106 protein-coding genes, 2 tRNA genes and 3 pseudogenes (2 of these 111 running past the window's edge) are annotated in these 113,220 nt (G+C 66.7%); 72 read left to right on the forward strand and 39 right to left on the reverse strand.

The genetic code is table 11. The features are described 5' to 3' along the window. A protein-coding gene (gene recQ, locus MKK50_RS16030; protein ID WP_499023702.1) for a DNA helicase RecQ crosses the window boundary here: on the reverse strand, window positions 1-807 show its 5' portion. 1,041 nt of this gene lie to the left of the window's left edge; the window shows 807 of its 1,848 coding nt (coding positions 1-807); it begins with the start codon at window positions 805-807; the stop codon falls past the left edge of the window. 102 nt (window positions 808-909) lie between these two features. Here recQ and MKK50_RS16035 point away from each other — a divergent pair, with 102 nt between their 5' ends. Then, window positions 910-1,149: a type II toxin-antitoxin system VapB family antitoxin gene (locus MKK50_RS16035; protein WP_499023703.1), complete on the forward strand. Its 240-nt coding sequence runs from the start codon at window positions 910-912 to the stop codon at window positions 1,147-1,149. Further along, the gene (locus MKK50_RS16040) at window positions 1,149-1,553 is read left to right on the forward strand and encodes a type II toxin-antitoxin system VapC family toxin (RefSeq protein ID WP_499023705.1); all 405 of its coding nucleotides are present in this window, start codon (window positions 1,149-1,151) and stop codon (window positions 1,551-1,553) included. The genes MKK50_RS16035 and MKK50_RS16040 overlap by 1 nt, the downstream gene beginning before the upstream one ends. 3 nt (window positions 1,554-1,556) lie before the next feature. Here the strand turns inward: MKK50_RS16040 and recF are convergent, their stop codons facing one another. From recF to rpsT, 4 genes are all read right to left on the reverse strand, one after another. Then, window positions 1,557-2,711 carry a DNA replication/repair protein RecF gene (gene recF / locus MKK50_RS16045; protein ID WP_499023708.1) on the reverse strand — a complete coding sequence of 385 codons (1,155 nt, stop codon included), beginning with the start codon at window positions 2,709-2,711 and terminating at the stop codon, window positions 1,557-1,559. A 40-nt stretch (window positions 2,712-2,751) separates the two neighbouring features. After that, window positions 2,752-3,873, reverse strand: coding sequence for a DNA polymerase III subunit beta (gene dnaN, locus MKK50_RS16050; RefSeq protein ID WP_499023710.1), 1,122 nt, complete (start codon window positions 3,871-3,873; stop codon window positions 2,752-2,754). Window positions 3,874-4,183: 310 nt separating this feature from the next. After that, window positions 4,184-5,689 carry a chromosomal replication initiator protein DnaA gene (gene dnaA, locus MKK50_RS16055; protein WP_253368156.1) on the reverse strand — a complete coding sequence of 502 codons (1,506 nt, stop codon included), beginning with the start codon at window positions 5,687-5,689 and terminating at the stop codon, window positions 4,184-4,186. A gap of 813 nt (window positions 5,690-6,502) precedes the next feature. Next, window positions 6,503-6,769 carry a 30S ribosomal protein S20 gene (rpsT, locus tag MKK50_RS16060; protein ID WP_056197115.1) on the reverse strand — a complete coding sequence of 89 codons (267 nt, stop codon included), beginning with the start codon at window positions 6,767-6,769 and terminating at the stop codon, window positions 6,503-6,505. A 282-nt stretch (window positions 6,770-7,051) separates the two neighbouring features. On the opposite strand from rpsT, the gene MKK50_RS16065 reads away from it, so the two are divergent. After that, a tRNA-Thr gene (locus tag MKK50_RS16065) sits at window positions 7,052-7,126 on the forward strand. 887 nt (window positions 7,127-8,013) lie between these two features. Then, window positions 8,014-10,326 carry a PAS domain-containing protein gene (locus MKK50_RS16070; protein WP_499023713.1) on the forward strand — a complete coding sequence of 771 codons (2,313 nt, stop codon included), beginning with the start codon at window positions 8,014-8,016 and terminating at the stop codon, window positions 10,324-10,326. Between the two features lie 33 nt (window positions 10,327-10,359). On the opposite strand, the gene MKK50_RS16075 is transcribed toward MKK50_RS16070, so the two are convergent. After that, window positions 10,360-11,244, reverse strand: coding sequence for a Crp/Fnr family transcriptional regulator (locus MKK50_RS16075; protein ID WP_499024085.1), 885 nt, complete (start codon window positions 11,242-11,244; stop codon window positions 10,360-10,362). Between the two features lie 327 nt (window positions 11,245-11,571). On the opposite strand from MKK50_RS16075, the gene MKK50_RS16080 reads away from it, so the two are divergent. Genes MKK50_RS16080 through MKK50_RS16090 form a run of 3 tightly spaced genes read left to right on the forward strand, consistent with a single transcriptional unit; the run spans window position 11,572 to window position 14,962 of the window. After that, window positions 11,572-13,470 carry a sensor histidine kinase gene (locus MKK50_RS16080; protein WP_499023716.1) on the forward strand — a complete coding sequence of 633 codons (1,899 nt, stop codon included), beginning with the start codon at window positions 11,572-11,574 and terminating at the stop codon, window positions 13,468-13,470. Between the two features lie 2 nt (window positions 13,471-13,472). After that, window positions 13,473-13,919, forward strand: a complete 447-nt coding sequence (locus tag MKK50_RS16085) for a response regulator (RefSeq protein ID WP_015952952.1) — start codon at window positions 13,473-13,475, stop codon at window positions 13,917-13,919. Then, complete coding sequence (locus MKK50_RS16090) at window positions 13,916-14,962, forward strand: sensor histidine kinase (RefSeq protein ID WP_499023719.1); 1,047 nt, start codon at window positions 13,916-13,918, stop codon at window positions 14,960-14,962. The genes MKK50_RS16085 and MKK50_RS16090 overlap by 4 nt, the downstream gene beginning before the upstream one ends. Before the next feature lie 219 nt (window positions 14,963-15,181). On the opposite strand, the gene MKK50_RS16095 is transcribed toward MKK50_RS16090, so the two are convergent. Then, entirely contained in the window at window positions 15,182-15,448 is a 267-nt protein-coding gene (locus MKK50_RS16095; protein ID WP_499023721.1) for a hypothetical protein, read from the reverse strand. A 153-nt stretch (window positions 15,449-15,601) separates the two neighbouring features. After that, window positions 15,602-16,294, reverse strand: coding sequence for a hypothetical protein (locus MKK50_RS16100; RefSeq protein WP_499023722.1), 693 nt, complete (start codon window positions 16,292-16,294; stop codon window positions 15,602-15,604). 798 nt (window positions 16,295-17,092) lie between these two features. Here MKK50_RS16100 and MKK50_RS16105 point away from each other — a divergent pair. Then, entirely contained in the window at window positions 17,093-17,839 is a 747-nt protein-coding gene (locus tag MKK50_RS16105; RefSeq protein WP_499023724.1) for a sigma-70 family RNA polymerase sigma factor, read from the forward strand. A 93-nt stretch (window positions 17,840-17,932) separates the two neighbouring features. Here MKK50_RS16105 and MKK50_RS16110 read toward each other — a convergent pair whose 3' ends face one another. The 4 genes from MKK50_RS16110 to ilvN all read right to left on the reverse strand — a co-directional run bounded on the left by MKK50_RS16110 (window position 17,933) and on the right by ilvN (window position 22,154). Further along, entirely contained in the window at window positions 17,933-18,772 is an 840-nt protein-coding gene (locus MKK50_RS16110) for a class II glutamine amidotransferase (protein WP_499023725.1), read from the reverse strand. Window positions 18,773-18,911: 139 nt separating this feature from the next. After that, window positions 18,912-20,681, reverse strand: a complete 1,770-nt coding sequence (locus MKK50_RS16115) for an N-acetylglutaminylglutamine amidotransferase (protein ID WP_499023727.1) — start codon at window positions 20,679-20,681, stop codon at window positions 18,912-18,914. Between the two features lie 224 nt (window positions 20,682-20,905). After that, a complete protein-coding gene (locus MKK50_RS16120) occupies window positions 20,906-21,550 on the reverse strand; it encodes a glutathione S-transferase family protein (protein ID WP_499023730.1) in 645 nt (214 codons plus the stop codon). Between the two features lie 61 nt (window positions 21,551-21,611). Next, on the reverse strand, window positions 21,612-22,154 hold the full coding sequence (gene ilvN, locus MKK50_RS16125) for an acetolactate synthase small subunit (protein WP_253368171.1): 543 nt from the start codon (window positions 22,152-22,154) through the stop codon (window positions 21,612-21,614). 106 nt (window positions 22,155-22,260) lie between these two features. Here ilvN and MKK50_RS16130 point away from each other — a divergent pair, with 106 nt between their 5' ends. After that, entirely contained in the window at window positions 22,261-23,172 is a 912-nt protein-coding gene (locus tag MKK50_RS16130) for a methyltransferase domain-containing protein (RefSeq protein ID WP_499023732.1), read from the forward strand. 61 nt (window positions 23,173-23,233) lie between these two features. Here the strand turns inward: MKK50_RS16130 and MKK50_RS16135 are convergent, their stop codons facing one another. From MKK50_RS16135 to MKK50_RS16150, 4 genes and pseudogenes are all read right to left on the reverse strand, one after another. Then, window positions 23,234-25,009 (reverse strand): acetolactate synthase 3 large subunit, encoded by a 1,776-nt coding sequence (locus MKK50_RS16135; RefSeq protein WP_499023734.1) that lies wholly within the window; start codon window positions 25,007-25,009, stop codon window positions 23,234-23,236. Window positions 25,010-25,356: 347 nt separating this feature from the next. After that, window positions 25,357-25,584 (reverse strand): annotated as a pseudogene (locus MKK50_RS16140) (methyl-accepting chemotaxis protein); the annotation flags it as partial. 327 nt (window positions 25,585-25,911) lie between these two features. Further along, window positions 25,912-27,405, reverse strand: a complete 1,494-nt coding sequence (locus tag MKK50_RS16145; protein WP_499023736.1) for a protein adenylyltransferase SelO — start codon at window positions 27,403-27,405, stop codon at window positions 25,912-25,914. A 181-nt stretch (window positions 27,406-27,586) separates the two neighbouring features. Beyond that, the gene (locus tag MKK50_RS16150; RefSeq protein WP_253368179.1) at window positions 27,587-28,090 is read right to left on the reverse strand and encodes a YciE/YciF ferroxidase family protein; all 504 of its coding nucleotides are present in this window, start codon (window positions 28,088-28,090) and stop codon (window positions 27,587-27,589) included. A 291-nt stretch (window positions 28,091-28,381) separates the two neighbouring features. Here MKK50_RS16150 and MKK50_RS16155 point away from each other — a divergent pair, with 291 nt between their 5' ends. The 3 genes from MKK50_RS16155 (at window position 28,382) to MKK50_RS16165 (ending at window position 33,082) form a co-directional block, all read left to right on the forward strand. Then, entirely contained in the window at window positions 28,382-29,686 is a 1,305-nt protein-coding gene (locus tag MKK50_RS16155) for an MFS transporter (RefSeq protein ID WP_499024087.1), read from the forward strand. 1,710 nt (window positions 29,687-31,396) lie between these two features. Further along, a complete protein-coding gene (locus tag MKK50_RS16160) occupies window positions 31,397-31,852 on the forward strand; it encodes a hypothetical protein (protein WP_499023739.1) in 456 nt (151 codons plus the stop codon). Window positions 31,853-32,380: 528 nt separating this feature from the next. After that, window positions 32,381-33,082 (forward strand): GntR family transcriptional regulator, encoded by a 702-nt coding sequence (locus tag MKK50_RS16165; protein WP_499023741.1) that lies wholly within the window; start codon window positions 32,381-32,383, stop codon window positions 33,080-33,082. A gap of 110 nt (window positions 33,083-33,192) precedes the next feature. Here the strand turns inward: MKK50_RS16165 and MKK50_RS16170 are convergent, their stop codons facing one another. Continuing rightward, entirely contained in the window at window positions 33,193-33,603 is a 411-nt protein-coding gene (locus MKK50_RS16170; RefSeq protein ID WP_499023743.1) for a nuclear transport factor 2 family protein, read from the reverse strand. Between the two features lie 226 nt (window positions 33,604-33,829). Between MKK50_RS16170 and MKK50_RS16175 the strand changes: the two genes are divergently transcribed. The 16 genes and pseudogenes from MKK50_RS16175 (at window position 33,830) to MKK50_RS16250 (ending at window position 49,489) form a co-directional block, all read left to right on the forward strand. Continuing rightward, window positions 33,830-35,020: an ABC transporter substrate-binding protein gene (locus tag MKK50_RS16175; RefSeq protein WP_499023746.1), complete on the forward strand. Its 1,191-nt coding sequence runs from the start codon at window positions 33,830-33,832 to the stop codon at window positions 35,018-35,020. 49 nt (window positions 35,021-35,069) lie between these two features. Further along, window positions 35,070-35,939 carry a branched-chain amino acid ABC transporter permease gene (locus MKK50_RS16180; protein ID WP_499023749.1) on the forward strand — a complete coding sequence of 290 codons (870 nt, stop codon included), beginning with the start codon at window positions 35,070-35,072 and terminating at the stop codon, window positions 35,937-35,939. Between the two features lie 3 nt (window positions 35,940-35,942). Continuing rightward, on the forward strand, window positions 35,943-38,414 hold the full coding sequence (locus MKK50_RS16185) for a branched-chain amino acid ABC transporter ATP-binding protein/permease (RefSeq protein ID WP_499023751.1): 2,472 nt from the start codon (window positions 35,943-35,945) through the stop codon (window positions 38,412-38,414). A gap of 39 nt (window positions 38,415-38,453) precedes the next feature. After that, on the forward strand, window positions 38,454-39,347 hold the full coding sequence (locus MKK50_RS16190) for a polysaccharide deacetylase family protein (protein WP_499023753.1): 894 nt from the start codon (window positions 38,454-38,456) through the stop codon (window positions 39,345-39,347). Window positions 39,348-39,521: 174 nt separating this feature from the next. After that, window positions 39,522-41,138: a gamma-glutamyltransferase gene (gene ggt / locus MKK50_RS16195; protein WP_499023755.1), complete on the forward strand. Its 1,617-nt coding sequence runs from the start codon at window positions 39,522-39,524 to the stop codon at window positions 41,136-41,138. 366 nt (window positions 41,139-41,504) lie between these two features. Continuing rightward, complete coding sequence (locus MKK50_RS16200) at window positions 41,505-42,500, forward strand: class I SAM-dependent methyltransferase (protein ID WP_499023757.1); 996 nt, start codon at window positions 41,505-41,507, stop codon at window positions 42,498-42,500. Window positions 42,501-43,461: 961 nt separating this feature from the next. Further along, window positions 43,462-44,274: an FkbM family methyltransferase gene (locus MKK50_RS16205; RefSeq protein WP_499023759.1), complete on the forward strand. Its 813-nt coding sequence runs from the start codon at window positions 43,462-43,464 to the stop codon at window positions 44,272-44,274. A 63-nt stretch (window positions 44,275-44,337) separates the two neighbouring features. Continuing rightward, window positions 44,338-44,514 (forward strand): annotated as a pseudogene (locus MKK50_RS16210) (transposase); the annotation flags it as partial. Between the two features lie 105 nt (window positions 44,515-44,619). Next, window positions 44,620-44,829, forward strand: a complete 210-nt coding sequence (locus tag MKK50_RS16215) for a hypothetical protein (RefSeq protein WP_499024099.1) — start codon at window positions 44,620-44,622, stop codon at window positions 44,827-44,829. Window positions 44,830-44,870: 41 nt separating this feature from the next. Then, window positions 44,871-45,136 (forward strand): annotated as a pseudogene (locus MKK50_RS16220) (transposase); the annotation flags it as partial. Window positions 45,137-45,821: 685 nt separating this feature from the next. Beyond that, window positions 45,822-46,034, forward strand: coding sequence for a hypothetical protein (locus MKK50_RS16225; RefSeq protein ID WP_499024100.1), 213 nt, complete (start codon window positions 45,822-45,824; stop codon window positions 46,032-46,034). Further along, on the forward strand, window positions 46,031-46,513 hold the full coding sequence (locus MKK50_RS16230; RefSeq protein WP_499023762.1) for a helix-turn-helix domain-containing protein: 483 nt from the start codon (window positions 46,031-46,033) through the stop codon (window positions 46,511-46,513). Before MKK50_RS16225 ends, MKK50_RS16230 begins: the two co-directional genes overlap by 4 nt. Then, entirely contained in the window at window positions 46,480-46,878 is a 399-nt protein-coding gene (locus MKK50_RS16235; RefSeq protein ID WP_499023764.1) for an LvrA C-terminal domain-related protein, read from the forward strand. Before MKK50_RS16230 ends, MKK50_RS16235 begins: the two co-directional genes overlap by 34 nt. After that, window positions 46,871-47,524: a hypothetical protein gene (locus tag MKK50_RS16240; protein WP_499023767.1), complete on the forward strand. Its 654-nt coding sequence runs from the start codon at window positions 46,871-46,873 to the stop codon at window positions 47,522-47,524. The genes MKK50_RS16235 and MKK50_RS16240 overlap by 8 nt, the downstream gene beginning before the upstream one ends. 1,405 nt (window positions 47,525-48,929) lie before the next feature. Beyond that, window positions 48,930-49,079: a hypothetical protein gene (locus MKK50_RS16245; protein WP_499024089.1), complete on the forward strand. Its 150-nt coding sequence runs from the start codon at window positions 48,930-48,932 to the stop codon at window positions 49,077-49,079. A gap of 149 nt (window positions 49,080-49,228) precedes the next feature. Then, complete coding sequence (locus tag MKK50_RS16250) at window positions 49,229-49,489, forward strand: hypothetical protein (protein ID WP_499023770.1); 261 nt, start codon at window positions 49,229-49,231, stop codon at window positions 49,487-49,489. Window positions 49,490-49,495: 6 nt separating this feature from the next. On the opposite strand, the gene MKK50_RS16255 is transcribed toward MKK50_RS16250, so the two are convergent. Next, complete coding sequence (locus MKK50_RS16255; protein ID WP_499023772.1) at window positions 49,496-49,795, reverse strand: hypothetical protein; 300 nt, start codon at window positions 49,793-49,795, stop codon at window positions 49,496-49,498. A 59-nt stretch (window positions 49,796-49,854) separates the two neighbouring features. Here MKK50_RS16255 and MKK50_RS16260 point away from each other — a divergent pair, with 59 nt between their 5' ends. Genes MKK50_RS16260 through MKK50_RS16270 form a run of 3 tightly spaced genes read left to right on the forward strand, consistent with a single transcriptional unit; the run spans window position 49,855 to window position 52,411 of the window. After that, a complete protein-coding gene (locus MKK50_RS16260; RefSeq protein WP_499023774.1) occupies window positions 49,855-50,316 on the forward strand; it encodes a hypothetical protein in 462 nt (153 codons plus the stop codon). 11 nt (window positions 50,317-50,327) lie between these two features. Then, window positions 50,328-51,212: a DUF7146 domain-containing protein gene (locus MKK50_RS16265; protein ID WP_499023776.1), complete on the forward strand. Its 885-nt coding sequence runs from the start codon at window positions 50,328-50,330 to the stop codon at window positions 51,210-51,212. Next, window positions 51,212-52,411 (forward strand): AAA family ATPase, encoded by a 1,200-nt coding sequence (locus tag MKK50_RS16270; RefSeq protein WP_499023778.1) that lies wholly within the window; start codon window positions 51,212-51,214, stop codon window positions 52,409-52,411. Before MKK50_RS16265 ends, MKK50_RS16270 begins: the two co-directional genes overlap by 1 nt. On the opposite strand, the gene MKK50_RS16275 is transcribed toward MKK50_RS16270, so the two are convergent. Continuing rightward, entirely contained in the window at window positions 52,408-52,659 is a 252-nt protein-coding gene (locus tag MKK50_RS16275; RefSeq protein WP_499023780.1) for a hypothetical protein, read from the reverse strand. The two genes, MKK50_RS16270 and MKK50_RS16275, sit on opposite strands and share 4 nt — an antisense overlap. 572 nt (window positions 52,660-53,231) lie before the next feature. Here MKK50_RS16275 and MKK50_RS16280 point away from each other — a divergent pair. From MKK50_RS16280 to MKK50_RS16310, 7 genes are all read left to right on the forward strand, one after another. Next, the gene (locus tag MKK50_RS16280) at window positions 53,232-53,504 is read left to right on the forward strand and encodes a hypothetical protein (RefSeq protein ID WP_499023782.1); all 273 of its coding nucleotides are present in this window, start codon (window positions 53,232-53,234) and stop codon (window positions 53,502-53,504) included. Further along, entirely contained in the window at window positions 53,488-53,943 is a 456-nt protein-coding gene (locus MKK50_RS16285) for a hypothetical protein (protein WP_499023784.1), read from the forward strand. Before MKK50_RS16280 ends, MKK50_RS16285 begins: the two co-directional genes overlap by 17 nt. A gap of 45 nt (window positions 53,944-53,988) precedes the next feature. Then, on the forward strand, window positions 53,989-54,666 hold the full coding sequence (locus MKK50_RS16290) for a hypothetical protein (protein ID WP_499023786.1): 678 nt from the start codon (window positions 53,989-53,991) through the stop codon (window positions 54,664-54,666). Next, on the forward strand, window positions 54,663-55,625 hold the full coding sequence (locus MKK50_RS16295; RefSeq protein WP_499023788.1) for a S49 family peptidase: 963 nt from the start codon (window positions 54,663-54,665) through the stop codon (window positions 55,623-55,625). Before MKK50_RS16290 ends, MKK50_RS16295 begins: the two co-directional genes overlap by 4 nt. 159 nt (window positions 55,626-55,784) lie before the next feature. After that, the gene (locus MKK50_RS16300) at window positions 55,785-56,339 is read left to right on the forward strand and encodes a hypothetical protein (RefSeq protein WP_499023790.1); all 555 of its coding nucleotides are present in this window, start codon (window positions 55,785-55,787) and stop codon (window positions 56,337-56,339) included. Continuing rightward, a complete protein-coding gene (locus MKK50_RS16305) occupies window positions 56,336-56,998 on the forward strand; it encodes a hypothetical protein (protein WP_499023792.1) in 663 nt (220 codons plus the stop codon). The genes MKK50_RS16300 and MKK50_RS16305 overlap by 4 nt, the downstream gene beginning before the upstream one ends. Further along, window positions 56,983-57,621, forward strand: coding sequence for a hypothetical protein (locus MKK50_RS16310; protein WP_499023794.1), 639 nt, complete (start codon window positions 56,983-56,985; stop codon window positions 57,619-57,621). The genes MKK50_RS16305 and MKK50_RS16310 overlap by 16 nt, the downstream gene beginning before the upstream one ends. Window positions 57,622-57,748: 127 nt before the next feature. Here the strand turns inward: MKK50_RS16310 and MKK50_RS16315 are convergent, their stop codons facing one another. The 3 genes from MKK50_RS16315 to MKK50_RS16325 all read right to left on the reverse strand — a co-directional run bounded on the left by MKK50_RS16315 (window position 57,749) and on the right by MKK50_RS16325 (window position 59,685). Then, window positions 57,749-58,798 carry a ParA family protein gene (locus MKK50_RS16315; protein ID WP_499023796.1) on the reverse strand — a complete coding sequence of 350 codons (1,050 nt, stop codon included), beginning with the start codon at window positions 58,796-58,798 and terminating at the stop codon, window positions 57,749-57,751. A 300-nt stretch (window positions 58,799-59,098) separates the two neighbouring features. After that, window positions 59,099-59,440 carry a DUF6883 domain-containing protein gene (locus tag MKK50_RS16320; protein ID WP_499023797.1) on the reverse strand — a complete coding sequence of 114 codons (342 nt, stop codon included), beginning with the start codon at window positions 59,438-59,440 and terminating at the stop codon, window positions 59,099-59,101. Continuing rightward, window positions 59,437-59,685, reverse strand: a complete 249-nt coding sequence (locus MKK50_RS16325) for a DUF4926 domain-containing protein (RefSeq protein ID WP_499023798.1) — start codon at window positions 59,683-59,685, stop codon at window positions 59,437-59,439. The genes MKK50_RS16320 and MKK50_RS16325 overlap by 4 nt, the downstream gene beginning before the upstream one ends. A gap of 533 nt (window positions 59,686-60,218) precedes the next feature. Here MKK50_RS16325 and MKK50_RS16330 point away from each other — a divergent pair. The 5 genes from MKK50_RS16330 to MKK50_RS16350 all read left to right on the forward strand — a co-directional run bounded on the left by MKK50_RS16330 (window position 60,219) and on the right by MKK50_RS16350 (window position 63,412). Then, window positions 60,219-60,440, forward strand: coding sequence for a hypothetical protein (locus tag MKK50_RS16330; RefSeq protein ID WP_499023799.1), 222 nt, complete (start codon window positions 60,219-60,221; stop codon window positions 60,438-60,440). Then, window positions 60,437-60,766: a hypothetical protein gene (locus tag MKK50_RS16335; RefSeq protein ID WP_499023800.1), complete on the forward strand. Its 330-nt coding sequence runs from the start codon at window positions 60,437-60,439 to the stop codon at window positions 60,764-60,766. Before MKK50_RS16330 ends, MKK50_RS16335 begins: the two co-directional genes overlap by 4 nt. A gap of 436 nt (window positions 60,767-61,202) precedes the next feature. Beyond that, window positions 61,203-61,373 (forward strand): hypothetical protein, encoded by a 171-nt coding sequence (locus MKK50_RS16340; protein ID WP_499023801.1) that lies wholly within the window; start codon window positions 61,203-61,205, stop codon window positions 61,371-61,373. 182 nt (window positions 61,374-61,555) lie between these two features. After that, the gene (locus MKK50_RS16345) at window positions 61,556-62,173 is read left to right on the forward strand and encodes a hypothetical protein (RefSeq protein WP_499023803.1); all 618 of its coding nucleotides are present in this window, start codon (window positions 61,556-61,558) and stop codon (window positions 62,171-62,173) included. Between the two features lie 180 nt (window positions 62,174-62,353). Then, a complete protein-coding gene (locus MKK50_RS16350) occupies window positions 62,354-63,412 on the forward strand; it encodes a tyrosine-type recombinase/integrase (RefSeq protein WP_499023805.1) in 1,059 nt (352 codons plus the stop codon). A 39-nt stretch (window positions 63,413-63,451) separates the two neighbouring features. Here MKK50_RS16350 and MKK50_RS16355 read toward each other — a convergent pair. After that, window positions 63,452-63,527 (reverse strand) — tRNA-Lys (locus tag MKK50_RS16355). A 196-nt stretch (window positions 63,528-63,723) separates the two neighbouring features. Between MKK50_RS16355 and hemC the strand changes: the two genes are divergently transcribed. Continuing rightward, window positions 63,724-64,653 carry a hydroxymethylbilane synthase gene (gene hemC / locus MKK50_RS16360; protein ID WP_499023807.1) on the forward strand — a complete coding sequence of 310 codons (930 nt, stop codon included), beginning with the start codon at window positions 63,724-63,726 and terminating at the stop codon, window positions 64,651-64,653. Window positions 64,654-64,803: 150 nt separating this feature from the next. Here hemC and MKK50_RS16365 read toward each other — a convergent pair whose 3' ends face one another. Continuing rightward, on the reverse strand, window positions 64,804-65,865 hold the full coding sequence (locus MKK50_RS16365; RefSeq protein WP_499023809.1) for a GSCFA domain-containing protein: 1,062 nt from the start codon (window positions 65,863-65,865) through the stop codon (window positions 64,804-64,806). A 47-nt stretch (window positions 65,866-65,912) separates the two neighbouring features. On the opposite strand from MKK50_RS16365, the gene MKK50_RS16370 reads away from it, so the two are divergent. Next, window positions 65,913-66,935, forward strand: a complete 1,023-nt coding sequence (locus MKK50_RS16370) for a WcbI family polysaccharide biosynthesis putative acetyltransferase (protein ID WP_499023810.1) — start codon at window positions 65,913-65,915, stop codon at window positions 66,933-66,935. A gap of 99 nt (window positions 66,936-67,034) precedes the next feature. Here the strand turns inward: MKK50_RS16370 and MKK50_RS16375 are convergent, their stop codons facing one another. Further along, complete coding sequence (locus tag MKK50_RS16375; protein ID WP_499023813.1) at window positions 67,035-67,433, reverse strand: response regulator; 399 nt, start codon at window positions 67,431-67,433, stop codon at window positions 67,035-67,037. A 102-nt stretch (window positions 67,434-67,535) separates the two neighbouring features. On the opposite strand from MKK50_RS16375, the gene MKK50_RS16380 reads away from it, so the two are divergent. From MKK50_RS16380 to MKK50_RS16430, 11 genes are all read left to right on the forward strand, one after another. Beyond that, window positions 67,536-67,889: a hypothetical protein gene (locus MKK50_RS16380; protein WP_253368218.1), complete on the forward strand. Its 354-nt coding sequence runs from the start codon at window positions 67,536-67,538 to the stop codon at window positions 67,887-67,889. A 375-nt stretch (window positions 67,890-68,264) separates the two neighbouring features. Continuing rightward, window positions 68,265-68,777: a peptidoglycan-associated lipoprotein Pal gene (gene pal / locus MKK50_RS16385; protein WP_499023816.1), complete on the forward strand. Its 513-nt coding sequence runs from the start codon at window positions 68,265-68,267 to the stop codon at window positions 68,775-68,777. Window positions 68,778-68,947: 170 nt separating this feature from the next. Beyond that, a complete protein-coding gene (ybgF, locus tag MKK50_RS16390) occupies window positions 68,948-69,973 on the forward strand; it encodes a tol-pal system protein YbgF (RefSeq protein ID WP_499023818.1) in 1,026 nt (341 codons plus the stop codon). Next, complete coding sequence (gene tilS, locus MKK50_RS16395) at window positions 69,970-70,992, forward strand: tRNA lysidine(34) synthetase TilS (protein WP_499023822.1); 1,023 nt, start codon at window positions 69,970-69,972, stop codon at window positions 70,990-70,992. Before ybgF ends, tilS begins: the two co-directional genes overlap by 4 nt. A gap of 137 nt (window positions 70,993-71,129) precedes the next feature. Next, complete coding sequence (gene ftsH, locus MKK50_RS16400) at window positions 71,130-73,058, forward strand: ATP-dependent zinc metalloprotease FtsH (protein ID WP_499023824.1); 1,929 nt, start codon at window positions 71,130-71,132, stop codon at window positions 73,056-73,058. A 112-nt stretch (window positions 73,059-73,170) separates the two neighbouring features. After that, window positions 73,171-73,920, forward strand: coding sequence for a sulfite exporter TauE/SafE family protein (locus MKK50_RS16405; RefSeq protein WP_499023825.1), 750 nt, complete (start codon window positions 73,171-73,173; stop codon window positions 73,918-73,920). Window positions 73,921-74,149: 229 nt separating this feature from the next. Then, window positions 74,150-75,490, forward strand: coding sequence for a phosphoglucosamine mutase (gene glmM, locus MKK50_RS16410; protein WP_499023827.1), 1,341 nt, complete (start codon window positions 74,150-74,152; stop codon window positions 75,488-75,490). Window positions 75,491-75,802: 312 nt separating this feature from the next. After that, window positions 75,803-76,669, forward strand: coding sequence for an outer membrane protein (locus MKK50_RS16415; RefSeq protein WP_253368229.1), 867 nt, complete (start codon window positions 75,803-75,805; stop codon window positions 76,667-76,669). A 182-nt stretch (window positions 76,670-76,851) separates the two neighbouring features. Further along, window positions 76,852-77,709, forward strand: coding sequence for an outer membrane protein (locus tag MKK50_RS16420; protein WP_499023829.1), 858 nt, complete (start codon window positions 76,852-76,854; stop codon window positions 77,707-77,709). Between the two features lie 388 nt (window positions 77,710-78,097). Beyond that, a complete protein-coding gene (locus tag MKK50_RS16425; protein ID WP_499023831.1) occupies window positions 78,098-78,997 on the forward strand; it encodes an outer membrane protein in 900 nt (299 codons plus the stop codon). Between the two features lie 26 nt (window positions 78,998-79,023). After that, window positions 79,024-79,275 carry a hypothetical protein gene (locus MKK50_RS16430; protein ID WP_253368235.1) on the forward strand — a complete coding sequence of 84 codons (252 nt, stop codon included), beginning with the start codon at window positions 79,024-79,026 and terminating at the stop codon, window positions 79,273-79,275. A gap of 7 nt (window positions 79,276-79,282) precedes the next feature. On the opposite strand, the gene MKK50_RS16435 is transcribed toward MKK50_RS16430, so the two are convergent. Then, window positions 79,283-79,831: an HNH endonuclease gene (locus MKK50_RS16435; RefSeq protein WP_253368237.1), complete on the reverse strand. Its 549-nt coding sequence runs from the start codon at window positions 79,829-79,831 to the stop codon at window positions 79,283-79,285. Window positions 79,832-80,542: 711 nt separating this feature from the next. On the opposite strand from MKK50_RS16435, the gene MKK50_RS16440 reads away from it, so the two are divergent. Beyond that, window positions 80,543-83,272: a DUF3772 domain-containing protein gene (locus MKK50_RS16440; protein WP_499023833.1), complete on the forward strand. Its 2,730-nt coding sequence runs from the start codon at window positions 80,543-80,545 to the stop codon at window positions 83,270-83,272. Between the two features lie 220 nt (window positions 83,273-83,492). Then, window positions 83,493-83,921 carry a CAP domain-containing protein gene (locus MKK50_RS16445; RefSeq protein WP_056198509.1) on the forward strand — a complete coding sequence of 143 codons (429 nt, stop codon included), beginning with the start codon at window positions 83,493-83,495 and terminating at the stop codon, window positions 83,919-83,921. Window positions 83,922-83,927: 6 nt separating this feature from the next. Here MKK50_RS16445 and MKK50_RS16450 read toward each other — a convergent pair whose 3' ends face one another. Next, entirely contained in the window at window positions 83,928-84,761 is an 834-nt protein-coding gene (locus MKK50_RS16450; protein ID WP_253368241.1) for an OmpA/MotB family protein, read from the reverse strand. A gap of 14 nt (window positions 84,762-84,775) precedes the next feature. Further along, window positions 84,776-85,549 (reverse strand): motility protein A, encoded by a 774-nt coding sequence (locus MKK50_RS16455; RefSeq protein ID WP_060772042.1) that lies wholly within the window; start codon window positions 85,547-85,549, stop codon window positions 84,776-84,778. Window positions 85,550-85,818: 269 nt separating this feature from the next. On the opposite strand from MKK50_RS16455, the gene MKK50_RS16460 reads away from it, so the two are divergent. Beyond that, entirely contained in the window at window positions 85,819-87,591 is a 1,773-nt protein-coding gene (locus MKK50_RS16460; protein ID WP_499023836.1) for a glucan ABC transporter ATP-binding protein/ permease, read from the forward strand. 225 nt (window positions 87,592-87,816) lie between these two features. Here MKK50_RS16460 and MKK50_RS16465 read toward each other — a convergent pair whose 3' ends face one another. The 11 genes from MKK50_RS16465 to MKK50_RS16515 form a co-directional block, all read right to left on the reverse strand. Next, on the reverse strand, window positions 87,817-88,383 hold the full coding sequence (locus tag MKK50_RS16465; RefSeq protein ID WP_499023838.1) for a hypothetical protein: 567 nt from the start codon (window positions 88,381-88,383) through the stop codon (window positions 87,817-87,819). 128 nt (window positions 88,384-88,511) lie between these two features. Then, complete coding sequence (gene pgl / locus MKK50_RS16470) at window positions 88,512-89,243, reverse strand: 6-phosphogluconolactonase (protein WP_499023840.1); 732 nt, start codon at window positions 89,241-89,243, stop codon at window positions 88,512-88,514. Next, on the reverse strand, window positions 89,240-90,232 hold the full coding sequence (gene gnd / locus MKK50_RS16475) for a phosphogluconate dehydrogenase (NAD(+)-dependent, decarboxylating) (protein ID WP_499023841.1): 993 nt from the start codon (window positions 90,230-90,232) through the stop codon (window positions 89,240-89,242). The genes pgl and gnd overlap by 4 nt, the downstream gene beginning before the upstream one ends. Window positions 90,233-90,350: 118 nt before the next feature. Next, a complete protein-coding gene (locus tag MKK50_RS16480) occupies window positions 90,351-91,946 on the reverse strand; it encodes a cytochrome c (RefSeq protein ID WP_499023844.1) in 1,596 nt (531 codons plus the stop codon). Between the two features lie 43 nt (window positions 91,947-91,989). After that, a complete protein-coding gene (locus tag MKK50_RS16485; RefSeq protein ID WP_499023845.1) occupies window positions 91,990-92,355 on the reverse strand; it encodes a hypothetical protein in 366 nt (121 codons plus the stop codon). Window positions 92,356-92,358: 3 nt separating this feature from the next. After that, the gene (locus MKK50_RS16490) at window positions 92,359-92,868 is read right to left on the reverse strand and encodes a TspO/MBR family protein (RefSeq protein ID WP_499023847.1); all 510 of its coding nucleotides are present in this window, start codon (window positions 92,866-92,868) and stop codon (window positions 92,359-92,361) included. Continuing rightward, window positions 92,865-94,058 carry a geranylgeranyl diphosphate reductase gene (locus MKK50_RS16495; RefSeq protein WP_499023849.1) on the reverse strand — a complete coding sequence of 398 codons (1,194 nt, stop codon included), beginning with the start codon at window positions 94,056-94,058 and terminating at the stop codon, window positions 92,865-92,867. The genes MKK50_RS16490 and MKK50_RS16495 overlap by 4 nt, the downstream gene beginning before the upstream one ends. Window positions 94,059-94,062: 4 nt before the next feature. Beyond that, the gene (locus MKK50_RS16500) at window positions 94,063-95,430 is read right to left on the reverse strand and encodes a BCD family MFS transporter (RefSeq protein ID WP_499023851.1); all 1,368 of its coding nucleotides are present in this window, start codon (window positions 95,428-95,430) and stop codon (window positions 94,063-94,065) included. Continuing rightward, complete coding sequence (chlG, locus tag MKK50_RS16505) at window positions 95,427-96,314, reverse strand: chlorophyll synthase ChlG (protein ID WP_499023853.1); 888 nt, start codon at window positions 96,312-96,314, stop codon at window positions 95,427-95,429. Before chlG ends, MKK50_RS16500 begins: the two co-directional genes overlap by 4 nt. Before the next feature lie 122 nt (window positions 96,315-96,436). Next, entirely contained in the window at window positions 96,437-97,897 is a 1,461-nt protein-coding gene (ppsR, locus tag MKK50_RS16510) for a transcriptional regulator PpsR (protein WP_499023855.1), read from the reverse strand. A 27-nt stretch (window positions 97,898-97,924) separates the two neighbouring features. Continuing rightward, window positions 97,925-98,812 (reverse strand): cobalamin B12-binding domain-containing protein, encoded by an 888-nt coding sequence (locus MKK50_RS16515; RefSeq protein ID WP_499024090.1) that lies wholly within the window; start codon window positions 98,810-98,812, stop codon window positions 97,925-97,927. Window positions 98,813-99,068: 256 nt separating this feature from the next. Between MKK50_RS16515 and bchF the strand changes: the two genes are divergently transcribed. The 13 genes in view from bchF to puhE are tightly spaced (at most 17 nt apart) and all read left to right on the forward strand, a layout consistent with a single transcriptional unit that may run on beyond the window. Further along, window positions 99,069-99,572 carry a 2-vinyl bacteriochlorophyllide hydratase gene (gene bchF / locus MKK50_RS16520; RefSeq protein ID WP_499023857.1) on the forward strand — a complete coding sequence of 168 codons (504 nt, stop codon included), beginning with the start codon at window positions 99,069-99,071 and terminating at the stop codon, window positions 99,570-99,572. After that, a complete protein-coding gene (locus MKK50_RS16525) occupies window positions 99,569-100,837 on the forward strand; it encodes a ferredoxin:protochlorophyllide reductase (ATP-dependent) subunit N (RefSeq protein ID WP_499023858.1) in 1,269 nt (422 codons plus the stop codon). Before bchF ends, MKK50_RS16525 begins: the two co-directional genes overlap by 4 nt. 5 nt (window positions 100,838-100,842) lie before the next feature. Beyond that, window positions 100,843-102,438, forward strand: a complete 1,596-nt coding sequence (bchB, locus tag MKK50_RS16530) for a ferredoxin:protochlorophyllide reductase (ATP-dependent) subunit B (RefSeq protein ID WP_499023860.1) — start codon at window positions 100,843-100,845, stop codon at window positions 102,436-102,438. Continuing rightward, window positions 102,413-106,129, forward strand: a complete 3,717-nt coding sequence (locus MKK50_RS16535; RefSeq protein WP_499023862.1) for a magnesium chelatase subunit H — start codon at window positions 102,413-102,415, stop codon at window positions 106,127-106,129. Before bchB ends, MKK50_RS16535 begins: the two co-directional genes overlap by 26 nt. After that, the gene (gene bchL / locus MKK50_RS16540; protein ID WP_166061178.1) at window positions 106,126-107,019 is read left to right on the forward strand and encodes a ferredoxin:protochlorophyllide reductase (ATP-dependent) iron-sulfur ATP-binding protein; all 894 of its coding nucleotides are present in this window, start codon (window positions 106,126-106,128) and stop codon (window positions 107,017-107,019) included. The genes MKK50_RS16535 and bchL overlap by 4 nt, the downstream gene beginning before the upstream one ends. A 15-nt stretch (window positions 107,020-107,034) precedes the next feature. Continuing rightward, on the forward strand, window positions 107,035-107,766 hold the full coding sequence (gene bchM, locus MKK50_RS16545; RefSeq protein WP_499023865.1) for a magnesium protoporphyrin IX methyltransferase: 732 nt from the start codon (window positions 107,035-107,037) through the stop codon (window positions 107,764-107,766). Further along, window positions 107,763-109,208: a BCD family MFS transporter gene (locus tag MKK50_RS16550; RefSeq protein ID WP_499023866.1), complete on the forward strand. Its 1,446-nt coding sequence runs from the start codon at window positions 107,763-107,765 to the stop codon at window positions 109,206-109,208. Before bchM ends, MKK50_RS16550 begins: the two co-directional genes overlap by 4 nt. Window positions 109,209-109,221: 13 nt before the next feature. After that, window positions 109,222-109,995: a photosynthetic reaction center subunit H gene (gene puhA / locus MKK50_RS16555; RefSeq protein WP_499023869.1), complete on the forward strand. Its 774-nt coding sequence runs from the start codon at window positions 109,222-109,224 to the stop codon at window positions 109,993-109,995. Then, entirely contained in the window at window positions 109,992-110,684 is a 693-nt protein-coding gene (gene puhB / locus MKK50_RS16560) for a photosynthetic complex putative assembly protein PuhB (RefSeq protein ID WP_499023871.1), read from the forward strand. Before puhA ends, puhB begins: the two co-directional genes overlap by 4 nt. A gap of 15 nt (window positions 110,685-110,699) precedes the next feature. Next, a complete protein-coding gene (puhC, locus tag MKK50_RS16565) occupies window positions 110,700-111,170 on the forward strand; it encodes a photosynthetic complex assembly protein PuhC (RefSeq protein WP_499023875.1) in 471 nt (156 codons plus the stop codon). A 17-nt stretch (window positions 111,171-111,187) separates the two neighbouring features. Beyond that, window positions 111,188-111,484: an O2-dependent cyclase accessory protein gene (locus MKK50_RS16570; protein ID WP_253373963.1), complete on the forward strand. Its 297-nt coding sequence runs from the start codon at window positions 111,188-111,190 to the stop codon at window positions 111,482-111,484. After that, window positions 111,481-112,575 carry a magnesium-protoporphyrin IX monomethyl ester (oxidative) cyclase gene (gene acsF, locus MKK50_RS16575; RefSeq protein WP_499023876.1) on the forward strand — a complete coding sequence of 365 codons (1,095 nt, stop codon included), beginning with the start codon at window positions 111,481-111,483 and terminating at the stop codon, window positions 112,573-112,575. Before MKK50_RS16570 ends, acsF begins: the two co-directional genes overlap by 4 nt. Window position 112,576: 1 nt before the next feature. Continuing rightward, window positions 112,577-113,220, forward strand: the 5' portion of a protein-coding gene (puhE, locus tag MKK50_RS16580; RefSeq protein WP_499023878.1) for a putative photosynthetic complex assembly protein PuhE. The gene runs 166 nt beyond the window's last position; 644 of the gene's 810 nt are visible here — the first part of the coding sequence; its start codon is at window positions 112,577-112,579; its stop codon lies beyond the right edge, outside the window.

Genomic DNA, 113,220 nt, shown 5'->3' on the forward strand with positions numbered 1-113,220 from the left:
CTGGTCGAGCCCGGCATGGTAGGGCAGGGCGTTGAACCCGTCTCCCTTCAGCGTGTCGGCGAGCTGCTCCACCCGTTTGCGCGACGAGCAGTAGATGATGCCGCTCTCCGCGCGGCGGTCGCGCAGGAAACGCTCCAACTGGCGGGTCGGGTTGTCCTTAGGCTGGAAGGTCAGCCGGATGTTCGGCCGGTCGAAGGAATGGACGAAGGTCTTCGGAGGTCGCCCTGCCGGAAACAGCCGCTCGGCGATCTCGGCGCGGGTCGCGGCGTCGGCGGTGGCGGTGAGCGCCAGGGTCTGTACGTTGCCGAGCGCCTCGCGGGCGCGAGCGATTTCACGGTATTCGGGGCGGAAGTCGTGGCCCCATTGCGAGACGCAGTGGGCCTCATCCACCGCGAGCCGCCGCACGCCGGCCCCGCGCAGGGCCTCCATGCACCCGTCCATCAGCAGACGTTCCGGCGAGACGAACAGCAGGCGTAGCTCGCCGGAGCGGATCTTGCGCCACGTCTCCCGCGACGCCGCCTCCGCGATCGTCGAATTGAGGGTCGCCGCCTCGATGCCGAAGGCGTGCATCTGCTGCACCTGATCGTGCATCAGCGCGATCAGCGGCGAGACCACCACCGTCAGTCCGGCATCGACTAGAGCCGGCAACTGGTAGGTCATCGACTTGCCCGAGCCCGTCGGCATCACCGCGAACACGTCCGTACCGTCGAGCACGGCGCCGATCACCTCGTCCTGGCCGGGACGGAAATCGTCGTAGCCGAAGGTCTTTTTCAGCGCGGCGCGGGCCTCGTCGAGGCGAGCTGTCATCGGGTCTCTTGCCAAAGGCGGGGAACGGAGTGGAAGCCGGAGCCGACTTGCGGAACAGGCGTGTAGGCAATAGTGTACGGCCGTCTACACAGCGAGGCCGCCATGCCCCTGAACATCCGCAGCGAGGAGGTGAATCGCCTCGCCGAGAAGCTGGCATCGCAGGCTCGGGTGAGCAAGACCGAGGCGGTGCGTATCGCACTCGTCAATGAGTTGGAACGGCAGGAGCGCCGCATCCCACTGGAAGAACGGTTGCGCCCGCTGCTCGACCGTCTCGATGCCGTGCCCGACACCGGTCTGCCGGCCGACAAGGCGTTCTTCGACGAACTCAACGGGGAGTCGTGATGTTCGTCGATGCCTCGGCCATGGTCGCGATCCTGATCGGCGAGCCGCAACGCAGCCTGTTGCTGAAGTGTCTCGACAGCGCCCCCGCTCCGATCACCTCCGCCCTGGCGGTGTTCGAAACCGTCGCGGCGGTGACGCGGAGGCGTGCTCAGTCCGCCGAGACGTCGGAGGCGCAGGTTCGAGAATTTCTGGAGGCCGTCGGCATCACGATCGTACCGATTGCGGAGGCGGAGGGACAGGAGGCGCTCACCGCCTACGCGCGCTACGGCAAGGGCCAGGGCCACCCGGCTCAACTCAATCTTGGCGACTGCTTCGCCTATGCCTGCGCCCGAAGGCGTAACGTCCCGCTCCTCTTCGTCGGCAACGACTTCTCGCAGACCGACATCACCAGCGCGACGGGTTGAGCCTCACTCCCCGGCCGGCACAAGGCAGCCATCCGCGACGCCGATCAGGTCAGCCCGGCCTTCGAGTTCCGCGAACAAGGCCGGATCGGCGCCCGTCATCCAGACCTGCCCCTCCAGCGCTTCGAGCGCATCGAACAGCCCGCCGCGGCGGCGCGGATCGAGATGGGCGGCGACCTCGTCGAGGAGGATGAGGGGTGCGAGCCCGCTCATTGCCCGCACGAGGCGGGCATGAGCGAGAACGAGGCCGATCAGCAACGCCTTCTGCTCGCCGGTCGAGGCGGTGGCGGCGGGTACGTCCTTGGGACCGTGGCGCACGACAAGGTCGGTGGTCTGCGGCCCGATCAGGGTGCGGCCCGCCGCGCGGTCGCGGTGGCGGCCCTGCATCAATGCGCGGCGGAAGCGATCCTCCGCCTCCAAAGCCGGCCAGACCGCGACGAGGTCGTCGAGGTCGCCCTCCAGCCGCAGCGAGGCCCAAGGGAAGGGCGCGGCATCGTCCCGCGTCTCGGCAATCAGCCGGTCGAGGCGTTCCACCGTCTCGCGCCGGGCGAGCGCGACGGCAACGCCGAGTTCGGCCACCTCGCGCTCGACCGCATCGAGCCAGCGGCCGTCATCCGGCCGCTCGTCGAGAAGGCGGTTGCGCGAGCGCAGGGCCCGCTCCATGGCCGAGACGCGAGCGCCGTGGCCGGCATCGACGGCGAGCACCAGCCGGTCGAGAAAACGGCGCCGATCGCCGGCCGAGCCGCGAAACAGCCCGTCGAAATCCGGCGTCAGCCAGACGATCCGCAGGAACTCCGAAAACGCCACGGGGGAGGAGGCGGGCGCGCCGTCGATCCGGCAGACTCGGGTGCCGCGCCCGTCATAGCCCGGCGGCTCGTAGCCGGAGCCCAGCCGATGCTCGGCTTCCGACGCCTCGAGCGTCGCCGACACGGCGAATCCCCCCGGTCCGCAGACCCGCGCCATCGTCGCCAGATCGGCCCGGCGCAGTCCGCGGCCGGGACAGAACAGCGAGACTGCCTCCAAGATGTTGGTCTTGCCCGCCCCGTTCTCGCCGACCAGAGCCACGAAGCGGCGGGTGGTGGCAAGATCGAGATCGACGTGATTGCGGAAATCGCGGGCGATCAGGCGGGTGAGGCGGGGGCCTCCCGGCAGCATGTCCATCGAAGCGATATATCCGATCCGGCCGCGGCCGGAAGCGGACTCACACGCGCATCGGCATCAACACATAAAGCGCCGGGGCGCCCTCCCGATCCTGGATCAGCGTCGGTGAGCCCGGATCGGCGAGCTTGAACAGGGCCGTGTCGCCCTGGAGCTGCGCGGTGATGTCGAGCAAGTAGCGGGCATTGAAGCCGATATCGAGGGCGGCAGACTCGTAATCGACATCCAGCTCCTCGGTCGCCGAGCCGGCATCCGGGTTGGTCACGGACAGGGCGAGGCGTCCCTCGCTCACGGCGAGCTTCACGGCACGGCCACGCTCGGACGAGATGGTCGAGACGCGGTCCACCGCCTTGGCGAAGGCGTCACGCTCCACCGTCAGGCGCTTGTCGTTTCCCGTGGGAATCACCCGCTGATAGTCGGGGAAGGTGCCGTCGATCAGCTTCGAGATCAGGGTCACGCCGCCGGCAAAGGTCAGGCGAATCTTAGCTGGGGACAGCTCGACCTGCACGCTGTCGCCGCCATCGTCCACGAGCTTCTGGATCTCGGCGACAGCCTTGCGCGGGACGATGATGCCCGGCATCCCGCGGCTGCCCTCGGGAGCCTCAGTCTCGACGCGAGCGAGCCGGTGCCCATCGGTTGCCACCGCGCGCAGCTTCAGGGCGCCCTCGACCTCGAGGGTGTGGAAGTAGATGCCATTGAGGTAGTAGCGCGTCTCCTCGGTCGAGATCGCGAACTGCGTCTTCTCGATGAGCTGCTTCAGCTCGGCCGCGGGAATGACGAACGAATGCGGCAGTTCGCCCGCGGCGAGATCGGGGAAGTCGCCCTCCGGCAGGGCGCCCAGCGCAAAGCGTGAGCGTCCGGAACGGATCGTCATCTGCCCCGTCTCACCGGAGGTCTCCAGCGAGACCTGCGCGCCCTCGGGCAGCTTGCGGACGATATCGTAGATGACGTGGGCCGGCACCGTGGTAGCGCCGGCATCGAGCACGTCGGCGGCGACGGTCTCCGTCACCTCGATATCGAGGTCGGTCGCCTTGAGCTGAAGGCCGTTCTCGCCGGTGCGCAGCAAGACGTTGGAGAGAATCGGAATCGTGTTGCGCCGCTCCACCACCCGGTGGACGTGGCCGAGCGATTTCAGGAGGGCTGCGCGCTCGACTGTGACTCTCATCGGAAAACCCGTCGTCTCTTGAACAATCGACCCGCCCGCCGTCGATCAGGCCGGATGAGGATGCAGCTCACCAAACGCCCGTTCGGCCATCGCGACCGGAGAATGGGCCGGCGACCGGACGTTTCGCGAGGCACTCCGAAGCGGAACAGGGCCGGCAGCTTGGCGAAGCGCCCCCGCGAAGGCAAGGGCGGCCTTCGCACTGTCCCGCCCCTCGATGGCGCACGGCGCGGGAGGACGGCCCGGACCGGACAGGATCCGCAGGAATGACGAAACGCCACAAAGGCGAGACCGGGACGCGCCCGGCCCCGTCTCAGTCTTGGAGCATACGCTTCAGCAGCTCGACCTCGTCGCCGAGCACCGCATCCTCACCGATCTGCTTCTCGATCTTGCGCACCGCGTGCAGCACGGTGGTGTGGTCGCGCCCGCCGAAGCGGCGACCGATCTCGGGCAGGGAGCGCAGGGTCAGCACCTTCGACAGATACATCGCGATCTGGCGCGGTTTCACCACGGCGGCGGTCCGGCGCTCGGACAGGATGTCGGAACGCGACACGTTGTAGCGCGAGGCCACCAACTTCTGGATATCCTCGATCTTCACCCGCTTGGGCTCGCGGTTCTTCACAAGGTCGCGGATCGCGGTCTCGGCGGTCTCGACCGTTACCGGTGCGCCGGTGAGAGTCGCGTGGGCCAGGAGCCGGTTCACCGCACCTTCAAGGTCGCGGCCATTGGCCGTGATCGCCCGGGCGACATAGGCCGACACGGCCGGCGAGACCTCGAAGTTCGGGTGGCTCTGACGCACGGCGTCGAGCCGGGCGGAGAGGATCGAGGCGCGAAGCCCCTCGTCGAGCCCGCCGATTTCGACGACGAGGCCACCGGCGAGACGCGAGCGCACGCGCTCGTCGAGCGCTTCCAGCTCCGTCGGCGGCCGGTCGGAGGCGACCACCACCTGACGTCCCGAATCGATCAGTGCGTTGAGGGTGTGACCGAACTCCGTCTGGATCGACTTCCCCTGGATGAACTGCACGTCGTCGAGGATGAGCAGATCGATCGCCCGCAGGCGCTCCTTGAAGGCCAGGGCATTCTGCGTCTTCAGGGCGTTGACGAAGCCGTACATGAAGCGGTCGGCGGTGAGGTAGATCACCCGGCGTCCGGCCTCGCGGGCGGCGTGGCCGGCCGCGTGGAGCAGGTGCGTCTTGCCGAGGCCGACGCCGGCATGAACGTAAAGCGGGTTATAGAGCGCGCCGTCGCTGTCGCTGCGGGCGATCCGCTCGGCAGCAGCATGGGCCAGCGCATTGGAGCGGCCCACGACGAAGTTCGCAAACGAGAGCCGCGCATCGAGCGGCGCGCCGTTGAGATCGACCCCGGCCGAATCACCGCGGGACGAGGTGATCTCGGTCTCGATCATCGGTCCGGGTCCCTGGAGGGCCGCGGGCGTCGCGATCGCGTGGAGACGGGTCAGCGGTCCGCTCGTCGGGTTCGATTTCGCCTGCACGCCGGCACTCGGCCGAACCGGGGCGGAGGGACCGCGCACGCCGACCTCGATGCGGCTGACGCCATCGGCCTCGGCGCGGAAGGTCGTCAGCACTCGGTCGATGTAATGCGATTCGATCCAGCTCTTGAGGAACCGAGTCGGAACAGTGAGGCGGGCGACCCCACCCTCCACATTCTCCAGTTCGAGGCGGGCGAACCAGCTCGCGAAGACATCCTCGCCAAGCTCCGCCCGCAGCCGCCGCTTCACCCGTGTCCAGGCGGCGGGAAGATCAACGCTTCCTCTGCCGTTTCCGCCATCGCCGTCCGACATGCTGCCGTCGAGGTGCATCACCGTGTCTCCTCGCATCCTCAGCCGGCGGACCGGAGGGGACGCGTACGCATACGCCACACGAGAGGAGGCGCCGCCCGATCCGGGCGGCACCGAGAGTGGCCGCGGCGCTGTCAAGAGCTGCGTCGCGGCCCATCGCTAAAGATGGCTGTGTATCAACAATCCTCTATCGTTCTCCTAACAGCGGGACGATCGGGGAAAACATCTTCGTGGCCACCGAGTCGTCAGGTAGGGACCGAAGAGTCGAAGGCCTGCCCGCAACTTGGGGACGACTCTGGGGGTGTAGGTGCTGATCTTGTCGAGCTGCTCGCCCGGCAAGGTTTTGTTAAGCTACACGGGCAGCGCGTCTGCGCGCAATGAAAAGCACTTTGCGCATGGTTAACGAAACCTTCAGAGCGCCCTCAATGAGCAGCTGCAAGCGTCGATTCGGGATAACCCGGCGCGAACTGTGGAGAAGCATCATGGGCCGGTGCACAACCGTGACCGATCGAGCCTCGGCTTGGAGCCTGCTCGGGGGCACGGCGAAGCCCGCCGGCTTCGCGTCTCTCGCCGAACGCAGGCTGCGCCGTCGTGCCGAGGGGAAGACGGCCGATCATCGGGAGCTTTTCGAGCGCGTCCAGCGGCAGCACACTCGGGGAGGGGCATGCCGCCTCTCCGTCACGCCTGTCACGGGCCATGGCCTGCTTTAGGACTCACGTGGCCTTGCAGGCATGAAAAAAGCCCGGCCAGTGCGGCCGGGCTGAATGCAGCATCATATCGAGCGAGCTCCCGGCAAGCCTTCCGTTCGGAAGGCCGGGAGCCGTCGCAATCCGATCAGGCAGCGATGGCCTTCACGCGGGCGGCCAAGCGGGAGACCTTCCGCGAAGCGTTGTTCTTATGAACGATGCCGTTCTGGGCAGCGCGCATGATCTCCGGCTCGGCGGCACGGAGGGCAGTGAGGGCTTGGCCCTGATCGCCGGTGGCAATCGCCTCCTCGACCTTACGGACAAAGGTACGCATCCGCGAGCGGCGCGAGCGGTTGATCGCCGTACGCTTGGCGATCTTGCGGGTCATCTTCTTGGCCGACACGGTGTTGGCCATGGGGCATCCTCGTCTGGTCGTGGCGGCAAGAACCCGGCCCGGAGCATCCGGTGTCGGTCAACGCAGCCTGATGATAAGCAAAGGCGAAAAGACCGGTCGCAATGCTGCGGCCGGACGTGGTGGCTGCTCTATAGCGACACACCCATGGTCCGTCAACAAATCGTCATGCCATCGCTCAATCTTGCGGCTCACGCATTTTGTGCGACGGAACAGCGTTGCCAAGCGAAATTCGATCGGCTAATGCCCCTCCAGTCCGGCGGCGGCACCGCCCCCCGGCACCGCGCTGCGGTAGCTCAGTGGTAGAGCACCTCATTGGTAATGAGGAGGTCGAGAGTTCAATCCTCTCTCGCAGCACCATTCTTTCCCTAACGATATTAGTAGGTTAGGGCGTACGACTCGCTGAAAGATGACCGCGCGCTTACACAGCGGTCTCACACATCGTCATTCACAGTAGCACCACCATGGCAGCTTGTAGGATCCGCAGCTTTTGCCTCGGCCTGCAAATGCTTCTCGACCGGCTCGAGTACGAAACGGCTTAGCCTACCGACGATGGATGGGCATACGTCATTGCCCGCAGAATCGCAGACGTAGCGTGACGACTTTACTCAGCTGGCACGTTCGAAACGTGGCCCCGCGCGGGTCGACGATATGACCGGTTAGACATTCCAATGATGCCGACCGCTAATCGGGGGCGTCGATTGACTGTCCCTATCGCGACAGGGCTACCGATTTCCCTCTGCCACCTGGGCGCAACTTCACCACTATCTGCCGCGCGTTCACTCTCGCACGCAGCGTCCTTCCGGGCTGTCCCTGTTCGCGCTGCCCCCTCGTTCGACTCCGTCCAAATCCCGCTTGTCACATCAGCACGCTCAGTCGGCACCATTTCCATGCTGATGCGTTTTCATCTAAGTACACCGGCGCGTGGATTGCGCTAGTCCAACTCGCGACGGAACTCTTTGACATTCGGGAAGTAACTCAATTACTTTGAATTTTAGCCTATGCCCAATATTTCATCACATCTCTTTGCATGATAATTTTTACCGTGAAATTTCAGCAGAATGATATCTCGATATGCTTTTCATTTTTCGCTTCTCTGCCGTTCGTCAGTCGCGATGTGAGGTCAGAAATCTATTTCGAGCCGGACCTGTTGGGATCGCGGCCGAAGTGTCCGTCGGCCGCCCATATTCGCGTATGCCTCGTTCGACGTCGCATATCAGGACGGGATCGCAGCCGGAGTCCGCCGCATGAACGCCTCTGCGACATGTCTGGCCGCCAACCCGGACCGATGGCCCGATATCACCGCAGCGAAGCACCTCGCGGCGATACCGACGATGCTCGAAATCATCCGTCGCTCCACCGGCCTCGGCTTTGCGGCTGTGGCGCAGGTGACGGACGAGACGTGGCTGGCTTGCTGGGTCAGAGGTGACGCCGGTTTCGGCCTACAGGCGGACGCCGTGCTTCCCGCGGATTCAATGCTCTGCCGGGAGGTGCGGCGGCATCGCCGACCGGTCGTCATCGACGATGTCAGCTCGGATACGGCGATGCACGACCTCTCGAATTCTAGGGATCGCGGCTTTCGCAGCTACATCTCCTTTCCGATCACGATGCCGGATGGAGAGATCTTCGGGACACTCTGTGCGATCGGAGCGGAGCCGGCGCATTTGGATCGCCCGGAGATCACGGGATTGTTCCAGCAATTCTCCGAACTCATCGGGCTTCTACTCGACGCGCAGCGGAAGCCGCCCATCGTCCGCTCTCGGCCTGAAGAGACGGGAGTCGCATCGTGGCAGCGAACCGAGCCGTTGATCGCTCTGATTGAGCTTCTTCCGTTTGGCGCCGGGCTGTTCGGGTCGGACGGTCAGGCCCTCGTCGCAAACTCCATCCTACAGCCCCTTCTGACACAGGGTCGCGTGCCCGGTGCCGACGCGGACCCGCACTGGACCGCCTATGCAGCGGATGGCACTCTCCTCGATCCGCGCGATCATCCGTTCGCGCGGGCCTCGCGTGGCGAAAGCGTCCCAGTCACGCGCTTCCATTACCGCGGCGATGACGGGATCGGGCGCTGGGCACGGATCAGTGGGGTGCCTCTGCAGGGTCCGACCGACAACGCACACTCCTGGAACGGCACGGAGCCGGCCGTACTCCTCCTCGTCGAGGAAGAGCGCGAAACGGGGGAGGTTTGGAGACGGAGCGAAGCCCGTCTTCGGGCCACCATCGATCTGGGTGGCCTATCGTCCTATCGTTGGAACCCCGCGACAGGGGCACTGCAATCCGACGCGCGTCTCAAGGCCATGTGGGGGCTGACACCCGACACGCCGCTCGATCAATCCGTCTGGCTGTCGGCGATCCATCCCGACGATCGCACGGGGGTTGAGGCGGCGCTCGCCCGATGCATCGATCTGGCAGGCGATGGCACCTACCACGTCGAGTATCGGGTGATCGGACTCGGGGACGGCGTCGAGCGCTGGGTCTCGACGCGCGGACGAGCCGAGTTCGAAGACGGCCGACCCGCCGGCTTCATCGGTGTCGCGGTTGAGATCACCGAGCGCAAGCGAGAGGAGGCCGCCCACCGCGCGGGCGAAGCGCGCTTCAGGCGATTTGCCGAACATTCGACCAACGTCTTGTGGCTCGCGGATTTGGAGAGCCGCCATCTGACTTACCTCAATCATGCCCTTCGACACGTTTGGGGCGTCGCGCCGGAGCGGCTGCCGTCCCTCGAGCGCTGGCTTGGAACGATCCATCCGGACGACCGCGACAGCGTGAGCCATACGCTCGAACGGGTGGGGCAGGGTGAGGTGGTCGTCCAAGAGTACCGCATCCTGCGCCCGTCGGACGGCGCCGTGAGGCGGATCCGCGATACGTTCTTCCCGATCACCGGAGAAAATGGCCGCGTTCACCAACTCGGCGGCATCGCCGAAGATGTGACGGGGCGCACCGGCGCACGGATCTACCTTGTGGACGAGGATGCGCCCGCGCGACGAGCGATGCTCAGGCTGCTGCAGCTGGCCGGCTACGAGGTGCAGGCCTTCGCAAAGGCCGCGGGGCTGGCAGAGGTCGCAAGCTCCCTGCAGCCGGGTTGCGTCATTCTCGACATCGAGACCGCTGGACCGGAGAGCCTCGCGGTGGCGAAAGCGCTCAAGGCCGCGCAGCTCGCCCTGCCCGTACTCGTCATCGGGCGCAGCTACGGCGATGTCGGCTTCGGCGTGCGCGCCATGAAGGCCGGTGCCGTCGATTACCTCGAAAAACCATGCGAGCCGGCGGTTCTGCTCACCGCCGTCTCGGCCGCTTTGGCCGAACAGCGCACCGACACCGAGCGCAGCCATGCCCACGACGACGCCAAGCTTCGCATCGCGGCCCTTTCACCCCGAGAACGGCAGGTGCTGGAGGGGTTGCTGGCAGGGGGCACGAACAAGTCGATCGGCCGAGTCCTCGGCCTCAGTCCGCGCACCGTCGAGATCCACCGAGCCCGCGTCATGGAAGCGCTCGGGGCGCGTACCCTGCCGGAAGCGGTGCTGACGGCGGCCAGAGCCGGGGTGCAACCAACCGCCACCCTTTGAGGGACGAGAGGCGGCGGCTTCGGGAATAAGTCGTCAGGCGATGAGTTCGTCGATGGCCGAGGGCCGCAGCGGGACAGCGGCAAGCTCCAGATAGGATGCGTCATACTCGGCCAGCACCCTGAGCCCCTCGGGCTTCAAGATCGTGAGCCGGCGGCCGGAAAGCTCGATCAAGCCGTCGCGACGCAGCTTCTGGAGAACGCGATTGACGTGAACGCACGACATGCCGAGCGTGTCGGCGAGATCGGCCTGCGTGATGGGGAAGCTGTACTGGTTACCGGGGGCGAGACCGGCAGTCCGCAGACGCAGCAGCATTTCACACAGAAAGTGTGCCAGCCGCTCGGGACCGGACCGGGAGCCGAGATTGGTGATCCATTCGCGCAAGGTCGCCGATTCGGTCAGCCGAACCATCTGCAGCGCGCGGGCGATCCGCGGACGTCGCCGGATGACGCTCTCGTAGTCGGCACGTGGAATGAAGGCGAGCTGGCAGGCGGTCAGGGTTCCGATCGCGCAGTCGAGCGGCAGGCGAAAGTCGAGATCAGGCTCGAAGAGGTCCCCCGGCAGGAGGTAGGCCGTGATCTGTCGTCGCCCATTGGTCAGGAACTTGTAGCGGCAGGCGAAGCCGTCGAGCACTAGGATGGCGCTTTCCGGGACGTCGGACTGGTGCAAAAGCGGGGTCTGCGCCGTGTAGCGACGACCGTTTGCAGTCCATTCTTCGAGGTCCAAGAGGTCACGGTGGGTCAGATCCACATAGGTCGCGAGCTTTCGCGCCAAGGAATCACGTGGCGGCGGCTCCGTTCGCCCGCTCTGGACCAGTTCGAATGCTTGCGACGCGACGGTCTCAACGTCGTCGAGTGATTCTCGACCGAATCGGGATGCAGGCGGCGGCGTCATGAGGCAATTCGATCGCTTCTGCCGCATCTGCTTCGGGTACTCAGCCATACAGGATCGCATTTCTTGCGACATTCCGTGCCTGAGCGCATCTGTTTCGTACCTAAGGTAGTTACCGAAGCAAGCGGGTAGCGCCCCTTTTCCGACCTAAAACGCTCTCGTGAGTTTGTACGATAAAGAACGGGGGTACGATCTCAGTGGTAGGCCGCGATAGCATCAAACGCGTCCGCAATGTAACTTAAGCGGGTCTCGGGCAGCCGTGCCGCGCCCGGCTCGCATCGTCGCGGTTCGTGAAGCGGATCCGATGGTGCCCGTGGCGCAAGCACTTATCGACAGCCTCCGAGATTCTGCCTGAAGATGGTTTCCACCGGCTACAATCCGGCTCTCGTGGCGCTGTCCCTCGCCATTGCCGTACTCGCCTCCTACACCGCGCTCGATCTCGGCGGACGCGTGCGCGCCGCCGCATCCGGGCTGGGCTGGGCTTGGCTTCTGGGTGCGGCCTTGGCGATGGGGGGCGGCATCTGGTCGATGCATTTCGTCGGGATGCTGGCCTTCGAAATGGGGCGGCCCGCAGCCTACGACCTCGGCCACACGCTCCTGTCCCTTCTCATCGCCATCGGGGTGACTGGCGCGGCCTTGGCCTGGGTCGGCCGTCGGCGGGCTGGCCGCAGGGACGTCCTCGTTGCCGGTCCCGTCATGGGGATCGGCGTGGCGGCGATGCACTATACCGGGATGGCCGCGATGCGGATGCCCGGCCAGCTCGCCTACAGCGTGCCGGTTGTCGCGCTCTCGGTGGGGATCGCCATCACCGCGGCGACCGTCGCTCTGTGGCTGACCTTTCGACCCACGAACGTCTGGCAGCGCTTCGCCGCCGCCCTGACCATGGGCGTTGCAGTGGCCGGTATGCACTACACCGGCATGGCAGCCGCGACGATCACCGCCGAGGACGCCGGCGCTCATTCCGCTCATTTCGCAGCGACGAGCGTGGATCAGCAGAATCTCGCCCTCTACGTGGCCGGGGCGACCTTCGTGATCCTGTTCCTCGCGATGCTCGCTTCCGCTTTCGATCAGCAGCGGATCCAGGGTGAATTGCGGGCAAGCGAAGAGCGTTTTCGGGCCGCCGTACAAGCCGTGCGCGGCGTGCTGTGGACCAACGATCCGGAGGGCCGGATGATGGGCGAACAGCCCGGCTGGGCCGCCCTGACAGGGCAAACCCGCGACGAGTATGAGGGCTTCGGCTGGGCCGACGCCGTGCATCCGGAGGACAGGCAGGCAAGCGTCGAGGCTTGGAACGCGACCGTCGCCGCCCGCAGCACCTTCCTGCACGAGCACCGGGTGCGTGCTCGGGACGGCTTGTGGCGGCATTTCTCGATCCGCGCGGTCCCCGTGCTCGAGCCGCACGGTGCCATCCGCGAATGGGTCGGCGTCCACACCGACATCACCGAGCAGCGCGAGGCCGAGGCCGAGTTGCGGGAATCGAATGAGGAGATTCAGCGCTACGCCTACATCGTCAGCCACGATCTGCGCGCGCCGCTCGTCAACGTGATGGGCTTCACGAGCGAACTGGAGGCGGTGCGCCAAGAGTTGCGCACGGTGCTGCGCGACCATCCGCAGGGCGGGCGGATCGATGACGACATCACCGAGGCGCTGGGCTTCATCCAGGCGGCGATCGTCAAGATGGAGCGGTTGATCGCCGCCATCCTGAAACTCTCACGAGAGGGCCGGCGCCGGTTCAGCCCGGAGCCCCTCGCGATGACGGCCGTCATCCGCGGGATCGCCGACGCCCAGCGCCACCAGGCCGAGCGCAAGGGCGTGACGGTGACGGTGGCCGAGGATCTGCCCTCGATCGTGGCCGACCGGCTCGCCGTGGAACAGGTCTTCGGCAACCTGATCGACAACGCCCTCAAATATCTCGATCCGGCCCGGTCCGGAACCGTCGAGGTCACGGCCCGGCCCGCGCCCGGCAACCGCATCCGTTTTGCCGTCTCCGACACGGGGCGGGGAATCGCACCGCAGGATCATGGCCGCATCTTCGAGCTTTTCCGGCGGTCCGGCACGCAGGATCAGCCGGGGGAGGGGATCGGGCTCGCCAGCGTAAAAGCCCTGGTGCGCGCGCTCGGCGGACGGATCGAGGTGTCGTCACAGCCGGGCGTCGGCACAACCTTTATCGTGACGCTGCCGCGCGAGCCGGTTACAGGCCGAGGCGGGGCCGCGAAATCCGATCCTCCCGATACGATGACTCTGGCCGCGGAGTAGCCATGCAGCCTCCTTTCCATACCGTCAGCATCGTGATGATCGAGGACGACGAGGGTCATGCCCGGCTGATCGAGCGCAACATCCGGCGCGCAGGGGTCAACAATGAAATTCTCCCGTTTCGCGACGGGACTTCGGCACTCGAATTCCTGTTCGGGGCCGACGGCACCGGCGAGGTGAGCGGACGGCGCCACCTTCTGATCCTGCTCGACCTCAACCTGCCCGACATGACCGGCATCGACATCTTGGAGCGGATCAAGGCCAATCCGCACACCAAGCGCTCGCCGGTCGTCGTCCTCACGACCACCGACGACAGCCGTGAGATCCAGCGCTGCTACGATCTCGGGGCGAACGTCTACATCACCAAACCCGTGAACTACGAGGGTTTCTCCAACGCCATCCGTCAGCTCGGGCTGTTCTTCTCGGTCATCCAGGTTCCCGAGAACTCATGAGCGACGCGCCCCCCGCCTCCTGCCGCATCCTCTACATCGACGACGATCCCGGCCTCGGGCGCCTCGTGCAGCGCTCGCTTCAGGCCCGGGGGCACCATGTCGAACTGGCAACGAACGGCACGGACGGGCTGACGCGGGCGCAGGCAGGCGAGATCGACCTCATCGCCCTCGACCATCACATGCCGGATCGGACCGGGCTCGAATTGCTGCCGATGCTGCGGGCCCTGCCGGAAGCGCCGCCGGTGATCTACGTGACCGGCTCCGAGGACAGCCGTGTGGCGGTGGCCGCCCTCAAAGCAGGCGCGGTCGATTACGTCTGGAAGGACGTGCAGGGCCAGTTCAGGGAATTGCTCGGCGAGGCGGTCGATACCGCCCTACGCCAAGAGGCCCTGCGCCGCGACAAGGAGCGGGCGGAAGCCGCCGTCCGCGAGGCGCGCGACCGGGCGGAGCTGTTGCTGCGCGAAGTGAACCACCGGGTCGCCAACTCCCTGACCTTGGTTGCCGCGCTCGCCCGGATGCAGACCAACGCGGTGGCGGACCCCGCGGCCAAGGACGCGCTGGAAGAGATGCAGGCTCGGATCTCGGCCATCGCCGGCATCCACCGCCGGCTCTACACCTCGCAGGATGTCGAGGCGGTGGAACTCGACGCCTACCTGACCGGGCTCGTGGAAGAGCTACAGCTCGCGATGAAGGCGTCGGGGCGCGACCACGCCATCCGCCTGCATGCGGAGCCGATCCGGCTGGCCACCGACAAGGCGGTCTCGCTCGGCGTCGTCGTGACCGAACTCGTCACCAACGCCTACAAGTATGCCTATCCCGCCGAGACCCAGGGCGAGATCCGCGTCCAGGTGATGCGCGAGGGCCCCGACACGCTCTCCCTCGCCGTCGAGGATGACGGGATCGGCTGGACGGGGGAGGGGGCAGCGAAAGGCACCGGCCTCGGCTCGCGCATCATCCGGGCCATGGCCTCCAACCTGCGCTCGGTGCTGACCTACGTTCCCGGCCCGAGCGGAACACGCGCCGTCTTATCGTTTCAAGCCTGATGCCGCGTTATCGTCTCGGACGCAGCGCCTGAACTACGACTTTGCAGGGCCCTTGCGCGGCTGAATGAATGAACGGCGTCGGCTGAAGCCGGTGACCGGCTCATCAGGTCCCTTACTGTTTCTCCGCGACTTCGACCGGGCCGGCTCAGCCGGTGCGGGCTTTTTTCCGGGTTGCCGCGAACCGCAACCGGGTTTCCGGCTCCAGCGAAACTCGGCCGTTCAGAATCGGCGGCAGCGGACCGCGTCGTCGGCAGGCGAGGCGTGTACCACCTGTCCGCCGGCCGCTTGGCAGGTCGAGCGGAACGAACGCTCGGAGCGGTGAAAGCCCCAGATGGCGACCATCGGCGCGACCATGATGAACACCGTCATGCCCATGATGAAGGCGGGAAACCAGTCCGGCATCGGCGGAGGCGATGGCGGCTCCGGCCGGATCGGCGGCATCGGTGCCAGGAAAGCCAGGAGCGGGAGCACGTCCAGGACGCTCATGGTTCGGGCTCATTCGCTGGGGTGGCTCAGGCCGTGCGAGCGCGACCGTTGCCGGATGGATCGATATTAACCAGCCGCGGCCGTGTCGGATCACCGCGAAACGTAATCCGGGCGATGCGTCGCACCGGCAGCTCGGATTGAGGGGCGGTAGGGTCACGCCACCGAAGCAGGTTCGGTTAAGCGGTTGACCGAGAGAAGATCGGCGACGAGGTCCGCCTGCTCTTCGCCTGAAACTCCAGCCTCGGCATCGGCCCGGTAAGCGTGGCCCTCGCACGTGACGCGTGCGGTGCTTGCTCTCGGTGAGGCCTTGTTCGCCGAAACGACCTTCGCGCGGAGGTTGCGATCGACCAGCGCCCGCAAGCTGTTGGCCGGATCGGGCGGGATGCCCGCATCGAGCGTACCCGGAACGCCGAGTTGCGCGTTGGCGTCGGCACCGACCGCGACGCCGGAATCGTGGAGGTAGGGTGCGCTCCAGGCGAGGCCGATGAGGTTCGGCACCTCGTAGCTGCCCCCGGTGCCGGCATGGGCCCAGGCAAGCTGCACCTGCTTGACCGCCTCGCCGCCCAGGGGGATCGACACGAACTCGGGATCGGGCGGAAGCGGGAAGGGCGTGTCGGTGGCAAAGATCATCGGCGGAGCGAGGTGCGCCTCCATCCGCACGGTCGAGCGCGCACGGCTCGGCTGCATGCCGATCTCCGCCGCGGGGACAACCCGATGGTTGGTGACCGCCGGCCCGGAATGGCAACCGGCGCAGCCGACGCGCTCGAACACCGCTCGCACGCTCTTTACCCGCTCGGCATCAAGAGCAGGCTCGGGTGTGCGCAACAGGTTCTGGAAAGCCGACATCGCGTCGTCGGCGTAGTTAGGCCGGCTCCCCCGGGACCGAGGCCAGCAGGCCGTTGCCGGTCATGGAGTTGGCGGCAGGGAACGACGGCAACACGGCGTAGCTGTTGAGGCCCGGCGTCCCCGGCGTCGGATCGGCCGCCTGCAGTACAGCTGTCGGGCGCTGGCCGGCTGCTGGATCGTAGCGCAGGGGCGCCACCGCGGCGCCTTGAAGAACCGTGCCGAGATAGACCTGCGGGTCGAGCCCGAATAGCGTTTTGGCGGCTCACCAGCGCAGCGGCGATCACCACGGCGCCGCTCTCCGGCGAAAGGGCGGTGCAAGCCGCTCTGCCTCATCTCGTGCGATGCGTCGGCTGAGGACATCGTAGGCGGTCTCGATCGGTGAGCGCTCGGGATTGAGAAGGTCGCCCGCCTCCGGCATCGGCGCGTGGCTGAAACGGGCGAGGGGCCGGTGATGAGAACGGTGCCGATGGCGGCCGCGGAAATCACGAATACCCGAAGTGGACGCCCCATTACGATGCACGATCCTTTTCACGGAACGGTCGCAAAACTGCGCAGATCCAACCTTAATCGCCGCCAATCGCTCGATGCGACTGTAAAAAATAGAATGTGAGGCTGATTTTCATACGGGGCCGACCACGCGCACCATCGGATCTGGAAAGCCCTCCTATTCCTCTAAATACCGATACGCTCTTTCGAGCCCTGATAATCTATGTTGGCGCAGGGGACTGCAAATCGCGAGACAAGTCCGGCGCCGGGGCACGGACCCCTGCGCGCGTCCGTGACCAGCCACAGGACCTGATGCCAAAGACGACCCTCGACGATCTCACCTTGCGCCTCGACGACGAGGTGCCGACGCTCCCTGCTGACGTCCAGCAACGCCTTGGAGCGCTTCTTGCGGAAGCCTACGCGCAGGTGCCGGGCAATCCGAATATCGAGGCCGGTCGCTTCGACGCTCTTCTGGCTAGGTTGGAGACCGTCCTCGTCGCTCAAGAGGGGAAGGACGAGGACTCGTTCCGAGCCTCGATCATCGAGATGACGCCGCGCCTCTACAACTTCGCGATGTCGCTGACGAAGAATCCGTCGGCCGCCGACGACCTCGTGCAGGATACGTTCCTGCGGGCTTGGCGCAGCCGCTCCCGCTTCACCGTCGGCACCAATCTTGGCGCGTGGTTGTTCACGATCATGCGCAACGCCTTCTACTCGCGCCACCGCAAGGAGGTGCGCGAGGTCGCCGACAGCGACGGCGATTACGCCGAGCGGCTCGCTGCGGCACCCGAGCAATCGGGCCATGTCGATCTGATGGACGCGCAGACGGCGCTCGCCAAGCTACCCTTACCGATGCGGCAAGCGTTGATCCTCGTGGCGATCGAGAACCTCAGCTATGAGGAGGCGGCCAACGTCATGAATTGCCGCATCGGCACGGTGAAGAGCCGGGTCTGGCGTGCTCGAGAACAACTCGCGCAGATCCTCGGTTACAGCGCCGCCGATGTCGGCTCGGACAGCATGACGCTCTCCGCCGTCAGCGGCTCGACCTGGATGGCCTGAATCACATTCCGATGAAACGGCCACCGGTCCGTCGGAATGCGCTTCACGACAAGAATCTGGCCGCGCCGAGCGTCGCCTCGGCGCCGTGCCCGGTTATGCGCTCAGCTGCATTTGCAGTTGCGGCAGGCGGGACGTCCGGGCGAGGCCGAAATCCTTCAGCGAAACGACCTCGACCAGCGCGTCCTTGCGGGCGATCACGACGCTGTTGTCCGGTACCGGGGTCCAGGTCGCGTGCTCCTTATCCAAGGGCTCCGAGACCACCACGACGCCATCTGCCGACTGGCGGTAATACATGCTGTTGGCTGCATCATTAGCAGCGTAACGGAAGGCGTAGAGGTCGCGCCCATCGGCGAGTGCCGCGGTGAAGCGGAACGGATGCCCGCCCTCGATGCCGCCGACCAGTTCCGTCACCGCAGCCAGCGCCCGCGTCGTGGCGGTGATCGGGTCGCGCTTCACTTCCGATGCCATCAGGCCCTGGCCGAGGATGGCCAGGAACAGCGCCTCTGAATCGGTCGTGCCGTTGCGGGAGGGATAGAGTTCGTCGGGTATCAAGGCTTCGATCGGCCGGCGCAGCCGCGCCCAGTCGCCGATGTAGCCGTTATGCATGAACAGCCACGGTCCGCAGGCGAAGGGGTGGCAGTTCGGCCGGGTGATCGGCGTGCCGGTTGCCGCACGCACATGGGCGAAGAACAGGTGCGAGTGCAGGTGGCGGCAGATGTAGCGCAGGTTCTCGTCGGACCACGCCGGCTGCACCTCGCGGAAGCGGCCGGGCTCGGGATGGTCGCCGTACCAGCCCAGGCCGAAGCCGTCGCCGTTGGTGCTCGCAGTCGATTCGAGCGCCTTGATGCTCTGCGAGACCAGCGAATGCGCCGGTTCGGTCACATAATGCTCGAGCGGGATCGTGCGGCCTCGATAGGCGATCCAGCGACACATCGTTTGGGGTCTCCCGCAGCGTTCCTGCGCATCGCGCATCGGCCAAGATCGTGGAGAATCCGCGTCACCTTGAGCGCTGCCGCACGCGCCGGATGAATTTCGACGCGGCGGTTCATGCCTGCAACGCGGAAGCGGGAGATCAGATACCGTGCGATTGCAACCACGCTTCGAGCAGGGCGACCTGCCAGAGCTTGGAATTGCCCTTCGGCGTCAGCGTCCCGTCGGGATCGGCGAGCAGGCGATCGACGTAAGCCCGGTTGAAGATGCCGCGCTCGCGCGCCGCCGGACGGTCGAGCACGTCGCGCACGAACTCCATGAACGGCCCGCGGATGTGCTTCAGGGCCGGAACCGGAAAGTAGCCCTTCGGCCGGTCGATCACCTCGGCCGGGACCACGGCGCGGGCAGCCTCCTTGAGGATGTACTTGCCGCCGTCGCGCACTTTCAGTTCGGCGGGAATGCGCGCGGCGAGTTCGACCAGTTCGTGGTCGAGGAAGGGGACGCGCGCCTCCAGCCCACAGGCCATGGTCATGTTGTCGACCCGCTTGACCGGATCGTCCACGAGCATGATCCGCTGATCGAGGTCGAGGGTCTTGTCGATGGCGCTGGCGCTCTTCGACTCGGCGAAAAAACGGGCGAGGAAATCGCGGCTGTAATCCTCATCCACGAAATTGGGTGTGAGCGTCTCACGCATCTCCGCGTGGTCGCGGTCGAAATAGGCGTTCGCGTAATCCGTCGTCGGATCGGTCGATCCCATCAGCTTCGGATACCAGTGGTACCCGCCGAACACCTCGTCGGCGCCCTGTCCGCTCTGGATTACCTTCACGTGCTTGGCGACTTCCTGTGACAGCAGGAGGAAGGCCACCGCGTCGTGGCTCATCTGCGGCTCAGCCATGGCATGGATCGCGGCCGGCAGGGCCTCGAGCGTCCGGGAGCCGTCCACGACGAGCTTGGCGTGGTCGGTCTCGAACCGCTCGGCGATGATGTCGGAATACTTGAATTCGTCGCCCTCGACGCCGTTCACCGCGTCGAAGCCGACCGAAAAGGTCTTGAGTCCGCTCTGACCGCTCTTGGCCAGCAGGGCGACGATCACCGAGGAATCGAGACCACCCGACAGCAGCACGCCGGTCGGCACGTCTGCGATCTGGCGGCGGGCGACCGCCGTGGTGAGCGAATCGAGCACCGCCGCGCGCCAATCCGCCTCGGTCCTGTGGCGATCCTCCTCGCGCGGCCCGACCACGAGCGACCAGTAGGTCTCTTCGCGGCGCGAGCCATCGGGCTCGAACGTCAGGGTCGTGGCCGGGTGGACCTTACGGACGCCCTTGAGAATCGTCAGTGGGGCCGGCACGCCTGCGTGCCAGCTCATGTAGTGGTGGAGCGCCGCCTTATCGATCGTGGTGTCGACATCGCCGGCTGCGAGCAGGGCCGGCAGCGCGGAGGCGAAACGGAAGCGCTTGCCGGACTCTGCATAATAGAGCGGTTTGATGCCGAGCCGGTCGCGGGCGAACGTGACGCGGCCCGAATCGCGTTCGTGGACGGCGAAGACGAACATGCCGAGGAAGCGCTTCACGCAGTCCCGGCCCCAGGCGTGAAACGCCTTGAGCACCACCTCGGTGTCGCTGGTCGAGAAGAAGCGGTAGCCCTTGGCGATCAGCTCCTCACGAAGGTCTTTGTAGTTGTAGATGCAGCCGTTGAAGACGATGGAGAGCCCCAGTTCGGCATCGACCATCGGCTGCTGGCCGGCTTCCGAGAGGTCGATGATCTTCAGACGGCAATGGCCGAACAGAACGCCGCCCTGGCCGTGGATCCCACCGGCGTCAGGACCGCGGGGGCGCAGAACCTCCATCATCGCCCGCACGGCGTTCGGATCGGCCGCGCCGCCGAAGTTGATCTCCCCGCAGATCCCGCACATCGCCGCCAGCCGCCCTCATCTCGTCCTTGGTCTTCGACCCCGAGCGGCAGAACCGAGTCGCGCCCGGCGCGTTCCATGCCACCCGCGAAACCCTCACCTTCGTTCGATTCGACACGGTGAGATCGCGTCCGCTGCCGCGGCCAAGCGATTCCTGCGCCACGTGCAGCTGCCTCGACGCTTACACGCCAACGAGGGGATTGAATGAGGGGAGGGGTGTCGAGGTGTCAGGCCGGTAGCGTCAGCTCCTCGCGGGCGAAGACCGTGCCCACGGCAGGGCGCTCGGCCATGCGGCGGGAATGCGCCGTCCAGGCCGGGAAGAGCGAAGGCATATCGAAGCCGATCGTCGGGCCGCGGGCCCACAGCCAGAATACCATGAGGTAGGCATCGACGACGCTGTATCGCTCGCCGAGCGCCCAGCCGCCGTTGGAAAGCCTCACCTCGGTCATGGTGCAGAGATCGCCGAACGTGTCGGCCCCCTTCGCCCGAATCTCCGGGAAGGCGGTCTCGTCGGCGCTGTAGCGCTCGGGCCGGCGGACATGGGCGTAGGCGATATGATGCCCGGTGGAGAGCCACGCCATCCACTCGTCGGCCGCCGCCTGCCCACGCAGATCCTCCGGCAGCAAGCCGGCCTCCGGATGGGAGCGGGCGAGGTGGCGCAGGATCGCCGCGTTCTCGGTGAGCACCCAGCCCTCTTCATAAAGGGCCGGCACGCGTCCGCGCTCGTTGACCGCGAGATATTCCGGCGCCCTCTGGTCGCCTTTGGCGAGGTCGAGGCGAATGGTCTCGTAGGGCGCGCCGATCTCCTCCAGCACGATGTGGGAGGCGAGCGAGCAGGCGCCGGGGGCGTAATAGAGCGTGCGGGCGGTCATGGACTTCTTATCGCTGCGGACGACGCCCCCATAGAGTAGCGCCGCCCGCAGGAAAGCCCAGTTACAGCGGCTCCGCGCCACGCCCCATCGCGGCGATGCCGGTGCGAGAGATCTCCACGAGGCCGATCACCGAGAGCAGGCGGATGAAGCGGTCGATTTCCTCCGTCGCGCCTGTGAGCTCGAACACGAACGAGTTCAGCGTGGCGTCGAGGGTGCGGGCGCCGAAGGCGGCGGCGAGGCGTAGGGCCTCGCTCCGGTGCTCGCCGGTGCCGGCCACCTTCACGAGGCACAGCTCACGCTCCAGCGCTTGCCCCTGTAGCGTCAGATCGACGACGCGGTGCACGGGCACGAGGCGGTCGAGCTGCGCCTTGATCTGGTCGATCACGGCGTTAGTGCCAGTGGTGACGATGGTGATGCGCGAGAGGTGGCGTGCCTCTTCCGTCTCGGAGACCGTCAGGCTCTCGATGTTGTAACCGCGACCGGAGAACAGGCCGGCGATGCGGGCCAGCGCACCGGGCTCGTTGTCAACGACCACCGCGAGGGTATGGCGGTTGACGGTCTCGATCCGCGTGGGCTCGGGGTAGTGGGTGTTCATCGCATTCATTTCGTCGCATCCCTCAACTTGAACTTCGTACCATCTCGCCTGCACCACCTCAGGTCGGCGCTCCAGTGCTGGACCCGCCTGCCGGTGGCATGATACCGGCCGCGCCATGGATCGGCGTCAGCGTGTTTTGAATCTCGTCCGGCCGCAGGGCCGAACCGGCGTCGAGCTCGGGCCCCTCTCGCGCCCGATCCTCCTCAAAAGCGACGGCAACGTCCTCTATGCCGATCACCTCTCGACCGAGGGGCTGCGCCACCAGTACCGCGACCACCCGACCCTCGGCCCCGCCGGTATCGAGGGGATCGTTCCCGTCGATGTCGTTCTCGGCGAAGGCGGGCTGCCGCGGGCGCTCGGTTCGCGCGGTCCGGTCGATTACATCGTCGCCTCGCACGTCGTCGAGCACGTTCCCGACTGCATCGGCTGGCTGCGGGAATGCGGCGACGCCTTGAACGAGGGCGGCGTGTTCTGCCTGATGGTGCCGGACAAGCGCTTCACCTTCGACCATTTCCGCACGCCGAGTAGCGTCGGCGCTCTCGTCGCAGCCCATCTGCTGCGGCTGCGCACGCCACCGCCTGAGGCCGTCTACGAACATTTCGCGAGAGCAAGCGAGATCGACGTGCTCGCCACTTGGGGCGGCAAGCCGGCACCGGAAAAGCCGATCGTCGGTGGCCCGCCGGCAGCTCTCGACGCCACAGCGACCGCCATCGCGAGCGGGCTCCACATCGACGTCCACTGCACGGTGTTCACGCCGTACAGCTTCGCCCGCGCCCTCTCGGAACTCTTCGCCCTCGACCTGCTCCCGTTCGAATGCGCGGCCTTGGAGCCGACCTGTCCGGGCGAGACCGAGTTCTTCGTTCTTCTGCGCAAGCGCAGCGGGCTCACCGCCGCAGAGCGCGCCGCCACGGTACCCCGCCTGGACCCGAGCCGGCACGACGCCCTGCCGCCGCCCGCGGGTTGGCCGAAGCGAACCCGCGCGGCAGCACGCCGATGGGTCAGGAGCCTCCGCCGAAGGAGGTCCTGACCGATCGAAACGGGCGACGCTGGGCACGGCGGTCCCGTGCGTTCGCGCGATGCGGGGCCGATCAGACCAGCATCTTGCCCTCGGCCGAGATGACGTCGCCGATCTCCACCCCGGTCTCACCGAGATAGTCGGACAGCAGCATCTCGTTGTGCGCCTTGCCCGACGGGATCATCGGGAAGCAGTTCTCCTTCTTGTCGACGATGCAGTCGAAGATCACCGGACCGTCATAGTCCAGCATCTCCTGGATCGTCGCGTCGAGCTCGCCGGGCTTCTCGCAGCGGATGCCCTTGGCGCCGTAGGCCTCGGCCAGCTTCACGAAGTCCGGCAGGCTCTCCGAGTAGCTCTGCGAGTAGCGGGAGCCGTGCAGCAGCTCCTGCCACTGGCGCACCATGCCCATATACTCGTTGTTCAGGATGAAGATCTTGACCGGCAGCCGGTACTGCACCGCCGTCGACATCTCCTGCATGTTCATCAGGATCGAGGCTTCGCCCGCGATGTCGATGACGAGGCCGTCCGGGTTGGCGAGCTGCGTGCCGATCGCCGCCGGCAGGCCGTAGCCCATGGTGCCGAGGCCGCCCGAGGTCATCCAACGGTTCGGCTCATCGAACTTGAAGTATTGCGCCGCCCACATCTGGTGCTGGCCGACCTCAGTCGTGACGAAGGTCTTGCGATTCTTGCACGCCTCGTAGAGCCGCTGCACCGCGTATTGCGGCTTGATGATCGTGCCCGACGGCCAGTAGGCGAGGCAGTCGCGCGATTTCCAGCGGCTGATCTTGTTGAACCAGTCCTCCATCCGATCCTTATCGGGCTGCTTCGGCAGCGCGCGCCACTGGGCGAGCATTTCCTCCAGCACCGCGGCGCAATCGCCGAGGATGCCGACATCGACCTTCACGACCTTGTTGATCGAGGAGGCGTCGACATCGACGTGGATCTTCTTCGAGAATGGCGAGAACGCATCGAGGCGGCCGGTGATGCGGTCGTCGAAGCGCGCGCCGATGTTGATCATCACGTCGCAATCATGCATCGCGAGGTTGGCCTCGTAGGTGCCGTGCATGCCCAGCATTCCGAGGAACTTGTCGTCGGAGGCCGGAAAGGCGCCGAGGCCCATCAGCGTGGACGTGACGGGGAAGCCGGTCTCGGCGACCAGTTCCCGCAGCAGGCGCGAGGCTTCCGGGCCGGAATTGATGACGCCGCCGCCGGTATAGAAGACCGGGCGACGCGCGCCCGCCATCAGCTCGACCGCCGCGCGGATCTTTTCGGGATCGCCCTTCACCGGCGGGTTGTAGGTCTTGTGGCCATCCTGCGCCGGGCGGGAATAGACGCCGCTCGCGAACTGGATGTCCTTCGGCAGGTCGATGACGACCGGGCCGGGGCGACCGTGGCTGGCGACGTAGAACGCCTCGTGCAGGATGCGCGGCAAGTCCTCGATCGATTTGACGAGGTAATTGTGCTTCGTGCAGTGCCGGGTGATGCCGACCGTGTCGCATTCCTGGAACGCGTCGGAGCCGATGAGGTGCGTCGGGACCTGACCCGTCACGGCGACGAGCGGGATCGAGTCCAGCATCGCATCGGTGAGGCCGGTAACGATGTTGGTGGCACCGGGGCCCGAGGTGACGAGGACGACGCCGACCTTGCCCGACGAGCGCGCATAGCCCTCGGCCGCATGGACCGCACCCTGCTCGTGGCGCACCAGCACGTGCTTGATCTTGGTCTCGTCGAAAAGCGCGTCGTAGATCGGCAGCACCGCGCCGCCCGGATAGCCGAACAGGGTATCCACGCCCTGATCTTGGAACGCCCGGATGACCATCTGGGCCCCGGTCATGACCTCGCCGCTCATCGATTCCTCCATCAATCCGTTCTTCGTGTTCCGATCCGCATGCCGGCCCGCTGGATTACGCGCAATAAAAAAGGGCCCCGAGGGACCCTGCATGCGCCACCGACCGGGCCTGTCGGGCTTGAGATCAAGCCCGCCCCGTCTGTGGCGCTTCCACTACGATAAGAACCGTGCGCATCGTCGATCCGTTCGCCGCTGACCCGCCGGCTTTCGGCGAGTAACCTGCAACTGACATTCTGCAAGTGAGGGGCGCGGAGTAAGCGATACGCACACTCCCGTCAATCCGCACCTCCCGTAATTGCGGCGGCAAAGCTTGTATTTAATGAGCACCTTGCCGTCGCACCGCATCGGGACGCCTGCACCGTCTCGCGGATATGCGCCACCTCACCGGCGAGAGGCTCTGATTGCCGCGACAGTTCGGATGCTGAGGCGGGCACTGGCGCAGCAGCCCCAGTCTCTTCGGATGCCTGAGCCACGCCAGCGATGTTCGACCTTACGGTGCCGGTGCCGGACGTGGCCCGGACGGCGTTGCGCATGATCTCATGCGTCGCTGCGCCCCGCTCGCCCAAAGCCGCTGCATCGGCGGCGCGGGCATGCATCACGGCGCAAGTCTCAAGCAGCCGGTTGCTGCCGACCACAAGGGTGGAGATCCGTACGGACAGGCGGCGGAGCAGAGTAACCCAGGCAGCGGGTGACAGTCGAACAACCGTGGGGTGAGCGGACGGTTTGCGCCATGATGGCGCCCTCGGCTTTACCGCACGAGATAGTATATCGAGGTAGGATCTGGAGATGCATCCCTGTATAAAATTTTTTTCGATCAAAATTAATGGACGATATCTAAAGCATTCGGCAAAAACATACAATATGTTATTATATACGCGTTAATTCGATGAAATCACTCGTCCTCATGTTCCACAAAAGGTGCGATATCCACGTCCGCCACCTTCCGGAGGCTCGGCATATTGCGCAAAATCCGGCTGATCGTCGTAGGGACGCATAAGAACCATCAACAGCGTCTCGAACGGTGCGAAATCTTGCCGTTCGACCGCGGCCTCGATCATCTCTTCGACACGGTGGTTGCGTGGAATGAAAGCTGGATTGACCGCCATCATCATCCGACGCCGAGCAGCGGGATCGCCAGCTTCGTCCTTGAGCCGCCTGCGCCAACCTTCGGCCCAACGATCGTAGGCGGTCGGATCGATGAAGAGGCTCCGAACCGATTCGACAGCTGCCGGATCCGGTTCGCCATCGGGTCCCGGCGCGGCTTCGCCGAGGCGCCGGAAGGTGAGGGTGAAATCGGCCTCGTTCTCGGCCATGGCTTTCAGCAGATCGCCCGCAAGTGCGGGATCTCCGTCGCGCATCGTGGCGAGGCCGAGCTTTCGGTTCAATCCGCCGTGATAGGCAGCCTCGAACTGACTTGCGAAGCCGGTCAGCGCGGCTTCGGCCTCGGCAACGGCCCGCGTCTCATCCTCCGACAGAAGAGGCAGAAGCGCCTCCGCAAGCCGGGTGAGGTTCCATAGGGCGATGCGCGGTTGGTTGCCGTAGGCGTAGCGCCCGTGGCGGTCGATGGAGCTGAAGGCGGTTGCCGGGTCGTAGGTGTCGAGAAAAGCGCAGGGACCATAATCGATGGTCTCACCGGCAACCGACATGTTGTCGGTGTTCATTACGCCGTGAATGAAGCCGACGGCGAGCCAACGCGCGATCAGCTCGGCCTGACGGCGGATCACGCCATCGAGCAGGGCGCGGTAGGGATTGTCGGACTGCGCCGCCTCGGGCTCGTGGCGCGCGATCGCGTGGTCGGCGAGCGCACGCAGACCTTCAACGTCCCCGCGGGCGGCGAAGAATTGGAACGACCCGACCCGGATATGGCTCGACGCGACCCGCGTCAGTACCGCGCCCGGCAGCACCGTCTCGCGAATCACCCGCTCGCCGGTGGTTACGGCCGCGAGCGCGCGGGTGGTCGGAATGCCGAGGGCGTGCATCGCCTCGCTGACGAGATACTCGCGCAGCACCGGCCCGAGGGCGGCGCGTCCGTCGCCCCGGCGGGAAAAGGGGGTCGGGCCGGATCCTTTGAGTTGGATGTCGCGGCGCCCGCTTCGGCCGACGACCTCGCCCAGCAGGATCGCACGCCCATCGCCGAGCTGCGGCACGAATTGCCCGAACTGATGCCCGGCATAGGCCGCCGCCAGCGGCTCCGCGCCCTCCGGAACTTGCCGTCCGGCCAGGACCTCGACGCCCTCCGGGCTTTCGAGACGGTCAGGATCGAGGCCGAGTTCCAGGGCAAGCGCCCGGTTCAGCCGTACCAGCCGCGGCGCCTCGACCGCGGTCGGCGCAACCCGCCCGAAGAAGCGGTCGGGCAAGCGTGCGTAGCTGTTGTCGAAGGGGAAAAGGGCGGTCATCGGCAGTACCGGTGCGAAAGCGGCTCGGTGCGAGACGCGGACAGAGCAAAGGGAGCGGCCGGGCGCAAGCGCCCCCGCGCTGGAAGTCGCGAGGGCTGGCTACGTCCGGCACGACGAGACGGCTTGGTTGCCGATCAGAGCCGACCGGTCACGGGATCGTGGCGCTGCCTTTCGTCGGTGGTCAGGCCGCCCTCTGGTTCACCCGGCTATCGGCCAGAGCTGTGAGCTTCTGGTCGGTCGCCTTCTCCTCGTCGAGCGTTTGCTGGAGCAGGGCCGCGCAATCATCGCGGCCAAGCCGCTTGGCCCAAGCGACGAGGGTGCCGTAGCGGGCGATCTCGTAATGCTCGACCGCCTGTGCCGCCGCGAGCAGGGCGGCATCCAGCACCTCCTTGTCGGCGACCTCGCCGGCGGTCTCGTTGGCTTCCTTGATGATCCCGTCGATGGCGGGGCAGTTGACCGCCTTCGGCTTGTGGCCGTGCATCTCGAACACCTGTTCGAGGCGTTTGATCTGCCCTTCCGTCTCGTTCAGATGCGTCTCGAAACCCTGGCGAAGCTGCGCGTTCGTCGCCTTCCCGATCATCGTCGGCAAAGCTTTGGTGATCTGGTTCTCGGCGTAATAGACATCCTGCAACGTGTGCACGAAGAGATCGTCCAGCGATTTGATGTCTTTCGTGAACAGACCCATGGCGTCCTCCTGTAACAGTTTGGGGATTCTGCCTAAGCAGACCCCGTTACAAGGGAAGCCCGACTGCGCCGCAGCGGTTCCGCCACGCGGCCATAGGGTCAGACCTCACCAACGGCCCCGCTTCACGCTTGGGGCAACATCGTTTTCTTTTCCCATCCCGGCCTCGCCCCTGCGGCGATCGACGGTCGCCGCCGTAGCGGGTCTGGAAGCCGCTTCTATCCGCCCCCCGGCAAGTCCGTTACGAGATCCGCGCGCGGCGTGCGGCCGAGCGATCGGACGGGGGTCACGGAATTGGCGGATGCGCTCACGAGCAAGGTGGCGCGGCGCCTCTTGCCCTTCCTGATGCTGTGCTATTTCTTCGCCTATCTCGACCGAGTGAATGTCGGCTTCGCCGCGCTCACCATGAACCGCGATCTCGGTCTGTCCGCGACGGCCTACGGGTTTGGGGCGGGTTTGTTCTTCCTCGGCTACGTCGCCTTCGAGGTGCCGAGCAATCTGATCCTCGAGCGGGTCGGGGCGCGGCTCTGGATCGCGCGGATCATGGTGACGTGGTCGCTGGTTTCGGCCTCGACCGCGCTCGTCGTCGGCGAGTGGTCGTTCTACCTCGTGCGCGTCGGGCTCGGGCTGGCCGAAGCCGGCTTCTTCCCGGGTATCATCCTCTATCTCACCTACTGGTTTCCTGCCCGACAGCGCGCCGGGATCGTCGGGACCTTCATGATGGCGGTGCCGCTTTCGGCGGCGATCGGTGCGCCGCTATCGGGTCTCGTCATGAGCTTCACGCAAGGCTGGCTCGGGCTCGCGGGCTGGCAGTGGCTCTACCTGTTGGAGGCCGCCCCCAGTCTGCTTCTGGGCATCGCGACCCTGTTCGTGCTGACCGACCGGCCCGAACGCGCCTCCTGGCTGAATGCAGAGGAACGGGCGAGCCTGGTCGCACGGATGGCGGAGGATCGCCGGCTCGGCCCGAACCCGACCGCGCATCTAAGTGCGGCCCTGCTCGACCCGCGGGTGCTCGGCCTCGGGCTGGTCTATTTCGGACTCAGTACCGGACTCTACGCCGTCGGCCTATGGTTGCCGCAGATCGTGAGCGGCTTCGGCTTCACGACGACGGCAACGGGGTTCGTCACCGCCGTGCCCTACATCGTCTCCGCTGCGGGCATGCTGGTCTGGACGCGCCATTCCGACCGCACCGGTGAACGCACCCGACATGTTGCGATTCCGACCGTGGCCGCCGGCCTCGCCCTATTCGCAGCGAGCAGAGCCGGCACACCGCTCCTGACCATCACCGCGCTCAGTGCGGCAGCGCTCGGCGTTTTCGCAGCTTTGCCGACCTTCTGGACATTGCCGACCCGCATTCTCACGGGCAGCGCCGCTGCAGGCGGCATCGCTCTGATCAACGCGCTGGGAAGCCTCGGCGGATTTGCTGGACCCGCCCTCATGGGCTGGATCCGAGATGCGACCGGCCGCTTCGACGACGCGTTGGCGGCGGTTGCTGCCGTGCTCGTTCTGGCAGGGCTCTCGGTTCTCCGCCTTGGCCGGGACATCGCGCGGGATCCGGGCGCGAGCGCGGATGTCGGACCGGCGCCAAATCGGCAATGATGCACTGTGCCCTTGGACCGGCGGGAGAACGACGTGGCTGAGGCTGTGGCAGGCCGCCGGATGGAAGAGAGAGACGCTGACACCTCTCCCCGTAGGAACAGCTGAATCACGTCCTGAAGGAGGCGCGTGCACGCTGGCGCGAACAGGGTCGAGAACTCCATCTCACGCGAAAGGTCGTCCACACGCGGCCTCGCCTCATCCTGGCAAGCGGCGAGATCACACCTTATCGCATGGTGATAGTGCCGATCCGGCCCACTCCGTCAGAGTGCCGACGGCGACCGCACAATCCGTGAACGGGGCAGAACCGAAGCGGCGAGCGTTTGGTTCGGCGGGCGTGTCAGGCGCACCTTGCGCTGGAGCACGGCATGGAGATCGGCCGGGACCGCGGGAGCAGGAAGGCCAGCTTCGCTCTCCTGCATGGTGTCCGTCGAGTCCACTGGTTCCCCTGTCACCGCATTCGGGGCAATCACCGGCACCAGCTTACGGTGCGGGACAAGCCGGGTCGCTCCGAAGAAACCGAGACCGACGAGGCCCCAGCCCACCGAAGCGCTTGCTGGCTCACCAGCAAACATCATAACCAGCAAGCCGCCGAGAGCGGCGGCCACGCCCAGGAATCGGAGCTCGGAGGCAGGTGAACCCATGCCTTCGTTTTAGAATGCCGCCGTTGCGAGGGCGTGTACGCGATCCATCGCATTTGACGGGTCGACTTTCGAGCGAGCGCAGGGGGCGTGCATAGGTCCGCTCAACTCGGAGGCCCGTCGCAAGGTAGGGGCAGACGACGCTCGGATGCCTTCCTCCCATGGAAATGAGAGGAGGCGCTCCTTCAAGAGGGGCATTCGTCGCCCGTGATGAGCATCGCCGCCGAGCGAAGATCCACGCGGCGCACGCCATCATGACCGTGGCGTCGTCGGATAAAAGCAATCGGCCTGAAATCACGAAACAGACAGCGCATGCCGACACAGCTTGACAATAGGTGACGGCATGACCTGAATCTCCGTCGCTGCGCTGATCATGTCAGGCCAGCGGCTGGTGGGTCGACACCTTCATCGTTGTCGGCCCACCATTCTCACGGTGCATCTGTGTCCAAACGCGTAAAGACGATCGCGGTTGGATAGTCGGGTGTTTTGACGCGGCCTCGTATTGACGGCTGGATCAAGAGAATCTCCGCATCCGACGGGACGGGCGTGCTGCTTCGAGCGCTCTGGATACTCGGATTGCCGGCCCGATCGATGGCGATCACCCCAGGACGGTAAGCCTTCGAGCGGCGAGCGTATCCTGCCGAGTTCTGCCGGCCGTATCGATCCGTTCGAGATTGTCTTCAAGCAGCGATCCGTCGACGACCGTCGAGACCTTCGGGCCACCTCGAAGGCGACGCCTGGCCGGCATAGGACCGCAAGCACTTCACCAAAGGGCTTGCGGAGGCCACACTCGAAGAATGAGATGGAATCGATCATAGCCCTATGAGCAGGCGGAGGTCGCGACGCAGATGAGAGAAGAGGCGCCGAAGCGACGGCGCCTTCGCGGAAAAATGATGCAACAATAGGATGCGAGCGGATCCTCCGAAATCTGCCATCCTGGGTGAGCCCCGCGCGTTGACGGACAGGCACGTGTTGGCACGGTCCGCGCCTGGATCGGTTCGTGACAGGGCCAGGATGCAGATCTTGTCTGCTGGGGGGAGAAAAGGCGAAACGGATGCATGGAAGGTTGCCCATGACCGCTTCTGTTTCCGGATCACCGCGCGAGGCGCTGGCAGACCGCCTTTCGAAAGAGATGGCCGAGGCTGAGCGCCAGGGCTTCGGAACATCGACGGTCTGGCTCACACGCGAAGAGACCGAGCTGATCTGTGCAGCGCTCGAAGCGGCCGCCACGGACGATGGTATGCGCCTCGATTTCCTCGACCGGTGCGCGGCGGCAATGACCGCACGGGACGGATCAGACCGCGGGTGGCGGATGTCCATTGACCAGGACCACTTGATGCTCGGCACGACGGTTGACACGCATGGCCTCCCGTCCTGCCGTGACGCCATCGATGAAAGGACGGCCGAGCTGCATCGCGCCCAAGCGATCGCAATTGGAGAAAGGCACCGACAGGAGCCGTTTCCGACGCGCCCCGACGGCCCCCATGACTGTCCGGCCCATCCCTACGCGCGCAATGGTAAAGCATAGCGTTGCTGTAATCGCGACTGCTCCTGATGCGATATATCTCTCTAATATTACCCCGCACCACCGCCTCCCTCAATAAATGTATCAAATTCATCGCGAACAGTACGCAAATTATCAAATCGATCACTCTTTAATTATTGATAAACTCCCATCAATTACAAATTATTCTTCGAAGATTGAATTGGAGCCGGCGTACCCAGGGGCATTCGCTGGTTCAGACAAGGTAGAACACGGTGTGAAGAAGCGCCTCTTCGTACCCGCGGTCAGGGTGGATGGTGCCCGGTGGGAGTTGCCTTCGCGTTGAACTCTACGACGTGGCCGATCTGCCGGGGCCGACCCCACGGGGTCACGTCACCCGCGCGTTGCGCCGGTTCGATGACCGGGGCAAACGAGACCGAGGTGCTTCGGCGTCATTTGTGCATCTCCCGCGAACCGGCTTTCAGGCGGCTCGAAGGAACACGCGCTGTCGAACGGTCCGCCGTGGCGGTCGAGACCGTTAGCCCTCTCTCAAAAGGTTGATGCACGTCCGCGATGAGACAGGGTGAGACGAACGCCCCGACCGACCGTGTCGGAACGATCTGCCGATCCCTGCGGCGGGCGATCGTGGAGCGGGCTCTGACCCCGGGGGACCGGTTGCCGGAGGACGCGCTCGGCGAGCGGTTCAGCGTCAGCCGGACCATCGCGCGACAGGCGCTCGGCCAACTCGCAAGCGAGGGCTTGGTCGAATTGCGCCGGAACCGCATCGCCGTGGTCGCGAGCCCGAGTTGGGAGGAGGCGCGCGACACCTTCGACGTGCGCATCGGCCTCGAGCGCCTCGTGGTCCAGCGGCTCGCCGGCCATCTGAGCGCCGAGCAGCAGGCCGTGCTCGAAGCACATATCGCGGGTGAGGAGCAGGCGAGCGGTGGGCCAGAGGCGGCCTCGATCCGGCTCGCCACCGAGTTTCATCTGCTGCTCGCCGAGATGACCGGAAGTCCGGTTCTGCGCCGCTACGTCGCCGAACTGGGCTATCGCTGCGCGCTGATCCTGTCGCTCTACAGCCGGCCGCACTCGTCGGACTGCGCGGTGAGCGAACACCGGGAGATCGTGGCGGCCCTCGTTTCCGGTGATGCCGGACGCGCGGTCGCCCTGATGGATCACCATCTCGACGCGGTGGCCGAGCGGGCACGCATCCTCGAGGAGCCCAGGCGCGAGCACGACCTCATCCGCCTGCTCGCACCCTACGTCGAGGGGTAATCCGGTGTCGGCGTCATGGTGGCGGATACCGGATCACCAAGCCCGCGTGGGCCTTGAGCGAAGCATCTAATCCGCGTCGCGAAGCGAACATTCGGATTTTGTCGGACGGATCAGGCCGAGTCGCCCTGCCGTTCGAGGAGCCGCTCGGCGCTGTCGTTCCACACCTCCATGGAGACGATCAGCCCGTCCCGCACGGTGAACCGGTCGACGTAGCGGTTGCCCTCGAACACAGTGCCGTCCGGCCATGCGCCGTAGAGCGTACCGAGGCTGTAGACGGTGGTGACGTTCGCGCCCGGCACCACGTCGAGCCGTTCCATCCGCTTCTTGACCCAGGCGTAGCGGCCGGCGTTGAAGGCCGTCACTTCGCGCGGATGCCGGAACACCCGCCCACCGGTGAAGACGATGGCAATGCCGGGCGCCATGTAGCGCGCCGCGGTTTCCGGGTCGGGCACCATCGAGGCTTCGAGATAGGCCGTTACCGCCGCCGCATCGCGCGCGGCCCCTGCTTCCTTCGCGTCCATATCGGAATCTCCGTGGTGTCCGGCCCTATCCTGACCGGAATCGCGGACTGAGCATGGCGGAGCCGATCCATGCATGCATGCGGAAAGTGTATGCACTTTGCTGCGGCCTTGTGCACACTTTATGGTCGGCATGAGGGTGAATCGAAAAACCTAGGAGAAAACAGGTAGCCGTCGGCTGGCACGGCAGTTGCGGTCGCCAGTCGACCAAATACGGGACCGGATCGCCATGCTTCTCCGCTTCAATGCCGTCCGTTCACTCACGCGGCGCGTCGCCGTCGGCACCCTGCTGGCGGGGTTCGCGAGTCTTACGCCGGTCCGGGCCGCTGAGCCGATCCGGATCGGGCTCGTCACCGCGCTCAGCGGCCAGTCGGCGAAGTCGGGCGAGGCGATCTCCCGCGGGATCGGACTGGCGATCGAAGAGATCAACCGCAACGGCGGCGTCCTCGGTCGGTCGCTCGAACTGGTCGCCCGCGACGACGAGGCCAATCCGTCGAAGGGCGTCCTCGCCGCCCGCGAGCTGATCCAGCGGGCCGGAGTCGTGGCGCTGATCGGCGGCCTCGACACACCGGTCTCGATGGCGATCGTGCCCATCGCCAACCAGATGAAGGTGCCCTTCGTCGGGCCCTGGGCGGCCGGAACCGGCATCACCCGCAACGGCGCGGCCGACAACTACGTGTTCCGGGTCTCGGCAGTCGATGCGCTGGTGGACGAAGCCCTCGTCACCTACGCGGTGAAGACCTACGGAGCGAAGAAACCCGGCGCGATCCTTGTCAACAACGCCTGGGGCGAGTCGAACCAGCAGGGGATCGTCGCGGCGCTGAAGGCCTCGGGTCTCCCCAGCGCCGGCATCGAGAAGTACGAGGCCAACGATATCGACATGGTCCCGCAGCTCTCCCGGCTGCGCGAGGCTGGGGCCGACGCGCTGTTCCTCGTCGGCAATGTCGGCCCCTCGGCCCAGGTGGTGAAGTCCCTTGACCGGATGGGCTGGACCGTGCCGGTGATTTCGCACTGGGGCCCAGCGGGCGGGCGCTTCGATGAACTCGCCGGGCCGGGTGCCGCGCGGGTGCACTTCGTTCAGACCTTCACCTTCGCCGGCAACGACAGCCCGAAGGCGAAGGCCGTGCTCGATGCCCTGAAGGCGAAGTACCCAGCGATCAAGTCCATGGCCGACGTCACGCCCGCCGTCGGCATCGCCAACGCCTACGACGCCACGCACCTGATCGCGCTCGCGATCCGGGCGGCGGGTGCCACCGAGGGGCCGAAGGTTCGCGACGGGTTCTACAAGGTCCCGGCCTATGCTGGCCTGATCAAGACCTACGAAGCGCCCTTCGCCCCGGACCGGCACGACGCCTTGAAGCCGGACGACTACATCTTCGCGAACTTCCGCAACGGCGAGATCGTCGCGGTGTCCAAGTGAGCGGTGTCGGAGCGAGCGGCTTTAGAAGCCCACGCACAGGAAGGCATCCATGCTGACCGGCACCCTCGTCACCGGGCTCGGGCTCGGCAGCATGTACGGGCTGGTAGCGCTTGGCTTCCACATCACCTTCGCGGTCTCCGGCACCGTGAACTTCGCTCAGGGCAGCGCCGTCACCCTCGGGGCGGTACTGGGTTACACCTTCGGGGTTCAGCTCGGCTGGCCGATGCCGCTGGCGGTTGCCGCAGCTCTGGCCGGCTGCGCGCTCCTCGGCCTCGTCGTCGAGCGCCTGCTGGTGCGCCCCTTCGTGACCGGGGGCTCCGATGCGTGGCTCCTGGCGACGGTGGCCGGCGGCATCATCCTCGACAACGTCCTTTTGTTCACCTTCGGCAAGGAGCCGCGCAGCCTGCCCTCCGCCCTGGTCGCGGCGCCCGTGCAGGTTCTGGGCGCGGGCATCTACCCGCTCCAGCTCCTGATCCCCGTGGTCGGGATCGCGGCGGCGGTGGCGATCCGTGCTGTGTTCCGCGGGACCGAGTTCGGTCGCGTGCTGCTGGCCGTGGCGCAGAATGCGGAAGCGGCGCGGCTGATGGGCATCGACGTCGCCCGCACCGTGGCCTGTGCCTTCGCGCTCTCGGCCGTGCTCGCGGGCGCGGCGGGGCTACTGATCGCGCCACTCTTCTCCGTCTCGGCCGAGATGGGCGCGCTTTTCGGGATCAAGGCCTTCGCCGTGGCGATCCTCGGCGGGATCGGCTCAGCCACCGGTGTGGTGCTGGCGGGCCTCCTCTACGGCCTCGTCGAGGCTGGCGTCACCGCCACCCTCGGCTCCGGGGCCACCCAAATCGTCGTCTTCTCGGTCATCATCCTCGCGCTGGCGCTCCGTCCGAACGGCCTCCTCGGCCGCGCCACCGTCAACAAGGTCTGACCCATGCGCTCGCTTCTCCGGGCGCCGGCCGCGATGCCACTCGCCATACTGGCCCTCACGCTTTCGGGCCTCGGCCTCGTCGCAACGACGAGCGGCTACAGCCACTTCGTCATCGCCCTCGTCGCGCTGACCGTGGTGGCCGGTACCGGCCTCAATATCCTGCTCGGGCTCGGCGGGTTGATCTCCTTCGGCCATGCCGGGTTCTACGCGATCGGCGCCTATACGAGCGCGATCCTGACGCTGAAGGGCATGAGCTTCTGGCTGGCGCTTCCCGCCGCTTCCGGCCTCTCGGCCCTCGTCGGCGCGGCGCTCGCCGTGCCCGCGATGCGGGTGCGCGGGCCCTACCTCGCCATGGTGACGATCGCCTTCGGCTTCCTCGTCGAGCACGCGCTGATCGAGGGCGGCGAACTCACCGGCGGGCAGAACGGCCTCGTGGTCGCGACCGGCCCGAGCCTGTTCGGGCTCCCCCTCGGCGAGCGCGACCTCGCGTGGCTCGCGGTGACGGCAGCGGGCCTCAGCCTCTACGGTTTCCACCGGCTCCGCCATGCCCGCCTCGGCCAGGCTTTGCGGGCGGTGCGCGACGCGGATGTCGCCGCCGCCTCGCTCGGCTTCGATCCGGTCCGGGTGAAGACCGCCGCCTTCGCGATCTCGGCGGCCCTGACCGGGCTCGCGGGCGCGGTGCTGCCGCCCCTGATGCTGTTCATCGCACCGAGTTCGTTCCCGTTCACGCAGTCGATCCTGTTCGTCCTCGCCGTGGTGGTCGGCGGGGCCGGTACCGTGCTCGGGCCCCTGTTCGGCGCGCTGGTGACGGTGCTGCTGCCCGAGGCGCTGGCAGGACTCGCCGAGTACCGTCTGCTGTTCTTCGGCTTCACCACCCTCGTCGTGCTCTGGCTCGTGCCGGCGGGGCTCGTCGGCAGCCTGGCACGGCTGCTGCCGCGGGGCGGTGCGGCGCGGCCGGAAGCGCACGGCGACGCACCGGACTTCCTGCGCCGGAGCGAAAGCGCGCCGCTCGCGATCGACGAGCTCGGCATCGCCTTCGGCGGCATCCGGGCGGCGGACGGCGTCGCCTTCGAGGCGCGGCCCGGAGCGATCACCAGCGTGATCGGACCGAACGGGGCCGGCAAGACCACCGTCCTCAACATGATCTCGGGCTTCTACCGCCCGAGCACCGGCTCGATTCGTCTGGGGGAGCGCGAACTCGCTGGGAGGCCGGCCCACGCGATCGCCCGCGCCGGCATCGCCCGCACCTACCAGACGACCCGGCTGTTCGGCTCCCTCAGCGTCGTCGAGAACGTCATCCTCGCTCGCGCGCCCGGGCGTCTGCTGCGCCGGGCGCAGCCGCGGGACCGGCAAGAGGCGGCGGCCCTGCTCGCCTTCGTCGGCTATGGCGGCGCCCTCGACCGGCCGGCCTCCGAGCTGCCGCACGTCGATCGGCGGCTGGTAGAGATCGCCCGCGCGCTGGCCGGAGCCCCGCTCGTGCTGCTCCTCGACGAGCCGGCCGCCGGTCTCGCCCGCGCCGAGACCGACCGCCTCGGCCTGTTACTGCGCCGGATCGCGGCCTGCGGCATCGCGGTGATCCTCGTCGAACACGACATGCCCCTGGTAATGGGCGTGTCCGACCGCATCCTCGTCATGGATGCGGGCCGCCCGATCGCCCGCGGCACCCCCGCCGAAGTGCGCCGCGACCCGGCCGTGCTGCGGGCCTATCTTGGCGCCGCCGAAACCCCGGCCCGGCCGCGCTCGGCGCCGTGGAGCGGACCGGCCGACGCGGTTCTCGCTGCTGACGACCTCACCGCGGGCTACGGCGCCGCGCCCGTCCTCGATCGTCTCGCGCTTGCGGTGCGGCCGGGCGAGACAGTGGCTCTGCTCGGTTCGAACGGCGCCGGCAAGTCGACGGCGATGCGGGCGCTCGCGGGCCTGCTGCGCCCGGTCGAGGGATCGGTGGTTCTGGCGGACACGCCCGTTGCCGCGCTGCCGGCGCACAGGATCGCGCGGCTCGGCCTCGCTTTGGTGCCGGAAGGGCGCCAGGTCTTTCCCGAGCTCACCGTCGTCGAGAACATCCGCCTCGGCGCCTGGAGCCGCGGCGGCCGGGTCGATCCAGCGGAGGTCGAGGCGCTGCTCGACCGGTTCCCGCGCCTGCGCGAGAGGGCCGGCAGCCGCGCCGGCCTGCTCTCGGGCGGGGAGCAGCAGATGCTGGCGATCGCACGCGGGATGATGGCGCATCCGCGCATCCTTCTGCTCGACGAGCCCTCCCTCGGGCTCGCCCCCGCGATCATCAACAGCCTCTACGCCACCGTGGCCGAACTGCGAGATCAGGGCACGACGATCCTCATCGTCGATCAGATGGCCGCGCTGGCGCTGACGGTGGCGGACCGGGGCTACGTCCTGGAGCAGGGGCGCGTCGCCGCGTCCGGCACCGCGGCGGAGCTGAAGGCGGACGCGGCCCTCGAGGCGGCCTATCTCGGGGCGGCGTGACATCGCGCGTCCCACGACAACAGGATCGAGACCCTTCCCGTGACGACATCGGCGCCACCCCCTGCCAGCCATGGCCGATACGCCTATTCCGCCCTGCCGGATCGCCCGGTCTACGACTGGCCGGAGGGCAAGCGCCTTGCGGTCTACATCGCCCTCAACCTCGAAACCTTCGATTTCGGCGACGGCCTCGGCGCCGAGCTGGCGCCGGGTGGGCCGCAGCCGGATGTTCTCAATTACGCGTGGCGCGACTGGGGAAACCGGGTCGGCGCGTGGCGCATCCGCGACATGCTCGATGGCCTTCGGATGCCGGCGAGCATTCTCGTCAACAGCCGGATCTACCGGGACTGCCCAGGCCTGATCGAAGCCTTTCGCACCCGCGGCGACGAGATCGTCGGGCACGGCCGCGCCAATGCCGAGCGGCAGGGCACCCTCTCCGAGGCCGAGGAGCGGGCGCTGATCGCCGAGGCGACCGCGGTGCTGACGCAGGAGGAGGGTCAGGCGCCTGCCGGCTGGCTCGGGCCCTGGATCTCGCAGTCGCGGGTCACGCCGGACCTGCTGGCGGAGGCGGGCTACCGGTATCTGCTCGATTGGTGCCACGACGACCAGCCGACGTGGTTCGCGACGCGCGACGGCGGGCGCATCCTCTCGGTGCCCTATCCGCAGGAACTCAACGACATCCCGGCGATCGTCGCCCGCAAGGACACGGGACGCGCCTTCGCCGAGGCCATCACCGACGCCTTCGAGGAGATGCATGACCAGTCGCGCCGCGCGCCGCTAGTCATGGGCATCGCGCTCCACCCCTACATCGTCGGCCAGCCACACCGGCTGCGCCCCCTGCGGCAGGCGCTCGAACGGATCGCCGGGCACCGCGACACGGTCTGGCTCACCACGGCCGGGGCGATCGCGGCGCACGTCGCCGAACTGCCGGAGTAGCGGCACCGTGCGGCCGGCCTCTGGCATCTCCGAGCGACGGTCTCTCGCTCGGCCCGAATGGAAGCCCCCGGAGACGCGGTCATGGATCGTCGAGAAAGCAATCACCATCCCGCGCCAACCGCCTCTCGGCGCGCACTCCTGCTGACCTCTGCGGCTGCCCTGGGGGCGACGATCATGCCGAGCCCGCACTTTGCCGAAGCGAGCGTCCCCCGCGGCTCCCTCGCCCAATCCCGCCAGGGTGTGGTGACGAGCCCGCACGAACTCGCCAGCGAAGCCGGGCGGGAGGTGCTGCGGGCAGGCGGAAACGCCATTGAGGCGGCGATCGCCATCAACGCCACCCTCTGCGTGACCTATCCGCATTTCTGCGGTCTGGGCGGTGACGCGTTCATGATTGTCAGCGACCGCAGCGGCGCCAGCTTCACCCTGTCCGGCATCGGCCAGGCGGCGGCGAAGCTGCCGGAGGACGGCCGACCGATCCCGCTGCGCGGACCCGGCTCGGCGATCACAACCGCGGCGGCAGTCGATACCTGGGAGCAAGCCTTCACCTACAGCCAGAGGGCATGGAGCGGGCGGCAATCCTGGAAAGGGCTGTTCCAGCGCGCCATCGCCTACGCATCGGATGGTTTCCCCCTGACGCCGTCGCAACGTTTCTGGTCGAACTTCCGCGCCAAGGAGATCGGCAACTGGCCCGATGTCGTGCGCGCGTTCACCGCCGAAGGCCGCATTCCGGATGCTGGAGAGATCGTCCGGCAACCCGACCTCGCCCGTACCCTCACGACGCTCGCGGAAAATGGCGGCCGCGACTTCTACGAGGGCGAACTGGCCCGCCGGATCGCGCGTGGCCTGCAACAGGCAGGCTCGCCCCTGACCGCGGATGATCTCGCCCGCTGCCGCGCGCGCAACGAGAGCGCGCTACGCGTTCCCTACAGGGGCGGGGAGCTCGTCAGCCTACGCCCGCCGACACAGGGCCTCACCACCCTCGGGATCATGGGCGTTCTCGACCGCTTCGACGTGGCTTCCATTCCCGAGGGCAGCGCCGACTACTACCACCTCCTCGTCGAGGCGGTGAAGCTGGCCTTCATCGACCGCAATCGCTTCATCGCCGACCCTGATTTCGTCGATGTGCCCGTCGAGCGATTGCTATCGGCCTCGTACCTCGATGGCCAAGCCCGGGGCATCGATCCGCGCAAGGCCGCGCCCTGGCCCCATGTCTTCAAGAGCGGTGATACCGTCTTCATCGGAGCCGTCGACCGGGACGGCAACTGTGTCAGCCTGCTGCAGACGATCTATTTCGATTGGGGAAGCGGCATCGTCGCGGGCGATACCGGCATCCTCTGGCACAATCGGGGTGCGTCCTTCAGCGTGGACGCCCATAGCATCAACGTGCTGCGCCCCGGAAAGCGTCCGTTCCACACGCTCAATCCCGGCATGTACTTCAAGAGCGGCCGCCCCAAACTTTTGTACGGAACGCAGGGCGCGGATGGGCAGCCACAGACCCTGTCGGCGGTGCTGACGCGTCTGATCGATTACGACATGGATCCGCTCACCGCCCTCGCACGTCCTCGGTTCCTTCTGGGCAAGACGTTCTCGGACAGCCGCGACAGCCTCAAGCTCGAACTCGATGCGGGTCAGGCGGTGTTTGAAGAGCTGAAGGCGCGAGGGCACGAGATCAGCCCCATCCCCGCTCAGAGCCCCCTGGCCGGTCATCCGGGCGCGATCCGGATCGACGATGACGGCCTTTTCGTCGGCGCTCACGATCCGCGCAGTGACGGCTTGGCCCTCGGTCTCTGATACGGCTTCCGCTTAATCCAAGCGGAAGCCGTATCAGCAAGCCCGCGCGGCGACTGAGGATGGTACCCATCGCGCCAGCGCGATGGGATCCCGCCGAAGCCCAAATCCTTCATCCCGAAAGGAAAAACCGGATTTTGTACGAGACCACCGGGAGGTCAATCGCCTCGATGTCGTCTCGCCGACCGGTGGGCGCCCTTCATCGCCGCCAGGACTGGGAACGACGCCCATTCCTGCACAAAAGGCGAGACCGGAGCCTGAAACGAGCAATCGGCCGGTGGGCCAAGGTGGATGCTCGCGAGCACGTGCAACGGCAAGTAAACGAGGTGAAGTTCTCCCCCTCTCTTGAGGTTGACAGAGAATATGGGCTTGGCTGGCGTACATGCGCCGCATGCCCGGTCGCCGTGCTGGATCTCGCAACAGATGGGTGGTAACCCGACCGAGCAGAGAGAGGCTGACGAGCACGAAGTCGGCATCTTTTTTACGATACGAGAGGCGTCGATGCCCTGGCCATATCTCCCGGACGAAACGGGCAAGTCCCATCAGCGGGAGCAAGCGATCGCCGACTGCAAAAAATATTGGGAGTATGAATCGCCTTGGCCTGATTACGACCTGATCAGTGAAAAGGCCCGCGCCCGCGATTTGTACGGACGGCTTCGCATTCCATACGACGAAAATATTGAAAATCTTAAAGAGATCATCAATAAATACGAACCCGAGTGGGACCCCCGAACGGACGACGACGGACGACACTTCTGCAAGAATCCAACGATAAATCTGTCATACCCCGAATACGACGCATTCGTACTGTACTGTCTGGTCCGCCATTATCAGCCGATGAAGATTATCGAACTCGGTTCAGGCATGTCGACGCGCGTGCTCGTCGATGCCGGAAGCCGGAACGCCGTGCCTCCTTCGATTGTATGCGTCGATAAATACGCCGCACCGTCTACGAAAGATGTTCTAAATCAAATTGGGGTTAGCTTCTTCGACCAGGACATCACTGAAACCGATATCGATTTATACGAATCCCTCAATGAAGGGGATATACTTTTTATCGACTCGAGTCACGTCCTGAAGAACTATGGGGATGTTGAGCTTGAGTTCATGATGATTTTGCCGGCACTAAAGAGCGGCGTCATCGTTCACGTTCATGACATCTTCCTGCCCTTCAATTATCCAGAACAGTGGATCATCAACTGGAGATGCGTTCTCACCGAGCAGCAAGTGCTCGCGGCCTATCTCCATGATAATGCGCGTGTCGAGATCATCGCCGCGAACGCATACAATGCGGCTCGAAAAATCTGCGTTCCTGATCGTATCCAATACCGGCATGGTGGGTCTTTCTGGTTCAAAATAAAGTAACAGTACTTATTCATGCTCTGAGAGACGCGAGACAAAGCCCCGCCGCGGCTGCGCTGGGCGGGGCAAGTCAATGGTACCGGTACCGCTGGCGGGCGGGCATAGGACAGACGGGTGGCGCAACTCGGCGCAGACCCGCCAAGAGAATAGCGTCGGGCGTTGGTGTACTTGTCCAGACGCAAGTCGGAAGCCAATAGTGTGCCCTCATCCGTCAGGACGCAAGCTTTGGTGCCATAGCTCCCAAAAGAGCGGCCGAGCGCTTCACAAGCCTTTTACTCGGCCGCCGATCCCTCTATTTACGGCACCTGCCGCTGTTAGGTGAGCACGCACCGTTCTGCCGTCGCAACAGGCCGAGCACGACCTGCCGGCCATGCCGACGGCGTTGGCCGTACTCGCGGATGTTGCGAACACGCCCCGTATCAGGCCCATCATCGTCTGAGGAATATCGGCCGGCCTTGGCCGCGGCACATCCGCGGCATCTGGCGCAACTACGACAGGGCAACCGGTGTGCCTGAGGATGTCTGATGCATTGACGCGCGCAGTATCACCGAGGGCTCAACGCACGCCCGGTCCAGTGAGCGACGTCAACAGGCGCCTCGGAGAGGTCAGGGCCAGCACCTGAGCGACCGTGCCGATGGGTAGCGGCGCCTGCCCGGCGACCGGGTCAAGCCGTGCAGGATATGCTTGACCGGACGCGAACGGTCGGTGACATGGGCGGTCTACCGCGCCATGGCGACGTCATCAAGCAGAGCGCTGACAGTCCGGGCCCTCCGCCCAGACCTGTACACGACCTCACCCCCGTGAGTCCTCTGTCTGCGTCAATGCACTCGGGCGAGGCGCAGCAACTGCCTCAGGATTGCCCCGGTGTGCTGGCTCTTGTACCCCAGCAGCGTAGGGCGAAGTGGTGCGAGGTTGCCTCCCAATAAGCACGCACAAGCCTCGCAATACTCACATGAGAAGCTGCATGTCGAAATATAATATCATCCAAGACCAACTTCGCCTCGCGGCATCGGCTATAGCCTTCGATCTCACTAAAGCCGAGGAACGCAAGCGGTCGTCGGACGCACTGTCTGACCTATTTCATCATATTCAGTCTTGCTTGAGGCCAAAAATATTCGTCGAATTTGGCGCTTACGAGGCGTTATTTTCAAGAAATATCAAATCTATGTTTCCCAATTCGCAATCTTTTGCATTCGAAGGAAATCCAAATATTTATAATCATTTCTCCAAACTACATGATTTCAAAGCGGCTGGAGTTGAATACAGGCATTCCCTCATCTCGGACTCAAATGGCTTCACAGAAATGATGGTGCAGTCCAAATGGGATGGGGACGACGCACCAGCACTACGCGGAAACGACTCTCTGCTAGTGCGAACCCACCCAGGGGTCGAATACGAGCCGAAGAAAATTCCGTCGGTCCGGTTAGACAGTTTTTTTGACAAATCTCAGTTTGCCAATGCAGATTTTTCTCTATGGATTGATGTCGAGGGCGCTTTTGAAAAAGTGTTCGACGGCGCGCAAGAAACACTAAAGAAAACGAAAAGTTTGCTGATTGAGGTGGAGGAGTTCAGTCACTGGGCAGGACAGTGGTTGTACGACGATGTCCATGAGGCGCTGACAGGATTAGGTTTCGTAGCCGTAGCGAGGGATTTCGAATATTTCAATCAGTTCAATGTTTTATACATTCATGATTCGGCTATGAGCGACCATCTTATTCGAACGGCGATCACAACGTATCTATCCGGAATTATGCACACTGGCAGAAAAAGCGGTTAAGTCGTCTCTGCTCAGAGCGCCTAACAGAACGGCACAATGCGATCGGAGAGGCATTGGTCGGGTATGGCTCGACCTCTGCTTCCCGACGATCTCTGGACCGAGATCGCCCCGATTCTGCCGCCACCCAATCCGCGCCCGAAGGGCGGACGGCCTCCGATCGAGAGCCGCGTCGTGCTCACTGGGATCCTGTTCTTGCTGCGTTCGGGGTTGCCCAGGGAGATGCTGCCGGCGGAGATGGGCTGCAGCTGCGGCATGAGTTGCTGGCGCCGCCTTCGCGACTGGCAGGCGGCGGGCGTGGTTGTATCAGGTTCTATTGAAGCGCCTGCACGCGACCGCCGAGATCGAGTGGCGGCGGTTAAGCTCGGACAGTGCCTCCATGCCGGCCAAAGAAGGGGGCCTGCCACCAGCCCGAACCCGACGGACCGAGGCAAGCCGGGCTGGAAGCGCCACCTCGTCACCGACGCCCGCGGCACGCCACTCGGCATGAGACTGATGAGCACCCACCGGCACGACAGCCCATTGCTGGCGCCGACCCTCAATGCCTCCTGCCGCTGAGCACGGGCCGGCGCGGCCAGCCACGTCGGCGCCCCGACAATCTGCATGCCGACAAGGGCTACGATACCGACGGGCTGCGCGCCGATCTGCGAGAAGGAAGCGTCACGCCGATCATCCCCGGCACGCGCGCAAGCAAGCGCAAGATCCGCCACGACAAACGCCGCTACCGTGAACGCTGGCGCGTCGAGACCACCTTCCGCCGCCTCAAGAACGTCCGCCGCATCGGCACCCGCTACGAAAGCTTGCCCGGAACTATGCCTCAGCCCTAGCCGTAGCCTTCGCCGCCGTGATCGTCTTCTGGTGCTGATTGAGTCTCGACCCTAGCGCAGCCTCGATAGGTCAGGTTGCTGCTGAGGATGCTGTCTGCCTTAGCGCGGCAGTGGAGCGCCAAGTAGGTGTCGCTTTTGGTCACGTGGCCGCGAACCGAAACGACTGGACCGGCCTCCGTAGCCGCCTCCACCGCGCCCGCCCCTGGCCTCGGCTGCGCTATGCCGGTTGCGCGGCAAAGATGATCGCGATCCCCAGGGCAACCGCGGCATGCATGTTTCACACTTCCATCGCAGCGAGTGGGGGGACGGGGCCAGCCAAGGCTGAAGCGCCACGGAAATCGATCGGTCGATTTGTCGGCATCCACCGACAGGCCACGATTTAAGGGGAGGGGTTGCCGTCCTGACGCCAGTGCAGCCCAAGCGGTTAGGGCTGGGGTGCACACTTGATCTAAAATTTTAAAAATTTGGTGGGCGCACTAGGGTTCGAACCTAGGACCCGCTGATTAAGAGACCTACGCTCGCCCCTGAAATTGCAGCGATTTTTTCCCGACTGAGGAGAAAAGCTGCCATGATGCATCAATGGCTTACAGTCGGTTTTCCGACCGTCTTTGAGACTCACATCGGGGCCTATCGCCTTCACCTAGTGGGGGCAGGGCAGGGGGCTGCGCTGGCCGATTCCGGCTGCAGCGGCTGGATCTGATCCAGAACCGCCGAGCCAAGCCCATGTGGTGGCCCTCCTCAAACTTCTATCCGGATCTCGCGCCGATCATCGCAGGGGTGTTGCTCGAGCATCCGCCGCGGCAGATGCCGCCGATGCATCGGCTAGCGTGGGTTCTGAGGACGTGGCCGCACTGCTCGCGCGAGGAGGCTGTCCGCGCCCTTCGCATCTGCATCGAGATCGAACTCGCTGATTACCTGTACGAGGTCACTCGATGAGCAATGGTACGACACTGCTCAAGAAGTGGGAGCTGTTGCAGGCGATCACCGCCGATCCCGCTCTCTCGCTCGTAGCGAAGGTGATCGCATCGCGACTGCTCGACCACCACAACAACCAAACGGGGCAATGCTCGCCGGCTTACGAGACGCTCGCACGGGGTGCTGGATTGGAGCGGCGCTCCGCGATCAGGGCGGTGAAAGAGCTTGAGGGGGCGGGCTGGCTGCGGGTTCAACGGGTCAGCGGCGGAGCTTCCGACGCGGCCAAGGGCTTCGTCACGAACTCGTTCGTCATCGACTTTTCGCGGGCCGATCGAGTCGCCCCCCCGGTGCCGCATCAGACACTCCCCCCGAGTGTCCAGCCAGACACTCCCCCGGTGCCTCATCAGACACTCCCCCGAGTGACTCGCCAGACACCCGCGGGGTGTCTAACCAGTCACCCCCCGGAGTGTCTGGTGAGTCACCCAAACACAGGAAACTAGAAACCGGGAAAGGAAACCGGGAATCTCCCCCTACCCCCTCTCGCTTCGACGAATGGTGGGAGACGTATCCTCGGCGTGATGGAAAGATCGCCGCCCGGAAGGCCTACGATCGAACGATCAAGCAGGGCCTCAGCTCGCACGATGAGCTGATGGCGGGCTCGAAGCGCTATGCCGACACCCGTGCCGGCCAGGATCCCAAGTTCACCAAGCTGCCGACGACATGGCTGAACGGTGGCCATTGGGCCGACGAGCCCCCGCCGAAGCACCAAGCTGCCCACAATCCGACTGGCCGGCCTGACGCCGGCAGGCCAAGCGCAACGGCCTACCTCATGGCGCGCCAAGCACGGAGACTAGGCCATGGCTGACCTGAAGAATTGCGGCCAGGAAATCGCCCCGGTGGCACCCGGCACGGTCGGGCGGACCGACCTGCAGGGGCTGCTAGAGCCCGAGCGGCTGCTGAGCCGGTACGATTACGCGATCGCTAGAACCTGCTTCCCGGCGCTGCGAGCGATCGACGATCACGCTTCACCGGATGCCATTGCTCAGCAGGAGCAGGGGCACCGCGAAGCCCTGAAGAATATGCTGGCTCGCTCAGCGACGCAGCACGAACTCGGGATGATCGACAAGGCTCTCAGGGACGCCACGACTGCAGCGCCGAATGAGGGTGTAATCGAAGCTTGCTTGGCCGCCTTGATCGATACCCGGGTGAAGCTGCCTCACAACCTGCCGGTCTACCTCGAGGCCCTGATCTACGACCTCAAGGACGAGGGTTTCCCGCCGGCCGTGGTTGCTGCGGCGTGCCAGCGGATCCGCCGGGAGAGCGTGTTCCTGCCGGAGATCAGCGAGGTGCTCGCGGTCTGCCGAGAGACACTGACTCGATACCGCGAGCGAAAGCGGACAGTGGCCAAGGCGCTCGAAGACCGCCGAGCAGCAGAGGCATTCCTGGCGCGCCTCACCGCACCGAAGATGCCGGCTGACGAGGTTAGGGAGGAGGCCAACTTCCATGGCTGACCTCTCGGCTGCGGTCGCACAGATGCTCATAATGGGCGTGGGCATTCGGCGGGAAGACTGCCCCGCCGCGATCTGACGCCATCTGGCGTTATCTGTTGATGAACCACCCCTCCTGACGTTGACTGGCACGCGGCATCGCATAAATTTGTCTTCGGACGACGCCCCTTGAACTCCCCGGCGACGGGTCGAAGGACGAGCAGGTGGCCCTGGCCCTGAGACTACTCAGGCGCCAAAAATGGCGGCTTGTGTCTGACTTCGAGATTTGGGGCGTTGTGCTGCATCTTTGATGCAGCGATTAGGGACGACCGGATGCGTGTGTGTGCGCTCCCTTGCGGGTGCTCCCCTCCGATCCTGGCGACGGAAAGCTCTGATCGCCTCTTTGATGTAGCTATGTCCTGAATCCACCGACCCTTGTCTCCAGAGCGACCGCTGAGATCGTTTTGGGAGCGGCGGAGCTTTCTATGTCCAATTGCGAGAGATGTGATCTGCTGACCGGCTATGCTGCGATCGGCAACTTCCTTGGCTGGAAAGCACGGACAGTGCGGCATCTCGCTTCGCGGGGCGAGATGCCGATTTTCAATGTCGGCGGGAAGTGCTGCGCCCGCCGCTCAACCCTCAACGCATGGCTCGCCGAGCGCGAGGCCGCCGCCCTGGCCGCACAGCATCGACCGCCAGAAGTGTAGATGGATCAACGCGCTAGTTCTGCGATTTTGCTGTCAATACGGTTTTGGCAAATGCCAAAGGTTCCAGAAATAATAGAGAGTATGGATTTGCCATCCGCAGTTGCCTCCCGGCGAGACTCCTGATGAAGGTAATAGTTGAACTTGTCAAAATCTTTCCTTTGCTCATCATTCAGCCAGACCGCCACCGCTTTACCTTTCACGACCAGGCTGTCAAATTTTTCCAACCGAAGAGTTGCATTTCGAAATAGCATGTCTCGCAACTCATCGTCGTTGTATTTAGCAATTTGATCAAAATAATACATTTCGCCGGGCGGGGGCAATGAATAGTTTTCAGGCGGCGTGTGCAATGTTAGCATCTTGCTCAGCTTTGGCGGGATTATTGTTCCACATGCATCGCGTGCAAAAGCGCCATATTCAGATAATGCTTTGAGTTTCTCGGCCCTATTTACAGCATCCAATGCGGTCGTTACCTGACGATTTGCCGCAAGAACTGCAAGTAGAGCAAAAATTGCTGACAACATCGTCCCTGTCGCTGAGAGCAAGTTTACCCACTCGCTCAGTGTCAGCTTCCGCCGGCCTGTCGGCTTCGCAAACATCGTCGAATCATCCCCCGTTCGGAGGTCATCATGCCCTAGCAGCGCACCGTCGCGAGTGTCCGCAAGAACGCGCGGCAGGAAATCCGCATCGGCCTTCAGGAATACGAGGGCCGGCAGATCGCCAGCCTGCGGGTCTGGTTCAAGGCCGAGGACGGGACGATGCGGCCGGGCAAGGACGGGCTGAACTTCCGCGTCGATCTGTTGCCCGAGCTGCACGAGGCGCTCGCCGAGGCCGTGCGCGCGGCCGACGCAGAAGGGCTGCTGACGCCGGCCTGACCGAGATGCCCGCAAGGGCCTGAGTTGCGACGGGGCATCCTGAGAGGGCGCCGCGACCCGTCCGATAACGGAAACCCGGGCTCCACGCCTCGTCGCATCGGACGGTGGTCAAGCCTGGGGCGGTCGCATCCATTCACCCGGAGGGCCCGATGATTGCGCCAGGGGACGCCTGGGGGCCGTTCGCCGCCGATCTGGAGCCGGGGGAGCGTTTGGCCCGCCTGCGGGCGCTGCGGGCCATCGTGCGGCTGCTGTGCGGGCTGCGCGGAGCGGCGGCTGCGGCGGCGCTCCTCGCTGCCGAGGCTCGCCCTGACGCGGACCCTGCCGCCTGCGCCGCCGTGATGGCGTTGGAGCCGATCGACCGGCGGCGGGTGCTGGCGAGCTATGCGGGCTTGAACCGCATGATTACCTGAGGACGTTCAAGCTTCCTTATCGTCCGAGTTGAATACCGACGCCGTGTACTCGACGATGATCCACTTCTCGACATTTACTTTGTAGTTTTTGGCTCTCGTTTTGGTCCATGCCGATTTAAAGGCGCGGTTTGCGGTATCCAGATCTCGAAATACCCCAGTTAGAGTTGTGTTCGGAAGATGGTAGTAGATCCCGCTCGGTGCGTACTTCCAAACTGACCAGCCTGCTGCTTCCACCTGCTCCAAGAACTCGCCATGCGGGTCTGGGCGGGTCTTCTCAAGATCGTAGCACACCAAAAACTTGGGCATCGCTTCCTCGCTCGTCGGCGTCTCAGCGCGCCGCTCGACAACTCTAGAGGCCGATTCGGATGCACGTCACCTTCACCGGGGCCGGGCGCGATGCGCTCGACGCCGCGCTCTCGCGCGCGCCACTGCATCTGCGGCCGCTCTTTCTGGCGGTTCGGGATCGGGGCTGCGGTCTTATACTGGTCGCCCAGAGCCGCGAGCGATTCACGGTCCCGGCCGGGCGTCCGCACATCCTGCTCGTCGGTGACGATCTCGCGGCGGCGCTTGGGCCCGGCGGCTTTCATGCCCGCGCCATGCGCCGCTATCTCGTGACCTGCCGCGCCGCCATTGTGGTGGCGTGCGAGCCGCTGCCTTCGCTCTACGGCGAGGTCTGCGCCTGGGCGCAGGAGAAGCGGGAGAACGTCGTCATCATCGAGACGAGACCGGAGCGCGAGGCCGAGTGGCTGACGCTGCTGCGCGAGGTGGCGCCGCCCGACATCGCGCTCGCGCTCGGCACCGTGAAGCCGGCGGGGCTCCCGTGCTGACGCTCGCGAGCATGGCGCGAACCCTCGGCGGCGAGGTGGCGGGCGACCAGGTGCTTTGCCCTGGCCCTGGCCATTCGCGGAAGGACCGCAGCATCGCGGTGCGCCTCTCGCCGGGCTCGCCGGACGGCGTGCTCGTCTGGAGCCACGGTCGCACGTCCTGGCAGGACGCGAAGGATCACGTGCTCGCGCTGCTGGGAGTCACGCCCGACCGCGGCGGTCGGCAGGAACGCCTGCCGTCGCCCGCTACTCGCCGTGCTGAACCGCTGCCCGCGCCGCCATCCGACGACGATCTCGACCGCCGCCGGCGGGCTGAGCGCCTGTGGAGCGCCGCCGGTGACCCGCGCGGCACCCTCGTGGCCGCCTACCTTGCCTCGCGCGGCTTGCCGCTGCCCGACGAGGTGGCCGGCGCGGCCATCCGCTTCCATGCCGTCTGTCCGTTCGGCGACGAGCGCCTGCCGGTCATGGTCGCGGCGCTGCGCTGCATCCGCACCGACCGCATCCACGCCGTGCACCGAACCGCGCTGACGGCCGTCGGCGCCAAGGTCGGGCGCAAGATGCTGGGCCCTGCCGCCGGCTGCGCCGTGAAGCTCGACGCGGACGCCGAGGTCGGCCGCGGTCTCGCGATCGGCGAAGGCATCGAGACCTGTCTTGCCGCGCGCATGCTCGGCTTCCGCCCCACCTGGGCGCTCGGCTCGGTCGGCGCGATCCGCGTCTTCCCCGTGCTGCCCGGCATCGAGTCGCTGACGATCCTCTGCGAGACCGGCGACGGCGGCGCCAGCGAGGAGGCGGCCCGCGAGTGCGGCGCGCGCTGGCACGCTGCCGGGCGGGAGGTGATCCTCGCTCGCCCGCGGATCGGCGGCGACATGAACGACGCGATCCGCGAGGCCCGAACCTAATGGCGCAGCCTCACCAAGATCCCGATGCCCTCGTCGAGACGTCCCGCTTCTTGCCCGAGGGCGAGGCGCCGCGGATCCGCGCCACGCCGTTCCGATGGCGCGATCCGAAGACGATCCCGCCGCGGGAATGGCTCTACGGCCGTCACCTGATCCGACGGTTCCTCTCGACCACCGTCGCGCCGGGCGCCGTCGGCAAGTCGTCGCTCGTGCTCGTCGAGGCCATCGCCATGGTAACCGGCCGGCCCCTGCTCGGCGTGACGCCGCCCCGCTGCCTGCGGGTCTGGTACGTCAACCTCGAGGATCCGCTGGAGGAGACCGAGCGGCGCGTCGCGGCGATCTGCCTGCACTACGGCATCGAGCGCCAAGAGATCGAGGGCCGGCTGTTCCTCGATTCCGGCCGGTCATCCGAGATCGTCATCGCCACCACGGCGAAGGACGGAGCCAAGATCGCCGAGCCCGTAGTCGAGGGCCTCGTCGCCACCATCGCCGAGAACCGGATCGACGTCGCAATGGTCGATCCCTTCGTCTCGTCTCACCGTGTCACCGAGAACGACAACGCTGCGATCGATCTTGTGGCGAAGGCGTGGAACCGCGTCGCAGAGACCGGTCGTTGCGCGATCGAGCTGGTGCACCACGTCCGCAAGGGGCAGAGCGGCAACGGCGAGTTCACCGTCGAGGATGGCCGCGGTGCGGGCGCGCTGCTGGCGGCGACGCGCTCGGCCCGGGTACTTAACCCGATGACGAAGGAGCAGGCCGAGAAGGCCGGCATCGACAGCCCGCGCGGCTACTTCCGCGCCGACAACGGCAAGGCCAACCTCGCGCCGCCGCCCGACCGTTCATCGTGGTTCCGACTCGCGTCTCAGCCCCTCGGCAACGGCGTCGAGGGCGGGGATCACGTCGCAGTGGTCGAGCCCTGGCAGTGGCCGGACCTGCTGGCCGGCGTCACGGTCGAGGACCTGCGCAAGGCGCAGCGGGCGCTAGGCGACGGCCGGTGGCGGGAGAACGCGCAGGCGAAGGATTGGGCCGGCGTACCGATCGCGGCGGCACTGGGGATCGAGCTCGACAAGTCTGGGCGCACGCGGGTGAAGAACATGCTGCGGTCGTGGCTGGCGACCGGGATGTTCGTGGTGGTCGAGGGGCTCGATGCGCAGCGCCGCCCACGTTCGTTCATCGAGGTCGGCGAGGCGGCATCCGACTAATAGAAGAACCCGTCCCAACGATCGTAGCAGATTGCGAGGCTGTGGTTTGAGATGTGCTGGTAGGCGCGGGCATCGCCGCCGCTTTGCTCGTCGTCGAAGACAGTGATGAACCCACCACCGCTGACGTGTCGTATCGTCACCGGCTCTGGCAGCCCGCGCTCCTTCTGGATCTCCGTCAGACCGTCGAGATGGTAGTCGAGATCCCAGTCGGTCGGTGCGTACATCCGAATTGCATAGCGCCGCCTCAAGCTCACCTCCGTCGCCTGCTCTGGGAGCTCTCACGGTATAGGCGCTCCGCTCCGCTCCACCTTGCTCCCCCCTAAAGGGGGTGGAGCAAGTGGAGCAGTGGAGCAGAGCAGCGCCCGACGCTCAACCGCTCCACCTTGCTCCGCTCAACCCTGTCGAGGTGGAGCAGCTGTCACACCTGTGACGTGACGTGACGGGTTGTGACGCGTGACGTGACGGTCGTGACGGCTCGGCGGGAGGGGCGCGGCAGGCGGCGACCCGAGCGATTGCCCCCCCCCGGGGCGGGGTCAAAAGTCGGGGCGGTAAGGGGGTCGCTACCGCAAGGGGACCCATCCGCAGGTTTTTTTGCTGCCGAGGCAATCGTGGGCGGTGCGGAGCCTAAGAATTATTAGCTCGAAACGCGATTTTCAGAATGGCGGCGCGTGACGGATCAACGGCTTAGCGGTCGCCGCCGTTGCTAAGGCCGCACAAGGTCGCTGCTCCGCACCGGTCAAAACTCCGCACACGGTCCGCACGAACTCCGCACTCGCGCACCGTTGCGGGATGCTGCCCTTTGCACATCAGGAGCGATCCAATGGACGCGACAGACGAAGCCTATCGGTTTGGCCGAGACATCGCCGGCTTTGCTCGTGAGCGAGCCGCGCAGCTCCGGGCGACGCATGCCGACCCCCAAGCCCTCGCCGCCGCGATCCAGCTTCAATGCGAGGCGCCCGCGACCAAAGCCCTGGCGGCGAAGCTCATGGCGATGAAGCAGGGTGGCTTGTCGGTGCGTGCGGCCGAGGCTTGGGCGGTCGAGGCCGAACGCGGCTACCGCGAGGGCATGGCCGAGAGTGTCCCGGTCCACTGACCTCGCCCTACTCCGGCGGATTGCGGACGGGGCCGAGACGCCGACCGACCGTGCAGTTCTCGCCGAGCGGGTTCGCGCCTACCTCGCGGCGGCCCCGCGCGGCGCCAGCCTCGATGCGGCCTTTGGGCTGGCGCCGGCCGCCGGGCGACTGCACTGGTGGCAGGCGCAGGCGATCGAGGCGCGCGACGCCGCCCTGCGCATGCTGGCGTCCCGGCACTTTGCCGGCCTGCCGCAACGGACGCAGGCGCGGGAGATCCGGCGCGCACTCTCGGCCTACGCCTCCGGGCAATGGCGCATCGACCGCACGGCGAGCGCCGTTCCAGGCGAGCACATCGGGACGGCGCGCGAGGTGATGTTCGATCTGATGCGGGCCCGCGAGGCGGTACCGAGCGTGGAGCACATCCGGCGCGTCTTGCGCGGCGCCGAGGGTGGTTCATGAAACACCCCCTATTCATGCCCCACGAACCGCTTCAGCCTCTGCGCCATGTACCTGCCAGCGCACGCCCGCCCCTACGATCTTGCCGATTCGGCGAGGGCCACGCCCTCCGGCGTCATCGCGCGCCTCAAAGGCTTCCTCGGAATGCCGACCCCGCCGGAGACGCCGGAGGAGGCCGCCGCGCGCCGCGACCGCCAGCGCCGCGAGGCCGCCGCGGAGTTGGACCAGATCGAGGCCGACCGTAACGCCACGCTGCCGGGCCTCGCCGCCGCCGAGGTGAAGGCCCGCAAGCGGCTGGATGCGGTGACGCCCGGCTACCAGCAGGCAGTCGCGGACTTCGACCGAGCGCAGGCGGTGCATAGCCGCCGGGCGCACGATTTCGCCTATGCTCGCGAGCTTGCCGTCCGGCGCATCACGGCCGCGGCCGATCCGGTCATCGAGGAGTTCCGGCAGGATCTTCACCGGTTGCTGGAAGCCAACCGCCTGACGCCGATCGAGCGGGACTTGCGCCAGAAGCAGTTCGACATGCGCCGGCAAGCCTACGACGTGGAGGAGTGGAGCAACCTGCCCTCCATCGCCGCGCGCCGCATCGCGATCCTGGCTGCGATCAACGAGACCGACGATCTCAAGGCCGACCCGAACCAAGCCGACATTCGTGAGCGGCTGGTGAAGATCGTCGAGGCCCTGCCGGACAACACCGTTCTCGTGAAGGTAGCTGACGCATGAGCGGGATCGACCACATCCTCGCCGCCGCGGCCTCGCAGCCCTGGGCGGTGATGCCGGAGAAGCTGGCCGAGATCCGGGCTTTCCTCGCGCTGCGGGCCGATGGCGTCCGGTTCACGCCCGCCGAGATCGAGGCACGCATTGGTGCCGGCCGGACGGGCCAGCCCGCCGCCGCGCCGGGCGCCGTCGCCGTCATCCCGGTCATCGGGTTCATGTCGCAGCGCGCGACCATGCTGGGCGAGATCAGCGGCGGCGGCGGCACCTCGACCGAGCGTGTCGGCGCCATGTTCCGCCGGGCGCTGGCCGACCCGAACGTGAAGGCGATCGTGCTCGAGGTGGACAGTCCCGGCGGCGGCGTGTTCGGCGTGCGCGAGCTGGCCGACGAGATCCGCGCCGCCCGCGGGCGCAAGCCGATCGTGGCGCAGGTGAACAGCCTCGCCGCCTCAGCCGCTTACTGGATCACGACCGCCGCGAGCGAGGTGGTGGTGACGCCGGGCGCTGAGGTGGGATCGATCGGCGTCTATTCGGTGCACGACGACTTGTCGGGGATGCTCGACAAGGCCGGCATCAGCAAGTCCTACATCTCGGCCGGCGAGTTCAAGGTCGAGGGCAACCCGCTCGGCCCCCTCACCGCGGAAGCCCGCGACTATCGGCAGAAGCGGGTCAACGAGACCTATACCGACTTCGTGTCCGATGTCGCGAAGGGCCGCGGCACGACGCCGGCGCGGGTGCGGGCCGAGTTCGGCAAGGGCCGGACGGTCGGCGCGCGGGAGGCGGTGCGGCTCGGAATGGCCGATCGCGTCGCCACGATGCAGGACACCCTGCGCCGGCTCGGCGGCGGACAGGCCGCGGCGGCGCCCGCGCGCTCCTCCGGCTACGAGGATGAGGCGCAGGCGCGGGACGACTTCCGCCGCCGCCGACACGCGTTCCGCACGCGCACCCAAGCCGCCGGTCGGGCATGACGGCGGCGGGCCACTCGGCGGTGCCCGCAACAACACCGAGAGCCGGCAGCAGCAAAAACTCCGTGAGCTGCGTGGCCGGCATCCTTTCTCACGTCCCGGCCGACCGCGGATGTACCGGCGGCCGGGGCACCCCTTCCGATCTCGCAGAGGCGCAGGGCCATGCAAGTCGCCGTGAAGCACAGCCTGCAGCTCTATGACTCGGCTGACACATCGCAGGCGGAGGACGCCGCGCTCATCCTACCCATCGCCGAGGCGCACGCTGTCATGGGCGAGACGGTCAAGGCCTACCTCAGCCGCGTCGTATGGCGGTTTGATCTCCCCACGGTCCTGACGATCAACGGCGAGTTCTACGGCCGGGCAGAATGGGAAGTACAAGCCTTCGCCGCAAACGATCGAGTCGAGTTCATCAGCCGCCCGCTCGGCAACAGCTCGGGCGGCGGCTCGACCGTCAAAAGCATCGCCTCCGTCCTGGCATTGGTAGCGCTCACCGCAGTTGCCGGCCCCGCGGGCTTCATCGGGTCCGCTCTCGCGACCACGTTCGGCAGCGTCGGTGGCGCGCTTGCGAGCGCGGCCATTGTCGGCGCCGCCGCAGCCCCTGTTGCGCTCTGGACGCGTCCGGCTGTGCCGCTGTGGCGTCGAGCCATCCGCACCGCCCGCGACAGCCTGCGCGCCGTCCTGGCCGTGTCCTGCCGCTTCTGGAACTCCGCAGCATGACCGCGATCAACGCCCTCGTCCGCCGCGATCGCGTGCATGTCGTCACCGATGGCGCGGTCTATCAGCCTGACGGCGCCGTCGTGGGGTCGATGCAGAAGGTCTACATCCTCGCGCATGCCGACGCGGTGATGGCCTACCGAGGGCCGAGCTACATCGGGCCGACGCTCTACGGCTGCCTCAACGGTTCAAACCTGACGGGCTTCGACGACCTCCTGTCGAAGCTGATCCCGGCCGTCCTACACACGCTCGACAGCCTCGCGGCCTTCGATCCGGAGGTGGTGGCGGAGGCGAACGCCCGCCTGGATCTCCGCCGCGCCGACGTGGTGGTGGCCGGCTGGTCGCGCGATCGTGGGCGAGGCGAGATCTACACGCTCGACACATCCGCTGAGGTATGGCGCCTCGAGCCGCAGGGCGAGGGCTTCATCATGCCGGGCGACAACCCCGCGCTGATAGCCCGCCTCGAAGCGCACGGCTGGGACCTCACCGACGAGCGCCAGGACAAGCGGCGCCTGCTGGAATTGCTGAACCATCAGCGCGCGGTCGCTGATATCCTGCCTGATGGTGCCCGGTTCTCCACGGTCGGCGCCTTCGCGCAGCACACCGTCATCACCGCCGAGGGCATCCGCACCCGCATTGTGGAGCGGTGGCCCGCTCCATAGAGGCAGAAAAGCGTGTTGATTGGGCCACGTCCGCCGTGCAGGTTGCCCGAATGCGCCCATTCCTTACCGCCCTAATCACCTTCACCGCCGCTTCTACGGCCGCTGCGCAGTCAGCGCAGCCGCCCGCCCAGCCACCTGCGCCCAAGACCAAGATCGAGGCGTTCACGGGCACCACGGGCACCGTGATGATCAAAGGCTACACCAATGTTGGCAGCCTTTCCGGAAGTGCTGGTGTTGACGTCCAGGCGATGACGTTTCGCAACCCGAATGGCAACGAAACCCATACGGGGCTCGCAATCAACGTAAAGGAAGCGGGCAATAGTTACGGAGATAGCAAGAGGTCATTCGTTGACTATGACGAAATTGCGGAACTGCTCGACGGCATCAAGTACGTAGCCAAAAGTCAAAAAGGAATAACACCCCTCGATTTCTTCGAGTCGTCTTATGCGACAAAAGACAATTTACAGGTCGTCGTCTGGAACAGCAGAACCGGAGATGTCAGCGCAAACATAAGCGCAGGCTCGACTTATTCGCGAGCCTCGGCCTTCGTTAGCCTTGCGCAACTGGAGGAGTTCGCTCGCCTGATAGAGGCGGGGAAGAAGCTCCTTAACGAAGCGCGTTGACTACGCGGCGTCTGGTGTCTTGGCGCAATGAATGCTGTCGCTGCGCCGCCGTAGTTCGCTGCGCCCAAAATGGCAACTGAGAAGCCGAGACGTGGCTGCGAACGCTGTCACAGCCACGCTGCAGCCGTCAGATCCCCGTCAAAATCTCAACGCTATTTGCCAGACCATCAAACGATGCCCTGAACACGTCTCGACTTTCTTTCATAGTGTCTAGCACCTTCCCGATTTGACCGATTTGCTCGTCGGAGAGCGCGAAGACAGGTGTATTGTGCTCTTGAGATTGAGCTATTAGCGAGTTAAAGTCGGAGATATTTACAAGGTTAAAAGGGGTATCTCCAGGCGCAGCGGCCGTGAAATCAGCGTGCGATACCGTCATATGTTGGTGCGAAAGAGCTGGATGCAGCACATCAGTTACAGTGACCTTGATAATGTCGATCCATTTTTGGAAAGACTTCACAGGGCTACCCTTGCGCGGCCGATATCTCTGCGAGATGATGCCACAGAAGCGAGGCGGCTGAGCAGGAAATGGGTACAGGAGGGCTTTGGATCTAAATCCGGCTACAGCCATGTTCCAGCGAGGGAGCACACGCGATAGAGAATATATCGCTTGATTGCAATAATAATCGGGTGACGTTGGAACAATAAAGAAGTCACTTCCCATAAGAAAGCACTCGTTGAGTGCGCCGACGCTAGGGCTCATATCAAGAATGATGGCGTCGATGTCGTTCGCCTGCGCTGTCATGCGCAATAGCGCGCATAGAGAGCCTGGAATGTTTTGTAGGGCCGGCATGGCCTGAGCGGTAGCAAGCGCCACAGCAATCTGAGTTTCATGTTCGGAGAGACTGATATTGCCTGCCAGCAAAAAAAGGTTTTCATGAGTAGTTGCTGTGATAATGGCTGGCTGTAGGGGTGCACCGGCGCCCGCAAAAACAGGCGCCAAAGCGTCACTTATGTTTGCGTTGACGTTATCTTTATAAAATTCAGTGAAATCGTCGACGCCATCAAAGCCTAGAACGGTTCCTGTGAGATTGCACTGAGGGTCGCCATCGACAATCAGTATTTTCTTGCCGCGATCCGCGAGTGCCCAGCCAAGATTGAATGCAGTAGTTGTTTTGCTTACCCCGCCCTTATGGTTGAATAATGAAATAATTGGAATGTACTTCTCTTCGCCCGGCATGAAGGCGCTTCCTCATAGCATTTGTTAATTGCGCAACTTGAGCCCTTGCGACTCAATGCGGAGAGATATTGCGGCTCGCTCTCAAGTTGTCGAGGGCTTTCCAAGCATTTTTGATCCGCCTCGAAGTCTCGCTCGCAGCCCGGCGACGCGCTGCCCGCCGATTGCAATTGCATCGACAGCGCGTAGCACGAAGCCCCACCCAGGTTGCCGAGTTGAGGGCATTGAGAGCATAGCCTAACGTGGGGCGGCAGAAGACTGCCCGAAAAACGCCCGCTGCGTCCAGAAGGCGACCGGGAAGCCCTAGCGCTTCAGCGGGTAGGCAGTGACGAAGCGCATCTCAGGCGGATACTCGCGAGCCATCCAGACTGTCCGCAGTGGCATGTCCCGCCCATCCGGCGCGCGCACCGTCCCTTCAAACACGATGCGGTGCGGCCCCTGCTGCGCCTGCTTGATGATGCCCGGCAGGTTCGCCATAGCGTGATCGACAAGCGCATTCGCCAGCACGCCCGGCGCATCTAGAGAAAAGCCGAAGCGCAGCAGGTATTTCGCCTTGGAGCCGCCGCGCGGGTGGTCAAGGTTGAGCAGGTACTCGAGGATCTTCGGATGCTCGATGACCCAAGCGACTTCGACAGTACGGCTCAAGCCGCAGCCCGCTTCACCAGGGCGAGGCCATGGCCTGCGACTGTCGCCAGCGCACCCTCCGGCTCGGCAAACTCGACCACATAGAGGTCATCGGCGCCGATCACGCTGACGATCGTGCCCTCGGCGCCGGCCGGGATCGTGTCGCCGTCATCGCTGAGCACGGCGGCCGTCAGCGTCACGTCGTCGAGATCCCTGAGGGGCGACGGCGGCACGTTCTGGAACCGATATGCGAACTCGACGGACATGCGAGATAGGCTACTCTGAGTTGGCAATTCCGCAAGTGGGCATGTGCCGCGATTGTCGCAAGCGCGCAGCACGAAACCCCCGCCGCCTTGCCGGGCGCGGGGTGTTCGTGTCATGCTGTCAATGGAGCCTGAGAACTCCCGAACCGGACCCTGCCAGGGGTTGGCGGTTCAGTCTGTGACGGAAGCCTAACACCTTGCCGGGTGATCGGCCCCGTAATGAGCGTGCTCACCTCCCGGTGAGCGCGACCGGCTCACTATGCCGGGAGTGCGGCGATACGGTCAAGCGGAAACGCTCGGCCGCGATACAACAGCCCTTCGGGGTAAAGATCGCCGCGCACGTTCTCACAGGCGTGTTCTCAGCCTCCCGGCGCCAGTGCCGTTCGCTGGCATGGCCGAAAGCCCCTGAGAAGGCTTGAGGCCCCGGCCCTGAGAAGCCGGTCCGAACCTGTGAGACCGAGATGACCATCCATATCCCCGTGAGGCCGCCGCGCATCGTTGCGCTGGGCGGACCTGTGTCGGCTGCGATCCGCGCCATGCGCGCCGACGAGCCGGCCACCGACCATGTCCGCATCCGCGAGCTGCGCCGGGCCATCGCCGATCGGATCGAGGCGGATATCGCCTTGCTCGACGCGCTGACGCCTGACTGCGACCTCGAAGACGGACACGACGCCGAGGGCGGCACCGACGACAACGGCCTCGCCGACGACGACGGCTGGCATGAGCAGCGCCTGCGCGACGAACTGGTTGCGGCATGAGCGCCCCCGCATCCCGCCGCGGCTTCCTCCGCGGCCTCACCACGCTTCCGCTCATCGGCGGCGGCGTGGCCCTCATCGGTGCCCCTTCCGCAGTCGCCGAGCCCGTGACCGTCAACTTGCTGACAAACTACGAGACGTGGTTGCAGCAGGAGCTTCTGGCGACGGCTCGCGCAGCTCGTGGAGACGCACGGGGCTCAATCGCGACCTGCTACACGCCGGCATGGGAATGGCACATGCGGATGCTGGATCGCAACGAGGGGCCTGCGACCCGCGCCGCACTGGTCATGGCATCCGTTGGCTGCGACTGGCGAGAGGGCGGACGATGAAGGCGCCTGCTCTCTCCCGTCGCGGGCTCGTCGCCGGTCTAGCCGCCTACCCGCTTGCCAGCCTGCCTCCCGCGACGGCGGCAACAGTCTCATCTGCGGAGGCGGCTTTCCTCGCGCTCGGTCCGGTGCTCGTGCCATTGCTTGAGGAGCACGAGAGGCTATGGGCCCCATGCCGAGCGCTCTACGAAGCAGCGGAGCAAGCCTGTTCTGGCCTCCGCTGGCCGGCGCGTGAGGCCACGTCCGAGTGGCGGGCATACATCGCAGGGCGAGAGCCCGCAGACGCTGTCGAGCAGCGCTTGATGGCGTTGTACGAGCCCTTCATCGACACACCGCTCACCAGCTTCGAAGGCATCCGCTTGCGGCATCGCTTCGGGATGGCACTAGACGGGTTTCGCGAGTGCGCTCTCGATGATCTCGACCGTCTGTGGGGGCGCCCATGCGCCTGATCCTCTGCTTCCTTTCCCTGGCGCAGATCCGGCTGTCCGCCTTCGACCGCGAGCGTTCCACCATGCTCGCCCGGCAGGCTGACGAAGCGCTGATGCGGGCTTGCTCGCGGATGGCGCTCGCCGAGGATCTCGCCCGCCGCGCGCGGCTCAACGGTCGCTGACGCCCCGGCCCGGCCGCTGCGGCGGCCCATTTGCACGCCGCTCGTGCAAAGTCGATCAGCTCGGCCGGGCCTCACGACTGTCACCGGAGGAACTACCTGCGAGCAGGTTTTCCGCGCAATACGCGGAATAACTTGCGCTTACCCTTTTTTCCGTGCAAAACGCGGATAAGGAGTCTGACGACATGGTTCGCTTACCCGCTCTGCTAGATCTGCTGGCCACCTTTGGCGGCTACGAACGTGCCACCTGGGAGGTGTTCGCACGCCAACTACGCGACAGCGGACATCTTCCCCGCTCGAAGCGCGGCAGAGGCGCACAACAAGCGACGCTTAGAGATGCGGCCAAGCTCATTATCGCGGGCATGGCGACAAGCAACCCGACGCGCTGCGACGATGCTATGGAGCGTATTTCAAGACTAAAGACTGTGAAAGGTCAAACCTCCTCTGCGAATTACCTTCTGAAGCATGATTTTGTTGAGAGTGATGATCCGGCAGAGATGCTGGCGAGGTGCATGTCACTTCTAGGGAGATCGCCGGACTTCACCATGACGGTCACAATGGACCGTCGCATGCTGGATCTGACGATCAGCGTCGAGAATACGAAGACAATAGATAGCACTGGCAGGGCCAATCAGTATGAGACCGTCATGTTCAAGTATTGGAAAGCAGAACAGGACGAAGCGTGGGTGCACGCCTTGAGCGCCGCCTGGAGTGAGCATGTCGCTCTAAAGGAGTGGGCGTTTCGCGCGATCCTTGACGCAGTTTGCCCGGAAGAGGGCTCCGCCGGCACGGCGGCGGCTTAGTCATGCCTCGCCGCCCATCCGCAACCCAAGCCGCTATCGCCCGCGCCGTAAAGGGCGCTCAGGCCGCCGGTCTCAAGGTCGGCCGCGTCGAGGTCGAGGGCGATCGGATCATCATCCATTCCTCTGAGCCGGGCCCGGTGACACCGGCGACAGAGCTCGACGCATGGAGGGACAAGCGCAATGCGCGTGCGTCTTAAGGGCCTGAACTCACGTCGGAAGCAGCTCGCCGACGGGACGTGGCGAACCTACTGGTATGCATGGAAGGGCGGGCCTCGCATTGATGGCGAGCCGGGCACCCCCGAGTTCATGGCGAGCTACAATCTGGCCGTCTCTGAGCGAGCCCGGCCCGCCGCCGGCGTCCTGCTCTCCGTCATGCAGGGCTATCAGGCCAGCGCGGCTTTCTCTTCTTTGGCTGCCTCGACCCGTCGCGATTACGTGCGGTACATTAAAGCGATCGAGGCCGAGTTCGGCGATTTCCCGCTCGGCGCGCTGTCCGATCGGCGCACTCGCGGTGAATTCATGGCTTGGCGCGATCGGCTGGCCGTGCGCTCGCGCCGGCAGGCCGACTATGCCTGGACCGTGCTCGCTCGGATCCTGTCGTGGGCGCTCGACCGCGGGCTGATCCTCGCGAACCCGTGCGAGCGGGGAGGGCGGCTCTATCGGGCGCGTCGTACCGACAAGGTATGGACGGACGTCGACGAGGCTGCGTTCCTCGCCCACGCGCCCGCGCACCTGCATCTGCCGCTGATCCTGGCGCTCTGGACCGGCCAGCGACAGGGCGACCTGCTGCGCCTGCCGTGGTCGGCCTATGATGGGCAGACTATCCGCCTCACGCAGGCCAAGACGGAAGCACGGGTCGTCATCCCCGTGAGCGGCCCGCTGCGCGCGGCGCTAGCTGCGACGACGAGGCGAAGCCCGATCATCCTGCTGAACTCGGAAGGCCGACCTTGGACCAGTGACGGCTTTCGCACCTCATGGGGCAAGGCATGCGCTGCGGCCGGCATCACCGGCCTTACCTTCCATGATTTGCGCGGGACCGCCGTCAGCCGCCTAGCACTCGCCGGCTGCTCTGCTCCCGAGATCGCGACGCTCACCGGGCACTCGCTCCGAGATGTCGGTGCGATCCTCGATTCCCACTACCTGAACCGCGATCCAGCCCTCGCCTTGGCCGCGATCCAGAAGCTCGAAGCGAGAACGAAAATTCCCGACCAAACTCCCGACTGTGTCAAACCGGTCTAGAGCCATTCAGAGAAAGTTCTGTATTTTCAGGGAGATGTTTGGTGGGCGCACTAGGGTTCGAACCTAGGACCCGCTGATTAAGAGTCAGCTGCTCTACCAACTGAGCTATGCGCCCGAAGCCTCGGGGGAGAGGCTGCACCGCCGGGCCACCAATCCCGTTCGGTGGCGGCGGATTAGCAACGGGCGGACGGCCTGTCCAGCCCCCTTCGAAAAGTTTTCCGACAAAGCGTTTGCGGGGACCTCGCGTCCCGTGCGGCCCCACATGCGCGCTGGCGCGTGACGGGCGCCGTCGTCTCGGGTAAAGCGCAACGATGAGCCTTTCACGCGCCCTGCGAATCGGAACCCGCGGCAGCCCGATGGCGCTGGCCCAGACTGGCATGGTCCGCGATCGGATCGTCGCTGCCAATCCGGGATTGGAGACGGAGATCGTCGTCGTCTCGACCGTGGCCGATCGCGTGCTCGATCGGCCGCTTTCGGCGATTGGCGGAAAGGGCTTGTTCACGAAGGAACTGGAACAGGCCCTGTTTGCCGACGAGATTGATGTCGCCGTTCACTCGATGAAGGACGTGGAGACGTGGCTGCCCGACGGGCTCGCCATCGCCTGCATCCTGGAACGCGACGACCCGCGCGACGCCTTCCTCAGCGCGAATGGGGCCAACGGCTTGGCTGACCTGCCCACCGGTGCACGGGTCGGCACCTCTTCGCTCAGGCGTGGAGCACAGGTGCTGATGCACCGGCCCGATCTCACCATCGTGCCCCTGCGCGGCAACGCCAACACCCGGATGCGCAAGCTGGAGGCGGGGGAGTGCGATGCCACGCTGCTGGCGCTCGCCGGCCTGCAGCGCCTCGGGATGGCGGATGTCGCCCGCAGCGTGCTCTCGGTGGACGAGATGCTCCCGGCCGTGGCGCAAGGCGCACTCGGCATCGAGTGCCGGGCCGGTGACGACACCATCCGGGCGCTGCTGGCGCCCGTCGCCTGCGCCACCACGACGACGGCGCTCGATGCGGAGCGCGGGCTCCTTGCCGAACTCGACGGCTCGTGCCGCACACCCATCGCGGCACTCGCGCAGGTGAGGGGCGATCGCATCAGCCTCGACGGGTTGCTGTTCCTGCCCGACGGCAGCCGCCACTGGGCGGTCCATCGCGAGGGACGGGCCGCGGACGCGGACGCGATCGGCCGCGATGCGGGCGCCGAGCTGAAGCGGGCGGCGGGCGACGTCTACTTCGCTCACCTCAAGTAACTTAGTCTCGTCCTAAATCCGGTTTATCTCTTCGGGAACCCGGACTTGAGTTCCGGTATGATCCCGCCGTGCTGGCATGGCGGGTCGCATGCTGAAGCGCCGGCACGGGCTGAGCGTTATGCGTGCCGCTCAAATAGAGCGGTACGCCGATCAGGCGAGACTGCGCTCGATCGTCTCCTCGTCGCAGATGACGCCTGCGGTGCCGGCGAACTCCGCTTCGCTGTCGTGGGCGGGCTGCGGCTCCGATTTCTCGGCTGAACCGGGCGCGAAGCTCGCCATGAAGGCGCGCATCACGTGGGCGACGCCAGCCTCGGCGATTCCACGCTGATCTTCCTCGTAGTAGCGCCCACCATTGGTGTGGCTCGTGATGATCTCGTAGGACGGGAAGTAGACGAGCCGCGGATCGCAGCGTTCGCAGACTTCTCCGGCAGCCGCCCGCAGCACCGCTTTCGAGTGTGCGTTCGCGACGAGCACGTGCTGGTCGCGATAGGTCGCGATCAGCGGCACCGGCGAGACGGTGAGGATGACCCGCGCGCTCGCATTCACGCTCCAGAGCCGATCGAGGAAGCCGTTGACGTCGGCGATCACCTCGGCCGTGCCCGCATTGACGAAAGCGACCTCCTGCGGATCGAATTGCCCACCCGCGACGCCCGGCGCGAGGGAGAGCGCCGCCCCATCGGCGCGGCAACGCCAGCCCTCGGTGAGGCCGAGCGTCACGACCAGCACGTCGAGGCTTTCAAAGAGATCGCGCACCCGCGCGAGATGGGTTTGCCGGGCCTCGATCACCGCCGCCTCGTCGGCGAAGCCATCTGGTTCGATGGTCGGGCGGAACGGATCGACAAGGCGTCCGTCCTCTCGCTGCCACGCCTTGAGTTGCGGATCGAAGGCGCCGAAGGCCCGGTCGAACAGTTGCACGAACTGTCGCGGACCGTAGAGATTGCCGTAGCGCGCCGAGAAGGTGCCGAACTGACGCGCGGTCGCCTCGGATTCGCTCAGCCCCTGGGGCGCGGTTTCCGTGACATGGTAGTTGAATCCGCCGCGGGCCAGCGCTTGCGAGACGCGTTGCGCGAAGCAGGAGCCGGCCGTGGCGACGCGATCGGTGCGGGCGATGCCAAAGGTGCCGCGCGGTCCCGGATCGAGGGCGAAGGGCGGCACGCCCGCCACCGCCTTGCGCCAGAAGCGCTCGGCCGGTAGATCGCGGTAAGGGTTCATCGCCTGATCCGATCCTGCACGCATGCCCGCGAGAGGCCGCGCGCCGCTTGGCCCCGCTCCCCGCCCTTTTCAAACCGCTCGCCCCGGCCTTCCAGGCCCTCGCGGCGCAACCGTTCTCCCCGCGATCCTGGGCGAGACCGTGGCGGCGGCCGGCTGGCCGCCCGCGGATTGCGGTGATCGGCAATTGTCAGTCCGCCGGCGTTGCGGAGGCCCTACGGCTGTTCCTGCCGGGCGCCGAGGTGGAGACGCTTCTCGTCGCCGGGCTCGGCCGACGGTTCGGGCATCTCGACCGGCTGGCACGCCATCTAAGGGGCGCCGATCATGTCTTCTCGCATTTCTTTCCCGAAGGCTTCGTCGCGGGCGGCAACGTTCATGGGCTCTCTGAGCGCGTGCCCGGTTTGCGGTTGTTTCCGACGATCCTGTTTTCCGGCTTCCATCCCGATCTCATCCATGTCGGCGACGAAGCGAGTCTGAGGCTGTCCCGCCTCGTCGCCTCGCCGATCGGGCCGTACCACTCGGCAATCGCGCTCCATGGCTTCCGTCAGGGGCTGAGCGTAGAGGCCACCCTACGGCTCTATACCGGTGCTGCTTTCGAACGGCTCGGCTATTTCGACCTGTGGCAGGCGAGCGCCGACTACCTGCTGCGCACGGCGCGCGACGTCGGGTTCGGCCTGGAGCGGGAATTCGCCCTATGGAGCCGCGGCGGCGTGTTCATGCACGTCGTCAACCACCCGCACCTGCATGTGCTGGGCGACATCGCCCGGCGTCTCGCCCGCGAGACCGGCTGCGACCCGCTCAACGTCCCGATCCAGACCTACGCCCCCGATGCGCTGACCTCCGAACCGGTCTGGCCGGTCCTGCCGGGAATCGCCGAACGCTACGGCGTGGCGGGCTCGACCTTGTTCAAGGGCGACGGCCGCCGCGCCGCGCCGCGCCTGCTCGATCTGCCGGATTTCGTGGCCGAAAGCTTCGCTCTCTATGCCCGGCAGCGATCACAAGACCTCGTCAATGCGCGGGTCGAGGCCTGGGAGAAGGATCCGGAGATCGGCGCGCTCTTCGGTGCGGCATAGATCGGATTCGGCGCGGGCGGCGTCAGCGTGCCGCCCGAGGCGCCCGAACGCTTCCGCTCTCGGCACGATAGCAAAGCGAGGGGTCTCGTCGGACGCCCGTCAGCCGGCGACGCGGCGGCCGTCTCCGAGGCCGTGCGACGCGGCCATCACGCTTGCCAGTTCCACGATCTCTCGGGCTTGGAACGGCTTACGGATATAGAGGCTCCCGGGAACCGTGCGGCTTTCGATCTGCGCCGCGGTCGAGGTGTAGACCACCGGCCGCTTCGGATGACGCTCGCGATAGGCAGCAGCCACGGTCCAGCCGTCGATCAGACCGGGGAGGAGAATGTCGGTGAGCAGCCAATCGATGGCCTCGCCCCCGTCCCGCAACGTCGTCAGCGCGGCCTCGCCGCTGGAGGCAGCAAGCACGCGCATGCCCTCACGCTCGCACAGCCGCGTCAGCATCTCGAGTAGCAGGTAATTGTCCTCGACGATGAGCACGGTCGGGGCGGAAGGCATGGCCCTTGTCCAGTTTGCAGCGCGCCCATCACATGGCGGAACAGTTAATGCATCATTAACTGCACGGTCGCATAGCAAGTTTTCGCAAAGCTGAGCAATGGAATGAATGAGCCTGCCGCGCATCGTCCCGCCCAGGCCCCCGCCTTCGACGCCGAGGCCCTGGCGGAGTTGGAGGATCTGTTCGGCCGCCCCCGCCTCATGGAGCTGCTCGAAGTCCTGGACCACGAGATTGCCATCCGCCTCGATCCGCCCGCCAGCGACACGTCGCGCCTCGCCGGCGACGCCCACATTCTCGTCTCGTCGAGCGGAGCGCTCTCCTTCCACGACCTATCGGGGGCTTGCGCAGCGCTGGAGCGGGCCTGTCTGAGCGGCACGGAGATCGCGACGCCGCTGGGCACCGCCGTTCACGCCGCGCGCCAGGCACGGGACGCGATCGCGACATTGCGCGGCGTGTGATTCCGCTCGTGTTGCCGCATCGCAACATCGATAGGCAAAGCGGTGCTGGTTCCGCTCGCGTCCACGGCGCGCCGCAATCTTGGACAGAACACTGAATATCGCTGCGGTCGAGCTTGGATTGGTCATGGGGTAGTGCGGTCGCGGCAGCGCGGCCCACCGTCTCACGAACAGACAGCGTTCCGGGTGCTGGCGTGAGAGACACTTGACCATCCGCGGCTACACCGTTCAGGACGAAAACGCTCTGCGCCGGCACGGATCTGCGACCGGTGATCGGGAGCGTTTCAGACTGAGACTCGGGGCCGGCCTTGATCGCCAGACGATTGGGGCAGGCACCGGCAGGACAACCGGCACGGCTCGGCCGTGAGGAGAGAGACGATGTCGACACCCGCGCGTTTCCGTGGGCTTTCCCTGACGCTGGTGCTCTGCGCCGCACTGGGCCTCGGCGCCTGCAGCAAGGATAGCGATCTTGCCGATGCGTCCGGCTTCGGTGCGGGTGGCCCCGGAGGCGCGGCCCGGCCCGGCAGCGCCCAGGATTTCGTGGTGAACATCGGCGACCGGGTGTTCTTCGAGTCCGATTCGACCGATCTCACCCCGACCGCGACCGCCACCCTCGACAAGCAGGCATCGTGGCTCCAGCGCTACTCGCGCTACAGCTTCCTCATCGAGGGCCATGCCGACGAGCGCGGCACGCGGGAGTACAACTACTCTCTCGGCGCCCGCCGCGCACAAACCGTGCAGGATTACCTCGCCTCCCGCGGCATCTCCGCCTCGCGGATGCGGACGGTCTCCTACGGCAAGGAGCGCCCGGTGGCGGTGTGCAACGACATCTCCTGCTGGTCGCAGAACCGCCGCTCCGTCAGCGTTCTGGACGGCGGCGCCGGCTCCTGAACCGGGTGCGGGCCCGGTTTTGCGGCCGACCGGGCCATCTGCTATCGGGTAAGCGTGCCTTATCGAAGCTTCGCTGCGCCGTCGCCGCTCAGGCCGCGACGGCGCAGCGAAGGTTTCGGGGAGGACACGACGTCGGCCGCGAACCAGAAGACCGATCGGTGCCAGCCGCCATGTTCCGCCGCCTCCTCCTGACCCTCGGACTCGGTTTCGCGATCGCGCCAGCGGCTCTCTGTGGCGCGCAGGCGCAGGATGCGTCGGAACTCGTGGTGCGTCTCAACCGCCTCGAGAACGTGTCCCGGCAGCTCTCGGGACAGATCGAGACGCTTCAGTACGAGAATCGGCAGCTGAAGGAACAGCTCCGGAAGTTCCAGGAAGATGTCGAGTTCCGCTTCCAGGAAGGGAAGGGGAGCGCCGCTGCACCCGCCCGCAAGGCCCCGGCACCCGCTGCGGCACCGCCCTCGGCCGCACCCTACGGCACCAATCCGGGTGAGGGGCGGCCGGGCAAGCGCAGCGATGCCTTCGATCCCGAGCAGAATCCGAATGCGCCGGGCGCTCCGAAGCCACTCGGGACGACGCAGCCCTCGCTGCCTTTGCCGACCGCCGCCATCGCCGAAGCCGAGGCGCCCCTGCGCCGCTCCGTCCCCCCGACGGTCGTGGAGGCGGATACCGACGCGTCCGAGGACGGGGATCTGCCGCCGCCCGGCTTCGGCGCTCCGGTGGACCTCTCGCCTCCGTCCGCGCGCACCGGTTCGATTGCGCCGGTCGAAGCACCCGTCGGGAGCGCCAGCATCGCTGCCACCGGCAGCGGCGACGCGCAGGCGGATTTCGAGGCCGCCTACGCCCTCATTCGCGAGCGCCAGTACGAGCAGGCCGAGATGAGCCTGCGTCAGTTCATCCAATCGCATCCGCGCGACCGGCTGGTGCCGAAGGCAACCTACTGGCTCGGTGAGAGCTACCTTCAGCGCAGCCGCTCCCGCGAGGCCGCCGAGCAGTTCCTGAAGGTCTCGACCGACTACGCGAATTCGCCCGTCGCACCCGAAGCGATGCTGAAGCTCGGCACCTCCCTGCACGCGCTCGGGGCCAAGGCCCAAGCCTGCGCCACGCTGGCCGAGGTCGAGCGCAAGTTTCCGAGCGCGGGTGCCACTGTACGCCAGGGCGTCGAGCGCGAGCAGAAGCGCGCCCGCTGCGCCGCTTGAGCGCGGCGTCCCTCGACGAACGCCTCGCCCGCGCCCTCGCACCATTCCTGGCAGAACCCGCTCGTCCGGCACTGCTCGCCGTTTCGGGCGGACCCGATTCCACGGCGTTGATGCACGCGGCAGCCCGATTGGGACAGGATCGGTTCCGCGTCGCCACGGTGGACCATGCCCTCCGGCCGGGTTCGGCCGACGAGGCGGTAGAGGTTAGGCGCCTCGCCGCCGAACTCGGCCTTGTCCACACGATACTGACCTGGGATGCGCCGCGACACGGCAGCCGTATCCAAGCAGCGGCGCGCGGCGCTCGCTACAGGCTGCTCGCCGACCACGCGGCCCGGATCGGCGCCCGCCTCGTTCTGACCGCTCACACGCTCGATGACCAAGCCGAGACCGTGCTGATGCGCCTGATCGCCGGAAGCGGCCCCTCCGGCCTTGCCGGGATGCGCGACGAGCGTCCCCTGGCACCGGGCATCCGACTGGTGCGGCCGTTCCTGAGCATCTCGAAGGCCGACCTCGTGGCCTATTGCGAGAGGCACCGCCTCCCGTTCCTGCGCGATCCCTCCAACACGGACGAACGCTTCACCCGGGCGCGGTTGCGCCGCCTGCTACCGCTGCTGGCCGAGGAGGGCCTGAATGCGGCGCGACTTGCCCGCCTCGCCGTCCGTGCCGGACGGGACGATGCGGCGTTGAGACAGCGTGCCGAGGCCGTGCTGTCGGAGATCACGCAAGGCGACGTAGAGGGCTTGCGACTCGACGGACATCGCCTGAGCCGCGAACCTTGCGCCATCGTCTTGCGCGTCCTCGACATGACCCTCGACAGAATCGCGCCGCCTCACGAAGCGCCCGTTCCGAAACGTCTGGAACGACTCGAAACCCTCGTTCTCGACGCGCTGCTGCCGGCTCTGGCCGAGGGGAGGGCGCTGCGCCGCACCCTCCGCGGGGTCTTGATCGAGACGGACGGGGAGGGGACGATCCGCCTCGCCGCCGCGCCGCCACGCAGGGCATCGGAGGGGAGCCGCTAACGCTACGCGGTCGCCCTCGACGCAGGGGCCGCCGATTTACTTGGCAACCGGTGGGGCGCCGCCTACATTGGCCCGGAGTGCGTGGGGTATGCCGCGACATTGCGGGACGACGCTCGCACGCCTCCCAGGACCGATCGATGAACCCGAATTTCCGCAATTTCGCCCTGTGGGTCGTCATCTTCCTGCTGGTGCTCGCCCTCGTGACCCTGTTTCAGAACCCAGGTCACCGTGGCGGCGGCAGCGAGATCGCCTACAGCCAGCTCCTGAACGATGCCGACGCCGGCAAGATTCAGTCCGTCACGATCTCCGGCCAGGACGTGAGCGGCACCTATGTGGGCGGCGGCAACTTCTCGAGCTACGCGCCGAACGACCCAGGCCTCGTCTCGAAGCTCCAGGGCAAGGGCGTGCAGATCACGGCGCGTCCGCCCTCCGACAACACACCCTGGTTCATCCAGCTTCTCGTGAGCTGGCTGCCGATCCTCGTGTTCATCGGCGCCTGGATCTTCCTGTCGCGCCAGATGCAGTCCGGGGCGGGTCGCGCCATGGGCTTCGGCAAGTCGAAGGCCAAGCTCCTGAACGAGGCGCATGGACGCGTCTCCTTCGATGACGTGGCCGGCGTCGAGGAGGCCAAGGAGGACCTCCAGGAGATCGTCGAATTCCTGCGCGATCCCCAGAAGTTCCAGCGCCTCGGCGGCCGCATCCCGCGCGGCGTGCTGCTCGTCGGCCCGCCCGGCACCGGTAAGACCCTGATCGCTCGCGCGGTCGCGGGTGAAGCCAACGTGCCCTTCTTCACGATCTCTGGTTCGGACTTCGTCGAGATGTTCGTCGGTGTCGGCGCGTCCCGCGTGCGCGACATGTTCGAGCAGGCGAAGAAGAACGCGCCCTGCATCATCTTCATCGACGAGATCGACGCCGTCGGCCGTCACCGCGGCGCCGGCCTCGGAGGCGGCAACGACGAGCGTGAGCAGACCCTCAACCAGCTCCTCGTGGAGATGGACGGGTTCGAGGCCAACGAGGGTGTCATCATCATCGCGGCGACTAACCGCCCCGATGTGCTCGACCCGGCGCTGCTGCGTCCCGGCCGCTTCGACCGCCAGATCATGGTGCCGAACCCGGACGTGACCGGCCGCGAGCGCATCCTGCGCGTTCACGTCCGCAAGGTGCCGCTGGCGCCGGACGTCGATCTCAAGGTCATCGCCCGCGGCACGCCCGGCTTTTCGGGTGCCGACCTGATGAACCTCGTCAACGAATCCGCTCTGCTCGCCGCGCGTCGCGGAAAACGCATCGTCACGATGCACGAGTTCGAGGACGCCAAGGACAAGGTGATGATGGGCGCCGAGCGGCGCACCCTCGTCATGACCGAGGATGAGAAGCGGCTCACCGCCTACCACGAGGGCGGCCATGCCATCGTCGCCTTCAATGTCCCGGCCACCGATCCCGTTCACAAGGCGACGATCATCCCCCGCGGCCGGGCGCTCGGCATGGTCATGCAGTTGCCCGAGCGCGACAAACTGTCGATGTCGTTCGAGCAGATGACCTCGCGGCTGGCGATCATGATGGGCGGCCGCATCGCCGAGGAGATGATCTTCGGCAAGGACAAGGTGACGTCGGGCGCCCAGTCCGACATCGAGCAGGCGACGCGGCTGGCCAAGATGATGGTCACCCGTTGGGGCTTCTCGCCGGAACTCGGCACCGTGGCCTACGGCGACAACAACGACGAAGTCTTCCTCGGCATGTCGATGGGCCGTCAGCAGACGGTCTCGGAGGCAACTGCCCAGAAGATCGATGCGGAAGTGCGCCGTCTCGTCGAGGCAGGCCTGGAGGAGGCGCGCCGCATTCTCGCGGAGCGCAAGGACGACCTCGAAGCGCTGGCCCAGGGCCTGCTCGAATACGAGACCCTGTCCGGCGACGAGATCCGCAAGCTGCTCCAGGGCGAGCCGCCGGTGCGCGACTCGGGCGACGTCCCACCAACCCCGGCCCGCGGCTCACCGGTGCCGTCGACCGGCCGTGGCCGCCCGCGCGGCAGCGACGGCGGGTTGGAGCCGAGCCCGCAGCCGCAGGGCTGAACAGGCCGACCAAGCTTCGACAAGGGGCGCCGTGAGGCGCCCCTTTTTCATGGCCGTCGCGTCGTTGCACCGGTGAGCCTTCCCACGAGACGGGAGTGAAAAGACCCGGCACATGTCGAGTTCGGTCTATCTCATTGTCGCCTTCGGCGCGGCCATCGCCGGCTTCGTGCAAGGGCTGTCGGGCTTCGCGTTCGGCCTCGTCGCCATGTCGGTCTGGGCCTGGGTCATCGATCCGCAGCTGGCAGCGGCACTTGCCGTCACCGGAGCCCTCACGGGGCAGATCATCGCTGCGGTGACTGTGCGCCGAGGCTTCGACATCCACGTCCTGACCCCGTTCGTGCTCGGCGGCCTTGCCGGTGTCCCACTCGGAGCGTTCCTGCTGCCGCATCTCGACATGCACTGGTTCAAGACGATCCTCGGAACCCTTCTTGTGGTCTGGTGCCCCGTGATACTCCTGTCGAAGGATCTGCCACGCATCACCGTCGGCGGCCGTATCGCCGACGCAGCCGTCGGCCTTGGCGGCGGCATTCTCGGGGGCCTCGGCGGGTTTACGGGCACTCTGCCGACGCTGTGGTGCACGCTCCGCGGCTACGAGCGCGACGTTCAGCGCGCCGTCATCCAGAATTTCAACCTGTCGATGCTCGCCGTCACGATGACGGTCTACGTCGCGTCCGGGATCGTCACGCGAGGCATGCTGCCGATGATCCTCGTGGTGCTGCCGGCCATGCTGCTCCCCACAATCGTCGGCACGCGGGCCTATGTCGGCTTGAGCGAGACCGGCTTCCGCCGCCTTGTCCTCGGCCTTCTGACTGTGTCGGGCATTGCCCTGCTCCTCTCGGGCCTGCCGCAAATTCTTCGATAGAGCAGCCTTCGGCCCTCAAGAACACGATGACGCGAAGACAAGAGGCTCGTGCCCCCTCCTGAATCCCACATGCGGAATGATGCACGCGCCGCCGGGCAAACCGGCTGGCTCGCCCCATTTCGACCGCCTTTGTCGCGGAGCAACCAATTCACGAGGCCCGTGCTGCTGGTCGGGCGCCATTCTGATAGTGTGGTCGGCTGCGAACCACGCCGAGCGCGGAGAAGCGACGTTGCGTAAACACTTCGGTACCGACGGCATCCGCGGACGGGCCAACGGCGTCATCACACCGGAGCTAGCTCTCAAGGTCGGGCAGGCCGCGGGCGTGATCTTCCAGCGCGGCGACCACCGCCACCGCGTCGTGATCGGCAAGGATACCCGGCTCTCGGGATACATGATCGAGACCGCCCTCGTGGCCGGCTTTACCTCCGTCGGCATGGACGTGCTGCTGCTCGGCCCGATGCCGACGCCCGCCGTCGCCATGCTGACCCGCTCGATGCGCGCCGATATCGGCGTGATGATCTCGGCCTCGCACAACCCGTTCGAGGATAACGGCATCAAGCTGTTCGGGCCCGACGGTTTCAAGCTAAACGACGAACTCGAACTCGAGATCGAAAGCCTGATCGACGGCGACATGCGCAACCGCCTCTCGGCTTCGCGCGACCTCGGCCGTGCCAAGCGGATCGAGAGCGTGCACGCCCGCTACATCGAGTTCGCCAAGCGCACCCTTCCGCGCCACGTGACTCTGGACGGCCTGCGGGTTGTCGTCGATTGCGCCAACGGCGCGGCCTACCGCGTCGCGCCGGAAACCCTCTGGGAATTGGGCGCCGAAGTAATCTCGATCGGCGTCGAGCCGGACGGGTTCAACATCAATCAGGATGTCGGCTCGACCGCGCCCGAAACCCTCGTGCAGAAGGTGCGGGAGCTGCGCGCCGATGTCGGGATCGCGCTCGATGGCGACGCCGACCGCGTGCTGATCGTCGACGAGAAGGGCCAGAAGGTCGATGGCGACCAACTGATGGCGGCCGTTGCCCGCTCGTGGCACGAAGACGAGCGCCTGACCCAGCCGGGTCTGGTTGCGACGATCATGTCGAATCTCGGCCTCGAGCGATACATCAACAGTATCGGTCTCACGCTCGCCCGCACGGCCGTCGGCGATCGCTACGTGCTCGAACATATGCGCCAGCACGGCTACAATCTCGGCGGCGAGCAATCCGGCCATATCATCATGTCGGATTACGCGACCACGGGCGACGGGCTGGTGGCCGCGCTTCAGCTCCTCAGCGTCGTCAAGCGCCGCAACCTGCCGGTGAGCGAGGTTTGCCACTGCTTCGAGCCGCTGCCTCAGATCCTCAAGAACGTCCGCTTCCGCTCCGGTGAGCCCTTGCGCGCGGATTCGGTCGTCACCGCCATCGCCCATGCCAAAGACCGGCTCGGCCAGTCGGGTCGCCTCGTGATCCGCCCCTCCGGCACAGAGCCCGTCATCCGGGTGATGGCTGAGGGGGACGACCGTGATCTCGTCGCCGAGGTGGTGGATGAGGTCGTGGATGCCGTCACGCGCGCAGCGGCCTGAAGGCCGCCGGTCGCCGATCCCCCGGATCGCCGAGACAGCCGGACCGTGCCACTCGCGAGAGAGCTTTGCGACGAAGTGGCGAACGATTCGGCAACGCAGAGAGCGGGACCGAACCGCTGCCGGTGCAGCCGGGGGCGGAAAGCACAAGCAGCGATGGTACTGATTTTCCAGAGTCTTTGCCAATCACGGCAACGGATCGGCAAGGCTAACTTTTTACGTTAAGGCCGACTTAACCTTCATCGATCATCCTTGCATTCGCATCTCGGGCCGGCCTTCAATTCTCGGCGCGCTCGATGGGTCAAGGAAATCGTAATGCGCCGCCGCACCAACATTCTCGCATTGGCGCGCTCCCTCACGCTCCTGGCGAGCGTCGGGGTGCCCTGCCTCGCACAAGCCGCCGACCTGCTGCCGCCCCCGCCGCCCATGCCCGAGCCGCTGCCCGAGCCGGAAGTGTTCGCCGGCGGGTGGTATCTTCGGGTCGATGGCGGCTACGGATCGCTCGACCTGCGCAAGAGCATTGCCGAGGACGTTTCGCATCCGCCCAAGCCGTACGATTACGCCGTCGTGCAGGACAAGGTCTCCAACCAGTACTTCGTCGGCGGCGGCGTCGGCTATCAGATCAATCCGTGGCTGCGTGTCGATGCCACCGGTGAATATCGCTTTCGCAGCAAGTGGACGTTCGTGGCCGAGGACAAGACCTTCGGCGATACCGGCGGCTACAACGTCACCAGCGGTAAGTTCGACTCCATAGTCGGCCTCGCCAACGGCTACGTCGATCTCGGCACGTGGTACGGCGTGACGCCGTTCGTCGGCGCCGGCGTCGGTGTGGCCCACCACAGCTTCGGCGGCGTGACCGACAAGGGCTACGGCGCCTACGAGGGGGGCTACGGCATCGGCCGCCACAACGAGCGGACGAACTTCGCCTGGGCGCTCCATGCCGGCCTCGGCTACGCCGTGACGCAGAACATCAGGTTCGAGGCGGCCTACCGCTACCTCAACATGGGCGAGGCCGCGACCGGCGTCGTCACCTGCGCCCCGGACTGCCCGAAGACCGTCTATCGGGTGAAGGAACTCGAAGCCCACGACGTCAAGGTCGGCCTACGCTACCTGTTCGGCGCCCCGGTCGCCGTCGCGGCGGTCGACTACGCGCCGCCGCCTCCGCTGGTGCGCAAGTACTGATCGTCCCTAACTTTTGATTGTATCTCGACGGCGCGAACACTTTTCGCGCCGTCTTCGTTTTCAGATTCCTGAATCTCCGTACCCGGCCGGTTAAGGTTAAGCCGTTCATAACCTTTATCGGGAAAACTGTTGGTCAATCGAGGCGCGGGCCCCTCCTGCCGCCGCCTCCGACGAGGCTTCCCATGATCGCATCGCATCGTCTGGCGCTGGCGGCCACGCTCGCGACCGGTACCCTCCTCGGGGTTCTGACCGGCTCCCTCGCGTCCCCTGCCGCCGCGGCCGATCTGCTTCCGCCGCCCCCTCCGCCGCCCGTCCAAGTCGAACCGGTGGCGATCGGCAGCGGCTGGTATCTGCGCGGCGACTTCACGAAAAGCTGGTACGACCACCCGCGCGACGACGCCATTCTCGATCCGAACGATCCCGGCATGCCGCCGCTCGTCGGGCTGCGCCTGAGTTCCGAGGCCGGTTACGGCGGCGGCGTGGGCTATCAGATCAATCCATGGCTACGCGTCGATGCCACCATCGACCAGAGGGCCACCTCGTCCTTCCGCGGCTACTCCTCGCGCTCGGTGTTCGAGACCGGCTACAATCTCGAAGCCGGCAAGGTCGATGTGCTGACCGGCCTCGTCAACGTCTACGCCGATATCGGAACGTGGTACGGCTTCACGCCTTACGTCGGCGCAGGCGTCGGCTTCGCCGACAAGCGCATGAGCCGCAACTACACCCAGACCACCTGCCTGATCGACGGCTGCGACGGGTCCGAGGGTACGGGACCGCGCAATGCCGCCTTCCGCGCCAACCACTCGGTCATGACCTTCGCCTGGGCTCTGACTGCCGGTCTGTCCTACGATATCGGCGCAGGCTTCAGTGTGGACGCGGCCTACCGCTACATCGATCTCGGTAAGATCCGCAGCGGATTGGACGAGTTCGGCGGCCTCACCCGTGTGAAGGATCTGGCGGCCAGCGAATTCCGGGTCGGCCTGCGCTACCGCTTCGCCGACGGCCTGCTCGCCTCTCCCGTTCGGAGCTTCGGCAACTGATCCGGCTTCCGCTTGATCCAAGCGGGGACCGTATCGACAAGCCCGCGCGGCGCCTGAGGAGGGTACCCATTGCGCCAGCGCAATGAGTACCCGCCGAAGCCCAAATCCACTGTCCCGAAGGGATCAACCGGATTTGGCATGAGTCCATCAAGATCGTTCCTCAGGAACGCACGGCGTCCAGGCTTGTCCTCGGGCGCCGTTTTCGTTCGGGCCGTCGCTCGATGCACCGAAGGCTCGGGTCATGTGCCGGAACCGATGTGCGCGAGCATTTACCGGCGATCTCGGGACGCCATCCAATGTTGGTCCGGTACGAAAAATTAAGGTTACTGAATTAGGACGGAAGGGTCAGCCCGGTGCCGCAACGGCTCGGTGCGTGAGGACGACGACGATGCGTATCGCGACCCTGGCTCTTCTGACGACCATTCTGGCCTCACCCACTCTCGCCGCCGATCTCGATTACGGGGTGCTGCGCGGCTACGACGATGATTACCCGGCACCGGCTCCGCTCATCGATTGGAGCGGATTTTATGTCGGCGGCCATGGCGGATACTCGTCGGCGGCCTTGGGCTTCAGCAACGCCTTCCAGCCGATCGTTGCGAACGCGCTCCGCAACACCGTCGCGGAAGCCGAGATGAGCGCATCTCATCTTCTCGCCGCACGCGCCACTCATTCCGGCAATGCCAGCTATGGTGTCTTTGCGGGCATCAACTACCAATTCGAAGACGTCGTCGTCGGCCTCGAAGCCGATTACACTTACTTCGGGCAGAGCGGGAACACTTTCGATCGCATCGCTCGCACGATGATCACCAAGGACGAGTTTCTTACCACCGTTAATCTAGATGGATATTCAAGCACAAAGATCCAAGATTACGGGACGGTCAGAGGCAGGCTCGGCTACGCGTTCGGAAATCTTCTCCCCTTCATCACCGGCGGCGCGGCTGTTGGCCGCGCCACTGTGACTGACACGGTGACCGTTCAGAACTACGGCTATAACAATAGCACTTACAATTCAAATCAGACGGGGACCACCAAGTCGTTCGTCAATAACTACGGTTATTCGGTTTTCTATCAAGACTTCCCACCTGGTAGCATTCCGGCACCCGGTACGGTTCACGGAACGACGAAGAAGGTCACCGTTGTCGGTCTCGCGGTCGGTGGCGGCCTCGAATACGCCATCACGCCGAACTTCCTGCTGCGCGGCGAGTATCAATATGTCCTGTTCAACGACTTCCAGGGTCATAAGGCCGAGTTGAACACCGTGCGTGGCGGCGCGGCCATCAAGTTCTGACGCGCGACCGAGTCCGGAGAGCCGCCATGCGCCACCTGCTTCTGCTCACGGCCGCGACGCTCGCTGGCTTATCCGTCGGGCACGCTCAAGCCGAGAGCCGTAGCCGGCATCTCATGACACGTCCTGCCGTCACGGCACTCCCGCCTGAGATGCCCTACCGCGATCCGCGTCCGCGCTTCCGCGGGCCGCCGCCGGTCGAGCGGTTCACCGTCCGGGCCTACGTGCCGCGGCCAACCAACCAGCCCATGTTCAACGAACCGCCGCAGCCGTTGCGCTGACGCGCGATCAGCTGTCGAGCTCGCTGTCCCAGTAGAGATAGTCGAGCCACGTGTGGTGATACTGGCGGTGGTCGAATTCCGGCTGGCGGCGATGCAACTCGTGCCGCGTCGGCCGATGCGGCTCGTTGAGAAGCGGCATTTCAGCCTCCGCCGGCGTGCGGTTCGCCTTGCGCAGATTACAGGGCGAGCAAGCTGCCACGACGTTCTCCCAAGTGGAGAGGCCGCCGCGGGAGCGGGGCACGACGTGGTCGAAGGTCAGGCCGCCCGAGGGAAGACGCAGCCCGCAATACTGGCACGAGAAAGTGTCGCGCAGGTAGATGTTGTAGCGGGTGAAGGCCGGGCTGCGGGCCAGCGCCACGTAGCTCTTGAGGGCGACCACGCTCGGCACCTTGAGGGACCGGCTCGGACTGTGTGCCTCGATATCGTAGTTCGCGACCAGGGTGACGCGATCGAGGAACAATGCCGTGAATGCGTCCTTCCAGGACCACAACGAGAGCGGATTGTAGGAAAGCGGCCTGTAATCCGCGTTGAGCACCAGGGTTTGCAGATCGATCATCGACGCCACTCACTGCTCGTGACGGCGCCCCTCGGGCGCCTCGGCCTCGGACGCCAAAGGTCCGAAGGGCCATGCCGTACCCGCGACAACCGGAGCCCAGGGGGTGCCTCGGAACCGTGCCGGAGGGCATGATGCCCCGGCACGGCTGCGGGTCCGCAGGCGGTCGCGCACGCTCGCGCCGAACCCGAGTCCTCAGCGCTTCGCGCTTGGTTGGGTCGACGGGAATTGAAAGGTCGAGAGGGATCTTGACGCCAACAGCTTCCCCGACCGGCGAATCCTGCCGGGTCGAACCGAAGCGTGGCGGGGCGGACGATCAGCGCCGCCTCCTCGCTGCGTGAGGATATGGCCAAGTCCATCGCGGCTTAGTGTAATATCAGCGTGACAAGCTTGTGAAGGCGGACCGACCGTCCGTGACGTCGCGGCCGATGATTTTCCCTGGAATAGAGTGTCCACCGCCCCGTCCGCATGGTTTTGCCCCATTACGCGGGCAGACAGCCCCGGCCAGAGCGCCCTTGTGCGTTGCAAACAGTTTCGCGGCTCGCCTCTCGGAAAGTCGCGCCATGGCCCTAGCTCAGGGGCGGCGCGGGATGCCGAATCCGTCGAGCGCCGCGCCCAAGGCTGCGGTCTCGACACCATCCGCGAAGCGGCCGGCCAGGCTGGCCTGGCGCCGATTAACCCGACGCGACCCCGTTCCCCCCGCGAAGGACGACGATGCAACGACAATCCCTGCTCACCCGCATTCGCCACATGGTTCGCAGCAAGGCCCTGATCGCGGCGCTGACCGCGGCGGCTCTCCTGCCGAATGCGGCGGTGGGGCAGGGGAGTCCGCCCGCGGCACAGGCACCGGCCGCTCAGACGGCCCCGGCCCCGGCTCCGAAGCCGCACGCGGCGCCGCCGCCAGCGAACGGGCAAGCGGCCGAGGGGCAGGCCGCGCCGGGCCCCAAGCCGGCCGCGCCCAAGGTGCCCGTCTCGGAAGCGCTGCAAACGCTCCGCGACCGCCTCGACACCATCAAGGCGGATCTCGAAGCGCGGGAGAAGGCGATCTCCGGCCAGAATGTCGGCGCAGGCGACCTGACCCGCGCCCGCGACGGGCTCGACCCGCTCGCCGACCGGCTGCGCTCGGCGATCGAGCTGCTCGGGCCGCGGTTGGACGCGGCGCGTGAGCGGCTGACGCAAATCGGCCCCAAGCCGAAGGAGGGCGAAGAGGGCGAGGAGGTCGCCCGTGAGCGGGCCGAGCGCGAACAGGCCGTCAACGATATCGACGGCACCCAGCGGCTGGCCAAGTCCCTGCTGGTGCAAAGCGACCAGATTGTCGATCAAATCTCGAACCGCCGTCGCGCCGCCTTCACCCGCGGCCTGTTCGAGCGCAGCTCCTCGCTGCTGAGCCCCGACCTGTGGATGCGGGTCGCCGCCGACATTCCTCGGGACGTCAGCTCGCTGAGCAGCGGCCTCGACGACACGATCTCCCTGTTCCGCCGCAACGGCACCCTGTGGAACCTGCTGGTTCTCGGCCTCGCCTTCGGCCTGTCCTTCGCCCTGTATTTCGGACGCCGCAACATCGCCCCGGCGCTCGGCCGCCGGGACATCAACGTCACTTCGCCGTCGAAGCGGGCCAAGCTCCTGGGCGCGTGGCGCGTGCTCCTGCTCGGCACGCTGCCGGCTCTGGCAGGCAGCTACGCGGTCTATTACGCCCTCGACGTCACCGAGTTGCTGCCGGCCCGGTTCCTCCCGGTCGCCAGCACCATTCTCGGCGGCATCGCCTTCATCGCCTTCGTCGAGGCGACGGCCGACGCATTGCTCGCCGTCAACAAGCCGGCGTGGCGTCCGGCACCCGTCTCGGACGCCGCCGCATGGCGGATCAACGCGCTCGCCGTCAGCATCGCCGTGGTCATCACGGTGTCAAAATCGACGGAGGCGCTGAACTCGGCGATCTACGCCGCGCTGCCGATCTCGATCGCGACTCGCGGCATCGGTGCCGTCACGGCCGCACTGCTGCTCGCCATCGGCCTCCACCGCTTCGCCGATACGGCGGAGAAGGAGGAGGAGTGCTTCGGCCCCTATGTCGGCACCGACACGTCGTCGAACATCGGCGGGCCGCTGCGGCTGCTCGGATGGGTCGCGGTCGCGGTGATCGCGGTGGCGCCTTTCGTGGGATACGTCGCCCTCTCGGCCTTCCTCGTCGATCAGTTGATCTGGAGCGCGAGCATCCTCGTCCTGCTCTGGCTGCTCATCATGAGCGTCGATGTGCTGATCGGCGGGTCGCTGTGCGAGGAGACGCGCCTCGCCACCACGCTCCAGGCCAATACCGGGCTGCGCAAACGCTCGCTCAACCAGATCGCGGTGCTGGTGACCGGCTTCGGCCGGGTCCTGCTGATCGCCCTCGCCGCGCTCCTGGCGCTCGCGCCCTGGGGGCTCGACTCGACGGACGTATTCTCCTCGATCCGCACGGCCTTCTTCGGCTTCAAGGTCGGCGACGTCACGATCTCCCTCTCGTCCATCGCCTACGGCATCGGCATCCTCGGGCTCGGCGTGTTCATCACCCGTGGCGTGCAGCGCTGGCTCGAGAACACCTATCTGCCGGCGACCGACCTCGATGCCGGCCTGCGCAACTCGATCTCGACCGTGGCGGGCTATGTCGGCTTCCTGCTCGCCCTGGCGCTGGCCTTCTCGTATCTCGGCCTCAGCCTCGAGAAGCTGACCATCGTCGCCGGCGCGCTTTCGGTCGGTATCGGTTTCGGCCTTCAGTCGATCGTCAACAACTTCGTCTCGGGCCTTCTGCTTCTTTGGGAGCGTCCGATCCGGGTCGGCGATCAGGTGCTGATCGGCGATAGCGAGGGCATCGTAAAGCGCATCTCGGTGCGCTCCACCGAGATCCAGACCTTCGACCGCTCGGCCGTGATCGTACCGAACTCGAACCTGATCTCGGGTATCGTGAAGAACCGGGTGCGCGGCGACCGCACCGGCCGAGTGATCCTGTCGGTCAGCGTTCTGCGCAGCAAGGATCCGGTGCAGGCCGCCGAGATGATGGTCGCCTGCGCCAAGGCGCATCCGGACGTGCTCAAGGAGCCGCCGCCGCGGGTGGTGTTCAAGAAGATCGGCGATCCCTTCCTAGAGTTCGAGCTGGTCGCCATGGTGATCGACGTCAACCTCGGTCAGAAGGTGCAGAGCGACCTCAATTTCTCGGTGTTCAAGACGCTGGCCGATGCCGAGTTCATCCCGCCGATGGGCCCGGCTTCGAGCTTCATCACCGTGCAGGGCCTGGAACCGGTCCGCGACGCGCTCGGACAGATCGCCCACGCCGTCGGCAACTCGGCCACGCAGGTGATTGCCCCTCCGGTATCCGGAGCGGACGATGCCAAGAAAAGCTCTGCGCCGGAGGAAGCCTCGGCCCATAGCCCAGCGAACGAATCGCAGGATGTAAGCCGCCGACGCCACGGATAGCGGTGGGCGTCCTTCGGAGAGAAAACGGCGCCGGCCCTGAGGATATCGGGGCCGGCCGCACGGATACACTTGAGTTTAACGGGGGCAGGGCCCACTTCCTCCCTCTGCTCACCGGAAAACCGTTGTCGTGCTCGGACGTCAGACCCTCGGACGCAAGACTTTCATCGCCGCACCTGCGGCGCTCGCGCTCGTCGCCCTGCTCCAGGGTTGCGCGGGAAAGATGACGCCCGACACCACCGGGCTACCGAGCATGTACCTGCCGCTGACCACCGGCAGCACCGCGGTGGACACGGCGGAAGCCCGGGACATGATCTCGGCGTATCGCCGCAACAATGGCGCCGCCCCGCTCGTCATTGACCCCGAGTTGCAGCGGCTCGCCGAGACCGAGGCCGCCGCCATGGCCGCCTCCGACCGGCCGAGCAAGAGCCAGACGGTACGGGCTGCCGTGACCCGGCTCGGCTATGATGGCGCGGATGCCAACCTCTCGGCGGGCTACCACACCCTCGCGGAAGCGTTCTCGGGCTGGCGCGACAGCCCTCCGCACCGGGCCGTCATGCTGTCGCCCGAGGCGACCCGCATGGGCATCGCCACCGCCTACGCGCCGGGCTCGAAATACAAGGTTTACTGGGCGCTGCTGGTCGCCAAGTAGACGCCCTCAGGGCACAACCTTGCCGTTCGGCGTCGGCGGCGCTTCGGAGAGAAGCGTGACCGTGACCCGGCGGTTCGCCGCGAGATAGGGATTGTCGGGAAACATCGGCTCGGTGTCCGCCTTGCCCGTCACGGAGGCGAAGCGGTCGTCCGGCAGGCCGGCGCCGGCGAGGACGTCGCGCACACTTAGCGCACGGTTGGCCGAAAGCTCCCAGGGCGGGGCGGTGTCACGGGTGCCGGGGCGGGCGGTCGCCGTGAAGCCGGTCACGGCGATGCGGTTCGGCAACTTCATCAGCGTCGGTGCCAAGCGTTCGAGCAGCCGGCGGGTGCGGTCGTTGGGGCGGCTCGATCCTTCGGGGAACATCGAGCGGCCGTCCTGATCGACGATGGAGACGTCGAGCCCCTTCCGGGTCGGCGCGATGATGACGTTCTTCGACAGCTCCGCCACCTCCGGCATGTCCTGCATCGCCTGCCGCAGGGAGGCGGCGGCCTGCCCGAACGCGTCGGGATAGCCGCGGTCGGGAATGCCGTCGTCGAGGCCGCTGTCGATCTGCGGCGGCGTCGTGCGGTCGGTGGCCCGCTCAGGGGGTACGTCTCGCAGGTGCTTGAACTTGTCGGCCGTCGGAATCCCTTCGCTCTCCAAGATGCCGGCGAACTTCGATTCCTTGTTCACGCCGAAGGCGTCGCGCATCGAGCCGGCGACGACCTGAAGCTTCTTCTGGTCCTGCGTCGAGTAGGCGGCGATCATGACGAAGAAGCTCATCAGGAGCGCCATCAGGTCGGCGAAGGTCACGAACCAGCCGTGACCGCCGTGCGCGCCGCCGCGCTTCTTCTTGGCCACCGCTCAAGCCCTCGTCAGGCCGCTTCCGCGGCGAGTTCTTCGCGGTGGTTGGCGGGCAGGTAGGCGATGAGCATCTCGCGCACCAGCGAGGGGCTTTTCTGGTCGCGGATCAGCAGGATGCCGTCGATGATGAGGGAGCGCGACACGTCCTCCTCCTCGAGCTTGACGTGAAGCTTGTCGGCGATCGGAATGGCGACCATGTTGGCGATCAGCGCGCCGTAGAGGGTGGCCAGCAGGGCGGTCGCCATGGCGGGGCCGAGCTTCGACGGGTCGGACATGTTGGCGAACATCGTCACCATGCCGAGGATGGTGCCGATCATGCCCCAGGCCGGCGCACAGTCGCCGAAGGCACGGTAGATCTTCGAGCCTTCGTCGAGGTGCATCAGGAAGTTGTCGCGGTCACGCTCCATCGTATCGCGGATGAAGTCGCGGTCGTAACCATCGGCGATGTAGCGCGAGCCCTGAGCCAGGAACGGATCGGAGATCTCCATGCTTTCCAGCGCGATCGGGCCCGACTTGCGCACCACGTCGGCGATCTTGGTGATCTCCTCGATCAGTTCGTGCGGCTTCACCGAGCGCATGGTGAAGGCGTAGCGCAGCCCCATCGGCAGGCCGTGCAGCATGGTCGAGAACGGAAAGCGGATCATCGTCGCGGCGATGGCGCCGCCAAAGATGACGATCACCGCGTGCTTGTCGAAGTAGGCGGCGAAGTTGCCCCCGTCGATCATGATGAGGGTGAACACGACGCCGACGCCGCCGAGCAGCCCGATACCGGTTGCGAGATCCATGACGCCGATGCCCGAAGCCCGGCCAATCACGCAGGCCGTCCCCAACTTCTAAAAAAACAGGCTGAAGGAACGGTAAAGGGCTTGGACGAACGGGCCGTTCGCCGTCATGTGCCGTTCAGGGGGGAAGAGCCATATCTTCCCATGCCGATTGGCCGGGGGTGTCTGCGCGGAGAACCGCAGCCCCCCGGTCGGCCGGCGCCGGGTCCACCCGGTTCCCAACGGCAAGATCCCCACGGCTGCGGCCGGACGGGGCGGGGAGCGAAAACACGATGTCGATGATTCGCCTCTATGCGCGGGTGCTCGGCCTATTGGCAGCGGAAAAGCGTCTGGTCGGTGGCCTGATCGCGGCCAACGTCGCGCTCGCGGTCGCGGCCTTCGCCGAACCGCTCATCATGGGCCGCATCATCGACGGCCTGACCCACCTCTCCAAGGACGCGCCCGCGACCGCGCTGGCGCCCTGGATCGTCGCATGGGTCGTGTTCGGCCTGTTCACCATCGGTGCGGGGGTCGCGATCGCTCTGCATTCCGACCGGCTCGCCCATCGCAACCGCCTCTCGACTATGGCGAACTTCTTCGAGCACGTGCTCGAACTGCCGATCGCCTTCCATTCGTCCAACCATTCCGGCCGCGTGCTGAAGGCGATGCTGGAAGGCACGAACGCCATGGCCTGGGTCTGGCTCAACTTCTTCCGCGAGCACTTCTCCGCGCTGCTCTCCGTCGGTGTGCTCCTGCCGCTGACGCTGTTCGTGAACTGGCGTCTCGGCGCGATCCTCGTCGTGCTGGTCCTCGTCTTCACGGCGCTGGCGAGCTACGTCATGCGCCGGACCGAGACGCTTCAGGGCGAGGTCGAGCAGTTCCAGTCGGGACTGGCGGCCCACGCCTCCGATGCCCTCGGCAACGTCGCGGTGATCCAGTCCTTCACCCGGGCGCGCGCCGAGAAGGAGGCGATGCGCACCATCATCCACGATCTGCTCCGCGTGCAGATCCCGGTCCTGTCGTGGTGGGCGCTGGCCAACGTCGCCACCCGCGCCTCCGGCACGCTGACCATGACCGCGATCTTCATCACCGGCATCGCCCTGCACCAGAAGGGTGCGGCTACGGTCGGCGAGATCGTCGCCTTCATGAGCCTCGCCACCATGCTCGTGACCAAGCTCGATCACGTCGTGACCTTCGTGAACGGCGTGTTCATGCAGGCCCCGAAGATGCGCGAGTTCTTCGAGGTGTTCGACACCGTGCCGACCGTCCGCGACCGGCCGCATGCCAGGCAGGTCGCCCGGTTCGAGGGCGAGGTGATCTTCGACGACGTGGCCTTCTCCTATGACGGCCGCCGCAGCGCGCTGGACAGTGTCTCCTTCACGGCCCGCCCCGGCCAGACCGTGGCGCTCGTCGGTACGACGGGTTCGGGCAAGTCCACCACGCTGGGCCTGCTGCACCGCACCTTTGATCCGGATGCCGGTGCCATCCGCATCGACGGGATCGACATCCGCGACATCGGCCTGTCGAGCCTGCGCCACAACATCGGCGTCGTCTTCCAGGAGCCGATGCTGTTCAACCGCTCGATCCGCGAGAACCTGCAGGTTGGTCGCCCCGACGCGAGCGATGCCGAGATGCTCGACGCCCTCGAACGTGCTCAGGCCAGCGAATTCATGGCACGCCAGCCCGACGGGCTCGACACGCTCATCGGCGAACGTGGCCGCTCCTTGTCGGGTGGCGAGCGACAGCGCCTCTCGATCGCGCGGGCACTGCTGAAGAACCCGCCGATGCTGATCCTCGACGAGGCCACCAGCGCCCTGGACGCCGCGACCGAGCGCAAGCTGCAGCAGGCACTGGAGACGGTGATGGAGGGGCGTACCACCTTCGTGATCGCCCATCGCCTCGCCACGATCCGCAACGCCGACCGCATCCTCGTGTTCGAGGACGGCAAGATCGTCGAGGCCGGCGGTTTCGACGAACTCGTCGCCCTCAACCAGCGCTTCGCGACGCTCGCCCGGGCTCAGTTCATGGCCGCCGAGGCCGAGGACGACATGCCGATGGCCGCCTGAAGCGAGCCTCACAGAAACGACAAGTCCGGCGCGATCGAAGCGCCGGACCTGAGGCATCCCACACATATTCGCCCCCGCTCGCATCGCGACCGGGGGCGTTCTTGTTTCATACCAAATCCGGCTGATCCCGTCGGGATGGCGGATCTGGGCTTCGCTCAAGCGCCGCACGGGCTTGCTGATCCGGTCCCCGCTTGGATCAAACGGGGACCGGATCAGACTCGGGTTTTACGGTCTCGCCGAAGTCCGCGTGACGGCACGGGAGGGGCTCTCCAGAGCCGGAGGCGGCATCGCGTCGAACGTCGTCTCGTCGAGCTCCAGAACCGGAAGGGCGCCGAGTTCTGCCGGAAGCGCGGCGACGGATTTCGGAGCCGGAACCGGTGCAGCCGCCATAGCGGCGGCCCGCGGCCGTTCCTCGGGGGCCTCGATAGCGGGCGGCACCGGGGAAGCCATATCAACCGCGACCGGGCGTTCGGGTGCAGGCGCCATCTGCGGTGACAGCGCGGCGCCGACGATGCGGACTGGCTGCGAAACGTCCGGAAGCGGCTCTGCGACCGGCGCAGCGGCGATGTGAGACGCCTCGGCGGGGCTCGATCGGATCTGCGATGCGATTGCCCAGGTCGCGACGAGCGAAAGGCCCACCACGCCGACGCCGACAGCCCAGACCGGACGGCGGCTGCGCCGTTCGAGCGACTTCAGCGGCCCCGGCAGGATACGGCCACGCCGCAGGACGGGGCGTGGCTGACGGAGCTGTGGCCAGAAATCCCGCACGGTGGCGTGTTCGGCTCCTACCATCGGAGTACTCCGGTTGATCAAGGATGGCCGTTCATACACCGGTAAGATCGACGTCGGAAATGAGGCGTTTGCGCCGTCCGCCGAGGGTGTCTCGCGGCCGATCGATGGTCGAACCGGTCCGCCGAGGCTCAGGCTGCGGCCGCGTCACGATCGACATACCACGTCACGCGCCCGGCACTCTCGACGTGTCGCGCTGGTAGATCCTCGCCGTCGGCGATCCGTTGCAGCGGCTCGCGCTTGCTTGCGCCGTTGACGAGAAACAGCACCGAGCGCGAGGAGGCCAGCACCGGAAAGGTCAGGGTGATGCGCGGCACGAACGGCTCCATTCCCGCTTCCGGGACCGGCGCCACCCAGGCCGTGCGTTCGGCGACAGCCGGTTTGCCCGGAAACAGCGAGGCGGTATGGCCATCGCTACCGAGGCCGAGCAGCACGAGATCGAACAGCGGTCGTGCCGGGTCGAACTGTTCAGCCCCGTAGAAGTCGCGAAGCGTCTTCTCGTAGGCGCGCGCGCCTGCTTCCGCTCCGTGATCGGAGGGCATGAAGTACAGATGCGTCGCCGGCACCGGGGCGGCATGGCCGAACGCCTCTCGGACCATGCGGACGTTGCTCAGCGCATCGTCCCATGGCACCACGCGGTCATCGCCGAAGAACCAGTGAATGCGCGCCCATGGCACCCGCTCGACGTAGCCGGGGGAGGCCAGCAGCGCGTAGAGCCGCTTTGGGGTCGAGCCGCCGGAGAGACAGATCGCGATGCGCTCGCCCTCCGCGCTCTCGGCCATCGCCAGCAGGTGCTCGGCCGCCGCGCGGGCCGTCGCCTCGGCATCCGCCATCAGCTCGGTGTTCGAGGGAAGCGGGATCATGGCGCGGGCCCCCGGCGCGGCGGCTCCTTGTGGCCGCCAAAGCCCTGGCGCATGGCCGAGAGCAGCTTGTCGGCGTAGCTCTCATCCTCGCGGGAGCGGAAGCGGCGGTAGAGGGCGCTGGAGAGGACGGTGGCCGGTACGGCTTCCTCGACCGCTGCATTGATGGTCCAGCGGCCCTCACCGGAATCCTCGACGTAACCGGAATATCCTTCGAGGCGCTCGTCGCCCGCGAGCGCGGACGCGGTGAGATCGAGGAGCCAGGAGGAGACCACGCTGCCTCGCCGCCACACCTCGGCGATGTCGCCGAGATTGAGGTCGAAGCGGCGCTCCTCGGGAATGTTGGGGGCGCTGGCGTGGCGAAGGATGTCGAAGCCCTCGGCATAGGCCTGCATCAGGCCGTACTCGATGCCGTTATGGACCATCTTCACGAAATGACCGGCGCCGCTCGGGCCCGCATGGATGTAGCCCTGCTCGGCACGCGGATCGCGATCCTCACGCCCGTGTGTACGCGGGATCTCGCCGAGGCCCGGTGCCAGCGTGCGGAAGATCGGGTCGAGCCGATCGACGGCCGCCTTGTGGCCGCCGATCATCATGCAGTAGCCGCGCTCCAGACCCCACACCCCGCCAGAGGTGCCGACATCGATGTAGTGGATACCCTTGGCATCGAGGTCTCGAGCCCGGCGCACATCGTCCTGATAGAACGAGTTGCCGCCATCGATGATGCAGTCGTCGGCACTCAGGAGGCCGCCGAGCGCGGTCACCGTCTCCTCGGTGATCTGGCCGGCCGGCAGCATGACCCAAGCCGTGCGCGGCGCCTCGAGCTTGGCAGCAAGATCCTCCAGGCTGGAGGCAGGCGTCGCACCCTCGGCGGCCAGCGCCTCCACCGCCTTCGGATCACGGTCGTAGACCACGGCCGTGTGGCCATCGCGCAGCAGGCGGCGGACGATGTTGCCGCCCATCCGGCCGAGGCCGATCATGCCGAGTTGCATCCGCTCACACTCCCCATCGAGGGCTGTCGGGATCCGTCGTGCGATCCCTCGCGGTCCACCGTCCACGCGTTACGGAACTGCGACCGCACCCGGCAATGGTAGTGCGAAAAAACCGGAATCAAGGCTTCGGCGATGTTGCCCCCGAGGCCGGCGGCTGGCCCGGCGTGGCCTCCACGCGCTTCTCCGGGTTCTTGACCTGGCTGTAGGCAACGTTGCCGAACGAGCCGATGGTCGTCGACCAGGGCAGAGGCTCCGCATCCTTGTCACTGCGATTCGCCTTGCAGAAGGCCGAGAGCAGCCCGTTGACCACAGTGTCGTCGCCGGCCTCGGGCACGGCAGCCTTCACCTTCGGCGCAACGCGGGCGAGGACCGGAACGAAATCGTTCGGTTTCAGCCCCTTCAGCGCGTCGCCGCCGGTGGCCTCCTCGATGCTGCCTTTCAGCCCTTCGTTCTCGATGGTCGAGCAGGGCGCATTACCGGCCATCATCGTTTTGATTTTTTCCCGCGCGGTCGCGACGACACCGACTTCCGACACGACCGGAGCCTTGTTGCCCCACGAGTTGCGGATGTAGTCGGTAACGTCCTTGATCTGCTGGTCGGACATCTCCTGGCCGATGGCCGGCATCGGTGCGTAGCCGCTCTGGGCGGATAGGCCGCCAACGATCACGTTGATGATGCTCTCGGGACCGCCGGACTGGATCGAGGTGTTGCCGGCGAGAGCCGGAATCGCTCCCTCGACACCCTTGCCGTCCGGCCGGTGACAGGAGGAGCAGTAGGTGAGGTAAGTGTCCGCCCCCGGCGCGCCCGGCCCGTTGAACGCCTGGAGATCCTTCTCCTTGTAGGTCTGCTTGGCCGGGATCGTGCGCAGATAGGCAACCATCGCCTTTAGGTCGGCGTCGGTCATCTTGGAGAGCGATTCTTCGATGGTCTGGCGCATCGGGCCGGCGGCCACGCCCGGCCGGTTGCCGGGGGCGGTGCCCGTCTTGAGGTAGCTCACGACCTCCTCGTCGCTCCACGCGCCGATGCCCTGATGCCCGTCCGGGGTGATGTTGGGCGCGTACCAGCCGTCGATGACGCCGCCACCGAACCGGCCGGCAAGGCTCGAATTGCCGACGAGCTTGCGCTCGTTGTGGCACATACCGCAATGGCCGAGGCCTTCGACCAAGTACCCGCCGCGATTGACCTCCGCGCTGGCCTTGGGATCGGGCTCGAAACGCCCCTCAGTGAAGAAGGCGGTGCGCCACGTGATCAGAGCAGTGCGGACGTTGAACGGGAAGGGGATCTCGTTGTCCTCCCGCTTCTCCTTCACCGGGGTGAGAGATTTGAGGTAGGCGAAGATCGCTTTCGTGTCGTCGTCCGAAACCTTGGTGTACCAGGAGAACGGGAAGGCCGGGTAGAGATACTCCCCCTCGTCGCCGATGCCGTGACGGAACGCCTTCTCGAAGGTCTCGTAGCTCCACTTGCCGATGCCGGTCTCGTCGTCCGGCGTGAGATTGGGGGTCTTGATCGCCCCGATCGGCGTATCGAGATTGAAGTTGCCGGCCATGAACTTGCCGCCGGCCTTGGTGTGGCAGGCGGTGCAGTCGCCCGCCGTCGCCAGATATTCGCCGCGCTTGATCAGATCGGCGTCAGCCTCCTGCGCTTGGGCCGCACCGACCGAGAGGAGGGCGGCGAGGGCGAACCAACCGGAGCCGAGGGCAGTGAGGCGTGTCATGAACCCGATCTCCAGATGTCGAAGGCCTCGGTAAAGAATAGTTCTAAGTCACCGGTGGACGCGCACCGAACGTTCGCCACTTTCGGTTGTTCCATGTCGCCTTGTCACAGTCCGACGAAGCCGTCGCTCCGGCGCGGCGAAAACGGATCACCATCTCAGCGATATGCGCTACGAGTGCCGCGGCCAGCCAACCCGCGACACCGGGCCACGCCGTGCCGGTGAGCGCCGCCCTAACGGCCAGCATCAGCGCCGCGCCGGAGGCGAGGTTGCTCAGGAGCGCCCCCGGTGCCGGGCCGCGCCCCCAGCGGGCGCGAACGCCGAGCAGAACGAGCGCCTCCAAGGCCACCAGCACGAGGATGGCATCGACGATCCGCCCGGAGGCGAAGAGTGTGGCGAAAAACCCGTCCACCGCTCACGCACTCCTCAAGCGCCGCCCGAAGCGCGGATTGAGCCGGACGATGGTGAGGTTCAGGCAAGCGGCGATGCTGACCCAGGCGAGGTAGGGAAGGTTGAGCAGGGCTGCGGGCAGCGAGGCTTGGGCGACGGTGACCATCACGGCGAGGATGGAGAGCCACAGCAGCAGCACCTCGGCGAAGGCCCAATCGGGCCGTCGCAGCCGAAAGAAGACGACGCTCCACGCGATGTTGAGCACGCCGTTGACGGCGAAGACCGCAACGAGCCGGGCTCGCGCCGCCGGGTCCGGGTCGGCGTTCCAGGCGATGATCGCGGAGGCGGTGGTGAGGACGAAGATGACGGACCAGACCGGCCCGAACGCCCAGTCCGGCGGCTTCCAGCCGGGAACGCGCAGGCGTCGATACCAAGCGTCCGTCCGGGTCGCGATCCCGCCTGCCACCGCGACGGCGAGCGCCACGAGGGCGGCGACGACGGGCGGCCCCCACCCCCCGGCCAGCAGGCCGGTCACGGCGAGACCCAGCGGAACAGGTGCGCGAGGTCCTTGAAGAAGATCCGCGCATGCGCGGCGGGTTTTGCGCGCACAAGTTCCTTGTTCATGTAGGCGTCCCAGGTAAGCTGCTGGACGTCCTTGTCCTTGCAGATCGAGACGAAGCGCTCCCGCAGGGTGTCGCTGCGATACCAGACCCACTGCATCATCCCGAGGATCCAGAAGACGCGTCCGTGCAGCCGCATGAACTGCTTCCGCGCCTGCGCGAGGGCGCGGGCATCGCCGGTCGCGAGGAAGGCCCCCGCGGCCTCCGCGGCGAGGCGACCGCCGAGCATCGCGTAGTAGATGCCTTCGCCGGAGGCCGGCGCGACGACGCCCGCCGCATCGCCCGCGAGCAGCACGTCGCGTCCGTTGTCCCACCGCCGCAGCGGCTTGAGCGGAAGCGGTGCACCCTCCCGACGGATCGTCTCGCAGGAATCGAGGCCGGTGCTGGCGCGCAGATCGCGGATCGCGCCGCGCAGGGAGAAGCCCTTGCGGGCGCTGCCGGTGCCGACGCTGACGGTGTCGCCATGCGGGAAGATCCAGGCATAGAAATCCGGCGAGAGGCGGCCCTGATAGTAGACGTCGCAGCGCGCGCCGTCGTGTCCGGCATCCGCAGGGCGCCGGACGATCTCGTGATAGGCGAAGACCTGGCGCATCCGGGCATGCCCCGGAATCTCGGCGCGTCCGACCGTAGAGGTCGCACCGTCGGCGCCGATGACGAGACGGGCCTGCGCCCGATGTTCTTCGCCGCCCTTGCCGAAGCGGTAATGCACCGTGGTGAGACCTGGGCCGTCGCGGGAGATGCGTTCGAACAGGCCGTCGCGCAGATCCGCCCCCGCGAGCGCCGCCCGCTCGCGCAGGTACGGATCGAAATGCTCGCGATCGACCATGCCGACGAAGCCGTCGCCGACCGGCATGTCGACCGCGCGCTCGCTCGGCGCCACCATCCGGGCGCAGCGGATGCGGGCGACGAGTTGCGCGTCGGGGATCGCGAAGTCGCGGATCAGCCGCGGTGGAATCGCTCCGCCGCAGGGCTTGATCCGCCCGGCCTTGTCGAGGAGCAGCACCCGCCGCCCGGAGGCGGCGAGGTCGGCGGCCGCGATCGACCCCGCGGGGCCGCCGCCCACCACCACGACGTCGAAGGTTTCGGAAGCGTCGTGGTCTGCCATGGGGTTACCGCGCCTCGAAGCCGGGGTTGAGCTGGAAGGAGGCCGTCTCGGTCAGCGGGTTGCGCCGCCGGCCGACGGTGACGTGCTCGACGCGCAGGCCGATGAGCAGGGCGACGAGGAACAGGACGCCCTCCGCCGCGAACACCGCGGCATAGGCGGTGACGGGTTCGGAGGTGACGAGGCGGGCGAGATCGACCGCGAGCGTACCGATGAGGCCGCCGGCACCGAAGGCCACGCCCTGGGCCGCGCCCCAGACGCCCATGCGGGTGCCGCGCTCGGCCTCGCCGCCGCGCCCGGCCAGCGCCATCATCGAACCGATCGCCGCCACGGCGTAGACGCCGTTGCCGAAGCCGAGGCCCGCCACCGCCGCGCGTAAGGGGAAGTCAGGTCCGATCGGTCCACCGGCGGCGATGGTCCCGAGCGCCAGCGCCGAGAGCCCGCAGCCGATGGCCGTCCAAAGCTTCAGCGATCCCAGCACCGGCCCGCCGACGAACACGGTGACGCCGGCCACGAACAGCATGCCGGCGAGCACGCCGCCGTGCTGAAGCCCGGCCAGCTTAGTCGTCGCCCCCGGCGTCATCGCGAAGACGAGACCGGCATAGGGTTCGAGAATCAGTTCCTGCGCGCTGTAGGCGAGCATCGAGACGAAGATGAACAGGGTGAAGCGCCGGGCCGCGGGCTCGGCCAGCACCTGCGCCAGCACCGCCCGGAAGGGCGGCTTCGTCTCGGCCCGGCCGGCGGCATTCGCGCGGCGGCGCGGCTCGATGCCGGCCACCGCCAGGCAAGCCACGGCGAAGGCGACGAGGGAGACGGTGCCCGAGACGGCGACGAGCCGCGCACCCGAGAACGGATCGAGGAAGTGGCCGGCCAGCGGCGCGGTCACGGCGAAGCCGGCGATCATCATCACCCAGACGATGGTCGCCGCCGCGCCCCGGCGCTCGGCTTCGACCCCGGTCGCGAGCAGGACGAGAAGCGAAGTGCCCGCCGCGCCCGCACCCATGCCGACGAGCAGGAAGGAGAAGACGGCAAGCGCGAGGCCGGCGGCGAGGTGGCTCGCCGCGAGCGCCGTCGCCGCAGCGGCGCCGAAACCGCCGAGGCAGAGCGCGGCCATGCCGCCGACGATCCACGGCGTGCGCCGCCCCCCGACATCGGAGCCGTAGCCCCATCGCGGACGCAGCACCTGCGTGGCGTAGTGCAGAGCGACGAGGGCGCCGGGCACGATCGCGGGGAGCGCCAGTTCCACCACCATCACCCGGTTGATGGTCGATGTCATCAGCACCACGACCGCCCCGAGCGCGGTCTGGACGAGCCCGAGCCGGACGATCTGGAGCCAGGAGAAAGATCGAGAGACGGCGGCGGGCGTGCGGGTCATGGCGCCAGCCCTTGCACGAGCGGGCGCAGGGCGAAAGCCGCGGCCAGCATGCCGACAACGTAGAGCGTCGTGCCGGTGCCGTTGTACCAGGCGGCGCGCGCGCGGGGCGCCTTCAGGAAATGCGTCATCAGCACGAGCTGACCCGCGAGCAGGGCACCAATCAACGCGGCATGCCAGGGCCGTTCCCAATGGAGGAGGAGCGCGACCACCACCACTTGGGGCACGGCCATGACGAGGCAGGCGAAGCGCGCCGCGCGATCGGAGCCGAGTTGCACCGGCAGCGAGCGCAGGCCCATGGCCCGGTCCCCCTCCACCGACTTGAAATCGTTGAGGGTCATGATGCCGTGCGCGCCGACCGAGTAGAGCAGGGCGACGAGGAGCACCCGCCGGTCGGGCATCGAGGCGGCCATCACCGCGGCGCCGGTGAACCAGGGCAGGCCCTCGTAGCAGAGCGCCACCGCCGAATTGCCCCACCAGCCGTTCTGCTTCAGCCGGAACGGAGGCGCCGAGTAGATCCAAGCGAGCACGAGGCCGAACAGGGCGGCACCGAGGATCCAGGGCCCGAGCAGCGCGGCGACGACCAGCGACAGAACCGTCCAGCCGGCGGCGAGATAAAGGCCCCACCGGCCGGGAATGCGCCCGGAGGGGATCGGCCGGTCGGGTTCGTTGATGGCATCGACGTGGCGATCGAACCAGTCGTTGGCGGCCTGGCTCGTCGCGCAGACCAGCGGCCCGGCGAGAAGGACGCCCGCGGCGATGACCAGCCACTGCCCGGACGGCGTCTGACCGGAGGAGATCACCCCGCAGCCGAACGCCCACATCGGTGCGAACCACGTGATGGGCTTGAGAAGCTCGACGATGGCGCTCGGCGCGGGCGTTGCCATGGCGGAAAGCTACCGGCGGGGCGCCGCATGTGTCAAGCAAGCTTTACACACACCTCAAAATAAGGCGGAGATGTCAACTCCGACGCACCTGTGCATTATAGAGCCGATTTTTTGGAAAATGCCTAAGACGTCAACTCAGGGTCGTTCCCGTCGAGGTCGCCGATGCCGTAGCGACGCATCTTCGCATAGAGACCCTGACGGCTGAGGCCGAGCATCTCCGCCGCCGAGGCGCGGTTGTCGCGCGTGATTCGCAAGGCCGCCTCGATGCACAGCTTCTCGATGAGGTCGGTCGTCTCCCGCACCAGGGCCTTCATGGACACGCGGCCCACGAGTTCGGTCATCTGCTCGACCGAGCGGGGCAGGTCGTGCCCGCCGCCGGCGTGGACCGGAGCCGCTCGCCGCGGCGTCGCGCGGACGGTGAAGCCGAAACACGGCTGATCGGCGTGAGAGGTGGAGACGGCGGCGACCTCCACCTCCTCCACGGAACCGTACTGACCGCGCATCACGGTCGAGAAATGGCGCACCGAGCCATGGTCGCGCAGCATCGTGAACAGCGCGAGCGCGTCCGTTTCCTCGCGGCCGAGCCAACTGTCGAGGGTCTGGCCGCGGACCTGCTCCTCGGTGGCGTGCTGGGTGAGATCGAGGAAGGCGGTGTTGGCGGTGAGGATACGGCGCCCAGCGTCGGTGACGACGAAGCCCTCCGGCATCCGCTGGATGACGTCGAGCACGCCACGGCCGAACTCGATGCGTTCAGGCGCTGCCGGAACGAGGGTGGCCAGGCGCAACAGCACCGAGGTCGTGCCCTCGCCGCGGAACAGGGAGGCGGAAACCCGGACGTCACCCCGGCCACCAGCCAGAGGCGCGACGAGATCCGTCGCCTGTCCGGTGACGCGCAGTCCGGCGAACAGGTTTTGCAGTTCCCGTAGGCTGCCCGCGTCGAACAGATCGGCGGCATCCTGACCGATCACGCGCTTCTGCGGGCGGCCGAGCAGCCGCATCGCCGCCGGGTTGATTTCCGTCACCCGCCGCGTGCCGGCATCGACGACCAAGACCGGCTCGCCGGAAAGCTGGAACAGGAGCTTGTAGCGGGTCTCGGCGGTGCGCAGGCGGTCGTAATCCCGCTCCAGCGCCTGCTGGGTCTCGGCCAGACGCCGCTGGAGCGCCGCGATCGTCCGCAAATCCTGCCCGACGACGATGATCGGCCCGTCCTTGCGCGGACGGAGCGTAGCATAGCGAATCGGCAGGTCCGTGCCGGAGGGAGAGGGATGATTGACCTGCCGCCAGCGGGTCATCGTGCCGGGCGCCGCGTCGCGCAGCAGCGCATCGATCTTCGGCCGGCTCTCGACGGTCACGGTGTCGATCCAAGGCTTGCCGAGCCAAGCCTCGATGCCCTGTCCCTCGAGATCACCCCGGCCGGCCGTGGTATCGCGAATGATGCCGTGGTGATCGACGACGAGAGAGAGATCGGAGGTCGCGGCAATCAGCAGCCCGGCCGCTTCTCCATCGAGAAGACCGGCCGCCTGTTGCAGCGCCGAAGAGGGGCGCCGAGGAGAAGGGCTCGCCAAGCTGCTCAAGGTCAACACTTTGTGATGGCGCAGAAAGCGCCCTTATCAACAGGCTCGCGTCCGCATTTCAAGCAAGCTTTCCGCAATGAGCGGTGCAAGACGCCCATCTTCCGCCGTGCCGTCCGCGCCGACGAGGCGGACGTGATCAGGATTCCGGGCGAAATAGGGGCCGCCGACCAACACCTTGATCCGCGGGTTGCACGAAGCACCGCGCAGGGCACGAATCCGCTCCGCAAGTGCGGGCATGAACACGTCGCAGGACAGCGTCAGCCCGAGGACGTCGAACCATTCCATGCGGACGAGATCCGCCGCGTCGAGGTTCGATTGGGCACCGGTAGTGGTCACGTCCCACCCCGATTCGCGGAAGATGGTCGCGATCAGCGACAGGCAGAAAATATGCGTCTCGCCCGGGCAAGGCAGCAGCAGGATGCTGCGCCCCGAGGGATCGACGGCATCGTTCTCAAGCCTCGCGCACAAGTCGCGCGTCGCCGCCTGAAGGCGCCCGAGGGCCACGGTTACATCTACGAAATCACAGGCATCCTCCTCCCAGAGTTGCCCGAGATACCGTGCCACCGGCGCCAGCAGATCGACCAGCACGCCTTCGAGGGTCAGCCCCTCGTCGAGGACGCGAAGGAGGTGGGGGGCGAGATCGGTGTCCGTTCGGGCGAGCAGGAGATCGCTGAGGCGCTGAACTTCGTCGGGCGTCGGCCGGCGCCCGGAGGCCGCGGGCCGGGGCGTCGCCCGGTCACGGTGCGCCAGCATCAGCCGGGGCAAAATCTCGGCCTCGACCACGCTGGCCAGCTGCCGGCGCATCCCGAGTCCGTCGGGCTGCTGCTCAAACGCAGAGGGGACAAGCGGCTCGGCCACGACCCGGCATTCCGGTGCCACAGCGGGAAATTCGAGACGCTCGCCGAGATGCCTCCAGTCGCCCATGGGCGTCTCCCTGAGGATGCGGCTCGGTGGATGCAGCGTGCAATTTAATGCGCTGATCGGTGCCGAGGCAACGGACGCGTGTAGGCCAACGATACGCTTCCGCCCACGATTGGCAATCCCCGACCCCGTCCAGCTCGGAAGAAATGTAATCCGCAACAACCGTCAACTTGGATTGACACTTTTGGGTGGCCGGGCCTAGGCTCAGCCTATCGAGGTCTCCGAAGACGAGGCCGAAGGGCGAGCGAGGGCGGACGCCATGCGTCAGCACCAAGGCCGGCAACAACCGCTCTACACGAGCGCACAACGTCAGCGGCGCGACGCGTCGCCCTGGACGCTGGTGCAGGGGATTCTGGCTCCGCTGCAGTTTCTCGTCTTCGCCGTGAGTCTCGGCCTCGTCCTGCGCACGCTCGCCACAGGGGAAGGGGCGGACATCGCCAATGCCTCCGTCGTCGCCAAGACCCTCTGTCTCTACGCGATCATGGTCACGGGCTCGATCTGGGAGAAGGTCGTGTTCGGCCGCTACCTGTTCGCGCCGGCCTTCTTCTGGGAGGACGTGTTCAGCATGCTCGTGCTTGCGCTGCACACGGCCTATCTCGCGGCGCTCGGCTTAAACCTGCTCGATACGCAGGGATTGCTCGTCCTCGCGCTCGCCGCCTACGCCACCTACCTCATCAATGCCGGCCAGTTCCTCCTGAAGCTCCGGGCGGCGCGGCTCGAAGCGCCGGCGCCCCTCTCTTTCGCAGGTGAGGTGGCCCGGTGAACGCCCACGCGCCCCTTCCTTCCACCGAATGCGGCGTCGCGGTCCGCGCCGAGCACGGCCAGCGGGCGGTGTTCTGCGGCCTCACCGGCATCGTCTGGCTCCACCGGAAGATCCAGGACGCGTTCTTTCTCGTCGTCGGCTCGCGCACCTGCGCCCACCTGATCCAGTCGGCGGCGGGCGTGATGATCTTCGCCGAGCCGCGCTTTGCCACCGCCATCATCGACGAGCGCGATCTCGCGGGCCTCGCCGACATGAACGAGGAACTCGAGCGGGTGGTGACGCGGCTGATCGAGCGGCGGCCCGACATCCGGCTGCTGTTCCTCGTCGGCTCCTGCCCCTCGGAAGTGATCAAGCTCGACCTGTCGCGGGCGGCCCTGCGGCTGTCGCGGCGGCTCGCCCCGGAGGTGCGGGTGCTGAACTATTCGGGCTCCGGCATCGAGACGACCTTCACGCAGGGCGAGGATGCCTGCCTCGCCTCCCTGGTGCCGGAACTGCCGGAGACGACGGCGACGGACGAACTCCTCGTCGTCGGCGCACTCGCCGACGTCGTCGAGGATCAGTTCGCCCGGCTGTTCTCCGATCTCGGCATCGATGCGCGCTTCCTCCCGGCGCGACGCGCCGGCCAGATGCCCCCGGTCGGGCGCGGCACGCGCTTTCTCCTGGCGCAACCCTTCCTGGCCGACACCGCGCGGGCCCTGGAAGAGCGCGGAGCCCGGCGAATCGCCGCCCCGTTCCCCCTGGGTGCGGAGGGCACGACGGAGTGGCTGCGCGCGGCGGCCGACGCCTTCGGTGTCGATGCCGCCCGGTTCGAGGCGGTGACGGCGCCGGGCCTGCGCCGCTCGCATCAGGCGCTCGCCGCCTATGCCGAGAAGCTTGCCGGCAAGCGGGTGTTCTTCTTCCCCGATTCGCAGCTCGAAGTGCCGCTCGCCCGCTTCCTGTCTAGGGAGATGGGTGCCGAGCTGATCGAGGTCGGCACGCCCTATCTGCATCGGGGCCACCTCGCCGCCGAACTCGACTGGCTCCCCGACGGCACCGCCGTGGTGGAGGGCCAGAGCCTCGACGACGGGCTCGACCGGTGCCGCGCGGCGCGGCCGGACCTGACCGTGTGCGGCCTCGGCCTCGCCAACCCGCTCGAAGCGGAGGGGCTGACCACGAAATGGTCGATCGAACTGCTGTTCACGCCGATCCAGGGCTACGAGCAGGCGGGCGACCTCGCCGAATTGTTCGCGCGCCCGCTCGACCGGCGCGCCAGGCTGGAGGTGTAGCGGCCATGCAGCTCACCGTCTGGACCTATGAGGGACCGCCGCATATCGGCGCCATGCGGGTCGCCACCGCGATGGAGAGGCTGCACTACGTGCTGCACGCCCCCCAAGGCGACACCTATGCCGACCTGCTCTTCACGATGATCGAGCGGCGCGCCAAACGCCCGCCGGTGACCTACACCACCTTCCAGGCTCAGGATCTCGGCCGCGACACCGCCGCGATCTTCAAGGACGCGGTCGCCGCCGCCTACGCGCGGTTCCAGCCCCAGGCGATGATCGTCGGCGCCTCCTGCACCGCCGAGTTGATCCAGGACGATCCGGGCGGTCTCGCCAAGGCGCTCGCCCTGCCGATCCCGGTGATCCCGCTGGAGTTGCCGGCCTACCAGAAGAAGGAGAACTGGGGCGCCTCCGAGACCTTCTACCGCCTCGTGCGCGCCCTGGCCGGCGCTCCGAGCGAGCGCGCCCCGCGCGAAGGGCGGCGCCCAGCCTGCAACATCCTCGGCCCCACGGCCCTCGGCTTCCGTCACCGCGACGACCTGATCGAGGTCCGGCGCCTCCTCGAAGGCCTCGGGATCGCGGTGAACGTGGTTGCGCCGCTCGGCGCGACGCCCGCGGATCTCGTTCGGCTGGGCGAAGCCGACTTCAACGTCGTGCTCTATCCCGAGGTGGCGCGCAGCGCCGCGCAGTACCTTGAAAAGACGTTCCAGCAGCCCTTCGTCGATGTGGTGCCGATCGGCGTCGGCGCGACGACGCGCTTCGTGGAAGCGGTCGCCGCCCTGGCCGGGGTCGATCCCGCCCCCGTCCTCGCCGACGCGCCTTCGCGCCTGCCCTGGTACAGCCGGTCGGTCGATTCGACCTATCTGACGGGCAAACGCGTCTTCGTGTTCGGAGACGCCACACACGCGCTGGCCCTGGCCCGCGTCGCCGCGCACGAACTCGGCTTCAAGCTCGTCGGGCTCGGCACCTACACCCGCGAATTTGCCCGCGAGGTCCGGGCGGAAGCGGCCCTCCACGGCATCGAGGCGACGATCACCGACGACTACCTCGACGTCGAGGCGGCGATCCAGGCGGCGGCGCCCGAACTCGTGCTCGGCACGCAGATGGAGCGCCACATCGCTAAGCGGATCGGCATCCCCTGCGCGGTGATCTCGGCACCGATCCACGTGCAGGACTTTCCCGCCCGCCACTCGCCGCAGATGGGTTTCGAGGGCGCCAACGTCCTGTTCGACACCCTCGTGCACCCCCTGATGATGGGGCTGGAGGAACATCTCCTCGGGATGTTCCGCGAAGATCCCGAATTCCACGATGGCGCCGCCCCGTCTCATCTCGGCCGCGGGCCGAACGGGACGGCGGACGCCGTGGAACGGGCGCCGAAGACTCCCCCCCTCGCGTCGGCGCCCGTTCCATCCCCCATCCAGATCCAGGGTGCCGACGCGGTTCGCACCGCGCCGTGGGCGCCCGATGCCGAGAAGGAGCTGAAGAAGATCCCGTTCTTCGTGCGCGGAAAGGCCCGCGCCAACACCGAGCGCTTCGCCCGAGAGCGGCAGCTCCCGCTCATCACTCTCGAGACCCTCTACGATGCCAAGGCGCATTTCGGCCGATAGGCCCACCATCCGCGTCGCCATCGTCACGCTCGACAATCACTTGGCGAGCGCGGTGGAACGGGCGCGCCTGCGGCTCGCGGCCGAGATGCCGGGGCTGAGCTTGAGCTTCCACGCCGCCGCGGAATGGGAGACCGACAAGGCCGCGCTCCGCGCCTGCGAGGCGGAGATCGCGCGGGCCGACATCGTCGTCTCGGCGATGCTGTTCCTCGATGAGCATGTCCGGGCGATCCTGCCGGCGATCCTGGCCCGCCGCGAGAGCTGCGATGCGATGATCGGCTGCCTCTCGGCCTCCGAGATCGTGCGCACGACCAAGCTCAACCGCTTCGACATGAGCGGGAACAAGCGCTCGGCCCTCGATTTCCTGAAGCGGCTGCGCGGCAAGCCGGGCGCGGAGGGCAATGCCGCCCGCCAGATGGCGCTGGTGCGCAAGCTGCCGAAGATCCTGCGCTTCATCCCCGGCTCGGCGCAGGACGTGCGCGCCTATTTCCTCACCCTGCAATACTGGCTCGCGGGCTCTGACGAGAACGTGGCGAGCCTCGTGCGCTTCCTCGTGCAGCGCTACGCCGCCGGCCCCCGAACCGTGTGGCGCGAGATCGCGGCCGCCCCGGCGCCCCAGCATTATCCCGAGACCGGTCTCTATCATCCGCGCATGGCGGGCCGCGTCGGCGAGAGCCTGTCCGCCCTGCCGACCGTGCCGGGCGCCCGCGGTCGCGTCGGCCTGCTGCTGATGCGTTCCTACGTGCTGGCCGGCAACACGGCGCATTACGACGGCGTCATCGCCGCCCTGGAGGCCAAGGGCCTCTCGGTGGTGCCGGCCTTCGCCGCCGGCCTCGACAACCGCCCGGCGGTGGACGCCTACTTCACGGTCAACGGCCGGCCGGCCATCGACGCGCTTGTCTCGCTCACCGGGTTCTCGCTGGTCGGCGGCCCGGCCTACAACGACGCGGCGGCGGCGGAGGCGACCCTGGCACGGCTCGACGTGCCCTATCTCGCCGCCCACGCCCTGGAGTTCCAGACGATCGAGCAGTGGGAGGCGGGCTCGCGCGGCCTGTCGCCGGTCGAGGCGACCATGATGGTCGCGATCCCCGAACTCGACGGCGCCACCGCGCCGATGGTGTTCGGCGGCCGCTCCTCGGCCTCCGGCCCCGGCAATGCCCGCGACATGCGCGTGCATCCCGAGCGCGCCGAGCGGCTCGCGGCCCGGATCGATCGGCTCGTGTCCCTGCGGCGGCGGCCGAAGCGCGAACGGCGTCTGGCCGTGATCCTGTTCAATTTTCCGCCCAATGCCGGCGCCACCGGCTCGGCCGCCTTCCTCTCGGTCTACGCCTCGCTGCTGAACACCCTGCGCGGCCTGAAGGCCGACGGGTACACGGTGGAAGTGCCCGACAGCGTCGATACGCTTCGCGAAAAAATTCTCGGCGGCAACGCCAGCCGCTACGGCACGCCGGCCAACGTCCACGCCCGCGTCTCGGCCGAGGATCACGTCCGCCGCGAAACCTACCTGCCCGAGATCGAGGCGCAGTGGGGCCCGGCGCCCGGCCGCCACCAGAGCAACGGCGCCGACATCCTCGTGCTCGGTGCGCAGTTCGGCAACGTCTTCGTCGGGGTGCAGCCCGCCTTCGGCTACGAGGGCGACCCGATGCGGCTGCTGTTCGAGCAGGGCTTCGCGCCGACCCACGCCTTCAGCGCCTTCTACCGCTGGCTGCGCGAGGATTTCTCGGCCGACGCCGTGCTGCATTTCGGCACCCACGGCGCGCTCGAATTCATGCCGGGCAAGCAGGCCGGCTTGTCGGAGGCGTGCTGGCCCGAGCGGCTGATCGGGGCGTTGCCGAACGTCTACCTCTACGCCGCCAACAACCCGTCCGAGGGCACGATCGCCAAGCGCCGCTCCGCCGCGACACTGGTAAGCTATCTCACGCCGAGTCTCGCCGCCGCCGGGCTCTACCGCGGCCTGTGCGACCTTAAGGCCTCGGTCGAGCGCTGGCGCGGCCTTGAGCCGGAAGCCACGGCCGAACGCTCGGCGCTCGCCGCGATCATCCAGGCGCAGGGCGCAGCCGTTGATCTCGTGCCGGCCGATCCCGCCTGGGAGGGCAATCCCGCCCCGCATGTCACCGCGCTCGCCGCCGCTTTGTTCGAACTCGAACAGACGCTGATCCCGCACGGCCTGCACGTGATCGGCCAGGGGATGGCCGGCGAGGAACGCGTCGATCTGCTGCTCGCCCTGGCGGAAGCCTCGCACGGGCTCAAGCCGGCCCGCGCCGGGATCGAGCATCTGATCGCGGGCGCGTCCCTCAGCGAGTCGCTGGCCGCGGCCGGTTTGCCGGCCGACGAGACCCACCGGGGCGCCTTCGCCGACCTCGCCCGGATCGATGCCGACCTCGCCCGTGACAGCGAGTTGCCCGCGCTGATGCGGGCCCTCGACGGGCGCTTCGTCGCCCCGGTCGCGGGCGGCGATCTTCTGCGCAATCCCGGCATCCTGCCCACGGGGCGCAACCTGCACGGCTTCGACCCCTACCGCCTGCCCACGGCCTTCGCGCTGGCGGACGGCGCCAAACAGGTGGCGCGGGTGCTGGATCGCCACATCGCGGAAGGCCGGGCCCTGCCGGAAAGTGTCGCCCTCGTCCTGTGGGGCACCGACAACCTGAAGAGCGAGGGCGGCCCCATTGCCCAGGCGCTGGCGCTGATCGGCGCGGCGCCCCGCTTCGACGGTTACGGCCGCCTCGCGGGGGCCGAGCTGATCCCGCTCGAAAGGCTCGGCCGCCCGCGCATCGATGCGGTGGTCACGCTCTCGGGCATCTTTCGCGATCTTCTGCCCCTGCAGACCAAGCTGCTCGCGGAAGCGAGCTTCATGGCAGCCAGCGCCGACGAGCCGATCGAGAAAAACTTCGTGCGCAAGCACGCGCTGGCGATCCAGGCCGAGCAAGGCTGCGACTTCGAGACGGCGGCGCTGCGCGTCTTCTCCAATGCCGAGGGGGCCTACGGCGCCAACGTCAACCATCTCGTCGAGTCCGGCCGCTGGGACGACGAGGACGAACTCTGCGAGACGTTCTCGCGCAGGAAGAGCTTCGCCTACGACCGGTCCGGCCGTCCGGCGCCGCAGCGCGACCTGATGAAGGCGGTGCTGTCGCGGGTCGATCTCGCCTACCAGAACCTCGATTCGGTCGAACTCGGCGTCACGAGTGTCGATCACTACTTCGACGGGCTCGGCGGGATGGGCCGGGCGGTGGCCCGCGCCCGTGGCGAGGCGGTGCCGATCTACATCAGCGACCAGACCCGGGGGGAGGGGCGCGTGCGCTCCCTCGACGAGCAGGTGGCGTTGGAAACTCGCACCCGCATGCTCAACCCGAAATGGTACGAGGGCCTGCTCGGCCACGGCTACGAGGGCGTGCGCCAGATCGAGGCGACGCTGACCAACACCGTCGGCTGGTCCGCCACCGCCGGCGCGGTGCAACCCTGGATCTACGAGCGCATCACCGAGACCTTCGTGCTCGACGACGTGATGCGCGACCGTATGGCGACCCTCAACCCCACGGCCTGCGCCAAGGTCGCGAGCCGCCTGATCGAGGCTCACCGCCGCGGCTTCTGGACTCCCGACCCGGCGATGCGCGACGCGCTCGACCGTGCCGAGGAGGAACTGGAAGACCGGCTGGAGGGCGTCACACCCGGCATCACCGCAGGAGTCGCGGCATGAACATCGCCATCCGAAATCCGGTCCCGATCCGCCGCGAGGAGGGCAGCCTGCAGGTCTCGCTCGATCCGGACGACCGGATCGAGACCGCCAAGGTCTTCGCGGTCTACGGCAAGGGCGGCATCGGCAAGTCCACCACCTCCTCGAACCTGTCGGTGGCCTTCTCGAAGCTCGGCAAGCGCGTCCTGCAGATCGGCTGTGACCCGAAGCACGACTCGACCTTTACCCTGACCAAGCGCCTCGCACCGACGGTGATCGACGCGCTCGAATCGGTGAACTTCCACTCCGAGGAGTTGCGGCCGGAAGACTTCGTGGTCGAGGGCTATAATGGCGTGAAATGCGTCGAGGCCGGCGGCCCGCCCGCCGGCACCGGCTGCGGCGGCTACGTCGTCGGGCAGACGGTGAAGCTCCTCAAGGAGCATCACCTCCTGGAGGATACCGACGTCGTCGTGTTCGACGTCCTCGGCGACGTGGTCTGCGGCGGCTTCGCCTCGCCGCTCCAGCACGCCGACCGAGCGCTGATCGTCACCGCCAACGATTTCGATTCGATCTTCGCGATGAACCGCATCGTCGCGGCGATCCACTCCAAGTCGAAAAACTACGGCGTGCGCCTCGGCGGTGTCATCGCCAACCGCTCGGCGGGGACCGACGAGATCGACCGCTTCAACGCGGCGGTGGGCCTGCGCCGGCTCGCGCATTTCCCCGACCTCGACGTGGTGCGCCGCTCGCGCCTGAAGAAATCGACCCTGTTCGAGATGGATCCGTCGCCGGAGCTGAAGGCCGTCACCGACGAGTACATGCGGCTCGCCGAGACGCTCTGGGCCGGTGCCGACCCCTGCGAGGCCGCGCCGATGAAGGACCGCGACCTGTTCGAATTCCTTGGCTTCGATTGATCTTGGGTTCGACTGATGAGCACGCCCTACCTCACCCGCCGCTCCCAGTTGGAGACCTACTTCGACCGCACCGCGGTGGAAGCCTGGTCGCGCCTCACCTCCGACGCACCGGTCTCGAAGATCCGCGCCACGGTGCGGGCTGGGCGCGACACCATGCGCGCTAACCTGCTGAGTTGGCTTCCGGCGGATCTCACCGGCCTGCGCCTGCTCGATGCCGGCTGCGGCACCGGCGCGCTCGCGGTCGAGGCCGCGCGGCGGGGCGCGGAGGTGACGGCGATCGACGTCTCGCCGACGCTGATCGGGCTCGCCCGCGAGCGTCTACCCACGATCCCCGGTCCGGGCTCCGTCGACTTCCGGGTCGGTGACATGCTCGACCCCTGGCTCGGCCGCTTCGACCACGTCGTCGCAATGGATTCGCTGATCCATTACCAGGCGCCGGACATCGTCCGGGCGCTCGCCGAACTCTCCCTGCGCACCGATGGCAGCCTGCTGTTCACGGTCGCCCCGCGCACGGCGCTGCTGACGCTGATGCACGCGGCCGGCAAGCTATTTCCGAAGGCCGACCGGGCGCCCGCCATCGTGCCGATCACCGAGAGCGGCCTTCGGCGGCGCATCGCAGCGGAGCGAGCGCTGACGCGTTTCGCCGTCGAGCGGACGCACCGGGTCAACAGCGGTTTCTACCTCTCGAACGCGATCGAGCTGCGCAAGACGGCGTCATCGGCAATCGAGAGCGGGGCCGCTCGATGAAATCCGGCCTCGCCATCACCCAGGCGCTGCTTCGCCTCGGCCCGGCGATCTTGCCCTTCGCCGACGCGGCGACGAAGGAGCTGCCCCTCGGGCGCCTGATGCGGCTCGCACTGTTCCAGGTCACGGTCGGGATGGCCGCCGTGCTGCTGATCGGCACGCTCAACCGGGTGATGATCGTCGAGCTTGCAGTGCCGGCGTGGATCGTCGCGGTGATGCTGTCGCTGCCGCTGCTGTTCGCCCCCTTGCGGGCGCTAATCGGCTTCCGTTCCGATACGCACCGCTCGGTGCTCGGCTGGCGGCGGGTGCCCTACATCTGGTTCGGCACGCTGCTGCAATTCGGCGGGCTGGCGATCATGCCGTTCGCTCTGCTGATCCTGTCGGGCGACACCACCGGTCCGCTCTGGGTCGGCCATGTTGCGGCGGCGCTGGCCTTCCTGCTCGTCGGCGCGGGGCTTCACACCACGCAGACCGTCGGGCTGGCGCTGGCCACCGACCTCGCCCCGGCGCACGCCCGCCCGAAGGTGGTGGCGCTCCTCTGCGCCATGCTGCTTGCCGGCATGATGGGCAGCGCCGTGCTGTTCGGGCTGGCGCTGGCGAACTTCTCGGCCGTCCGCCTGATCCAGGTGATCCAGGGCGCGGCGCTGGTCACGATCGTGCTCAACGGCGTCGCCCTGTGGAAGCAGGAGCCGCGCGATCCGCACCGCACCGACCGGGCGGCGCCGCGGCCGAGCTTCGCCCACTCCTGGCGCGGCTATGCCGGGGAGCGCACCGCACAGCGGCGGCTTGCGGCGATCGCGCTCGGCACCGCGGCGTTCTCGATGCAGGACATCCTGCTCGAACCCTATGGCGGCCAGATCCTCGGCCTCACCGTGGCGCAGACCACGGCGCTCACCGCGATGCTCGCGGCCGGTGGCGGCCTAGGGCTGATCGCAGCGGCGCGCTGGCTCAACCGCGGCGGCGACCCCTACCGGGTCGCGGCAACGGGCGCGGTGATCGGCATCGCAGCCTTCTCGGCGGTGATCTTCGCCGCACCCCTTGCCTCGGCCCGGCTGTTTGCAGCGGGCGTCACGCTGATCGGGATCGGCGGCGGATTGTTCGCCCACGGCACGCTCACCGCCTCCATGGCCAAGGCCGGGCCCGAGGATACCGGCCTCGCGCTCGGCGCCTGGGGCGCAGCGCAGGCGACCGCCGCGGGCCTCGCCATCGCCGCCAGCGGCATCCTGCGCGATCTCGGCGCCGCGGTGGCGCAGTCGGGCGCCCTCGGCGAAGGCATGAACGAGCCGGCCATCGGCTACCTCATCGTCTACCACGTCGAGATCGCGCTGCTCTTCGCCACGCTGATCGCGCTCGGCCCGCTCGTGCGCGCGGACGCCCCCCGTTCCACCCATCCGAACGAGCGACGTTCCGGTTCGTTCGACCCCCTCGTCAACCGTCCTACCTGATCGGAGGCCTGCCATGCCCAGAGGCGAGATCACCGGTTACATCGATGTCGCGCAGGTCACGCTCTACGCGTTCTGGATCTTCTTTGCGGGCCTCGTCTTCTACCTGCGCCGAGAGGATCGGCGTGAGGGCTACCCGCTCGAGAACGAGGCCGCCGGCCGGCTGAAGAGCCCGGACCCGATCCTCATCCCGTCGCCGAAGGCCTTCCACCTGTCGAGCGGCCACACGATGTACGCGCCGCAGGCCAACGTCGCCTACGACGCGAACGTGCCGAGTGCACGCCGCGAGGCCTTCCCCGGCGCCCCCTACTTCCGCACCGACACCTCGCTCCAGGCCGGCGTCGGACCCGGCTCCTGGGTGCCGCGCCACGACGAGCACGACCGGACCTGGGACAACGAGTATAGGATCGTCCCCTTACGCGTCGCCGACGCCTTCGTGGTCCACGAGGACGGGCCGAACCCGATCGGCATGCCGGTCTACGGCGTCGACCGGCAGATCGCCGGCACCGTCGTCGATCTCTGGCTCGATCGCGGCGAATCCTTCGTGCGCTACTACGAGGTCGAACTCGGCGCGGGCGGGCGCCGGGTGCTGATGCCGGTGACGTTCTGCACCACCGGCCGCTTCTCCCGCACGGTGAAGACCGAGGCGCTGCTGGCGGCACAGTTCGCCGATATCCCCGGAACCAAGGATCCCGACTCCGTCACCCTGCTCGAGGAGGAGCGGATCATGGCGTATTTCGGCGCCGGCACCCTCTACGCCTCGCCCGCTCGTGCGGAGCCGATCCTATGAGCGACTCTGACTTCCTGCCCGAAGGGACGCTGCGGGGTCTGCCCGGCCCGTTACCGCCGGGGGAGCGCATCCTGTGGCGCGGCGCCCCGAGCCTCTCCGGCGTGCTGCTGCGCGCTTTCCACGCCCGGCTCGTGATGGTGTGGTTCGCCGGCACCGCCACGGTGCTGGCCATCGGCGCCGCCGCGAGCGGGGGCCCGGCGCACGCTCTTACCGTCGCGGGTCCGACCCTGCTGATCGGCGTCGCGGCGCTCGGCCTGCTGAGTGTCCTCGCTTGGCTCGTCCACCGCACCACGGTCTACACGCTCACCGACCAGCGCATGGTGCTGCATGTCGGCATCGCCCTGCCGATCACCCTGAACCTGCCGCTCACCCGGATCGAATCGGCGGACCTGCGACTGTTTGCCGACGGCACCGGCGACATCCCCCTGCGCCTGCCGCCGGGCGAGCGGGTCGCCTACCTGCATCTCTGGCCGCATGCCCGGCCCTGGCGCGTGAGCCGGCCGGAGCCGATGCTGCGCTCGGTGCCCGAGGCCCGGAGCGTGGTGGCCCTGCTTGCGCCGGCGCTCGCGGCGCAGACCGAAGGTTCGGCCGAGGCGGCCGCCAGAGGGCCGGCACGCGCCGTGGAACCCGCCGCGACCGGACGCGCGAGTGCCGCCCCCGGCCGCCTCGCGACCGCCGGGGCCCGATAGCGGAGCGTGAGACCGATGCCCGTCGAGCTGAATTTTCGCCGCCCGCCGCAAAAGCCGCAATCCCAGCGGCCGGCGCTTATGGCCGTCGCAGCCCTGCTCACGGTGGCGATTCTTGCCGTCGTCCTCGGCCGCGGACGGGAGACGGGGCCGGAGGCACCGGCCGCCCACCCGGTTCAGACCCTGGCCTTCCACGCCGAGGACCAGCCGGACGGCGCCATCGACCTGCGCGAGGCCGGGGACGGAAAGCTGGTCGCCCGGATCGAGCCGGGGCAGGACGGCTTCATCCGCGGCACGCTGCGCGGGCTCGCCCAGGCCCGGCAGCGCGAGGGCCTGAGCCGCGAGCCGCCGTTCACCCTCACGCGATTCGACAACGGGACTTTGTCGTTGGAGGATGGGGCCACCGGGCGGCAAGTGCCGCTGCTGGCCTTCGGCCCTTCGAATGCGAAGGCCTTCGCCCGCCTGCTGCCCGGCACGGAGCTGCGGTGATGGGAGAGGGGGCGGACATGGCCTGGATCGGCAAGACGGTCGTCGAGGTGCCTTGCACCGTCGAGATCGAACAGACGCCGGAGAGCCTGCACGCGCACGTGACGCTGGATGGCGGGTTCGAGATCGAGCCCGGCGACGAGGTCCAGGTTCACGATGCGCCGACCGAGGTGCCCTATGGCGAGCGCATCACCGTTCGCCGCACCGCCACCGTGACCCGCGCGGGCCGGCTGGAGCGGGCCTGGACCAAGCTAATCGCCCATCTCGAGCTGACCGAGCTCTACGAGGTGAGCTTTTCCGAACGGAGGAAGCTGTGAACGCCAACGTCCAGCCCCAAGCCGCTGCGGGAGTGCCCCTCCCGCGCCAGCCGCTCAACGAATCGACGAAGAGCGCGCAACAGACGACGTTCCTGAGCCCGCGCTTCTACACCACCGATTTCGACGAGCTCGACCGCACCGATGTCGAGCCCGTGCGCCGCGAGTGGGACATCCTAATCGAGGAGCTGCGCTCGGACCCGAACAAGCGCCATTTCGTGCGCAACGAAGAGTTCGATTGCGACCTCGCCGACATGGACCCGGAGCTGCGCAAGGAGTTCCTCGACTTCCTCGTCTCCTCGATCACGGCCGAGTTCTCGGGCTGCGTGCTCTACGCGGAGATGCGCAAGCGCGCGAAGAACAAGGACATCAAGGAGCTGTTCGGCTTCATGAGCCGTGACGAGGCGCGGCATGCCGGTTTCATCAACGATACGCTGAAGGACTTCGGCGTCGGCGTCGATCTCGGCTTCCTGACGAAGGCGAAGAAGTACACCTTCTTCAAGCCGAAGTTCATCTTCTACGCTACCTATCTCTCGGAGAAGATCGGCTACGCCCGCTACATCACCATCTATCGCGAGCTGGAGCGGCATCCGGAACGGCGCATCCACCCGATCTTCAAGTGGTTCGAGAAGTGGTGTAACGACGAGTTCCGCCACGGCGAGGCGTTCGCGCTCCTCATGCGCGCCAACCCTCGGCTGACGACGGGCGTCAACCGCTATTGGATCCGCTTCTTCCTGCTGGCGGTGTTCGCGACGATGTATGTCCGTGACCATTGCCGCCCGGCCTTCCACAAGGCGCTCGGGGTTGATCCGACCGACTACGACTTCAAGGTTTTCCGGATTACGTCCGAGATCTCGAAGCAAACCTTCCCGATCACCCTCGACCTCGACGATCCGCGCTTCAAGGCGGGGCTCGACCGGCTCCTGGTCTGCGCCGACAAGATCGCTGCCGCCAAGGCGGAAGGGGGCCTGTCGGGGAAACTGAAGCACGGCGCCCAGACCGTGGTCGCGGCCGTGACCTTCGCGCGGCTCTACCTGCTGCCGGTCAAGCAGAACGCGATGCCCGCCGACATCCGCCTCGATCCGGTCTGGTAGCATGGGCGTCTACGCCGCTCCGGCGCTCTACGCCGTCCTGCTGTGGTGGTCGGCCACCGGGCTGGTGCTGGTGCTCCAGCACCTGCCGCGGCGGACGCACGCCCGCAGCATGGTCGCGGCGAGCGCCGTCCTGGCCGGTGCGCTCTGGACCATCCGCGCGGTCGCCGAGGACGACACGGAGACGGGCGCCTATCTCGGCTTCACCGCCGCGGTGGTCGTCTGGGGCTGGCAGGAGATGAGCTACTACATGGGCTTCGTCTCCGGCCCGAAGCCCGCCGCCTGCGCGCCGAACCTGCGCGGGTTCGACCGCTTCTTCGCGGCGCTCGCCACCAGCCTGTGGCACGAATTCGCGATCCTGATCGGCGGGCTCGCCATCCTCTGCCTCACCTGGGGGGAGGGGAACCGGGTCGCGCTCTGGACCTACGGCCTGCTCACGCTGATGAACGCCTCGGCACGGCTCAACCTATTCCTCGGCGTGCGCAACCTCCACGCCGAGTTCCTGCCGCCGCATCTCGGCTACCTCGCCTGCTACCTGAGCCGCCGGCCGATGAACCCGCTGTTTCCGCTCTCGGTGACGCTGGGCACCGCCGCGACGGTCCTGCTCGCCCGCGGCGCGCTCGGCGATGCGGCCGCGCCGCAGACGGT

This window comes from Methylobacterium sp. J-043 (genome assembly GCF_022829505.1).
GTDB lineage: Bacteria > Pseudomonadota > Alphaproteobacteria > Rhizobiales > Beijerinckiaceae > Methylobacterium > Methylobacterium extorquens_A.

Bases quoted from the DNA above. Each gene is read 5' to 3' on its own strand.
- MKK50_RS16345 (WP_499023803.1), top strand. From the start codon at position 61,556: ATGGTTCGCTTACCCGCTCTGCTAGATCTGCTGGCCACCTTTGGCGGC.
- dnaA (WP_253368156.1), bottom strand. From the start codon at position 5,689: ATGCACCTCGACGGCAGCATGTCGGACGGCGATGGCGGAAACGGCAGA.
- MKK50_RS16455 (WP_060772042.1), bottom strand. From the start codon at position 85,549: ATGGATCTCGCAACCGGTATCGGGCTGCTCGGCGGCGTCGGCGTCGTG.
- MKK50_RS16340 (WP_499023801.1), top strand. From the start codon at position 61,203: ATGCGCCTGATCCTCTGCTTCCTTTCCCTGGCGCAGATCCGGCTGTCC.
- MKK50_RS16290 (WP_499023786.1), top strand. From the start codon at position 53,989: ATGTACCTGCCAGCGCACGCCCGCCCCTACGATCTTGCCGATTCGGCG.
- MKK50_RS16425 (WP_499023831.1), top strand. From the start codon at position 78,098: ATGCGTATCGCGACCCTGGCTCTTCTGACGACCATTCTGGCCTCACCC.
- MKK50_RS16375 (WP_499023813.1), bottom strand. From the start codon at position 67,433: ATGCCTTCCGCCCCGACCGTGCTCATCGTCGAGGACAATTACCTGCTA.
- MKK50_RS16230 (WP_499023762.1), top strand. From the start codon at position 46,031: ATGAGCAATGGTACGACACTGCTCAAGAAGTGGGAGCTGTTGCAGGCG.
- MKK50_RS16335 (WP_499023800.1), top strand. From the start codon at position 60,437: ATGAGCGCCCCCGCATCCCGCCGCGGCTTCCTCCGCGGCCTCACCACG.
- puhA (WP_499023869.1), top strand. From the start codon at position 109,222: ATGCCCAGAGGCGAGATCACCGGTTACATCGATGTCGCGCAGGTCACG.
- MKK50_RS16515 (WP_499024090.1), bottom strand. From the start codon at position 98,812: ATGGGCGACTGGAGGCATCTCGGCGAGCGTCTCGAATTTCCCGCTGTG.
- hemC (WP_499023807.1), top strand. From the start codon at position 63,724: ATGAGCCTTTCACGCGCCCTGCGAATCGGAACCCGCGGCAGCCCGATG.
- MKK50_RS16070 (WP_499023713.1), top strand. From the start codon at position 8,014: ATGAACGCCTCTGCGACATGTCTGGCCGCCAACCCGGACCGATGGCCC.
- MKK50_RS16430 (WP_253368235.1), top strand. From the start codon at position 79,024: ATGCGCCACCTGCTTCTGCTCACGGCCGCGACGCTCGCTGGCTTATCC.
- MKK50_RS16415 (WP_253368229.1), top strand. From the start codon at position 75,803: ATGCGCCGCCGCACCAACATTCTCGCATTGGCGCGCTCCCTCACGCTC.
- MKK50_RS16420 (WP_499023829.1), top strand. From the start codon at position 76,852: ATGATCGCATCGCATCGTCTGGCGCTGGCGGCCACGCTCGCGACCGGT.
- MKK50_RS16185 (WP_499023751.1), top strand. From the start codon at position 35,943: ATGCGCTCGCTTCTCCGGGCGCCGGCCGCGATGCCACTCGCCATACTG.
- MKK50_RS16315 (WP_499023796.1), bottom strand. From the start codon at position 58,798: ATGCCGGGCGAAGAGAAGTACATTCCAATTATTTCATTATTCAACCAT.
- puhC (WP_499023875.1), top strand. From the start codon at position 110,700: ATGCCCGTCGAGCTGAATTTTCGCCGCCCGCCGCAAAAGCCGCAATCC.
- recF (WP_499023708.1), bottom strand. From the start codon at position 2,711: ATGGACATGCTGCCGGGAGGCCCCCGCCTCACCCGCCTGATCGCCCGC.
- MKK50_RS16255 (WP_499023772.1), bottom strand. From the start codon at position 49,795: ATGCCCAAGTTTTTGGTGTGCTACGATCTTGAGAAGACCCGCCCAGAC.
- MKK50_RS16305 (WP_499023792.1), top strand. From the start codon at position 56,336: ATGACCGCGATCAACGCCCTCGTCCGCCGCGATCGCGTGCATGTCGTC.
- MKK50_RS16495 (WP_499023849.1), bottom strand. From the start codon at position 94,058: ATGGCAGACCACGACGCTTCCGAAACCTTCGACGTCGTGGTGGTGGGC.
- MKK50_RS16550 (WP_499023866.1), top strand. From the start codon at position 107,763: ATGAAATCCGGCCTCGCCATCACCCAGGCGCTGCTTCGCCTCGGCCCG.
- MKK50_RS16225 (WP_499024100.1), top strand. From the start codon at position 45,822: ATGTGGTGGCCCTCCTCAAACTTCTATCCGGATCTCGCGCCGATCATC.
- MKK50_RS16040 (WP_499023705.1), top strand. From the start codon at position 1,149: ATGTTCGTCGATGCCTCGGCCATGGTCGCGATCCTGATCGGCGAGCCG.
- bchL (WP_166061178.1), top strand. From the start codon at position 106,126: ATGAACATCGCCATCCGAAATCCGGTCCCGATCCGCCGCGAGGAGGGC.
- MKK50_RS16095 (WP_499023721.1), bottom strand. From the start codon at position 15,448: ATGAGCGTCCTGGACGTGCTCCCGCTCCTGGCTTTCCTGGCACCGATG.
- MKK50_RS16090 (WP_499023719.1), top strand. From the start codon at position 13,916: ATGAGCGACGCGCCCCCCGCCTCCTGCCGCATCCTCTACATCGACGAC.
- MKK50_RS16460 (WP_499023836.1), top strand. From the start codon at position 85,819: ATGTCGATGATTCGCCTCTATGCGCGGGTGCTCGGCCTATTGGCAGCG.
- MKK50_RS16165 (WP_499023741.1), top strand. From the start codon at position 32,381: ATGAGACAGGGTGAGACGAACGCCCCGACCGACCGTGTCGGAACGATC.
- MKK50_RS16350 (WP_499023805.1), top strand. From the start codon at position 62,354: ATGCGCGTGCGTCTTAAGGGCCTGAACTCACGTCGGAAGCAGCTCGCC.
- MKK50_RS16365 (WP_499023809.1), bottom strand. From the start codon at position 65,865: ATGAACCCTTACCGCGATCTACCGGCCGAGCGCTTCTGGCGCAAGGCG.
- chlG (WP_499023853.1), bottom strand. From the start codon at position 96,314: ATGGCAACGCCCGCGCCGAGCGCCATCGTCGAGCTTCTCAAGCCCATC.
- MKK50_RS16150 (WP_253368179.1), bottom strand. From the start codon at position 28,090: ATGGGTCTGTTCACGAAAGACATCAAATCGCTGGACGATCTCTTCGTG.
- MKK50_RS16330 (WP_499023799.1), top strand. From the start codon at position 60,219: ATGCGCGCCGACGAGCCGGCCACCGACCATGTCCGCATCCGCGAGCTG.
- MKK50_RS16405 (WP_499023825.1), top strand. From the start codon at position 73,171: ATGTCGAGTTCGGTCTATCTCATTGTCGCCTTCGGCGCGGCCATCGCC.
- gnd (WP_499023841.1), bottom strand. From the start codon at position 90,232: ATGCAACTCGGCATGATCGGCCTCGGCCGGATGGGCGGCAACATCGTC.
- MKK50_RS16445 (WP_056198509.1), top strand. From the start codon at position 83,493: ATGACGCCCGACACCACCGGGCTACCGAGCATGTACCTGCCGCTGACC.
- pgl (WP_499023840.1), bottom strand. From the start codon at position 89,243: ATGATCCCGCTTCCCTCGAACACCGAGCTGATGGCGGATGCCGAGGCG.
- MKK50_RS16075 (WP_499024085.1), bottom strand. From the start codon at position 11,244: ATGCGGCAGAAGCGATCGAATTGCCTCATGACGCCGCCGCCTGCATCC.
- MKK50_RS16145 (WP_499023736.1), bottom strand. From the start codon at position 27,405: ATGACCGCCCTTTTCCCCTTCGACAACAGCTACGCACGCTTGCCCGAC.
- MKK50_RS16440 (WP_499023833.1), top strand. From the start codon at position 80,543: ATGCAACGACAATCCCTGCTCACCCGCATTCGCCACATGGTTCGCAGC.
- MKK50_RS16270 (WP_499023778.1), top strand. From the start codon at position 51,212: ATGGCGCAGCCTCACCAAGATCCCGATGCCCTCGTCGAGACGTCCCGC.
- rpsT (WP_056197115.1), bottom strand. From the start codon at position 6,769: ATGGCCAACACCGTGTCGGCCAAGAAGATGACCCGCAAGATCGCCAAG.
- ggt (WP_499023755.1), top strand. From the start codon at position 39,522: ATGCCGAGCCCGCACTTTGCCGAAGCGAGCGTCCCCCGCGGCTCCCTC.
- MKK50_RS16465 (WP_499023838.1), bottom strand. From the start codon at position 88,383: ATGGTAGGAGCCGAACACGCCACCGTGCGGGATTTCTGGCCACAGCTC.
- ftsH (WP_499023824.1), top strand. From the start codon at position 71,130: ATGAACCCGAATTTCCGCAATTTCGCCCTGTGGGTCGTCATCTTCCTG.
- pal (WP_499023816.1), top strand. From the start codon at position 68,265: ATGTCGACACCCGCGCGTTTCCGTGGGCTTTCCCTGACGCTGGTGCTC.
- MKK50_RS16180 (WP_499023749.1), top strand. From the start codon at position 35,070: ATGCTGACCGGCACCCTCGTCACCGGGCTCGGGCTCGGCAGCATGTAC.
- ybgF (WP_499023818.1), top strand. From the start codon at position 68,948: ATGTTCCGCCGCCTCCTCCTGACCCTCGGACTCGGTTTCGCGATCGCG.
- bchM (WP_499023865.1), top strand. From the start codon at position 107,035: ATGAGCACGCCCTACCTCACCCGCCGCTCCCAGTTGGAGACCTACTTC.
- MKK50_RS16160 (WP_499023739.1), top strand. From the start codon at position 31,397: ATGACCGCTTCTGTTTCCGGATCACCGCGCGAGGCGCTGGCAGACCGC.
- MKK50_RS16105 (WP_499023724.1), top strand. From the start codon at position 17,093: ATGCCAAAGACGACCCTCGACGATCTCACCTTGCGCCTCGACGACGAG.
- MKK50_RS16120 (WP_499023730.1), bottom strand. From the start codon at position 21,550: ATGACCGCCCGCACGCTCTATTACGCCCCCGGCGCCTGCTCGCTCGCC.
- MKK50_RS16175 (WP_499023746.1), top strand. From the start codon at position 33,830: ATGCTTCTCCGCTTCAATGCCGTCCGTTCACTCACGCGGCGCGTCGCC.
- MKK50_RS16250 (WP_499023770.1), top strand. From the start codon at position 49,229: ATGATTGCGCCAGGGGACGCCTGGGGGCCGTTCGCCGCCGATCTGGAG.
- MKK50_RS16300 (WP_499023790.1), top strand. From the start codon at position 55,785: ATGCAAGTCGCCGTGAAGCACAGCCTGCAGCTCTATGACTCGGCTGAC.
- MKK50_RS16265 (WP_499023776.1), top strand. From the start codon at position 50,328: ATGGCGCGAACCCTCGGCGGCGAGGTGGCGGGCGACCAGGTGCTTTGC.
- MKK50_RS16085 (WP_015952952.1), top strand. From the start codon at position 13,473: ATGCAGCCTCCTTTCCATACCGTCAGCATCGTGATGATCGAGGACGAC.
- MKK50_RS16280 (WP_499023782.1), top strand. From the start codon at position 53,232: ATGGACGCGACAGACGAAGCCTATCGGTTTGGCCGAGACATCGCCGGC.
- MKK50_RS16080 (WP_499023716.1), top strand. From the start codon at position 11,572: ATGGTTTCCACCGGCTACAATCCGGCTCTCGTGGCGCTGTCCCTCGCC.
- MKK50_RS16110 (WP_499023725.1), bottom strand. From the start codon at position 18,772: ATGTGTCGCTGGATCGCCTATCGAGGCCGCACGATCCCGCTCGAGCAT.
- MKK50_RS16035 (WP_499023703.1), top strand. From the start codon at position 910: ATGCCCCTGAACATCCGCAGCGAGGAGGTGAATCGCCTCGCCGAGAAG.
- MKK50_RS16240 (WP_499023767.1), top strand. From the start codon at position 46,871: ATGGCTGACCTGAAGAATTGCGGCCAGGAAATCGCCCCGGTGGCACCC.
- MKK50_RS16100 (WP_499023722.1), bottom strand. From the start codon at position 16,294: ATGTCGGCTTTCCAGAACCTGTTGCGCACACCCGAGCCTGCTCTTGAT.
- MKK50_RS16380 (WP_253368218.1), top strand. From the start codon at position 67,536: ATGAATGAGCCTGCCGCGCATCGTCCCGCCCAGGCCCCCGCCTTCGAC.
- MKK50_RS16480 (WP_499023844.1), bottom strand. From the start codon at position 91,946: ATGACACGCCTCACTGCCCTCGGCTCCGGTTGGTTCGCCCTCGCCGCC.
- MKK50_RS16130 (WP_499023732.1), top strand. From the start codon at position 22,261: ATGGATCGGCGTCAGCGTGTTTTGAATCTCGTCCGGCCGCAGGGCCGA.
- MKK50_RS16135 (WP_499023734.1), bottom strand. From the start codon at position 25,009: ATGAGCGGCGAGGTCATGACCGGGGCCCAGATGGTCATCCGGGCGTTC.
- dnaN (WP_499023710.1), bottom strand. From the start codon at position 3,873: ATGAGAGTCACAGTCGAGCGCGCAGCCCTCCTGAAATCGCTCGGCCAC.
- MKK50_RS16260 (WP_499023774.1), top strand. From the start codon at position 49,855: ATGCACGTCACCTTCACCGGGGCCGGGCGCGATGCGCTCGACGCCGCG.
- ilvN (WP_253368171.1), bottom strand. From the start codon at position 22,154: ATGAATGCGATGAACACCCACTACCCCGAGCCCACGCGGATCGAGACC.
- MKK50_RS16295 (WP_499023788.1), top strand. From the start codon at position 54,663: ATGAGCGGGATCGACCACATCCTCGCCGCCGCGGCCTCGCAGCCCTGG.
- MKK50_RS16535 (WP_499023862.1), top strand. From the start codon at position 102,413: ATGCCAAGGCGCATTTCGGCCGATAGGCCCACCATCCGCGTCGCCATC.
- bchF (WP_499023857.1), top strand. From the start codon at position 99,069: ATGCGTCAGCACCAAGGCCGGCAACAACCGCTCTACACGAGCGCACAA.
- MKK50_RS16570 (WP_253373963.1), top strand. From the start codon at position 111,188: ATGGCCTGGATCGGCAAGACGGTCGTCGAGGTGCCTTGCACCGTCGAG.
- MKK50_RS16435 (WP_253368237.1), bottom strand. From the start codon at position 79,831: ATGATCGATCTGCAAACCCTGGTGCTCAACGCGGATTACAGGCCGCTT.
- MKK50_RS16170 (WP_499023743.1), bottom strand. From the start codon at position 33,603: ATGGACGCGAAGGAAGCAGGGGCCGCGCGCGATGCGGCGGCGGTAACG.
- MKK50_RS16325 (WP_499023798.1), bottom strand. From the start codon at position 59,685: ATGTCCGTCGAGTTCGCATATCGGTTCCAGAACGTGCCGCCGTCGCCC.
- MKK50_RS16115 (WP_499023727.1), bottom strand. From the start codon at position 20,681: ATGTGCGGGATCTGCGGGGAGATCAACTTCGGCGGCGCGGCCGATCCG.
- MKK50_RS16205 (WP_499023759.1), top strand. From the start codon at position 43,462: ATGTCGAAATATAATATCATCCAAGACCAACTTCGCCTCGCGGCATCG.
- MKK50_RS16500 (WP_499023851.1), bottom strand. From the start codon at position 95,430: ATGACCCGCACGCCCGCCGCCGTCTCTCGATCTTTCTCCTGGCTCCAG.
- puhB (WP_499023871.1), top strand. From the start codon at position 109,992: ATGAGCGACTCTGACTTCCTGCCCGAAGGGACGCTGCGGGGTCTGCCC.
- bchB (WP_499023860.1), top strand. From the start codon at position 100,843: ATGCAGCTCACCGTCTGGACCTATGAGGGACCGCCGCATATCGGCGCC.